The sequence below is a fragment of the Bacillus sp. OV166 genome (genome assembly GCF_900177675.1).
Classification (GTDB): domain Bacteria; phylum Bacillota; class Bacilli; order Bacillales; family Cytobacillaceae; genus Neobacillus.
Genome location: NZ_FXWM01000001.1, coordinates 6266687 through 6382029, shown reverse-complemented (window position 1 = coordinate 6382029; position 115343 = coordinate 6266687). Strand labels below are relative to the sequence as shown.

The 115343-nt window shown below is 37.3% G+C and carries 107 protein-coding genes, 3 rRNA genes, 5 pseudogenes and 1 riboswitch (2 of these 116 running past the window's edge); of the genes and pseudogenes, 61 read left to right on the top strand and 54 right to left on the bottom strand.

What is annotated here, in order from left to right; genetic code table 11:
* The 3 genes from CCK98_RS31200 to CCK98_RS31190 all read right to left on the bottom strand — a co-directional run.
* On the bottom strand, positions 1 to 141 hold the 5' portion of the coding sequence (locus CCK98_RS31200) for a hypothetical protein (RefSeq protein ID WP_088090122.1). Its footprint begins 69 nt before the window's first position; 141 of the gene's 210 nt are visible here — the first part of the coding sequence; the start codon lies at positions 139 to 141; its stop codon lies beyond the left edge, outside the window.
* Positions 142 to 380: 239 nt separating this feature from the next.
* A complete protein-coding gene (locus CCK98_RS31195; protein WP_142292214.1) occupies positions 381 to 605 on the bottom strand; it encodes a hypothetical protein in 225 nt (74 codons plus the stop codon).
* An 81-nt stretch (positions 606 to 686) separates the two neighbouring features.
* Positions 687 to 1115, bottom strand: coding sequence for a hypothetical protein (locus CCK98_RS31190; RefSeq protein ID WP_088090120.1), 429 nt, complete (start codon positions 1113 to 1115; stop codon positions 687 to 689).
* Positions 1116 to 1401: 286 nt separating this feature from the next.
* On the opposite strand from CCK98_RS31190, the gene CCK98_RS31185 reads away from it, so the two are divergent.
* On the top strand, positions 1402 to 2646 hold the full coding sequence (locus CCK98_RS31185; RefSeq protein WP_179195982.1) for an SH3 domain-containing protein: 1245 nt from the start codon (positions 1402 to 1404) through the stop codon (positions 2644 to 2646).
* Between the two features lie 95 nt (positions 2647 to 2741).
* Here CCK98_RS31185 and CCK98_RS31180 read toward each other — a convergent pair whose 3' ends face one another.
* Entirely contained in the window at positions 2742 to 3359 is a 618-nt protein-coding gene (locus tag CCK98_RS31180; protein WP_088090118.1) for a DUF47 domain-containing protein, read from the bottom strand.
* A 328-nt stretch (positions 3360 to 3687) separates the two neighbouring features.
* Between CCK98_RS31180 and CCK98_RS31175 the strand changes: the two genes are divergently transcribed.
* From CCK98_RS31175 to CCK98_RS31165, 3 genes are all read left to right on the top strand, one after another.
* Positions 3688 to 3810 (top strand): YjcZ family sporulation protein, encoded by a 123-nt coding sequence (locus CCK98_RS31175; RefSeq protein ID WP_088090117.1) that lies wholly within the window; start codon positions 3688 to 3690, stop codon positions 3808 to 3810.
* 288 nt (positions 3811 to 4098) lie between these two features.
* Positions 4099 to 5595: an RNA-guided endonuclease TnpB family protein gene (locus tag CCK98_RS31170; RefSeq protein ID WP_088090116.1), complete on the top strand. Its 1497-nt coding sequence runs from the start codon at positions 4099 to 4101 to the stop codon at positions 5593 to 5595.
* A gap of 412 nt (positions 5596 to 6007) precedes the next feature.
* Positions 6008 to 6244: a hypothetical protein gene (locus tag CCK98_RS31165; RefSeq protein ID WP_088090115.1), complete on the top strand. Its 237-nt coding sequence runs from the start codon at positions 6008 to 6010 to the stop codon at positions 6242 to 6244.
* Between the two features lie 120 nt (positions 6245 to 6364).
* Here CCK98_RS31165 and CCK98_RS31160 read toward each other — a convergent pair whose 3' ends face one another.
* The gene (locus CCK98_RS31160) at positions 6365 to 6877 is read right to left on the bottom strand and encodes a DoxX family protein (RefSeq protein ID WP_088090114.1); all 513 of its coding nucleotides are present in this window, start codon (positions 6875 to 6877) and stop codon (positions 6365 to 6367) included.
* A 212-nt stretch (positions 6878 to 7089) separates the two neighbouring features.
* A complete protein-coding gene (locus tag CCK98_RS31155; protein ID WP_088090618.1) occupies positions 7090 to 7629 on the bottom strand; it encodes a transcriptional regulator in 540 nt (179 codons plus the stop codon).
* Between the two features lie 124 nt (positions 7630 to 7753).
* Between CCK98_RS31155 and CCK98_RS31150 the strand changes: the two genes are divergently transcribed.
* The 13 genes from CCK98_RS31150 to CCK98_RS31090 all read left to right on the top strand — a co-directional run bounded on the left by CCK98_RS31150 (position 7754) and on the right by CCK98_RS31090 (position 18575).
* Entirely contained in the window at positions 7754 to 7993 is a 240-nt protein-coding gene (locus CCK98_RS31150; RefSeq protein ID WP_088090617.1) for a PLD nuclease N-terminal domain-containing protein, read from the top strand.
* The gene (locus CCK98_RS31145) at positions 7990 to 8889 is read left to right on the top strand and encodes an ABC transporter ATP-binding protein (protein ID WP_088090113.1); all 900 of its coding nucleotides are present in this window, start codon (positions 7990 to 7992) and stop codon (positions 8887 to 8889) included. The genes CCK98_RS31150 and CCK98_RS31145 overlap by 4 nt, the downstream gene beginning before the upstream one ends.
* Before the next feature lie 2 nt (positions 8890 to 8891).
* Entirely contained in the window at positions 8892 to 9680 is a 789-nt protein-coding gene (locus CCK98_RS31140) for an ABC transporter permease (RefSeq protein ID WP_088090112.1), read from the top strand.
* Between the two features lie 349 nt (positions 9681 to 10029).
* A complete protein-coding gene (locus tag CCK98_RS31135) occupies positions 10030 to 11142 on the top strand; it encodes an ABC transporter substrate-binding protein (RefSeq protein WP_088090111.1) in 1113 nt (370 codons plus the stop codon).
* Positions 11132 to 11965, top strand: coding sequence for an alkaline phosphatase family protein (locus CCK98_RS31130; protein ID WP_088090110.1), 834 nt, complete (start codon positions 11132 to 11134; stop codon positions 11963 to 11965). The genes CCK98_RS31135 and CCK98_RS31130 overlap by 11 nt, the downstream gene beginning before the upstream one ends.
* A 25-nt stretch (positions 11966 to 11990) precedes the next feature.
* Entirely contained in the window at positions 11991 to 12929 is a 939-nt protein-coding gene (locus tag CCK98_RS31125) for an ABC transporter permease (protein WP_373408517.1), read from the top strand.
* Positions 12926 to 13798, top strand: a complete 873-nt coding sequence (locus tag CCK98_RS31120; RefSeq protein WP_088090108.1) for an ABC transporter permease — start codon at positions 12926 to 12928, stop codon at positions 13796 to 13798. Before CCK98_RS31125 ends, CCK98_RS31120 begins: the two co-directional genes overlap by 4 nt.
* Positions 13798 to 14811, top strand: a complete 1014-nt coding sequence (locus CCK98_RS31115) for an ABC transporter ATP-binding protein (protein ID WP_088090107.1) — start codon at positions 13798 to 13800, stop codon at positions 14809 to 14811. Before CCK98_RS31120 ends, CCK98_RS31115 begins: the two co-directional genes overlap by 1 nt.
* A gap of 27 nt (positions 14812 to 14838) precedes the next feature.
* Positions 14839 to 15621, top strand: coding sequence for a DeoR/GlpR family DNA-binding transcription regulator (locus CCK98_RS31110; RefSeq protein ID WP_088090106.1), 783 nt, complete (start codon positions 14839 to 14841; stop codon positions 15619 to 15621).
* 132 nt (positions 15622 to 15753) lie between these two features.
* Positions 15754 to 16626: a Cof-type HAD-IIB family hydrolase gene (locus tag CCK98_RS31105; protein WP_088090105.1), complete on the top strand. Its 873-nt coding sequence runs from the start codon at positions 15754 to 15756 to the stop codon at positions 16624 to 16626.
* Positions 16627 to 16655: 29 nt separating this feature from the next.
* Complete coding sequence (locus tag CCK98_RS31100) at positions 16656 to 16985, top strand: multidrug efflux SMR transporter (RefSeq protein ID WP_088090104.1); 330 nt, start codon at positions 16656 to 16658, stop codon at positions 16983 to 16985.
* Positions 16986 to 17024: 39 nt separating this feature from the next.
* Complete coding sequence (locus tag CCK98_RS31095) at positions 17025 to 17345, top strand: multidrug efflux SMR transporter (protein WP_088090103.1); 321 nt, start codon at positions 17025 to 17027, stop codon at positions 17343 to 17345.
* Positions 17346 to 17747: 402 nt separating this feature from the next.
* Positions 17748 to 18575: a hypothetical protein gene (locus tag CCK98_RS31090; RefSeq protein ID WP_088090102.1), complete on the top strand. Its 828-nt coding sequence runs from the start codon at positions 17748 to 17750 to the stop codon at positions 18573 to 18575.
* A gap of 443 nt (positions 18576 to 19018) precedes the next feature.
* Here CCK98_RS31090 and CCK98_RS31080 read toward each other — a convergent pair whose 3' ends face one another.
* Positions 19019 to 19174, bottom strand: coding sequence for a DUF1540 domain-containing protein (locus CCK98_RS31080; RefSeq protein WP_088090100.1), 156 nt, complete (start codon positions 19172 to 19174; stop codon positions 19019 to 19021).
* 533 nt (positions 19175 to 19707) lie between these two features.
* On the opposite strand from CCK98_RS31080, the gene CCK98_RS31075 reads away from it, so the two are divergent.
* From CCK98_RS31075 to CCK98_RS31065, 3 genes are all read left to right on the top strand, one after another.
* Complete coding sequence (locus CCK98_RS31075; RefSeq protein WP_088090099.1) at positions 19708 to 20238, top strand: hypothetical protein; 531 nt, start codon at positions 19708 to 19710, stop codon at positions 20236 to 20238.
* Between the two features lie 119 nt (positions 20239 to 20357).
* The gene (locus CCK98_RS31070; protein WP_088090098.1) at positions 20358 to 22460 is read left to right on the top strand and encodes a hypothetical protein; all 2103 of its coding nucleotides are present in this window, start codon (positions 20358 to 20360) and stop codon (positions 22458 to 22460) included.
* 60 nt (positions 22461 to 22520) lie between these two features.
* Positions 22521 to 24455 (top strand): beta-propeller fold lactonase family protein, encoded by a 1935-nt coding sequence (locus CCK98_RS31065; RefSeq protein ID WP_088090616.1) that lies wholly within the window; start codon positions 22521 to 22523, stop codon positions 24453 to 24455.
* Positions 24456 to 24558: 103 nt separating this feature from the next.
* Here CCK98_RS31065 and CCK98_RS31060 read toward each other — a convergent pair whose 3' ends face one another.
* Positions 24559 to 24825: a hypothetical protein gene (locus CCK98_RS31060; RefSeq protein WP_373408516.1), complete on the bottom strand. Its 267-nt coding sequence runs from the start codon at positions 24823 to 24825 to the stop codon at positions 24559 to 24561.
* 211 nt (positions 24826 to 25036) lie between these two features.
* Complete coding sequence (locus CCK98_RS31055) at positions 25037 to 25426, bottom strand: YmaF family protein (RefSeq protein WP_088090097.1); 390 nt, start codon at positions 25424 to 25426, stop codon at positions 25037 to 25039.
* 611 nt (positions 25427 to 26037) lie between these two features.
* On the opposite strand from CCK98_RS31055, the gene CCK98_RS31050 reads away from it, so the two are divergent.
* Together CCK98_RS31050 and CCK98_RS31045 are read left to right on the top strand one after the other, a co-directional pair.
* Positions 26038 to 27447 carry a glycoside hydrolase family 1 protein gene (locus CCK98_RS31050; RefSeq protein ID WP_088090096.1) on the top strand — a complete coding sequence of 470 codons (1410 nt, stop codon included), beginning with the start codon at positions 26038 to 26040 and terminating at the stop codon, positions 27445 to 27447.
* Positions 27448 to 27535: 88 nt separating this feature from the next.
* Positions 27536 to 28243 carry a GntR family transcriptional regulator gene (locus CCK98_RS31045; RefSeq protein WP_088090095.1) on the top strand — a complete coding sequence of 236 codons (708 nt, stop codon included), beginning with the start codon at positions 27536 to 27538 and terminating at the stop codon, positions 28241 to 28243.
* 63 nt (positions 28244 to 28306) lie between these two features.
* Here CCK98_RS31045 and CCK98_RS31040 read toward each other — a convergent pair.
* From CCK98_RS31040 to yjcZ (CCK98_RS31000), 9 genes are all read right to left on the bottom strand, one after another.
* Positions 28307 to 29637 (bottom strand): IS3 family transposase gene (locus CCK98_RS31040; protein WP_088087180.1). Its coding sequence is split into 2 segments (ribosomal slippage): positions 28307 to 29265 and positions 29265 to 29637, totalling 1332 coding nucleotides; the frame shifts between segments, so codons are not numbered across the junction.
* A 275-nt stretch (positions 29638 to 29912) separates the two neighbouring features.
* Complete coding sequence (gene yjcZ / locus CCK98_RS31035) at positions 29913 to 30041, bottom strand: sporulation protein YjcZ (protein ID WP_088090094.1); 129 nt, start codon at positions 30039 to 30041, stop codon at positions 29913 to 29915.
* A 444-nt stretch (positions 30042 to 30485) separates the two neighbouring features.
* Positions 30486 to 30608, bottom strand: coding sequence for a hypothetical protein (locus tag CCK98_RS36640; protein WP_256942510.1), 123 nt, complete (start codon positions 30606 to 30608; stop codon positions 30486 to 30488).
* Positions 30609 to 30775: 167 nt separating this feature from the next.
* The gene (locus CCK98_RS31025) at positions 30776 to 30871 is read right to left on the bottom strand and encodes a YjcZ family sporulation protein (protein ID WP_088090092.1); all 96 of its coding nucleotides are present in this window, start codon (positions 30869 to 30871) and stop codon (positions 30776 to 30778) included.
* A 67-nt stretch (positions 30872 to 30938) separates the two neighbouring features.
* The gene (gene yjcZ / locus CCK98_RS31020) at positions 30939 to 31067 is read right to left on the bottom strand and encodes a sporulation protein YjcZ (RefSeq protein ID WP_088090091.1); all 129 of its coding nucleotides are present in this window, start codon (positions 31065 to 31067) and stop codon (positions 30939 to 30941) included.
* A 368-nt stretch (positions 31068 to 31435) separates the two neighbouring features.
* A complete protein-coding gene (locus CCK98_RS31015; RefSeq protein WP_088090090.1) occupies positions 31436 to 31564 on the bottom strand; it encodes a YjcZ family sporulation protein in 129 nt (42 codons plus the stop codon).
* Between the two features lie 529 nt (positions 31565 to 32093).
* A complete protein-coding gene (locus CCK98_RS36635) occupies positions 32094 to 32216 on the bottom strand; it encodes a hypothetical protein (RefSeq protein ID WP_256942509.1) in 123 nt (40 codons plus the stop codon).
* A 167-nt stretch (positions 32217 to 32383) separates the two neighbouring features.
* Positions 32384 to 32479, bottom strand: a complete 96-nt coding sequence (locus tag CCK98_RS31005) for a YjcZ family sporulation protein (protein ID WP_088090088.1) — start codon at positions 32477 to 32479, stop codon at positions 32384 to 32386.
* 50 nt (positions 32480 to 32529) lie between these two features.
* Positions 32530 to 32649, bottom strand: coding sequence for a sporulation protein YjcZ (gene yjcZ, locus CCK98_RS31000; protein ID WP_088090614.1), 120 nt, complete (start codon positions 32647 to 32649; stop codon positions 32530 to 32532).
* A gap of 413 nt (positions 32650 to 33062) precedes the next feature.
* On the opposite strand from yjcZ (CCK98_RS31000), the gene CCK98_RS30995 reads away from it, so the two are divergent.
* The gene (locus CCK98_RS30995) at positions 33063 to 33470 is read left to right on the top strand and encodes a hypothetical protein (protein WP_088090087.1); all 408 of its coding nucleotides are present in this window, start codon (positions 33063 to 33065) and stop codon (positions 33468 to 33470) included.
* A 657-nt stretch (positions 33471 to 34127) separates the two neighbouring features.
* Positions 34128 to 34646: a hypothetical protein gene (locus tag CCK98_RS30990; protein ID WP_088090086.1), complete on the top strand. Its 519-nt coding sequence runs from the start codon at positions 34128 to 34130 to the stop codon at positions 34644 to 34646.
* 84 nt (positions 34647 to 34730) lie between these two features.
* On the opposite strand, the gene CCK98_RS30985 is transcribed toward CCK98_RS30990, so the two are convergent.
* From CCK98_RS30985 to CCK98_RS30960, 6 genes are all read right to left on the bottom strand, one after another.
* Positions 34731 to 35183 (bottom strand): C40 family peptidase, encoded by a 453-nt coding sequence (locus CCK98_RS30985; RefSeq protein ID WP_088090085.1) that lies wholly within the window; start codon positions 35181 to 35183, stop codon positions 34731 to 34733.
* A 135-nt stretch (positions 35184 to 35318) separates the two neighbouring features.
* Positions 35319 to 35765: a carboxymuconolactone decarboxylase family protein gene (locus tag CCK98_RS30980; protein WP_088090084.1), complete on the bottom strand. Its 447-nt coding sequence runs from the start codon at positions 35763 to 35765 to the stop codon at positions 35319 to 35321.
* A gap of 420 nt (positions 35766 to 36185) precedes the next feature.
* Positions 36186 to 36344: an NlpC/P60 family protein gene (locus CCK98_RS37150; RefSeq protein WP_088090083.1), complete on the bottom strand. Its 159-nt coding sequence runs from the start codon at positions 36342 to 36344 to the stop codon at positions 36186 to 36188.
* Positions 36345 to 36788: 444 nt separating this feature from the next.
* Complete coding sequence (locus CCK98_RS30970; protein ID WP_179195981.1) at positions 36789 to 37949, bottom strand: diguanylate cyclase domain-containing protein; 1161 nt, start codon at positions 37947 to 37949, stop codon at positions 36789 to 36791.
* Positions 37950 to 38067: 118 nt separating this feature from the next.
* A complete protein-coding gene (gene sinI, locus CCK98_RS30965; RefSeq protein ID WP_088090081.1) occupies positions 38068 to 38181 on the bottom strand; it encodes a DNA-binding anti-repressor SinI in 114 nt (37 codons plus the stop codon).
* Between the two features lie 28 nt (positions 38182 to 38209).
* Positions 38210 to 38293, bottom strand: a riboswitch (cyclic di-GMP riboswitch).
* 231 nt (positions 38294 to 38524) lie between these two features.
* Positions 38525 to 39037, bottom strand: a complete 513-nt coding sequence (locus CCK98_RS30960; RefSeq protein WP_088090080.1) for a GNAT family N-acetyltransferase — start codon at positions 39035 to 39037, stop codon at positions 38525 to 38527.
* A 157-nt stretch (positions 39038 to 39194) separates the two neighbouring features.
* Here CCK98_RS30960 and CCK98_RS30955 point away from each other — a divergent pair, with 157 nt between their 5' ends.
* Together CCK98_RS30955 and CCK98_RS36630 are read left to right on the top strand one after the other, a co-directional pair.
* Positions 39195 to 39716: a GNAT family N-acetyltransferase gene (locus CCK98_RS30955; RefSeq protein WP_088090079.1), complete on the top strand. Its 522-nt coding sequence runs from the start codon at positions 39195 to 39197 to the stop codon at positions 39714 to 39716.
* A gap of 309 nt (positions 39717 to 40025) precedes the next feature.
* Positions 40026 to 40154, top strand: coding sequence for a hypothetical protein (locus CCK98_RS36630; RefSeq protein ID WP_256942508.1), 129 nt, complete (start codon positions 40026 to 40028; stop codon positions 40152 to 40154).
* 546 nt (positions 40155 to 40700) lie between these two features.
* On the opposite strand, the gene CCK98_RS30950 is transcribed toward CCK98_RS36630, so the two are convergent.
* From CCK98_RS30950 to CCK98_RS30935, 4 genes are all read right to left on the bottom strand, one after another.
* Complete coding sequence (locus CCK98_RS30950; protein ID WP_088090078.1) at positions 40701 to 41705, bottom strand: DUF3231 family protein; 1005 nt, start codon at positions 41703 to 41705, stop codon at positions 40701 to 40703.
* A 169-nt stretch (positions 41706 to 41874) separates the two neighbouring features.
* The gene (locus CCK98_RS30945; protein WP_088090077.1) at positions 41875 to 42225 is read right to left on the bottom strand and encodes a DUF805 domain-containing protein; all 351 of its coding nucleotides are present in this window, start codon (positions 42223 to 42225) and stop codon (positions 41875 to 41877) included.
* Between the two features lie 123 nt (positions 42226 to 42348).
* Positions 42349 to 43158, bottom strand: a complete 810-nt coding sequence (locus tag CCK98_RS30940; protein WP_088090076.1) for a C40 family peptidase — start codon at positions 43156 to 43158, stop codon at positions 42349 to 42351.
* A complete protein-coding gene (locus tag CCK98_RS30935) occupies positions 43145 to 43609 on the bottom strand; it encodes a LysM peptidoglycan-binding domain-containing protein (RefSeq protein ID WP_088090075.1) in 465 nt (154 codons plus the stop codon). The genes CCK98_RS30940 and CCK98_RS30935 overlap by 14 nt, the downstream gene beginning before the upstream one ends.
* A gap of 308 nt (positions 43610 to 43917) precedes the next feature.
* On the opposite strand from CCK98_RS30935, the gene CCK98_RS35770 reads away from it, so the two are divergent.
* On the top strand, positions 43918 to 44073 hold the full coding sequence (locus CCK98_RS35770; RefSeq protein ID WP_179195980.1) for a hypothetical protein: 156 nt from the start codon (positions 43918 to 43920) through the stop codon (positions 44071 to 44073).
* Between the two features lie 208 nt (positions 44074 to 44281).
* Here CCK98_RS35770 and CCK98_RS30930 read toward each other — a convergent pair whose 3' ends face one another.
* The gene (locus CCK98_RS30930; protein ID WP_088090074.1) at positions 44282 to 45079 is read right to left on the bottom strand and encodes an SGNH/GDSL hydrolase family protein; all 798 of its coding nucleotides are present in this window, start codon (positions 45077 to 45079) and stop codon (positions 44282 to 44284) included.
* 285 nt (positions 45080 to 45364) lie between these two features.
* Here CCK98_RS30930 and CCK98_RS30925 point away from each other — a divergent pair, with 285 nt between their 5' ends.
* The 19 genes from CCK98_RS30925 (at position 45365) to CCK98_RS30835 (ending at position 66412) form a co-directional block, all read left to right on the top strand.
* Positions 45365 to 46114 (top strand): YveK family protein, encoded by a 750-nt coding sequence (locus tag CCK98_RS30925; protein ID WP_088090073.1) that lies wholly within the window; start codon positions 45365 to 45367, stop codon positions 46112 to 46114.
* Between the two features lies 1 nt (position 46115).
* Entirely contained in the window at positions 46116 to 46805 is a 690-nt protein-coding gene (locus CCK98_RS30920) for a CpsD/CapB family tyrosine-protein kinase (RefSeq protein ID WP_088090613.1), read from the top strand.
* A gap of 88 nt (positions 46806 to 46893) precedes the next feature.
* Positions 46894 to 47658: a tyrosine-protein phosphatase gene (locus tag CCK98_RS30915; protein ID WP_088090072.1), complete on the top strand. Its 765-nt coding sequence runs from the start codon at positions 46894 to 46896 to the stop codon at positions 47656 to 47658.
* 324 nt (positions 47659 to 47982) lie between these two features.
* Positions 47983 to 48876 (top strand): UTP--glucose-1-phosphate uridylyltransferase GalU, encoded by an 894-nt coding sequence (gene galU, locus CCK98_RS30910; protein ID WP_088090071.1) that lies wholly within the window; start codon positions 47983 to 47985, stop codon positions 48874 to 48876.
* A 20-nt stretch (positions 48877 to 48896) separates the two neighbouring features.
* On the top strand, positions 48897 to 49568 hold the full coding sequence (locus tag CCK98_RS30905) for a sugar transferase (RefSeq protein ID WP_088090070.1): 672 nt from the start codon (positions 48897 to 48899) through the stop codon (positions 49566 to 49568).
* A 21-nt stretch (positions 49569 to 49589) separates the two neighbouring features.
* Positions 49590 to 50531, top strand: a complete 942-nt coding sequence (locus tag CCK98_RS30900) for a GDP-L-fucose synthase (protein ID WP_088090612.1) — start codon at positions 49590 to 49592, stop codon at positions 50529 to 50531.
* 19 nt (positions 50532 to 50550) lie between these two features.
* Complete coding sequence (gene gmd, locus CCK98_RS30895; RefSeq protein ID WP_088090069.1) at positions 50551 to 51630, top strand: GDP-mannose 4,6-dehydratase; 1080 nt, start codon at positions 50551 to 50553, stop codon at positions 51628 to 51630.
* A 151-nt stretch (positions 51631 to 51781) separates the two neighbouring features.
* A complete protein-coding gene (locus CCK98_RS30890; RefSeq protein WP_256942507.1) occupies positions 51782 to 53062 on the top strand; it encodes a glycosyltransferase family 4 protein in 1281 nt (426 codons plus the stop codon).
* 15 nt (positions 53063 to 53077) lie between these two features.
* Entirely contained in the window at positions 53078 to 54271 is a 1194-nt protein-coding gene (locus CCK98_RS30885; RefSeq protein WP_088090068.1) for a glycosyltransferase, read from the top strand.
* A gap of 640 nt (positions 54272 to 54911) precedes the next feature.
* Complete coding sequence (locus CCK98_RS30880) at positions 54912 to 55880, top strand: glycosyltransferase (protein ID WP_088090067.1); 969 nt, start codon at positions 54912 to 54914, stop codon at positions 55878 to 55880.
* Positions 55881 to 55912: 32 nt separating this feature from the next.
* Positions 55913 to 57172 (top strand): O-antigen polymerase, encoded by a 1260-nt coding sequence (locus CCK98_RS30875; protein ID WP_088090066.1) that lies wholly within the window; start codon positions 55913 to 55915, stop codon positions 57170 to 57172.
* Between the two features lie 18 nt (positions 57173 to 57190).
* The gene (locus CCK98_RS30870) at positions 57191 to 57712 is read left to right on the top strand and encodes a serine O-acetyltransferase (RefSeq protein ID WP_179195979.1); all 522 of its coding nucleotides are present in this window, start codon (positions 57191 to 57193) and stop codon (positions 57710 to 57712) included.
* A 14-nt stretch (positions 57713 to 57726) separates the two neighbouring features.
* Entirely contained in the window at positions 57727 to 59127 is a 1401-nt protein-coding gene (locus CCK98_RS30865; RefSeq protein WP_088090064.1) for a flippase, read from the top strand.
* Positions 59128 to 59161: 34 nt separating this feature from the next.
* Positions 59162 to 60052, top strand: a complete 891-nt coding sequence (locus tag CCK98_RS30860) for a beta-1,6-N-acetylglucosaminyltransferase (protein WP_088090063.1) — start codon at positions 59162 to 59164, stop codon at positions 60050 to 60052.
* A gap of 593 nt (positions 60053 to 60645) precedes the next feature.
* Complete coding sequence (locus CCK98_RS30855) at positions 60646 to 62016, top strand: UDP-glucose/GDP-mannose dehydrogenase family protein (RefSeq protein ID WP_088090062.1); 1371 nt, start codon at positions 60646 to 60648, stop codon at positions 62014 to 62016.
* The gene (locus CCK98_RS30850) at positions 61997 to 63028 is read left to right on the top strand and encodes a GDP-mannose 4,6-dehydratase (protein ID WP_088090061.1); all 1032 of its coding nucleotides are present in this window, start codon (positions 61997 to 61999) and stop codon (positions 63026 to 63028) included. Before CCK98_RS30855 ends, CCK98_RS30850 begins: the two co-directional genes overlap by 20 nt.
* Before the next feature lie 91 nt (positions 63029 to 63119).
* Positions 63120 to 64508, top strand: a complete 1389-nt coding sequence (locus CCK98_RS30845; RefSeq protein ID WP_088090060.1) for a sugar phosphate nucleotidyltransferase — start codon at positions 63120 to 63122, stop codon at positions 64506 to 64508.
* Positions 64509 to 64566: 58 nt separating this feature from the next.
* Positions 64567 to 65640, top strand: coding sequence for a glycosyltransferase family protein (locus CCK98_RS30840; protein WP_088090059.1), 1074 nt, complete (start codon positions 64567 to 64569; stop codon positions 65638 to 65640).
* A 211-nt stretch (positions 65641 to 65851) separates the two neighbouring features.
* Positions 65852 to 66412, top strand: a complete 561-nt coding sequence (locus CCK98_RS30835; protein ID WP_088090058.1) for a helix-turn-helix domain-containing protein — start codon at positions 65852 to 65854, stop codon at positions 66410 to 66412.
* Here CCK98_RS30835 and istB read toward each other — a convergent pair.
* From istB to istA, 3 genes and pseudogenes are all read right to left on the bottom strand, one after another.
* Complete coding sequence (istB, locus tag CCK98_RS30830) at positions 66372 to 67130, bottom strand: IS21-like element helper ATPase IstB (protein WP_088090057.1); 759 nt, start codon at positions 67128 to 67130, stop codon at positions 66372 to 66374. The genes CCK98_RS30835 and istB overlap by 41 nt on opposite strands.
* Positions 67127 to 67723 (bottom strand): hypothetical protein, encoded by a 597-nt coding sequence (locus tag CCK98_RS36625; protein ID WP_373408515.1) that lies wholly within the window; start codon positions 67721 to 67723, stop codon positions 67127 to 67129. The genes istB and CCK98_RS36625 overlap by 4 nt, the downstream gene beginning before the upstream one ends.
* A gap of 67 nt (positions 67724 to 67790) precedes the next feature.
* Positions 67791 to 68648: pseudogene (gene istA / locus CCK98_RS30825) on the bottom strand (IS21 family transposase); the annotation flags it as partial.
* A gap of 164 nt (positions 68649 to 68812) precedes the next feature.
* Between istA and CCK98_RS30820 the strand changes: the two are divergent.
* A complete protein-coding gene (locus CCK98_RS30820) occupies positions 68813 to 69499 on the top strand; it encodes a DDE-type integrase/transposase/recombinase (protein WP_088090056.1) in 687 nt (228 codons plus the stop codon).
* 17 nt (positions 69500 to 69516) lie between these two features.
* Here the strand turns inward: CCK98_RS30820 and CCK98_RS30815 are convergent, their stop codons facing one another.
* On the bottom strand, positions 69517 to 70824 hold the full coding sequence (locus tag CCK98_RS30815; RefSeq protein ID WP_088090055.1) for a cellulase family glycosylhydrolase: 1308 nt from the start codon (positions 70822 to 70824) through the stop codon (positions 69517 to 69519).
* A complete protein-coding gene (locus CCK98_RS36620) occupies positions 70781 to 71146 on the bottom strand; it encodes a DUF6431 domain-containing protein (protein WP_256942504.1) in 366 nt (121 codons plus the stop codon). Before CCK98_RS36620 ends, CCK98_RS30815 begins: the two co-directional genes overlap by 44 nt.
* Positions 71147 to 71280: 134 nt before the next feature.
* Here CCK98_RS36620 and CCK98_RS30805 point away from each other — a divergent pair, with 134 nt between their 5' ends.
* Entirely contained in the window at positions 71281 to 71694 is a 414-nt protein-coding gene (locus CCK98_RS30805; RefSeq protein WP_088090053.1) for a hypothetical protein, read from the top strand.
* Positions 71695 to 71929: 235 nt separating this feature from the next.
* Positions 71930 to 73395: pseudogene (locus CCK98_RS30800) on the top strand (IS1182 family transposase); the annotation flags it as partial.
* 289 nt (positions 73396 to 73684) lie between these two features.
* On the opposite strand, the gene CCK98_RS30795 reads toward CCK98_RS30800, so the two are convergent.
* From CCK98_RS30795 to CCK98_RS30785, 4 genes are all read right to left on the bottom strand, one after another.
* Positions 73685 to 73957, bottom strand: coding sequence for a hypothetical protein (locus tag CCK98_RS30795; RefSeq protein ID WP_088090052.1), 273 nt, complete (start codon positions 73955 to 73957; stop codon positions 73685 to 73687).
* 165 nt (positions 73958 to 74122) lie between these two features.
* Entirely contained in the window at positions 74123 to 74248 is a 126-nt protein-coding gene (locus tag CCK98_RS36615) for a hypothetical protein (protein ID WP_256942503.1), read from the bottom strand.
* Between the two features lie 99 nt (positions 74249 to 74347).
* Positions 74348 to 75727: a hypothetical protein gene (locus tag CCK98_RS30790; RefSeq protein ID WP_088090051.1), complete on the bottom strand. Its 1380-nt coding sequence runs from the start codon at positions 75725 to 75727 to the stop codon at positions 74348 to 74350.
* 87 nt (positions 75728 to 75814) lie between these two features.
* Entirely contained in the window at positions 75815 to 77011 is a 1197-nt protein-coding gene (locus CCK98_RS30785; protein ID WP_088090050.1) for a hypothetical protein, read from the bottom strand.
* 816 nt (positions 77012 to 77827) lie between these two features.
* Here CCK98_RS30785 and CCK98_RS30780 point away from each other — a divergent pair.
* From CCK98_RS30780 to CCK98_RS30770, 3 genes and pseudogenes are all read left to right on the top strand, one after another.
* Positions 77828 to 79383, top strand: a pseudogene (locus CCK98_RS30780) (YifB family Mg chelatase-like AAA ATPase).
* Positions 79384 to 79455: 72 nt separating this feature from the next.
* A complete protein-coding gene (locus tag CCK98_RS30775; RefSeq protein ID WP_088090610.1) occupies positions 79456 to 80232 on the top strand; it encodes a transposase in 777 nt (258 codons plus the stop codon).
* Between the two features lie 163 nt (positions 80233 to 80395).
* On the top strand, positions 80396 to 81100 hold the full coding sequence (locus CCK98_RS30770) for a hypothetical protein (RefSeq protein ID WP_088090049.1): 705 nt from the start codon (positions 80396 to 80398) through the stop codon (positions 81098 to 81100).
* A 517-nt stretch (positions 81101 to 81617) separates the two neighbouring features.
* Here the strand turns inward: CCK98_RS30770 and CCK98_RS30765 are convergent.
* From CCK98_RS30765 to CCK98_RS30740, 6 genes are all read right to left on the bottom strand, one after another.
* Complete coding sequence (locus tag CCK98_RS30765) at positions 81618 to 81887, bottom strand: helix-turn-helix domain-containing protein (protein ID WP_218780173.1); 270 nt, start codon at positions 81885 to 81887, stop codon at positions 81618 to 81620.
* 280 nt (positions 81888 to 82167) lie between these two features.
* A complete protein-coding gene (locus CCK98_RS30760; protein WP_256942502.1) occupies positions 82168 to 82401 on the bottom strand; it encodes a helix-turn-helix domain-containing protein in 234 nt (77 codons plus the stop codon).
* A 209-nt stretch (positions 82402 to 82610) separates the two neighbouring features.
* Positions 82611 to 82925: a hypothetical protein gene (locus tag CCK98_RS30755; RefSeq protein ID WP_088090046.1), complete on the bottom strand. Its 315-nt coding sequence runs from the start codon at positions 82923 to 82925 to the stop codon at positions 82611 to 82613.
* Between the two features lie 170 nt (positions 82926 to 83095).
* Positions 83096 to 83359, bottom strand: coding sequence for a helix-turn-helix domain-containing protein (locus tag CCK98_RS30750; RefSeq protein ID WP_088090045.1), 264 nt, complete (start codon positions 83357 to 83359; stop codon positions 83096 to 83098).
* An 18-nt stretch (positions 83360 to 83377) separates the two neighbouring features.
* Complete coding sequence (locus CCK98_RS30745) at positions 83378 to 83968, bottom strand: competence protein ComK (RefSeq protein WP_088090044.1); 591 nt, start codon at positions 83966 to 83968, stop codon at positions 83378 to 83380.
* A gap of 435 nt (positions 83969 to 84403) precedes the next feature.
* Complete coding sequence (locus CCK98_RS30740; RefSeq protein ID WP_088090043.1) at positions 84404 to 85231, bottom strand: hypothetical protein; 828 nt, start codon at positions 85229 to 85231, stop codon at positions 84404 to 84406.
* Positions 85232 to 86044: 813 nt separating this feature from the next.
* Here CCK98_RS30740 and CCK98_RS30735 point away from each other — a divergent pair.
* On the top strand, positions 86045 to 93604 hold the full coding sequence (locus tag CCK98_RS30735; protein ID WP_142292213.1) for an Ig-like domain-containing protein: 7560 nt from the start codon (positions 86045 to 86047) through the stop codon (positions 93602 to 93604).
* A 779-nt stretch (positions 93605 to 94383) separates the two neighbouring features.
* Here CCK98_RS30735 and CCK98_RS35015 read toward each other — a convergent pair.
* The 3 genes and pseudogenes from CCK98_RS35015 to CCK98_RS30720 all read right to left on the bottom strand — a co-directional run.
* Positions 94384 to 94878: pseudogene (locus CCK98_RS35015) on the bottom strand (IS3 family transposase); the annotation flags it as partial.
* Entirely contained in the window at positions 94868 to 95170 is a 303-nt protein-coding gene (locus tag CCK98_RS37145) for an IS3 family transposase (RefSeq protein WP_373408551.1), read from the bottom strand. The pseudogene CCK98_RS35015 and the gene CCK98_RS37145, both read right to left, overlap by 11 nt.
* Positions 95171 to 95250: 80 nt before the next feature.
* On the bottom strand, positions 95251 to 95553 hold the full coding sequence (locus CCK98_RS30720) for a helix-turn-helix domain-containing protein (RefSeq protein WP_373408514.1): 303 nt from the start codon (positions 95551 to 95553) through the stop codon (positions 95251 to 95253).
* A gap of 444 nt (positions 95554 to 95997) precedes the next feature.
* Between CCK98_RS30720 and CCK98_RS30715 the strand changes: the two genes are divergently transcribed.
* From CCK98_RS30715 to rrf, 3 genes are all read left to right on the top strand, one after another.
* Positions 95998 to 97547 (top strand): 16S ribosomal RNA (locus CCK98_RS30715).
* A 230-nt stretch (positions 97548 to 97777) separates the two neighbouring features.
* Positions 97778 to 100712 (top strand): 23S ribosomal RNA (locus CCK98_RS30710).
* A gap of 81 nt (positions 100713 to 100793) precedes the next feature.
* Positions 100794 to 100910 (top strand): 5S ribosomal RNA (gene rrf / locus CCK98_RS30705).
* Together the 16S, 23S and 5S rRNA genes form the textbook arrangement of a ribosomal RNA operon.
* Positions 100911 to 101221: 311 nt before the next feature.
* Here the strand turns inward: rrf and CCK98_RS30700 are convergent.
* Genes CCK98_RS30700 through CCK98_RS30690 form a run of 3 tightly spaced genes read right to left on the bottom strand, consistent with a single transcriptional unit; the run spans position 101222 to position 104952 of the window.
* Positions 101222 to 102568: an MFS transporter gene (locus CCK98_RS30700; protein ID WP_088090040.1), complete on the bottom strand. Its 1347-nt coding sequence runs from the start codon at positions 102566 to 102568 to the stop codon at positions 101222 to 101224.
* Between the two features lie 46 nt (positions 102569 to 102614).
* On the bottom strand, positions 102615 to 104144 hold the full coding sequence (locus CCK98_RS30695; protein ID WP_088090039.1) for an FGGY-family carbohydrate kinase: 1530 nt from the start codon (positions 104142 to 104144) through the stop codon (positions 102615 to 102617).
* Between the two features lie 31 nt (positions 104145 to 104175).
* Positions 104176 to 104952: an SDR family oxidoreductase gene (locus CCK98_RS30690; RefSeq protein WP_088090038.1), complete on the bottom strand. Its 777-nt coding sequence runs from the start codon at positions 104950 to 104952 to the stop codon at positions 104176 to 104178.
* A 215-nt stretch (positions 104953 to 105167) separates the two neighbouring features.
* On the opposite strand from CCK98_RS30690, the gene CCK98_RS30685 reads away from it, so the two are divergent.
* The gene (locus CCK98_RS30685; protein WP_088090037.1) at positions 105168 to 106292 is read left to right on the top strand and encodes an ROK family transcriptional regulator; all 1125 of its coding nucleotides are present in this window, start codon (positions 105168 to 105170) and stop codon (positions 106290 to 106292) included.
* Positions 106293 to 107130: 838 nt separating this feature from the next.
* Here the strand turns inward: CCK98_RS30685 and CCK98_RS30680 are convergent.
* The gene (locus tag CCK98_RS30680; protein WP_218780172.1) at positions 107131 to 107973 is read right to left on the bottom strand and encodes a MerR family transcriptional regulator; all 843 of its coding nucleotides are present in this window, start codon (positions 107971 to 107973) and stop codon (positions 107131 to 107133) included.
* A 119-nt stretch (positions 107974 to 108092) separates the two neighbouring features.
* Between CCK98_RS30680 and CCK98_RS30675 the strand changes: the two genes are divergently transcribed.
* The 4 genes from CCK98_RS30675 (at position 108093) to speB (ending at position 113335) form a co-directional block, all read left to right on the top strand.
* Entirely contained in the window at positions 108093 to 109481 is a 1389-nt protein-coding gene (locus tag CCK98_RS30675; RefSeq protein ID WP_088090036.1) for an APC family permease, read from the top strand.
* Positions 109482 to 109508: 27 nt separating this feature from the next.
* Positions 109509 to 110981 carry an aldehyde dehydrogenase family protein gene (locus tag CCK98_RS30670; protein WP_088090035.1) on the top strand — a complete coding sequence of 491 codons (1473 nt, stop codon included), beginning with the start codon at positions 109509 to 109511 and terminating at the stop codon, positions 110979 to 110981.
* A 55-nt stretch (positions 110982 to 111036) separates the two neighbouring features.
* The gene (locus tag CCK98_RS30665) at positions 111037 to 112221 is read left to right on the top strand and encodes an iron-containing alcohol dehydrogenase (RefSeq protein ID WP_088090034.1); all 1185 of its coding nucleotides are present in this window, start codon (positions 111037 to 111039) and stop codon (positions 112219 to 112221) included.
* Positions 112222 to 112336: 115 nt separating this feature from the next.
* Entirely contained in the window at positions 112337 to 113335 is a 999-nt protein-coding gene (gene speB / locus CCK98_RS30660; protein WP_088090033.1) for an agmatinase, read from the top strand.
* 123 nt (positions 113336 to 113458) lie between these two features.
* Here the strand turns inward: speB and CCK98_RS37140 are convergent.
* From CCK98_RS37140 to CCK98_RS30650, 3 genes and pseudogenes are all read right to left on the bottom strand, one after another.
* Positions 113459 to 113566, bottom strand: a pseudogene (locus CCK98_RS37140) (group II intron reverse transcriptase/maturase); the annotation flags it as partial.
* Positions 113567 to 113606: 40 nt separating this feature from the next.
* On the bottom strand, positions 113607 to 114233 hold the full coding sequence (locus CCK98_RS30655; RefSeq protein WP_088090032.1) for an isochorismatase family cysteine hydrolase: 627 nt from the start codon (positions 114231 to 114233) through the stop codon (positions 113607 to 113609).
* A gap of 992 nt (positions 114234 to 115225) precedes the next feature.
* Positions 115226 to 115343, bottom strand: partial view of a hypothetical protein gene (locus CCK98_RS30650; RefSeq protein WP_088090031.1) — the final stretch only. 206 nt of this gene lie beyond the right edge of the window; only the last 118 of its 324 coding nucleotides appear in the window; the start codon falls outside the window, past its right edge; it ends in the stop codon at positions 115226 to 115228.

Here is a 115343-nt window from a genome sequence, read left to right as displayed (position 1 = left end):
TGTTTTTTCAAAGTTGCTGCCACATGCACATTTAAATAGTAACTTTTGAGAAAAACCTTGATATTCCGTCGTTAGCAACTTACTTTCTGAATGGTTCTCAACAAATTCTTTAATTTTACCAATCGTCCATCGTTTATTCATTCTATTACACCTCCATATTTTATCGCTGCCGGAGGCTTTTCTTGGCATCCGTTCAATTCTAAGTAAAAGTAGTAATTATCCTAAGTTACTCATTATACCATGAGCTGGCACTCAATTAAACAGAGGGAAGATATCTTAATAAACTAAACTGCCGTTAGTGGAATTAGAAAAGGAGTTGCAGCCGCAACCCCATCTTCAACTATAATTTCTTGCACCTGGCAGTTAAAAAAGTCATTAAACTAATAATAAGAATAATATCCAGGATAACCATATCCATAATAAGGGGAACTGTAACCATATGGGGATAAATGGTGGCCGCCCATCATTCCACCCGTAAACCCTCCCCAGAAAGGGGCGCCGAAATGTGGTCCCCCATAGTAAAAATGGTGATAAAAAGCATGAGGATGCAAGAATATCCGTCTTTTATCATTTTCATTAAACAAGAGCATTCCAGATTGATTCATTTCCAACCCATTCCTTTTTTCAATGTAGTTGTTTAGCCATGTAACAATGTAAGTCTTCAAACTTCAACAAATATATAACAGTTATGGCAAGAACTCCTCGGTCGGTTCCAATTCTTTCTTTTTTTCCGCCAGAATAATTTGCGTACCTGCGTTTGCTTCTAATACAAGCCCTAAGGATTGTAACCAATCTCCCAAATTGGTGATTTCTTGAGCTTCCAACGTGAGCCTTTCCTCATCCGTTAATACTTGTTTCGTCGTACCAATACTTTCTAAAAATTGGCCCATGGTTTGAATCCATGCTCCCAGTAATATTTGTCTTTCATTGGCATCCGATCGGACTTCCTCATCAATCAACATAATTTTAGATAAATAAAATGCCTCCATGATCTGACCAATAAATTGAATCCAGACGGCAACGGAGACTTGTTTTTCAAGTTGTGAAATCAGTTCCGTCTTGTCAGAATTACTATTTTCCTTGGTTTCTTTTGTATTTTCTGTTTGAGCATTCACTGTATTTCACTCCATTCTATATATACGTATGCAAATATATAGGGGAATGCCTTTGAAAAATTTGCCATTGTGATGTAGTCAGTCTCCATTATTTTCGTATATTTCTGAAAAACTAACGAAAATTGGGACAGAAAATGATGGAAAATGTCGAACAATACAAAGGGGAGGTATATTGTCATGGGCCACATTTAGTGTTAACCTTGATCGTCTACCTTAATAAAAATACAGAATCGTCCATTTTTCTTAAATGAATGACCCTAAACAGGAAATAGGAGAACAAGTTATTATGACGAAAGAATTATTTGTAAATGGTGAATTAACACGAATCAGGAAAGAAACTCACGGTAAAAGCAAGCAACCCAAACCTGTCCCAGAGTTCACTTCAAGGATGGAAAAACGCGAATATGATCAACGCGTCCATTATTTTGATATTCGAAATGTATTAGATGTCAAAGGATTCCTACAAGATATTCGTGCCAATTGGAATACATATGTGTCACAGGTGAATCAATGGATACAAACCAGCCCAGTAAAAAAACTGGTCGTGACGGGCATTTTTACCGTCGTCCTTAGCTTTTTTGCAAGCACATCAAATGCAGCCTTTATTCAGGAATATACATATCAAGTAAAAAACGGTGAAAAAATCGAAGAGATTGCTGCCGCACATGGAGTAACAGCACAAGAAATCATAGAGGCAAATGGACGAACTTCCATTAACGGTAAAAAAATTCTTTTACCAAAAGTACATAACAAAACGGTTACCGCCACCACGCTAAATGTTCGGTCACACCCGACGACTGAAAGCAGTGTCATCGGAAAATATATACAAGGGGATGTAGTGAAGGTCTCCTTCATAGAAAACGGCTGGGCTGGCATTCTGATCAAAGGAAGAGTTTGTTTTGTGAGTGCCAATTATCTTACTACACCAGAAGAAACGACGAAACCAGTGATTACTCAAGCCAAACCCATGTATGTAACGGCCACTTCCTTAAGAGTGAGAGAAGCTGCCTCTACGAGCAGTGCTGTAATAGGTACGTTAATATTAAACGATCTTGTTTCTGTCAAATCATCTATAAATGGTTGGGCTCAGATTAGTTTCAAAGGCAAAGCAGCGTATGTGAGTGAAACCTATTTAACTACTAACCTGCCAGCAACAATAAAGCCAAGTCCATCAGTGTATGTGATTAAGCCCGGTGACAATTTTACAAAAATCAGTAAAGCACTAACGATCTCGGTCTCATCGATTCAAGAACTAAATCCAACCGTAGACTCAGCCAAGTTGAAAATTGGCCAAGAAATCAAAATCCCTGCCACAACAGCAACGGCTACGAATCAAATCAAAGTTACAGCAAATATAGCTGGGGTGGACCCTCAAGGAACGTTTCGGTTTATCACATCTAATGGGATCACGTATGCTGCCAAAGCATCAGGCAGCATGTTAAATGAATTATTTGAACATCAAGGGGAAAAAGTGACCCTAACACTTGAAGGAAAAAGGGGTCAACAAATGAATTTACTATCTTTACAATAAATCGTACCAAAAAAATTAGCCTCAGGTTTGAGGCTTTTTTTCTTGGGATATAGTGCAATATGGAGGAACAAATACTTTCTGGAGGATGAAGCGTGTTACGCGTTCTTCATAATAATGGTTTCAAACGAATTCGCCACTGCTTGACAGCAGTTCGCGATTTCTTCTAGACCTTCATAGATTTGCTTGTATTTAATAATTCGGATAGGGTCAAGCTCAGCGGTAAACAAATGTTTAATGGATGCACGCAGAATATGGTCGCAATTCGACTCAATTTCTTTAATTTTAATTGCGTGTTCTCTTATATGAAGCAATTTCTTAGTGGAAAGCAGTTCAATCGCTGCATCAATTTCCGCGGCACAATTTTTAATCTCATCAACAAATTGAAGCGTATAATAGTCCATTTCAATAATAGAGTACATTTCAAATAGGGCAGCTGTATGGTATAAACCGTCCAAAATATCATCCAAGCTGATGGAAAGAGCCAAAATATCTTCACGTTCAAATGGAGTGATAAAGGCATTATTTAGATCCCTAATCAGGTCATGAACCATGGCATCTCCGTTTGATTCAAATTCTTTCATCGTTTCGGAAAAAATTTTAAGATCACTAACATTTTTTAACTTGTAGTCAGCAAAGTAGTTCGCACTTTCTTTTAAATTTAAAGAAATGTTATTTAAATGATTAAAGAACTTGTCTTTCTTTTTTACTGCCATTCAATAACCTCCACATGGTCCAATTAGTGTATTTTCCTAAAAAATGGTTAAAAAACCTTTATCAAAGCGCTTTTAAAAGCAGTTACTATAATAAATGCAACCATTGGACAAAAGTAACGGCTTACGTCCTATATCTACTCGACAAAAAATGGCCGAATGGTTTTTTTCTTAGGTTTTAAGATTTTAAAGAAATGGGCTATTCGCTATATATGGCGGGTTTCGTAAGAGTGAATGTAGTTGTCCCGTAAAAGACCTAGTGAAAAAGCCCTTCCCATTCTTAACTTCTTAACATAGATTGTAAGGAATAAGTCTAAAGGAGGGCTATAATATGTTTGGTTATGGTGGCTATGGTGGCTGTGGCTACGGCGGTATCGGCTATGGCGGCGGCTTTGCTTTAATTGTTGTATTGTTTATCTTGTTAATCATCGTAGGAGCAGTAATCTGTTTCTAAGAAAAAACAATTATTCTTAACTAAAAAAAGCCCTATAAGGGCTTTTTTGGTTGAAACTATAACTCATGAAGGTGTATGGTCCATGAATTGGTTAGGGGGTTTTGGCTACACTCTAGCTTATCAAAAAGCAGCGTAAAACCCCTCGCTTTAGATATGGGGATATAAGCTGTATTATTGTTCGTTTTTTTAGGATAATGCAAGTAATTTTACTATACATTCTTTGAAATTCTTTGATATAATGGGAATATAAACAGAACATTTGTTCTTATTGAGGATGGGGTGAATGAAATGTATCGATCCTATAAAATACAAATTCAGCCGGAACATGAATTGTTCGACTACTGTGACTCACTCTGTTTTAAAGCGAAAAACTTGTACAATATCACCAACTACTATATTAGACAGGTTTACACAGCTTTAAACAAAGAAACAAGAAATGAAAATCAACTTCAAGTTCTAACAGATATTCAAGACCATTTACCTCAAATGAATAAAATTCGTCTAAAAAGTTTTGAGAGAGCCAAATCTAAGTCTAAAAAAGTCGATAAAAATGGCCATGTTTTGGAGCCAAAACCCAATCTATTTAAAATGCCCCATCCAAAGAAAGCATTCCTTCCCTATAACTTTGTAGAAGCACTGTTTAAAGTGATGAAACAAACCGATTACCTTTCTATGCCCTCCCAGTCCAATCAACAAACCATGAAAAAGGTATATGATGATTGGAAAAGTTTCTTCGAAGCCTCTAAGAAATATAAAACCATGCCTACTAGCTTTTCAGGAAAGCCAAAGATTCCTAAGTATAAACCGAAGAATGGACGTACGACTTCTTATTTAACCAATCAAATTACCAAAATTAAAAGTGGAAATGTGCTTTCATTACCAGGTACTCCTCTTACATTAAAACTGGGGAAAATCGCACATATAGATGGTAAACTACAACAAGTGCGGATTGTCCCGACTTATGGCCGGTATGTAATGGAAGTCGTTTTTAAAAGTGAACAGGAAAAAGAGATCAAACGATCAGAAAAACAATTAGATGAATGGATATTTGAGCCGAAACGAGTAATGGGTATTGATCTGGGCGTAGATAACCTGGCAACCATCATCGATAACACGGGGTTAAAGCCTCTGCTTATCAAGGGCAAATGGTTAAAATCGATCAATCAATATTATAACAAATTAAGAGCGAAAAACATGAGTATCCTTCGAAATGGAAAAGGACCAAAGGAAGGGAAGTTTAACAGCACAAGATTAACTTCATTAGACCGAAAAAGGAACAATCGAGTCATGGATTTTTTACATAAGGCCAGCGCAAAAGTGGTGGAGATTGCGAAAGAAAGAACCATAGATACGATCATCATTGGAAAAAATAAGGGTTGGAAGATGGAGGTTGATATGCAAAAGACTAGTAAACAAACCTTCATACAAATCCCATATACCACTTTCATAGGAATGATTCGATACAAAGCAGAGCGACATGGAATTCAAGTCATTGTTCGAGAAGAAAGCTATACCTCCAAGTCTAGTTTCTTGAATCATGACCCGATTCCAACTTACGGGGAAGAGCACCAAACTAATTTTAGCGGGTATAGAAGCAGTCGAGCTTTTTACAAAATCAAAGGTTCTAAGATTTTGATCCATGCCGATGTGAATGGAGCTTTTAATATTGTCCGTAAACATACCAATGATGTCTTCGAAGGACTGGAGAGAAAACAGTTCCTTCAATCCCCACGAAAAATAATCATCATAAAGAAAAGAAATGCAAAGCTGAAGACCTCGGTCTGATGTAGTAGCGGGACTTGTGGTGGCCCTCGTAAAGACAATGCGGCTTTATAGCCTATTCTTTCGAAACCCCTAGCTTTAGCTATGGGGATACTCATTACTACACCCAATCCAAATATTTATAAAGTCTTACCTCCAAAGAACGTTTGCTTATAAAGAAGACGTTTTTCGTATTTTTAGGCAAATCGCTGATTTTGTCTTCAGAAATGGATTCCCAATTAGATACTTTAGAGTACCAGTTGAGATTTTCCAAAGTAACTTGAAGCGAGCTGCCATTAACTAACTGGGTGCTTTGCTTCAACAAGGAGAAAAGACTTATTTTTTTAAAAGAAGTAGGATAATTAAAAAAAAAGAAGGAAACGGACGTTTATCAAAGAACTTATAGTTTATTAAAAATATTAAGGAGTGTGCTAATATGGAAAAAATACATTTTTTAGTTAGTGAATTTTTCTTTAGTATAACCTTATGTGTTGTGGCTCTGTTTTTTGCTTTAAGATCGGATGTATTTTCTATAACCGTTGTTTTTTTAGGGTTAATTGCTGGGTCACTGATTGATATGAATTTGCGTTCTATTTATAAAAATAAATCAGTAAAAATTAGTGGGTATCTTGAACATAAACAAAGAATAGTAGAAAAAGAAACAAGTATGTAATTTTCTTCTGCTAAGGTAGGGCTGCCTCGGCGGCTCTTTTTCTTTTTTGTACTAAAGAAGCAGGTTTATTCAACAAGTAGACCATCAACACCTCTTGTTGATGGTCTGTTCAAAAAACCTTTAAGCGCTTTGGGGAAATTGTTCTTTCTCTGCTTTTTTTAAAAATAATCTTTTTAAAAACGGTATGGACCATCGATCCAAACCAATTTTTCCCGCATTTAGTCCAGCAACTAGTATAAACATTCCTAGCAAAACCATTTGTGGATTTGTACTGGTTGTTCCAGAGAACATATAAGCAAAGTTCATAGTAAGCCCCATTAGCATAGAAAATGACGTGAAAATACCTAAAATTAATCCGAGACCTACTAAAAATTCACCCCAAGGAACGATTACATTAAAAAGATCAACTGATGGTAATGCTACCTCTTTTAAAAAATTTCCCCACCAAGGTTGAACAGCAGGGTGGTCACCGGACATATTTTTTACTGCTCCATACAAAAAGCCGCTTGCATCAAATTTTCCACTAGAGATTTTCCCCCAACCAGCATTTAACCACTGCCAACCAAGATAGAGTCGAAGTAAAGTAAGCAGCAGTGAGACAAAACGATTTTCCTTTAAAAATTTAATAAACATAATAAAGCCCCCTAAATAATTGATAATTATTATCATTGATAACGATTATCATTATCGTTTAAACTTGTATTTTAGTCAACGAGTGTAAAGTACTAAGTTTTTTGGGGTTAGATAGACCAATATCCCTATTTCCTTCTTCTTCCAACTGAGCAAGTTATTTAAGAACAAATGTATTCTAGAACCATTTAGATAATGGTCAATGATAACTTCTGTTAAGCATCTGGAATAATTGTAAAAGCAATTGTTCGAACCGGAGACTCTGTTTTCTTGCTCGTAGTATTGTAGTATTTAGTCAATAAATCGTTTAATTCGTTTTGAAATTGTATAAAGTGTTCCTCATCAATCTTTAATTCCACTACAGAAAAAGCAGCAAGGTCCTCTTGGCAGTTTTGTTCTCCTAATTTCTTAAGATAATCTTGATATTGAGTCATAAGTAATAATTGATAATAAGAAAAATAGGTTAATTTTTCCTCGTTAGAAGCCTTTTTCCATTCCTCTACGTCAATTCTTGCCTCTTCTTCATTTAAAGCATAATATTTTTCGGAAACAGATTTCACCTTTTTTTCATTAATAACGTGGATGACACCAGAATCCACCATGGTTTGTATATGCCTATATAGACTTGATTGAGGCACATCTTTAATGATTTTTACCATTTCTAAGGGTGTGAGTCCATTTTCTTTATTTCTCATTAATGCTTGGCAAATTTTCATTCTTACTGGATGCATGATAACGTCAATTTTGTTACTCACAATTTCACCTCGTTCAATGTTTAATTTTAATCTCATTATAAATAATGAGAATAGCTATTGCAACACACCTGCAACTAAGTTATCATTATTAAGAATGAGAATGAGATTGAAGGGAATGATGGAAATGAAGATGCAATATGATCTGGGTGACCTAAAGGATATTGATTTTATGGCCTTTCTACCAATAATAATGCCAGTTATTGTAGTAAGTACGATATTAATTTTAATTGCCTTAATGGATTTATACCGACATAGAAAAACAAGAAAAAATGTGCTCCCATGGGTGCTAATTATTCTATTTGCCAATACACTTGGACCAATTCTGTACTTCACCATAGGGAGAAAGGATAGTGAGAGCATATGAAATTAGAAATCAAAAATGTTACGAAAAAATTTAAAGGAAAAATTGCTGTCAATAATTTTTCGATGGAACTGAATTCAGGAGAATGTGTCGGATTAATCGGTCCGAATGGGGCAGGGAAGTCCACATTAATAAAAGTGATTTCAGATATTATCAATTCAGACTCTGGTGAAGTTTTGTTGAATGGGAAAAAAATATCGAAAATGAAAAGGGAAATTGGTTACCTACCACAGTACCCTAACTTTTTTCAATGGATGACAGCGAAAGAAACTCTTACGTTTATGGGTCAACTTTCTGGAATGCTAAAAGAAGAATTATCAAACTGGATACCTGAAATTTTAGCAAAAGTCGGACTAGAAGGTGAAGAAAACTCAAAAGTCGGTACATTTTCTGGTGGAATGAAACAGAGACTTGGTATTGCACAAGCACTATTACATAAGCCTTCACTTATTGTCATGGATGAGCCAGTATCTGCATTAGATCCAATTGGGCGAAGAGAAGTGTTAAACCTGATCGAAGAAATAAAAAAAGATACTACTATTTTATTATCAACCCATATATTAGGCGATGCAGAAGAAATATGTGAACGATTTGTAATCATTAAAAATGGAACAAAAATAGAAGATACAACAATCGCTGAACTGTTGAACCGAAATAACGAAAATAAATTAAATTTAGAAATCATATCGAAGGATCAAAAATGGATTGGCATGATAAAAAAATTACCTTATGTGAAGGAAGTCGAGGTCATAGGGAATAAAGTCCAAATAAAAGTTGAAAACATCCAAAAAAACAAAAATATGCTACTGATGAATGCTCTCTCTCACGACGTGGACATCGTAAAATTTGAAATCAATAATGATACTTTAGAAGAAATATTTTTAAAATTGGTGGTGTGAAATTGAATAATTTTACTGTATTAATAAAAAAAGAATTTGTTCAAATGGTACGTGATTTTAAAGTTATTTGGCTGCCGATTGTCTTTCTCTTTTTAGGGATAACTCAGCCAATAGTTACTTATTACTTGCCATCAATTTTGGAATCGTTAGGAGGAGGGACAGGCATTACAATTGATCCGAGTGTGGCAGCTCAAAAAGGAGGAGAAGTACTAGCCACCACGTTAGGGTCCCAATTTGATCAGCTTGGGATTATGATTATTGTTATCTCAATGATGGGGATTATTCAATCAGATAAATCAAATGGTATGTTGGCCTTTATCTTAACACGACCTGTTACTGTTTTTTCATATATCGGTGGAAAAATTGTATCAAATTATTTGATAATAGCTTTTAGTGTAACTATTGGATACCTTTCTTCTTATCTATACGTAAATTATCTTTTCGAAGATGTTCCATTTTTAGACATGATTGCTGCACTATTATTTTATCTTGTATGGGTTCTTTATATCGTATCTTTTACAACAATGATTAGTACTATTTTTCACAGTCAAGGTATTATCGCGCTAATTTCAATTGTTTACCTTTTGGGTTGTAGAATTATCGTCGGTTTGAATCCAGCAATTGATTATGTAAATCCAGCCAGTATGAGTAAACATGCAATGGAATCTCTAATCACAGGTTCGGTAAATTTTAACGAAATAGTCAATGTACTACTAACAATTGTTTGTATTTTGCTGATACTCTTGGTAACGAATTATTGGATTGCCAATAAAAAATTTAATCCTGAATAAAAACTTAGAGCTGATAAATAGCTCTATTTTTTTTAACGGTTGATTCCATTCTTATAATGAAATAGCTGTTCAATCTTTTTCTGAATAAATATTTCCCTTCCAAAATTATTGTGTGTTTTTTTTGCCGATTTATATACCTTAATTCTTATAATCAAAAATGTCCGACTTGTTGTGGGCATTATACAAGAAAGCACCGCGTAAACGGTGCTTCATTTATGTAGTCATTTACATACTGATTTACAAAATCTTTACGTTGGATTTATGTGGAATTAACATTGTCCAATTATGATTAATCTGTAACAAACAGTAATAAACATTAAAAATTCCACACTAAATGGAGGCACTTTTTATGAATTACACATTCAAGAAGAATTGTTACAAGTCTATTCAAGCTGTGATGTTAGGAGTGAGTGTACTAGGATTAGCTGCTTGTGGAGCTACTAAAGAGGAGGCTGCTCCAGTTGTTAAGGATCCAAGTTCGTTAACCATGAAAGAAATTGAAACAAAGGCAAAAGAAGAGGGAACAATTAATAGTGTCGGTATGCCTGATTCATGGGCTAACTGGGGAGAAACGTGGAATGAAGTGATGAAAAAATATACATTGGAACACAATGATACAGATTTATCCAGTGCCGAAGAGATTGCCAAAATGGAATCTGAAGGAGAGAATGCAACAGCTGATATCGGCGATGTAGGGATTTCCTTTGGGCCAATCGCGGAACAAAAAGAATTAACGATTCCATATAAAACTTCCTATTGGGACGAGGTACCTGACTGGGCAAAAGATGACAACGGGGATTGGGTTGTTGGCTACCAAGGAACAATTGCATTCTTTACTAATAAAGAATTAGTAGATAACCCGCCAAAATCTTGGGATGACATATTAAAAGGAGATTATAAAGTAACAGTTGGAGATGTTCAGCGTGGTACACAGAACCAAATGGCCGTTCTTGCAGCCGCCATCGCTTACGGCGGTGATGAAACAAATCTCCAACCAGGAATTGACTATTTTGCTAAGCTTGCCAAGCAAGGCCGCCTTAGCTTAACTGATGCCAAGCCGGCTAACATCGAAAAAGGTGAAGTGGAAGTTGCCCTTGTTTGGGATTTCAATGCCCTTGGTTACGCTAATCAAATTAAACGTGATCAATTTGAAGTAACCATTCCTAGAGAAGGTTCAGTCGTAAGCGGCTACGCAACTATTATTAACAAATTTGCAAAGCATCCGCATGCAGCGATGGCAACTAGAGAATATATCTTAAGTGATGAAGGACAAATTAACTTAGCTAAAGGGTTTGCCCGTCCAATTCGCGATGTAGAACTTCCGAAAGAAGTAGCTGAAAAAATGGTTCCAGAAGAACAGTACAAAAATGCAAAACCAATTGAAGATTACAAAGCATGGGAAGAAACGGCTAAAAATTTACCGCAGCTTTGGCAAGAAGAGGTGTTAGTCCATGTCAAATAAAGTAATAGCAATTGTTGTTGATGGTATGAGATATGATAAAGCATGTGAGGCTCTTGGATTTATTCAACATCTAGTTGAAACAAATCAGGCGGCACTATACAAAGTAAAGTCGGAACTCCCAAGTCTTTCCCGCCCATTATATGAAGTGTTACTAACGGGTACACCGGCTTCAGTGAACGGAATTACGTCCAATCAAGCCGTTCGCTTATCTACCGAGAAAAGTCTCTTTCATCTTACGAAAGAAAACGGCTTAAGGAACGGAACGGTATCGTATTACTGGGTAAGCGAACTTTATAATCGGGCGCCATTCCATTTTATTGAAGATCGTGAGCAGGAGGATGAGTCTAAGCCGATTCAATATGGAAAATTCTATTGGGACGATGACTATCCAGATAGTCATGTGTTAATGGACGCAGAAGCCTTGCGCAGAAAGTATGACCCGCACTTTTTATATATCCATCCGCTCGGTGTAGATGTAAAAGGGGAAATTTTCGGTTCAGAATCGAAAGAATATCGTGAACAAATCTTAAAAATGGGAAGCTTGTTGGCACAACTTTTGCCAATTTGGATCAAAGAAGGTTACCACATTTTAATTACATCTGATCATGGAATGAGTGAATATGGCAACCATGGCGGCACAACTGATGGTGAGCGTGATGTACCGCTCTTTATCATTAGTCCAAAAGTTGAGCCTGGCGTCTACAGTGAAGTGGTTCCGCAATTAGCTTTTGCACCACTAGTTTGTGAACTTTTAAATATTGAGCCGTCCAATAAAATGATTTCATATCAATTGCCAGGTCTGAAAGGAAAAATTTCCATTTAGAAAAGATACCCTCTTCAACATTAGAATGAAGGTTGACTGGAATTGGTTTAACGAACGTAATGTTAAACCAATTCCCAAATTGTTAGTGAACATAGAGGAGCGAGAAGTCTTGCGAAAAATAAAAAAACAAAAAATTTACTTATTAGCTCTTTTACTGCCATTTGTTATGCTTGTGATTGGATTTGAACTGGGGCCATTAGTGGCAATGATTAAAAATAGTTTTTATGCAGACGATGGAATTCAAGTTACGATTGATCAATATACAACCATATTTAAAAGTAAATTTTACTTACAAGCCATTCAAAATAGCCTTGTCATTTCCTTATTTGCTGCTATAACTTCTGTGATTATAGCTGTCATTGCAGCTTATTCGTTTACAAAGTTCTCACAAAAAATACAAAATCGTTTACTGATGATTGCCAATATGACGTCGAACTTTGAGGGGATTCCTCTTTCATTTTCATATATTATTTTACTTGGAAACAATGGGTTGTTTACATTGCTTTTTTCTAAGATTGGTTGGGATGTATTTGCAGATTTTAATTTATATTCATGGACAGGCCTCATTCTTGTTTATATTTATTTTCAAATTCCGCTTGCTGTTATGCTCATCTACCCGTCTTATCAAGGAATTAAGCAACAATGGAAAGAAGCCTCTTCATTATTAGGAGGGTCAACATTATCATTTTGGTTTCACATTGGGATTCCTGTTCTTTTACCTAGTATTGTAGGTACATTCAGTATTTTGTTTGCGAATGCGATGGGAGCTTACGCTACAGCCTATGCATTGGTCGGCAGCAACTATAATTTATTGTCATTGCAAATTGCCTCTCTAGTTTCTAGTGACGTTGCATTGAAGCCGCAGCTAGGCAGTGCGTTGGGAGTTCTTCTAGCAGCGACCATGATAGGGGCGATGTGGTTCAATGAACGAATGATGCGTCGCATTAGGAGGGATTTACGATGAAATCTTCATTGACTTTTCATAAAGTGATTGTGGGATTACTAGTTATGTATTTATTAATTCCACTTGTAGGAACATTATTATTCTCTATTGCCGGTAAATGGGATCATACCATTTTACCTGAGAGTTATACAATGAAATGGTATATTGAATTGTTTCAAGATGAACGGTTTTATGATGCTTTTCGAAGAACGCTGTTTTTAATTGTCATGTCTGTAGGTCTTAGTGTTGTTATTATGCTTCCGACTATTTTTATCATCACAGTATATTTCAGTAAATGGGAAGGATTGCTTCAAGCAGCAGCTATGCTTCCTTATGGAATTCCTCCCATTGTTGGAGCTGTTGGATTAATCAAGGTATATTCAGATGGACCGATTCAAATTGCCGGAACACCTTGGATTTTAATTGGTGCTTATTTCATAACCATTCTACCGTTTATGTATCAAGGTATTCGTAACAGTCTTCGTACGCTTAATGCTGTACAGCTTGTTGATGCAGCTGAATTACTAGGTGCTACAAAATTCCAGGCGTTTCGCACAGTGGTGTTTCCAAATATTATATCTGGTATTTTAGTGTCTACCCTATTATCAGTCGCTCTTTTATTTAGTGAGTTTGCTTTTGCCAATTTGCTTGTCGGGGGCCGATTTGAAACCATCCAAATTTATCTTGCCGACAAACTAAACAGCAGCGGTCACTTAACAAGTGCAATTGTTATTACTTATTATTCAATGATTTTACTGTTAACGGGGACTGTATTAAAACTTACGTTTAGAAACGAAAAAAATCCTGTCGTGTCAAATAAGAAGCGAATTCTTTCATTTTTTAAAAAACAATACTGTCATAAAAATACTGCTTTAGAAGGTGAAAAATAATGAGCTATGTAACCATCGACAAAGTGACTAAGGGGTATGAAAATCAAGTCGTTTTAAATGACATTTCTATAATATTAAAAAAAGGTGAATTTGCTACACTTCTTGGGCAAAGCGGTTGTGGAAAAAGTACATTATTACGTTCCATTGCGGGGCTTGAAGGCCTTGATGCAGGAACAATCTTAATTGACGGAAAAGATATTACTAATTTATCACCGCGTCAGCGTGAAGTCGGTATGGTATTTCAGTCTTATGCGCTTTTCCCAAATATGAGCGTTTTTGATAATATCGCGTACGGCCTTAAAATGAAGAAGGTAAAAAATGTTAAATCAAGAGTAAAAAAGATGATTGAGATGGTTGATTTAATAGGAAAAGAAGAGTCTTATCCTCATCAATTATCTGGTGGACAACAGCAAAGGGTTGCTCTTGCCCGTGCGCTTGTCATGGAGCCGAAAGTACTGCTTTTGGATGAGCCGTTAAGCGCATTGGATGCTAAAATTAGAAAAAGTTTGCAAAAAGAATTAAAGAGAATACAAAAAGAATTAGATATTACTACTATTTTTGTTACGCATGATCAGGAAGAAGCAATGACAATGTCTGATCGAATTTTTGTCATGAATAAAGGACAAGTTGTACAATCCGGTTCTCCATCAGAAATTTATACCTCTCCAGTCAATACATTTGTTGCAAAATTTATCGGAAATTACAATGTTTGTAATATGGAAGTTTTCCGTAAACTTGTTCGCAGCACAGAATTAAAAGGGAATGAAGTCGCCATTCGTCCTGAAGTTTTACAATTAGTTTCTGTTGGTGAGGATAGCTTGGATTTACAGGAGAACTGGGGCATTAAAGGGTTTATTAAAGATGTTTCCATGACAGGGAATGTTTTAAGATATGAAGTAGAAACAGAGGAGTCCCCTTTCCATGTAGACTATCTTCACCACCGAGGGAAAATGTTGGAGCAAGGAGCACGCGTTCATATTCTTGTACCGAAAAAAGAATGCATTATTTTTTAAATTATTAATGATCACGGGGGAAGAAATATGTCTATTTTGCCAGAAGAAAGAAGGAACGAAATTTTAAAAGAACTTAACAAAACGGGAAAAGTAAAAGTTATAGAATTAGTTGATCAATTTAATGTTTCAGTGGAATCAATTCGACGCGATTTGATGATATTAGAGGAAAAAGGACTTTTAAAGAGAGTTTACGGTGGAGCGATTAAAACAGTCTTTCAATTTGAGGAACCTCCATTCACACAGCGTACAACTGTGAATCAAGAAGCGAAAGTTAAGGTTGGGAAAAAAGCAGTAGAACTCATTTCTAACGGAGATGTGATTGTCATTGATGTAGGGACAACCATGCTTGAATTTGCGCAGTGTATTGAAAATAAAAAAGACATTACGATTTTAACCAATTCTCTTCCTGTGTCGTCTGTGTTGACCGAATCGCTTAATCAAAATAAGTTTACAGGACAAATTCTATTACTAGGTGGTCAAATTGATCCAAAGCAGCAATCTATATGCGGCGGTCTCACTGAACAAATGTTAAATCAATTTAATATTGATAAAGCGTTCATTTCAGCTGGTGGTGTTTCTATTCAAAGTGGGGTTAGTAATTATCATTTACATGAAACATTAGTTTCACGCAAGATGGTCGAGGTATCAAAGCAAGTTGTATTGCTAACAGATTACTCTAAAATAGGTGTCGATACATTTTGTAAAGTTTGTCCTCTAGAAAAAGTGGATGTGATTGTCTGCGAACAACCATTTCCAGAGGAATGGAGAAATCATTCAAAATTAGAGGAAATCAATTGGATTCAAGCATAGTCAATCCATAAAAGGACATATCGAGACGGATGAGGGAGTTCTCTCTCTTTTTTGATTAGATTTTTATTGAAAGCAGGTAAAAAAACTAGAAAGAAAATTTAATAGATAAAATGGGAAAAGGAGATATATAGTATGAGTTTCATTGCGATAGATTTAGACGGAACATTATTAAACGACCAGAATGAAATTAGTGAAGAAAATATAAAGGCGATTCAATATGCCCAAGATAGAGGCTTTGAAGTAGTTATTTCAACAGGACGGGCTTATTTTGACGTTCAAACAATTTGTGAAAAAGCCGGGATTACCCCATTTGTAATCGGGACAAATGGCGCAACCATTCATTCAAAAAGCGGAAAGTGCATTTCTTCTATTACGATAACTAAAGATCGTGTCGAAGCTATTCTCCAATGGTTAGATGAACGGAATTATTATTACGAAGTGTTTACTGATAAAGCCATTTATACTCTTAAAGAGGGAAGAGAACATTTCTATAATGAGATTCAAAGTTTGAAAAGTGCTGATTTGGATACAGATATGAAAGAATTAGTTGAAGTAGCGGAAAGGCAATTTGACCAGTTTGGATATGTTTTAGTTGAAAACTATCATGATATCTTAAAACAGGAGGAAGAGTTTTATAATATTTTAGCATGTTCGTTTGATAAAAAGAAAGTAGAGGAAGCATGGAACCAATTCAAAAAGTTTGATGAGTTGATGGTTGTTTCATCTGCTGATCATAACATTGAAATGACTAGTAAAAGAGCTTCAAAAGGGATGTCACTTGAAAGATTGGTTTTCTCGATGAATGGCTCCTTAGATCAGGCTATGGCAATCGGGGATAGCAACAATGATTTATCCATGTTCCAGAAAGTTGGATACAGTGTAGCGATGGGAAATGCGAAAGATGTCATAAAAGCTGTTTGTACAACGACAACCCTTAAAAATGATGAGAATGGGGTAGCTTATGCGATTTATCGATATATGGAGAACTTCGTGGTTCAAAAATAAGTGTCAATGCCGAAGGAGAGAGCAATCAAATGGCATGGATCTATATCATAATGGCAGGAATTTTGGAAATTGTTTGGGTGATCGGTCTTAAATATTCACACGGATTCACCAAAATTTTCCCTAGTATAGTAACGGTAGTTATTATACTTTTTAGTTTCTTTTTACTTTCAAAAGCTTTACATTCAATTCCCTTGGGAACTGGTTACGCCATTTTTACTGGACTGGGAACGGTGGGAACAGTAGTAACTGGGATGCTTTTTTGGGGAGAGACTATTAATCCACTGAAAGTATTTTTTGTAACTTTAATGATATTGGGGATAATTGGAATAAAAATTAGTCCAGCACAACCTAAACATTAATGAAAAAATATGATTTATACAAGGTTAGGAGATGATTCAATGGCTTGGTTTTTTCTTCTTATAGCCGGATTTGCCGAGATTGGTAGTGTTATAAGCCTGAAACGTGCAGACGGGTTTAAAAAATTGCTCCCCTCTGTAGCGTGTCTTTTTTTTGGGAGTTTAAGCTTTTATTTTCTTTCTTTGTCATTAACTTCTCTTCCAGTGGGGACTGCCTATGCAATATGGACCGGTATCGGCTCTGTTGGAAGTGTTTTAGCAGGAATGATCTTCTTTAAAGAACCTAGAAGTTTAAGAACAATCCTATTGATTATGTGTATTATTACAGGGGCTGCAGGTATTAAAATAACTTCTGGACATTAAGATCAAGGTTTTAAATGGCAATAAGTAGATTATGTAAAGAAGACTTCGGGAATACTTTCCGAAGGTTTCATCTCCAAACAAGTTTTTCACTTTTAAATTTAAAAACTTTTAAAAAAAATGCCCAACTTGATGTGGGCATTTTTATTTAGCTATTTGTTCTTGAGTGGCGTTTTATTTATAACAAATTCGGCTTAGTTTTGAATTTGAATAAACTTTATAAGGATTTAATCTTTTTTAGAAAAGGTGAAATAGCCCACTTAGTTTTCTTACTGACGTCATGTTGTTATTTATCTATGGGTGAATGTCTTAACCTAGGACAATCGTGGAACATAGTATAAATTTGTGGTCCTTATAATCAGGATAAGAAAAAATAAATAACCTTGGTGAGGGGAATGTTTCAAAATGGAAGAACAAAAACAATACCGTAATGATTTGTTGGAATGGTGTAATACCATTTATTCTAATTGGGAAAGTATGAAACCAGAGGTTACCAAGCTCTATGATATGGAGAGTCTAGAGGAATGGGAAGGATCATGCCGTCAATTAAAAGAGAAATTACAGTCAGATTTAAACGTGGACTTCGATGATTATCTGAACGCTAAAAGCCTATATGATCAGTGGGAACAGCTATTCAAAGAAACGCATGCGTATCAAGAAGAGATTAAAGTCGATTCTGATCAACGTTTGGAATGGGAAGAGGAACAACCATTCCATGAAGGATTTATGGAAAGGGCTGCTTCTCAAGAAGAGATTGAAGTCGATTCTAATCAACGTTTGGAATGGGAAGACGAAAAACCATACCATGAAAAATTATTGGAAACGAATGCTTATCAAGAGGAGATTGAAGTCGGTTCCAATCACCGTTTTGAATGGGAAGAGGAACAACCATTCCATGAAGGATTAATGGAAAGGGCTGCTTATCAAGAGGAGATTGAGGTTGATTCAGATAAATATGTGGATTTAGACGAAGAACTACAATACCGTGAAGAATTGTTGGAATGGTGTAATACCATTTATTCTAATTGGGAAAGTATGAAACCAAGGTTTTCAAAACTTTTTGATATAAAAAGTTTAGAGGAATGGGAGTCATCATGCCGCAATTTAAAAGAGAAATTACAGGAAGATATAAAAGCGGATATCGATGATTATCAGACAGCTAAAAGCCTATATGAACAGTGGGAACAGCTATTCAAAGAATCGAATGCAAATAAAGAAGCGATTGGAGTTTAATCTGCTTAAGATTTAGGTATTTCAAGCGAAAACAAGAAGAAAGAGATAACATCGGAGCGGCTGAAATGCTGCTCTTTTTTTGTCATAAAAATTCAAATGTGTACATGTCAGCAACATTTGAGTGATGATAAATGTTTTATACAGCACATATATTTATTTATAGATCAAGGAAAGTGAGGTCTCTATATGGTAATGGTGTGTAAAAACCATGTTAAAAAGGCACTAAAAGGTCTTGACGTCCCACATGTAGAAATAAGCAAATTGTATAAAAGTCCCTGTATATTTTGTAAACAGGAAGCAAATATAAATATTTTCTATTCAGTTCCTATTTCCAATAAAATTAGAAAAATAAGAAATATCCATAAACATGTATGAAAATGATTATTATTATCAATACTACAAATATTAAAGGGATAACCATAAAAAGGCTATCCCAACGAAAATTATACTTCTGGAACAAATGTTTTGCAATCCGTTTCTTCACTACTGGATGCCTGTTTGCCTTTATGACTGACTACATAAATAGCATCTGCATTGCATTTGTTTCCGTTGCCCCAGTAGGAACAGTTATTTACTTCACAAAGTACATCTTGTGCCATTCGTATCACACCTCCTTTTCCTTATCTTTGACGAATGAACTTTGGATGATACGCTTTGACGAAAATAACATCAAAATTTCTAATTAGATAACGCTTTTATATATTTTTATAAAGAAAAAATTTTTTTGAGTGACTGAAAAGTCGCTCTTTTTTTTTGTTCAGATAACGGTTCAGGTTAGTGGAGTAAGGTTACACCATTAAGAAATTAACTTTTCAAGGCGGCTGTTAATAAAGGAATTTTTCTATTTCAATATAGAAAAAATCCAAACACAAAGTCCGATAATATTTGCTATTAAAAAAGAAATAATTAAAACGTTTTTAAATCGATCCATTTTTTCTCCTTATTCTTACAATTTATATTTATACTACTCTATTTTAAACTATTAAATCTGTCATTATAGCATAGATTATGTAATTTTCACTCAATTTTGATTGACAATGATTATCATTTAAGTATAAGATTATAACGAAAATGATAATCATTATCACTTTCTTTATGGAATATCTTAATAGATTCGTAGGAGGTGATAATAATGAGTACATTAATTAATAAAGTGGTCTTGCAATTATTGGTAACTATTATGCGTATTCTTTTTGGTGTAGGATGGCTATTAGCAGGTGTAACGAAGATTAGTGAAAAGCACTGGTTTAGTGAACCCGGTGTTTTTATTGAACATTATTTATTAACTGCAGTAGAAAAACCAAATGTTCCAGAATTTTATAAGTATTTCATTGAACATGTAGCATTAGATCATGTTATGTTCTTCAATGATACAATTCCTATTGTGCAAATTATTTTGGGAATATGTTTGATCGTTGGATTTATGATTATTCCTTCTGTTTTTATTTGTCTTTTTATGCATGTGAATTTTATTCTTTCAGGAAATATGAATTTAATAAGTCTGACCCTTTATACAAGCGCATTTGCAATTTTATTTTTTATACAAAGTAGTTATGTTTTCAGTTTAGACCGATATTTTGGAATAGATCAAAAGCTTTCTTTTAAAAACAAAAAGGTAGAAGAGCCTGCGACACCAAAATGGCTTATTAAGAAAATTTCTTAATTAAAATGAAGATTTTCTTTAGATTAGTTTAAAAAATAGTCGTTTATTAGCTATTAATCAATTTATTTTTTATTTTATTATGATGATAGATAAAATTATTATGTTGAAGGGATATTATTATGAAAAACAAGCCATGGAAAGTGATGTCATCTATCGCACTTGCATCCACTTTAGTACTAATTGCTGGATGTACGAGCGATAAGAAAGTTGCTAAAGAGGAAAAAACATCAGAACAAGAGCAACAAGTAAGTAAGAAAGTGACGAACGCTTCTGTAAGAGTACCTGTGACAGATTATACGTTTGATACAGCAGGGAACATGTTCGCCTATGCAGAATTTGAACTTTCAGGAGAACCCTTAGTAGAGGGACTAGGACTTGATCTGGATGTTCTTGATCCAAAAAAATTAGATTCGCCCACAAAGTTTGATTATACAGCAGGAATTGAATCGTATGAATATTCAGAGGAAGCAATGTATGAAGTTGTAGAAAAATCAGGGTTAGGGCTACATTTAATTAATGGTCCGGTTGTCAAGGAATTAGCTAAAAAGCAGGGGAAAGAATCACAAGAATTATTAGCAGAGCGTTTCTATAAATTAGCTGATGCAGTTGGCTATCCTCGTGAAGAGATTCATAGGAATATGTTTCCAACCTTTATTGAATATGCAAAAGGTGATCCTCATTATATTCAAGAAGTAGATACTTCTAACTATGCTTCAGGGGAAGAAAATACATACGTTCCTCAATATCAAGTTAACTTTAAGTCCCTTCGATGGGATCGTAATAAAATGGATAAAGTATTAAATCCAGCAGCATATGGGGGGGCATTCTTAAAACAAGCTCTATGGGCTGGAGATTTTATGGGTGGGTTTCATACTGTAGACGGTGATGAAGAATTGGAAGGTGAAACACCTACTGATGATCATGATGAAAACGTTGCTATTGGTGTCAGCTCAGCAGATGGTATGCAGGGAGCCATCCTAGTAGAGGAAATTTGGAACAAATTAAATTACGTTCGTAATCACTTATTTTACAAGGCAAATGATCAGAAATTACTTCCTGCGAGTGTTGGAAGTCAGTATGATCCATCAAAAGGCTATGTTTATTTACCTCATACAATCCAAGTAAAAGAAGACGGAAATACAGACGTCCCTAATGCCGAGTCACTAGAAGTAACAGATGCGCGCAGTATTTTAACAGATCAATGGTTAATGCTTTGGCCTTCATCTGAATTCTTCGGCACGACAGATCAGCGTCCAGAAAATAAAAATGTCGCGCCATCATTCCGAGCACTTTTTGACAGTGATCCTTATCCTGCTGCGCCTAAAGTAAATCTTGATAACAATGCAGGAAACGATGTAACTGTAAACGATCCATACTCTGTAAACCGTGACGTACTGCTTCATGTGTTTAAAAACATTGATGCCATGCACTTTAATGAAAAAGAAGGTGCATTTGTAGCTGAAAATAATGGTAAAGAGCAAGGAAATTATGTAGATACGTTTAATGCAGGCTATACAATGGAATCACTTCGTATTTTCCAGCGTGCAATTGATGGTCTTCCAGTTGGATATGCAAATGCAGAAGACGCTGAAGGATTAAATACAGCTGAAGGCAAACGTGCAATTGAATTAATGACAAAACAAGCTGATTTTATCATTGATAAACTGATGACAGATTCAGGCTTAGTTGCAAAAGGCTATACATTCGGTAAAGGTGCAGATAAGGAAACAACATTAAATGCACAACTTGGGGCCGTTCGCGGCTTAACAGCAGCATATCTTGCAACAAAGGATGAAAAATATCGTAATGCTGCTCGTACCGTTTATCAAGCAATGGATGAAATGCTTTGGGATAATAAGGCAAAAGCCTATGAAACTGTGAAAGGCGAAATGAAATATGATGCCTTTACTGCAGGTGGAGTATCTGCTGTCTTACGTGTCGCGATTAATAACTTAAGCAATATGGAAGGTGATGAAAAACAGCCAAAAGCATTAGAAGTGGAAACCATTATTTCACGATATGTTGATTTTTATGAAACTGTCATAGATGGTCCAGATCTTAAACAAGGAATGCAAGCAAGTGAATTCTGGGATACAGGTGATTTTTACATTGATGGTGATAAGTCTGGAAACACAGATGGAGATCAAGTTCCACAAACTCAAGCTGGTCATGGTAAATACGGCATTGCACCTGTTCTTGTACCTGTTGAAGTAAAAAAATAAAGATAAAGAGGGTAGGTAATCGTGAAGAAAATTGCCCTTTTCTGGCTAACGCTCCTATTGATGGGGGCGTTAGTTGGTTGTAAGGAAGGAATACAAGTAGTAAACGAGAAAGAGCCAGGAGTTGTTCGGGACTATGCTGTTAACAGCAACAATATTGTTATGAATAAGGCTGGTAATACCATTTATATAGCCAATATTGATGTAAATACAGTTACCATTGTTGACAGTCAAACAAAAAAGGTGACAGCTGAAATACCAGTCGGAAAATCCCCTGTGCAGCTAATCCTTTCACCAGATGAAAGTTTATTGTATGTTTCCTGTAGGTATGACAATAAAATTGACATCCTATCAATTGAAAAAGAAAAAGTGGTTGATTCTCTTGATGTCGGAATTGAACCATATGGTGTTGTAACAAATCAGGACGGTAAAAAGCTGTATGTTGCAAACTATCGATCTAGTACAATATCAGTAATCGATCTAACGAATAAAAAAGTTGAGTCTGAGATTAAAGTCGGCGATCGACCTAGAACATTAGCGATTACGGCAGAAGGGCAAAAGTTATATGTTCCGCATTATTTAGATGCGAAAATTAGTGTGATTAATACCGAAACTGAAAAAATAAGTAAAGTAATTGCCCTTGCCGATTCACCAGATAATCACGATCGCAAAAAAAGCCAGGGGATTCCAAATACATTAGAACAATTTGTGATTGATCCACATGGAAAAAAAGCTTGGATTCCTCACTTGTTAACAAATGTTGATACACCAGTTCACTTTCAAGAAACGATCTTCCCAGCCATCTCTGTCATTGATTTAACGACTGATGAAGAGTTGGTTGATGAACGGAAAGAATTGTTCGAAGAAATAAATATCACAGATAAAAAGAATGACACAATCATTACTTCAAATCCTTATGATGTCGTCTTTCATCCAAACGGAAACAAAGCATATGTTGTCATGTCTGGAAGTGAAGATCTCGTTGTGTTTGATTTAAAACGTGGTGGCAATGCAACGCAGATTCTAAGAAGAATTGAAGGAAATAATCCAAGAGGTGCCGTGATTTCACCGGATGGCGAAACCGTTTATGTTAACAACGCTATGAGTCATGATCTTGCTGAGATTTCTACAGGTGGAAACAGTCCATACGCTCGTGCAAAAATGAAAGGTGAAAATCTTGAGTTGATATCAAAAGATCCTCTGTCCCCACTAGTAAGAGAAGGGAAAACGATTTTTTATAGTGCCAATAGCGAGGAGTTTGCGACAGGAATTACAGGGAATAATTGGATGAGTTGTATTTCTTGTCATGCTGATGGTGAAACAAATGGACTTACTTTAATGACACCAAAAGGACCAAGAGAAGTTCCAAGCAATGTTTTAACGACAAAAACCGGATTATTTATGTGGGATGGCAGTCGTGATGATTTTACGGATTATATATTGACTGTGCAGGGTGAAATGGGTGGCATGATGGAATTTGATCCGGGAAAACCACTCCCAAATGATGTCGAGCATATGTATGATGCGATGTTTGCCTATCTCGATGATCCTGATTCATTCCCAGTCCCAAAAAGTCCTTATCGTACTAAGGATGGAAGCCTAACCTCTACAGCAGAGGATGGAAGAAAATTGTTTGAAGGGAAAGCAGGATGTATTGCATGTCATGCAGGGGCTCAATTTACAGATAGCGTTAAGGCTATGGATGAAAAAGGTCATTTGACAACTAGCAATACTAATTATTTGCATGATATCGGTACGACTAATCCGTTAGATAAACCATCTAAAGGTAACGCTAGACAAGGTTTTACAAACCCAAGAGATACTCTTCATTTTGATGTTCCAACATTAAGAGGGGTATGGGCAAGTGCACCTTATTTGCATGATGGCAGTGCTAATACGATTGAAGAGGTTATTAAGCGAATTCGATATGAAGGAAAGCCTACGTTTACAGACGGTGAAATTTTAAAAATAGCCGAATATGTACGTTCTATAGAATAGAGGGTAATCAAAAAATAGACAAGGAGCTACCTTTAAATCATGTAAATTTTACAAGAAAGCACCGTGTAAACGGTGCTTCATTACCCTTTTGAAAGGGTAGGAATCATATCTGCCCTGGATAAAATGCCTCGTTGATTTCCCAAGACTCAACGATCTTGCGGGCTACGGTAGGTTCGTATCCCATACCCATAAGGTACGTAATAGCAGCAACCTCTCGTAAGGCATGAGGAAAAGAAGTGTGCTGGGCTTCGTGTAATCCATACTGAACAAGAGGTTCAATGTTTCTTAATACTGTGTGTTTATAATGGTGTGGGCTATACTGCTGCTGTTGACTAATGTGATAAGGATTGTATTGGTAAGGGTTATACAAAATACAGTCAACTCCCTAGATAAATAATTTGTAAAGTCATCATTAGTCTATGTGTGTTGTATCATGGGTGAAACGGATAGTGGAAAATTAAAAGAGAAATGAGTTGGAGTGGTACCCCTATTAAGCTTACGGGTACCTCAGTGAAAGAAGATAAAAAAAGCCGATTCCTTAACCAACAGGAAATCGGCATTTTAATGTGTTGAAACATTCCCTAGGAGCTAGGGCTAGTTGTACCACTATATTTATGTGAATGAGGATGGGCTCCGTTCACTGTCGTTACTCCGTGAAAATTATGATAATGTCCAACTCCACCTGGTAAGGGAATCGCAGGACCTGTAGTGCCTCGGATTTCATGTTTATGGCCATCATTTAACGAAGTCACGGTAAAGTATTTATGAGTATGTTTTACACCAGTAGGGGCAGGTTCCGTTGTCCCTGCATATTTATGGTCATGCCCTCCCATAAATGAGGTCACTCCAGAAAAATGATGTCTATGAATGGGAGTGCCGTTCCAAGACGTAAGATATAATATGTGAGAATGCTCAGAATCCATATTTGAATCACTTGAATGAAGGATAAACCCAGTAACCGGAATTTCCATATCTTTTCCCCCTTTTCTTAATAGCTCTTACAATTTATGAAAAATCTAAATCATTCATGTCCTTTTTTTAAATAAACATAATGAGAAAGAACCCAGAGTAGGCTTCCTTTCCATTTAAATGGACTGGACTAGGGTTTTTATTAAAAAGGGTAACTTATTGGTTTAGGTATTGAGAAAAGGGAAAGACAATAACCAGATCCAGGCTGAACGCCTGGATTTTTAGTTTTTTTAGGAGGTTTGGGACAGGAAAAAGACAAGTGGCTGATAAAATGTTGAAAGTGGCCGATAAAATCGAAAAGCGGCAGATAAAATGAAAAAGTGAGGAATTGTCCAAAGAGGATTTAATTGAGACAGCCAAATCATTTGAATAGCAGACAAAGAGGAGACTTCGAAGTAGAGAGTCTCCTCTTTTTTATTTTCATCTTCAACCATTCAGCAGGATTATAAAAAATCGCACTCGGATTTAATGATCCCTTTCAGTAGATACTATCCAGGAAGTTTTTCTAGTCAAAAATTAAAAAACGGTATATAATCACATTAATATTTGTACCTATAAATATAATAGATAGTAATAAATTTAATAAGTCGGTATAAAAATGGAGGGCTAATAAATGAAGTTTCCACATGATTTTTTATTCGGCGCGGCTTCTGCTTCTTATCAAATAGAAGGAGCGTGGAATGAAGACGGTAAAGGGGTAACCAATTGGGATGTCTTTTCAAAGATTCCGGGGAAAACGTATGAGGGCACCAATGGGGATGTAGCGATCGACCATTATCATCGCTACAAAGAAGATATTCAATTAATGGCCGAGATGGGGCTGGAGTCATACCGGTTTTCGATTTCATGGGCACGTATTTTGCCAACGGGAGACGGTGAAGTCAATGAAAAGGGCCTGGAATTTTATAACAATGTCATCGATGAATGTTTAAAGTATGGGATTGTGCCATTTGTTACGCTGTATCATTGGGATTTGCCGCTGACGCTGGAAGAAGACGGGGGATGGACGAATAAGCGAACAGCGGAAGCCTTCGTCAAGTATGCGGAAATTTGTTTTCGGTCCTTCGGCGACCGCGTCAAACATTGGATTACCTTCAATGAAACGGTGATGTTTACTGGCTTAGGCTATTTAAAAGGGGCGCATCCGCCTGGGATCCAAAACGATGAGAATAAATACTTTCAATCGACACATTACGTGTTTTATGCCCATGCAAAGGCCGTTGAAGTCTATAAGGGGCTGAATCATTACGGCGAGATTGGGATTACCCATGTATTCTTACCCGCTTACAGCGTAGATGATCAAGAGGAGAATGTCCTAGCGGCTCGGCATGCCAATGAATATGAAACGTTTTGGTATTATGACCCGATTTTAAAAGGCGAATATCCGACTTACGTGGTCGAGCAATTACAGGAAAAGGGCTGGATGCCAACCTGGACAGACGAAGAACTAGCTACTTTGAAAAGAAATGCCGGAAAAAATGATTTTATCGGCCTGAATTATTACCAGCCGATTCGCGTCGAAAAAAATCACGAAGCCATTTCATCGATGGAACATTCACGAGAAACATCGACGCTGACTCCAGGCAACCCATCGTTTGATGGCTTTTATCGGACCGTGAAAATGGAGGATAAAACCTATACGAAATGGGGATGGGAAATCTCCCCGCAAGGATTTTTAGACGGTCTTCATATGTTAAAAGAGCGTTATGGTGATATTAAAATGTATGTAACCGAAAACGGACTCGGTGATGAGGATCCGATCATTGAGGGCGAAATCGTCGATGTGCCCCGGATTAAATATATTGAGGCGCATTTAAAAGTGATTAAGCGTGCCATCCAAGAAGGCATAAATTTAAAAGGGTATTACGCCTGGTCTGTCATTGATCTCCTCAGCTGGTTAAACGGCTATAAAAAGCAATACGGATTCATATACGTCGATCACCAGGATCATTTAAACCGAAAGAAAAAGCTGTCGTTTCATTGGTATAAGCAGATCATTGAGACAAGAGGCGAAGAGCTGTAAGTAAAAAAGAAAGCCTCTTGATATGAATCAGGAGGCTTGATGTATAATAAAGTCATTAAATAATGGAACGAAACAATAGGGAGATTATATGGCTGTAAAATATAAAGAAATAGCGGATCAACTAGAACATGACATTCGGGATGGGAAATTCGATCAAACGAAAAAGCTGCCGACAGAAGAAGAGCTGCTAAAAAAATTTGAAGTGAGCCGAAATACGATTCGGAAAGCCATTAATCAGCTCGTCAATCGCGGCCACATCTATCAGGTGCAGGGCAGCGGCATGTTTTTACGGGAAAAATCCGAAACCGATACGATCAATTTAGGCAGTCTTAGAGGCTTAACAAAAGATTTGACTTCAAAGAACATTGAGACGAAAATTCTTGATTTACACGTGCTAGAAGCCGATGAAGAGAAAGCAAAACAATTGCGTTGTGAAGTTGGAACCAAGCTTTATTATATTAAGCGGCTCCGCATCGTAGATAACGAACCCTTCTCGATTGAAATCAGTTATTTTAAAAAAGACATTGTCCCCTACTTAAACGAAGAGATCGCCTCGAGTTCTATTTATAGTTACCTGATCGACGATTTAAAATTAACGATTGGTTTTGCGGACAAAGTCATCAACTGCGAGAAAATCGATGTAGCCAGTGCGGAACTGCTCCAGGTCCATCCGCGCGATCCAGCCTTAATTATTGAAAATACAGTCTGTTTAACGAATGGAACCATCTTTGAATTATCTCAATCCATCTTTCATTATCAAAAAGCAAAAATCTTAAATCGCATCAATTTTAAATAGAAAACGGCTAAGACTCTGAACTGTGACCCATAAAATGGACAGTCTAAAAAAAGACCGAATATTTTAAGCTGCTAATAAGTGACTCCGGTATTGTGCCGGAGTCATTTTATTTAGGCTCCATTGATATCTGTTGGTGTTGTACTCCTCAATATAGGTTCCTATCAATCCCTGTAATTCCTCAAAGCTCTGACATGAAGAATAATCTACTTCATCCTTTAAATGACCAAAGAATGATTCCATTGGGGCGTTATCCCAACAATTTCCCTTACGGGACATAGACTGAGTAAGCTTTAGCTTTTTCACTCTTTTTTGAAATTCTGGATGCGTGTAATGGAATCCCTGGTCTGAGTGAATCATAGCTTCCGGATGAACTAGATCACCAAGTGCTACAGAGAGTTTATCCAATGTACAATAAACAAGATCCATCTTTAATGTTCTGGACAAATGATAAGCAACAATTTCCCTTGTCGAGGAGTCCTTTACACAAGACAAATAAGCCGGTTGCGCTGCTCCATAGTACACATAAGTAATATCCGTTAGCAATACTTTTCCAGGCTCACCTTGGTCAAATTCTCGATTTAATAGGTTAGAGAGAGTCTTATGTTCTTGGGTAGCTTTAGCCATTTTTTTGTAAGGATTAATTTGGCGAACCTTTGCCACTAAATTAAACTTCCTCATAATCCGTCGGATTTTTTTGTGATTCATTTCCACAAAATAGTCATTCTCTAAAATCATTTTGATAGTAAGTGCTCCAGCGAAACCCTTTTTCTTATCAAATATTTCCTTGATTAACTCATAATCATTCCAATCATTCTCTTCTCGATCAGACCGCATGCTTTCAGCCTTTACCCAAGCATAATATCCACTTCTGCTTACCTCTGCCTTCTTACAGAGGAATTTCACCATATGTATAAGCCCAAACTTTCTAATAGTTTGTTCGATAAGCATATACTTCTCTGAAACGGTTACTTTTTCTTCTTCTTCGCCTGCCTTTCTAGTTCGTCTAACTTTTTTAAGAATTCAAGCTCCGCTTCTAGGAATTTAATTCGTGCTTCAGCTTTCTTTAAGTTATCCTCAACTGAAAGAGGCTTTGAAGAGGGTCTACCAGTGCTTGCTTTTCCACGCCTTTCTGTGAAGAAACCATCCTCCCCAAACTGCTCAAATGTTTTCCTCCAGCGTTTTAAACATTCACTAGGTTTATCAGACCCAATCATTTCTAAGTCAAATCCATGTTCAATAAAAATTTGGGCAGGTCCTTTACCATTTGAATTTTCTTTAATTGCTTCTACCTTAAATTCAGGCTTATATGCGATAGAACGATCCGATACGTGTTGTACATTTGGATTCTGTTCTAGTAGTTTCATTTGAATTTCATTAAAAATAATTTTACTCATTATATGTCCTCCGCTCACATCATTGAGTTTGATTATAAACGGGTTTTTGTGAAATGGACACAGAAAAACCCGAATAAGGGACTTTTTATAAAGTGTCCATTATTCGGGTTATAGTTCAACTCCTGTGCTTAACCGTTTTTTTAATACTGTGCACATATGCTTTTCGCAAATAAACATAATGGAAGAAAGAGCCCATACTAGGCTCTTCCTTCCGATCGATCATTTGAAAATGACGATTTCATTCTCAAATGAACATGTTCAGATTGTCCCTAAAACTAAAATGTGGAAAGAACGATAATTAATAGAATGAACAATACAACGATTAAAACAAATGTGCTACCGCCGCCATATCCACCACCGCTATAACCACCGTCGTAGCCGTAACCGCCACCGCAAAATCCCATATCTTTTCACCACCTATTTAGTTTGTGGATGGTTAATTACCATCTCACCATTAGTATATTTTCTACAAGAGAACGTGATTGGACATGCACCGCTTTTTTGGAGAAATCCGCGATCGTACCGTAATTTTTCCTAACCGATAAAAACAAGAAGAAGCGTATGCATTATGACATACGCTTCTTCCAGAGGTGATTCTATGTCTGTGCTTGGCGGCGGAGAGATTCCTGTCTCTCCCTAATAAGCTATGCAAAAAGAAAAAAGAGGACTGGACAAGCGTTTAGAAAGGTAAGAAAAGTTTTTTCGAAAATGAATATTATTTTAATATGGAGAAGACTAAAAAAAACGAAAAAGAAAGAACCCATAATAGGCTCTTCCTTTCATTGTGTTTATTCATAGATCAGTCGATTTTTAGAATATGCGACGTCTTCTGGAAAAAATAGAAAAGATTAAAAAGAAGGGGATAAATCTTCTTCTTCTAAAGCCATCCCGGATAAACACGCCTCGTCTTCGACCATCAAACCCATCCATGAATCCACGGTGAACTCTACCAAAATTATCTCTAATTTCAATAGGTTGACCCCTGAATCTCATCAGTGAATTAGGCAATTTTCTTCCTCCCTTCTCTTGCAGGTTGCTCAGAATACGAGGTATTCTGTTGATTTATGTTTGGAAAAAGGACAGATTATTTCAACCTGTCCTTCGCTCCTTCAAAAAAGTGACTTGTCACTTTTTTAAATTAGTAGCCACTCATGAAAGAAGTTCCTACAATGATAAGCAATACGAAAAGTACAATGACTAAAGCCATTGAGCTTCTATGTGATCCATCACTCATGTATCTCACCCCATTTTGAAAATTACTTTTAAAATCTCAAATGAATGTTCAGTTTGTCCCAAAAAACTTAAGTTACGGCAAGAACAATAATTAATAGAATGAACAATACAACGATTAAAACAAATGTGCTACCGCCGCCATAACCACCGCTATAACCGCCGTCGCCGTAACCACCATCGTAACCACAAAATCCCATATCTTTTCACCACCTATTTAGTTTGAGAATGTTAATTACCATCTCACCATTATTATATTTTTTACAAGAGAACGTGATTGGACATGCTCCGTATTTTTGAAGAAATCCGCAATCGTACAGTAATTTGAATCAACCGGTAAAAAACAAAAAGAAGCGAATGCTGGTGTCATCCGCTCCTTTTCGGAGGTAATAATATGTCTGTTCTTTATGGCGGATGAGAGATTCCTGTCTCTCCCTAATAAGCTATGCAAAAAGAATAAAGAGGACTGGACAAGCGCTGAGAAAGGTATGAAATTTTTAAAAAAATGTAATCAAATTAAAGGAGTTTTATGCAGCTTTTTTATTTTTGGACAATTTGTCCCAAAAAACTAACATGTGGAAAGTACGATAATTAATAGAATGAACAATACAACGATTAATACAAAGGTGCTTCCGCCGCCATAACCACCACCGCTATAGCCACCGTCGTAGCCGTAACTGCCACCGCAAAATCCCATATCTTTTCACCACCTATTTAGTTTGAGGATGTTAATTACCATCTCACCATTATTATATTTTTTACAAGAGAATGTGATTGGACGTGCTCCGTATTTTTGAAGAAATCCGCCATCGTACCGTAATTTTTCTTAAGAAATACAAGAAGAAGCGTATGCATTATGACATACGCTACTTCCAAAGGTGATTCTATGTCTGTTCACGGCGGATGAGAGATTCCTGTCTCTCCCTAATAAGCTATGCAAAAAGAATAAGAAGGACTGGACAAGCGTTGAGAAAGGTTAGAAAAATTTTTTGAAAATGAATATTCTTTTAAAATAGGCTGTGTTAAAGGTCATTGTTGATTTTTAAAGCGAAGCACCCTTCGCTGCAATCAACAGCCAAGTTTAACATAGCATTAAAATAAAGGAGACTAAAAAACAAAACCCATAAAAAGAAAGAGCCCATAATAGGCTCTTCCTTTCATTGTGTTTATTCATAGATCAGTCGATTATTAGAAAATGCGACGTCTTCTGGAGAAAATAGCAAAGATTAAAAAGAAGGGGATAAATCTTCTTCTTCTAAAGCCATCCCGGATAAACACGCCTCTTCTTCGACCATCAAACCCATCCATGAATCCACGGTGAACTCTACCAGAACGATCTCTAATTTCAATAGGTTGACCCCTGAATCTCATCAGTGAATTAGGCAATTTTCTTCCTCCCTTCTCTTGCAGGCTGCTCAGAATACGAGGTATTCTGTTTATTTATGTTTGGAAAAAGGACAGATTATTTCAACCTGTCCTTCGCTCCTTCAAAAAAGTGACCTGTCACTTTTTTAAATTAGTAGCCACTCATGAAAGAAGTTCCTATAATGATAAGCAATACGAAAAGTACAATGACTAAAGCCATTGAGTTTCTATGTGATCCATCACTCATGTATCTCACCCCATTTTAAAATTATTCTTTAAATCTCAAATGAAGAAAAACTAAGTTACCGCAAGGACGATAATTAATAGAATGAACAATACAACGATTAAAACAAATGTGCTGCCACCGCCATAACCACCGCCGTAACCACCATCGTAACCGCCAGATCCATAGCCCATATCTTCTTCACCACCTTTCGTTTTTGAGGGAGTAATTTCCATCCCTACAATTAATATATTTATTTCAAAGAAACATGATTGGACAAGTTCCCGTTTGTTATAAAAATCCGCAAGAGTACAGTAATTTTGATCAACCGGTAAAAAACAAAAAGAAGCGAATGCTGGTGTCATCCGCTCCTTTTAGGAGGTAATAATATGTCTGTTCTTTACGGCGGATGAGAGATTCCTGTCTCTCCCTAATAAGCTATGCAAAAAGAATAAAGAGGACTGGACAAGCGCTGACAAAGGGTTGAAATTTTTAAAAAATAATTAAAATGCCTGCTTTTTTATTTTTTTGTCCAAGTATCCACACTTTGAAACGAAACCAATCATAGCTTATCTAAGAGAGGATAAAAGCGAGGTGGAAGAAGTTAGTGGACGGGGAGAATCATCATCAAAAACAAAAGCCGACGAGAGAAAAGGACCTTATTTCAAGATTCATATTTGGCAATCGTAAATCGAGAGAAACACACAAAGAAAACGAAAATCATGCACAAGAAAGTCCGGAAACAAACGAACAATTATCTACCGATACCAGATCAAATCGTCACGATGATTGGTTTTTTGGACGTAGAAAAAAGGAACCTACAACAGCTCATAAAAACAGGCAGCATCAGACGCAAAACACCCAGAGTAAAATAGAAAACTTTATGAACAATGTGGATTTTGACTTACTTATGGAAACCTATGACACCCTATTAGAGACAACCAAACAATATAAACCATTACTTAAAGAGATCACACCCTTTTTCAGTAAAATAGGAAAAAAATTTAAAAAGTAGCTTTTTAGTGCCATGGCTAAAAACATAGAAAATACCTACATTTGAAGTGTAGGTATTTTCTATGTTTTATTAAAATGAACTCGATCTACGTTTGCTGTACCTCGCGCTCCGTTACAACCTATCTTTGGCTCCAAAACGAATCCCAGACTCAGAAAACATCGACACAGCAATGGAATAGTTCGAGTCTTCCAATCCTTGATAGTGCTAAGGAAATCTCCCGATTTCCTCCAAAACAAAAACCACCCTTTCCTAAAAGGGCGATTAAAAAACTATTTCAGGAACAAGAGCAAAGTATGGTTAACTGCTCGTTTTATATGTGAATTAGGAAAAGTAGCTATATAGCTTAGCACCTTTCGCTGCCAGATGCATCCGGTTGACTTTGTAGGTTGTTATTCATTAAAAATTCATATCCAAGTCACACCATATCATGTATCCTAAAAAGGAAGAAAGTTACAATTCGTTATTGTAGCATTCTTCCCCTGGAGAAATTGATTTTGAAAATCCTATCTTCTGTTATAGACATCATAAATGGGTAATTATCACCTTTGAATTAGTCCACCTACTACTCAAAGTGGTTCCACTGATCATGGTGATAAGACCATCAACTAAAATATAACGCTGCCTAATGAAGTGCAAAAAAAGGAGTAGAGTGTAACTGTGAACAAAGATGAGCGACAAGCGAGGTTAAAGGAACTAGTAAAGGTTCAAAAGCAGAAAGAAATGCTGCAACACGCAAAGTTACAAGAAAAAACTGTAAGACAGGCATTCGAAGAGGCATTTGGGGATGAAATTGAATATGAAATTCTAGATACAAACGAAACTAGATTAATCCTAGAGGACATGGGTGAAACCTTTCCCATTGCTTTTTGGAATAGAATTGACTGGGCCGACAGTTCAGTTAATAGAATGGAAATAAATGAAAAAGACATTAGCCGCATTCCTTTACTTTTAAAAGAAAAAGGCTTTAATTCCTCCAGCCCGATATATGTTTTTTGGGGTTATGATGATTATCCATGTGTAAAAACGAGATTAACAACAGAGTTATTGAACAAATTTGATGAAATTATTTGGCTAGGAAGCGACATGTATTATTATTGCCCTGTCCAAAAATATATAATTGAGTTTTTCCATGATGATTCCATTAATATAGGCTGGAAAACAAATAGAAATGATTAAACTGGGAAGAGGGAAAATAAAGTCCGAACCCGAGAATAGTATATGTGGATAAGAAAAAGACCATCTCAGAAGGATGGTCTGTCGTTAAACGCGTTTTGTTCCAACATATCTTGGATGCCAATATGGGTTGTTTGTACTTGTAATCATGACTCCTTTTGAAGAAGAAGACATGATCATTTTACCATTCCCGATATACATGGCAACATGTGTCGGCCGACTTGCCTTGGTTGGAGCAAAGAACATTAAATCTCCTGGTTGTATATAATTATGGATACGATATCCGTTTCCATAGAACATTTGAGCCGCTGTACGGTTTAGCGTTCTTCCAGCTTTTGCATAGGAATATTTAACAAGTCCTGAACAATCAAAGCCGCTTGGTGACATTCCGCCCCAACGATAAGGTACTCCTAATTTAGACTTTGCAACCGAAACTGCCTTTGAATTATAATACGCTGCTTCCGCTTTATCACCCATGTTAGCAAACAAAGAGCCGCAAGAAACGATAATGACAAATGCTACGATGAATTTCTTTAGCATGATTGTTACCTCCTAGTGTGATTTGATAGCTTTACTATACTAGGAAGGTGTAACAGTGACATCACAGCCAAATTACAATTTTATTACAAAGTTATATTGATATAATTTTATTTCATATGTAAAATTCAAGATTTCTTATTTTGCTGCAGTGGCGAAATTTCCCATTGAAATGGAGAGTCGATTCCAACTATTAATTTGATTGATCAAAATAACGAGATCTACATAGTCTTTTTCACTAAAATGTATACCCACTCGATTATAAAGATCATCAGGTACACGCTTAGTTGGAACTAATGTCACATGTTCAGTTAATTCTAATGCCACTTTTTCAGCATCTGTGTAGAAATCGCATTCTCCCCATGCGCTGACGCAGTATAAACGCTGTTCCGTTTCACCCATTTTTCGAGCGTCAGAGGTATGCATATTAAGACAAAAAGCACAGCCATTAATTTGAGAAGCACGGATTTTAATTAGTTCACGGAGTTTACGGTCTATTCCAGTAGATTTAGTATACTTCTCCATTTCCATCATAATGTTAAGTGCTTCGGGTGCTACTTCAAGATAATTAATGCGTTGTTCCATTTCCATTCCTCCTAAAATATAGTGAACTTTTATATTATCCCAAAACAGGAACATATATTCCTATAATATGCTTCATTCCAAATAAAAACAAGTAAGAAAATTGATAAGCTAAAGAACAAAAGCTTATAAAAATGAGCTTGATCTTCGGTCCCTAATCCTCGTTCATGGTTGCGCCCCATCCTTGACTCCGAGATGAATCCCAGACTCAGAACACCTCGATTTATTCACCCAACGACAAACAAACTTTAGAAAAGGATCTTGATGAAGACTTCAAGGAAATAAAAAAGAAAGCTAAACATTGGTATTGGGTAGCTTCCACTAAAGCAACAGCGAAAACCGCCTTTGCAGTTTTCGCTGTTGCTAAGTTTGTTGTCACGAATACAAGAAATTTCGGAAAAAAAAGACCATCTAGGATGGTCTTTAAACGCGTTTTGTTCCAATATATCTTGGATGCCAATATAGATTGTTTGTGCTTGTAATCATGACTCCTTTTGAAGAAGAAGACATAATCATCTTACCATTACCGATATACATTGCAACATGTGTCGGCCGACTTGCCTTGGTTGGAGCAAAGAACATTAAATCTCTAACTAACAGTGCTCTAATGTCACAGATGTTTTAATTATTTATTCAGGTATAAATAATTTAATTTTTGGAATTTTTGTATTATAATGGTAGTATAAAAAATTCTAAGTGGGTGAATAGTGTGCCGTTGTATCAGATGAAGGAAGTTTGGACACCGTTGAAATTCATTAATATTAAATTCTTTAAAAGTGAAAACAGGCAATTTTTTGTGAAAATTTGGAAAAGTCGCAGAAAGAAAATTAGGTTTCTTTAAGACAGTTGGCATAGCTCCATCTGTTTTTTTATTAGAAGGGGACCGCAATATAACTAAAAGCAGCATTGCCGTATTTAATGGAATGGTTCTAAGATTTAAATCATGCATTCTACAGACAATAGAAGAAAAGGATGAGGACTGGGTCCCGGTTAGTGGATCATTTCAAATAAATAAAGCTAATCCACTTAAACAATATTAGGGAGTAGCTTTCTTTCGCTATATTTACTATATGATTCAACTCGATTGCGACCTTTTTGTTTTGCCAGATATAGTGCCCTATCTGCTTCACGGATTAAATCCTCTGGATTAGAATTAAAATCTGGAATTATTGTAGCAGCGCCAACACTGACTGTAAGGAATTTACTAACATTAGACCCGACATGAGGAATATGTAACTCTTCAATGGTAGAGCGTATTTTTTCTGCCACAATACAAGCATCATTTATAACTGTTTCCGGCAAAATGATTGCAAACTCTTCACCGCCATAGCGAGCAACTGAATCTGTTCGTCGCTTAACGGTCTTCTCTAAAATACTTGCTACTTGTTTTAAGCATTCGTCACCGCCCATATGACCATATGTATCGTTAAACTCCTTAAAAGAATCAATATCCATCAAGATTAGCGATAGTGGTTTACTGGAGCGTAAAGCCTGTCTCCATTCTCGAATCAAATATTCATCAAAATAACGACGATTAGCAATGCCAGTTAATCCATCTCTTTTCGAAAGATCTTCCATCTCTTGATAAGCTTCTAGAAGGTGCTGTTCCGCTGCCTTTTGTTCAGTAATATCAGTTACCATTCCAATAACATAGGAGAATTTATCATTGTTTCCAGGAAATAGAGATGAAGTTACTTTACCCCAAACCAATTGTCCGTCCTTACGATAATAACGCTTTTCTAATTGAAAATGATCGATTTTTCCTTCCAATAATTCATTCAAGAGTCCCAAACTTATAGTAGTATCATCGGCATGACTAATATCACCAAAAGTCATATTTTGTAATTCTTTCTCACTATACCCAAGGATATCTTGTAACTTTGGATTGGCCATAACAGGTCTGCTGTTTTTATCCATGAGAGTAATACCAATAGGCGATTTCTCATATATAACTTGAAACTGTTCATTAATTCTTTGTAATTCCTTACTTTGAACCCTATCTTTTTCCATTAATAATTTCACTTTGTCAAACTGTTTACCACACCACCAAGCGAGTGTTAGCATTATTGGCAACCCTATAAATTCAATAGTATCAACGTATCCATCTCTAGAAAAATAATAGGTTATATACAAACAATTAGTAATTAGAACAAGAATAAACGCAGTTATGCTTCCTTTATATTTCATTTTCATCACTTATCCTGTAATAAACTCTTTTATCTTTTACATTTTTTTATGGATAGGGCAAAAAACGACTTACATTTTAGTAACTTTCTGACGTTTTTCCATAGTATAATGGACTCAATTATTTACTAAGAAAATCTCTAATTTCATCAACGGATATTTCCAGCTCTAGAGCTTGCTTAATAAGCTCCACCCATTCATTATCTAGTTCTTTTTCACATGTTGGTACGATCATAATACAACCTCCTAAAATATGTACAATTTTAGGCAACCCAGCGATCATAGTTTAAAACCTTAGACCTGTAGCTTTGCGTCCCAGTCTTTCGAAAGGTTTGCTTTTAACTAATTAAAGAATTAAAGAATTAAAGCTCATAGTACAATGGTAATATATGTTTTCTAATAAACAAATAAATATAATTCTAAAAAGTTCGACATTAATTGGCAGGAACGTTGATTTAACAATAAAAAAAGCGATGCGCTATCTAAAGCATTGCTTTTATAAATGTCTTTATAGTTGCGGGTACTCCAAATGAGAATGGCTTAATATGAACTGTAGGTATTTTCTATTGAAAACCTACTTAAAAATCAACCCCAAACAACTTAAGTTCCTCCGAATCATGAGGGAGGGTAACCATCCCTTCAAACTTCATTCCGACCTTTTCAAGCAGTCTCGATGACCCATCATTGTCCTCAGAGGTGATCGCCACAATCCGCTTCAGACCGAGTTGTTCCCTTCCATAGACAAGCGTGGCAGAAGCTGCCTCAAAACCATAACCTTTAGTTTGAAACCTTGATAAAAAGGCAAAACCAAGATCGACATCCTCTAAAGTATCTCGTTTAATCAATCCGCAAATCCCAATCGGGGTCCTTCCTTCATCTTTTAGCTCCGTCATATAAAGACCAAAGCCCAGCCGGGAGTACATCTCCATCGGTCCCGTTACAAGGTAGTTCTTAGCATCCTCTAACGTCCGCACCCCTCGATCACCGATGAACCGTATCCAAGAAGGATCATTCAAAAGCTCGAGAATAAACGCGGCATCATCTTGCGTTAACCAGCGAAGGACCAATCGTTCTGTTTCAATCACTTTCAACTAAAATACACCTCATTTTATGGTTATTGATGAAAAAATCTTAACTAAGTCAAACTATATCATGTATCCTGAAAAGGAAGACGCTATATCAACTACCATATCCTAGCACTATCTTAAATGATGAATAATCACAGAGCAAATTAGAGAGGAGAGCACAATGACGACTAATTTTATAAAATTAACTGAACCTACCTCAAATATCGTTGAGGTGTTTAACCGTTGGGAAAACGACCCAGCATTAATTCCGTTGACTCGCCCGAACCAAAACCAATCGGAAATGGAACGTCGTGAAGAAATGTCCCTGGAGGACTTAACAAAACGCCTGGAAGACCATCACATCTATCTTATCTATCTCAATGACGAGTTAATCGGTGAAATGAACTATGTGGTCGATCCAAATTATCTCTACAAAAAAGAGCCTGGGACCGCCTGGATTGGGATCACTCTTGGTGAATCCGAAGGACGAGGCAAAGGGATTGGTTATGATGCGATTCAATATATGGAGGAACAGATTAAGAGGCAGGGGCTGAAACGGATTGAATTAGGCGTATTTGAATTTAACAAACAAGCACAGAAACTTTATCAGAAGCTAGGCTACAAAGAAATTGGCCGGATCGAAAATTTTACCTATTGGCAAGGTAAAATGTGGACTGATATTCGAATGGAGAAGTATCTATGATATTGAAGTAGATGTAGGTAGTTTTTCAACAAATATATTCACATTAAAAATAGCATATGAATTTGCTTTTATATTTAACAATAAATAGCTGACAAAAAACACTTGGGATTTCCAAACGTTTTTGGCAGCTATTTATTCTTTGAAAATCCTATTATTTATGGAATAAATCTAATGGTAAAAAAGCACTATAAAATTAGTCGCTAAAATTTACGTTTTAGGAAGCAAACGATCCTACTTACGTTACTTCAAATGGTGGCTTATTTGAAACATCAAGGAAAATCTACATATGATGACGGAGGAGGGAATACGATGACAAACCGTAATAACAATCGAAATCAGCCCCATACTGGCGGTAATAAAGCAGATACAGAATTTGGAGGCGAGCTGACACAAAGTAAAAAAGCTAGGAAACAAGCCGCAAGAGATAGTAAAAAATAGTTAAGTGGAATGGATAACCATCGTGTCAGGAATGGTTATCCATTTTATTCTTTCTTGATGCTTTTACTTCCTGCGTTTTTGACATCCCCCGGCTAATGGAGAATAGGCATGAATACCGATCCCAATCGAAGCCTCCGCGTGAATCATCGACAGAGAGTCCACATCGGTCAGGGCGGATAGGACGGACAGTTGGGACAGGAAATTTTTAAAAAATGAACTCGATCTTCGTTCCCTATACCTCACGCACGGCTGCGACCGATCCTTGGCTCCGAGATGAATTCCAGACTCAGAAAACCTCGATACCACCATTGAAACGTTCGCGTGTATCAATCCTGGATACTGCTAAGGAAATCTCCCAATTTCCTCCAAAACAAAAACCGCCTTTCGTAAAAAGGCGGTTAAAAAACAGGTCTTATATGTGTGGGTTACAAAAATTGTCAATTAGCTTAGCGCCTTTCGTCACCAGTTGCCTCAGTTGTCTTTGTAGGTTAGCTTGTGGAACAACTTGTGAATCAAGATTATTCGGGCCGTGACAGGCACAACTTACTATTTTTCTTGTGCAATTTCTTTTCGATTTGGAGCAAGAGGCGGTTGTTCGAGCCATTTATTTTGGACCATAATATTAAACCATTTCTTCGTTACCATAAGATTTTTTAGAATGGTCGTCTCATATGCAGCGACAAGGTCTGTTCGCATGGCAGATGCTAAACCTGTTCCGTGATAGTTTTGAGCTGCTTGAAACAAGAAACCGATATGATACAACATTAACCTATCGGAAAAAGGAGAGTCGGTTGAATCCGTTACTTCTGTTTCCCATGACTTCGGAGCAGGTAAATTATCCGTTTGCATAATTTTTGAAAAGGTTTTTATTTGTTGGTCCGCAACTTTTTCGGCTTCCTCTAAAAATTTCCTTACTTCCTTTGTTTGTGCGACCTGACTGAATGCGATGGAAAGAGTTTTTGCCATAATACTCTTTTTAAGATTGAAAGAAATACTGATGATTTCTGTCGCTGATAACGTTCGACCCTTTCCGAAAAATCCATCCATGAAATCGTTGCTGGACACATATTCAGGGTTTTTAGCTGGATAAAATAAAGGGTCTCGCTGAAAATTTCCTTTCTCAAGCAATAACTCAATCGTTAGATGATACATTCTTTTCCCGTCATTATCACACGCGTCGTAAAAATACCGTAAATCCTTTCTTACAGAGACGCCTAATGAAGTGGAATGTCCGAGCAAACCATGTAATGTCATGATATGTAAATAATTGAGGCAAAATATATCCGTGAACAACCGCTGTTTCCCTTTAAAGAGATCCAATTCAGTAAATCCAATCGGAACTGGAAATCCCTCGTTTTCTAAAAAGGTAACCATTTGATTCTTTTGCTTTGCGAAAGTCTCGATTGCATCCTCAAAAATGGCTTTGATTGCCGCGTCCTCAATAATAGTCACCATATATCTATTGATCGTATCCACGGCTGTTCCATTGACATACTCTCCCCATAAAGTCCCTATTTCGGAAGATGTGAGTTTTAGATTATCCTTTTCCATGCTGTCACCTCTTGGATATTATTTACCAATTCAGCAAAAGTATGAACTATTATTGGATTTATACTTACTTTTTTTTTGAAACTTTGGGCATTATTTTTATATATAATATGGAATAAATTTCATGCCCCCAAAACAAAAACCGCCCTACATAAAAAGGCGGTTAAAAAATCTAAAACGTAGCTTTAGGATTTGGCCCATATTGGTTATCATCGGCTTGGCTATCCGAGCAGGTAAAGATAAGTAGGACAATCGCACCAACCAAAGGAACCAAGCTAATTAAAATCCATGCGCCGCTTTTGCCGGCATCGTGCAGCCTGCGAATCGTAACAGCTAGAGATGGTAACAGGACGGCCAATGAATAGAGACCATATAATAATGGGTAGATACCTAAGACGTTATCTATAACGGCTAGGATAATCATGGCAATCATATTGAAGAGAACAAACATCCAATATTCCTTCCGTCTTGCTCTGCCTGAAAAGCCTACATAATTCTTTAAAACTTTTAAATACCATTCCATTAAACGTGTGCCCCCCTAAAAAATAATGATAAAAACTAGAATAATTGACTATCGTTTTATAAGTATGCAATTAACATAAAAACATTCCGATAATAATTTTTAGACTAGTCTTACCACTATTTTTTAGTAGAAACGCTTAAAACTCGCAAAGTGGGCTTGGTAATACGGGCTTTGCATATTGGAAATCATCACACCTGAATCATTGGCGTGGATGAATTGGTTGTTGCCGAGGTAAATTCCTAGATGGGAAATCCCTTTTTTATATGTATTTTCAAAAAAGACAATGTCGCCCGGCTTTGGCGAATTGACATAATAAGTACGGTCATAGAAGCCTGCAGCAGAATAACGTCCAATATCCATCCCTGCTTGCTTGGCAGCATAATAAACAAACCCGCTGCAGTCAAAGCCAGCCGGAGTACTGCCGCCCCAAACATATGGAACACCGATTAGTTTCTTGGCACTCGCGATCATCTTCGCCGCGAAATCTGAGTCAACCGTTAGTTCCGTCTTCGGCCCAGTTGCAGTCGAAGGAACCTTCAGCTTTTGGCCGACATAAAGTCGATCAGAGCTTAGTTTATTGAGCGCCTTTAATTCCTTGACGGTAAGCTGGTAGTCCCCGGCGATTCCCCCAAGCGTATCCCCGCTTTTAACGATATAATCCTTCACTTCCGTCTGTACAACAGGTGGTGGAGTAGCCGGTGTTTTCGGCGGTGTGGTTGTCACTGGCGGCTTCGGTGTTGCAGGTTTCACAGGTGCAGCTGGAGCCTTCTGCGCTGGAACCTTAATCTTTTGGCCTACATAAATCATGTCAGATTTTAGTTTGTTAAGTGACTTCAATTGGCTTACCGTTGTTTTATAATTCCCAGCAATTTTGCCAAGATAGTCACCGCTTTTGACGGTATAAACACTAGTAGCTGCTCTAGTTGTCTGCAACTGTTTTCGGCTTTGTGGTTGTCGTCGTCGGCTTCGGAGCTGGTTTTGCTGCGGTCACTGTCTGTTTAGGAGCTGCCACCGTGAGCTTTTGCCCGACATGAATAATCGTCGTATCAAGTTTGTTCCATAGCTTTAGTTCACCAACGGTCACATGAAAACGGTTGGCAATCTTGATCAAGGCATCACCATTTACAACGGTGTAAGTGGCTGGCTGTGAAGCTTGAGTCGTTTTGCTAGCGACCGTAATCTTGAGCATTTGATTGACCGAGATAAAATCCGATTTCAATCCGTTTGCTGATTTTATATCTTTGACACTCGTATGGTATTCTTGAGCGATTTTCGATAAGCTATCGCCTTTTTGGACCTTGTATGTATCGGCCAGGGCAGTTCCTGCAAAAACAGTCGAAAGCAGGGCAGCTGTCGATAAGGCGCGAACAATGGTTTTCTTCATCTAGCAAATCACCTCTTTTTCTGCACATTTATATTAATTTTACCATAGTTTGCTAGTATTTCGGAGTAAATATTGTAAAACTTTCCTGATTTTATTGTAAAAACTGCATATTTACGGAATTATCAAACTATTAATCTCTCACCATTCGCCTAGACCATTGTATAATCCCTCTATCAGATTCAACCATCTATCAACAAATTTTTACAAGATTCACACATTATTTACAAGATTCGTTGGAAATACATTTACACTTTTCTGATATTCTAGTAGAATTGGGAATTAGAATAAACTAAAGGAGGAAAAGAAAGGTGGATCGTACGGCAGAAACGAATATCTCGAGTGTTGCAAATTTCTCAGAGATCGTGAGAAGGGCATACGAAACGGGCAAAAACGAGAATGGCATCACCCCAGAAAAACTAATCGCAGACTTAGCAGCAGACCTGAAAAACTTGATGGCTGTCTAATCATATATATAAACAAAGGGCTGTCGAAGCAAAATTCGACAGCCCTTTTTAATGGTAGGAAAGGATAAAAATCCTAGTTTCTACTATTATATAGTTGTTAACGTTGATAACGTTTTCAGATTATAAACCGTATTCCATTTTGATTGGATTAGTTTGGCTAGTAAATCTTTTAACCTTAAGGTCATATGAATTAAAAAAAAGCGAATCATTATTCAGATTCGCTCTTACTGTTAGTTAAGAAATTCAGTATGTACTCACTCCACACGTGGTACCCTTGTTCACTTGGGGCACTCATGTCTGGTTGCAGATAGTCTTTCATCGCGGCAGTAGTTGGATCAGGCCAGGCTGTCCAATGGTCGAGATAGGTAAGTTTGTTTTCCTGTGCATACTTTTTTAGCTCGGCTACCTGACGTGGGTAGATTTCAGCTTGATAAAGCGGGAAGGCTGGCTGCAGGATAAATGCTGTTTCCGGTTTGTTCGCCTGGACGTCATCAATAATTTTAGAAGTATTTTGTAAGGTATCTTTGATGAGTACTTCCCCATTATTCTTTTGAATAAACGGCTCAAATATAATTAAATCAGCATTCACTGCTGCAATTTCCGCTTGTTTCTTTTGATAAAGCAATTGAGTGGAAGTTAAGTTAAAGGTTTTGAGCTCTACATTGATATGCCGCTCGCCAAATGCTTTTACTAACTTCTCTTTAATTAACGGAAAAGAACCATCCGTCTCAGAACCAATCGCTGGAGAACCAGCAAAAAGAATCGTAAATGGCTTGTCCTCTTTTAAGGATTGTTTAAATTGATGGACTGCATTGGCAGGCCAATTACTTGTAAGCTTGAGTAATTCTTGTTCTTCAGTGTTTTGATCATCTATGTTGGATGTGGATGATTGATGAACTGGTTTATTTTTTGCTGATGCTTGCCGTTCTTGGTTCCAATGGGATTGACCTAAATAGAGCGTAATAAGGAATCCGACGGCTAATAATGCCGTTAAAAATTTCTGCATAACGATATATACCCCCAAAAATAGATTGCATAACAATTATAGCAGATGGGAATTGAAAATTTGCCCAATTTTGATTTATATCTACAAATTTTACAAAAACACTTTTAAAGGATAGAAGTTGGCTATTATAAGTGTAATAAATTCCAAATAGCAACTTCCTCTTCAAATTTCTGTAAAAAGGGTGTTTAATAGATAGAGTAATAATTAATTAGACAAAAAAAGAAAAAACATGACAATTTATGATATAATTAACAACGTTTTGTATCGAAATTTTAGGAGGCCGAAATGGAAGAGACAATTAGTTTAAAAGAACTGCTCGAAACATTAAAAAAACGATTGCTATTAATCGTGTCGATAACCTTAGTTGCTGCCATCATTAGTGGAGTGGTTAGTTACTTTTTATTAACCCCGATTTACCAAGCTTCTACACAAATTCTTGTGAATCAAAAGAAAAATGAACAATCTGTATACAACTCGAATGAAGTTCAAACAAACCTTCAATTAATCAACACCTATAATGTAATCATTACAAGTCCAGTGATATTAGATAAGGTTTCAAAAGAGCTTGATTTAAATATGACAGCTGCACAATTAAAAGAAAAGATTACCGTGGGCAGTGAAAAGGATTCCCAAGTTGTTAACTTGTCAGTCCAGGACCCTGATGCTGAAGTTGCCACACAAATAGCTAACAAAACGGCGGAAGTGTTTAAAAAAGAGATTGCTAATATCATGAATGTCGACAATGTCAGCATCCTGGCGAAAGCGGATATCACTGAAAATCCTGATCCAATCAAACCAAGACCATTATTAAATGTCGCAATTGCGATCGTTGTTGGTTTAATGGCAGGTGTCGGACTTTCATTCTTACTTGAGTACTTTAATAACACGATTAAAAACGAACAAGATGTTGAAAAAATCTTAGAACTTCCAATCCTAGGTGTTATTGCAACGATTGATGATCAAAAGATGGAAGAAGCGGCAGCACGTTGTGGAACTAGAAAATCAACAGTAAGAGGTGAGACACTTGGCTCTTAAAATGAAAAAACTTACCAGTAAAGATGCATGTCGTAAGCTTGTGACGGCAATCGATCCAATGTCACCGATTTCGGAGCAATACCGGACGATTCGCACAAATATCCAGTATTCCTCGATTGATCAAGAAATAAGAACCATCATGGTTACTTCTTCAGGACCTGCTGAAGGGAAGTCAACGACTGCTGCCAATCTTGCGGTTACATTTGCGCAGTTGGGTAAAAAAGTTTTACTTGTTGATGCCGACCTTCGTAAGCCAACGATTCATCATACTTTTGGTGTAAATAACTTATTTGGTTTTACGACTGTATTAACAAAGCAAAGGGGACTTGAAAAAACGGTGCTTGAAACAGGGGAGCAGGATTTATATATCCTAACGAGTGGACCGATTCCACCCAATCCTGCTGAGTTATTAAGCTCAAAATCAATGGAACAATTTATTGAGGATGCAAAAGCTGAATTCGAATATATTATTTTCGATACCCCACCATTATTAGCGGTAGCCGATCCGCAAATCCTTGCGAATCAGTGTGACGGTTCGATTCTGGTTGTGTATAGTGAGAAAACAGAAATCGAACCTGCGAAAAAGGCAAAAGAATTACTTGCCAATGCAAAGAGCAAATTGCTTGGTGTTGTCTTAAATCATAAAGAGGCAAAAAGTGGAGATTATTACTATTATTATGGTGCGAAGTAACAAATTTCGACAAATTTCTCCTATCGCAAGTGCTATTATTAAAAATGTTGACGGGAAATAACAGTTTATTGGAAAGAATGTGGGACCAATGATTGATTTGCATAGTCATATATTACCTGGAATTGATGACGGGGCAAGGGATTTGTCGGAAAGTATTGAAATGGCCAAGAAGGCTGCCGAACAGGGGATTCATACGATTGTTGCAACACCACATCATTTGAACAACCGTTATGAAAATCCTAAACAGACAATTATTGATAGAGTCAGAGACTTAAATAAGGTTTTACTAGAAGAAAAGATTGATTTAAACGTACTTCCTGGTCAGGAAACACGGATAAACGGGGAAATGGTTGAAGGTTTTGAAACAGGTGAAATCCTACCAATCGATAGCACGCAATATGTATTGGTAGAGTTTTCGTCTAGCCATGTCCCGAGATACACGGAGAAGTTGTTTTATGATTTGCAAACGAAGGGACTAATTCCGGTAATTGTTCATCCGGAACGGAACCAGGAAATCATTGAACGTCCAGAACTTCTATATCAACTTGTGAAAAAGGGAGCATTAACCCAAGTCACGGCTGCAAGTGTTTGTGGGGACTTTGGAAAGAAGATTAAAAGCTTTTCCTTGCAATTAATTGAAGCCAATCTAACTCACTTCATTGCATCGGATGCGCATAATACGAGCAACCGGACGTTTAAAATGAGAGAAGCATTTGACAGTATTCAAGCAAAGTACGGGAATGACATGGTTTATTTTTTCCAGGAGAATGCTGAACTTTTGATTGAAGGAAGTCACGTCTATAAAGAAGTACCTGAACGCATAAAAAAGAAGAAATTCTTTAAAATATTTTAACAAAAATTAGCAGAAGAGAGTTAACAGATCGTCATTTTACAACTTTATCAGGCTTAAATGCCTGATCGGCGAGGCTCCCTGTCCGTTATCGATGGGGGCACTCGATTGTGCTGTGGGTCCATCAGAGGACCTTAGACGCATGTCGTCAAAAGCATGATGTGAGGCCGGGTTAAATGCCCAATTTAAATAAAACAATAAATACCTAATGAAAGATTAAGTGTGAAAGCACTTGCAATTCCATTAGGTATTTATTTTTTGCCCATAGTGCTTTAGTTAGTGAAAGTGTTTTTTAGGTAAGCGAAATATTATTTGGGGGTATACAAGATGAAAAGAGTAAGAAAAGCAATCATTCCAGCTGCAGGGCTAGGGACAAGATTTTTGCCTGCAACAAAAGCAATGCCAAAGGAAATGTTACCAATTGTTGATAAGCCGACTATTCAATACATAGTGGAAGAGGCGGTTGCAGCAGGTATTGAGGATATTATCATTGTAACTGGTAAAGGAAAACGTTCGATAGAAGACCATTTTGATAATGCCATTGAGCTTGAACAGAATTTAATCGAGAAAGAAAAATACGATCTACTTGAAAGAGTTCGGTACGCTACGAATCTAGCGGATATCCATTATATCCGTCAAAAAGAACCGAAAGGACTCGGACATGCGGTCTGGTCTGCGCGAAACTTTATTGGCAATGAGCCGTTTGCCGTTCTATTAGGTGATGATATTGTTCAGAGCGAGACACCTTGCTTACGTCAATTAATTAATCAATATGAAGAAACATTCTCTTCTGTGATTGGTGTTCAGCAAGTGGCTGAGAATGAAACACACCGTTATGGGATTATCGATCCTTCATACCAAGAAGGCCGTCGTTACCAAGTGAGTAACTTCGTTGAAAAACCAAAACCAGGAACAGCTCCTTCGAACTTAGCGATTATGGGCCGTTACGTTTTAACACCAGAGATCTTCATGTTCCTTGACCGTCAGGAAAAAGGTGCAGGTGGAGAGATTCAGTTAACAGATGCAATTCAACGACTAAATGAGATTCAAAGAGTGTTTGCTTATGACTTTGAAGGCAAACGGTATGACGTAGGTGAAAAGTTTGGTTTTGTTAAGACTACGATTGAATTTGCCTTGCAACATGAAGACCTCCATGATGACATGCTTGATTACTTGAAAGATCTAGTTTCTTCATTTGATAAAGAAAAAGTAATGCTATAGAGAGAAGGTAGGGGTGAAGGTTGTCTAATCTGGCGAATCAAGAAGTATCTTATTTTGAAAAAAAGAAGTTACTTGTTAATGACGGAAAATCATACTTATTAACAAAAAGATTAATTGATATTATCGGTTCTTCATTTGGAATTATTCTTTTAGGTTTTCTTTTCATAATTATTGCTATTTTAATTAAAGTGGAAGATCCAAAGGGAGCAATTCTGTTTTCTCAGAAAAGAGTTGGACTAAATGGAAAAGAATTTAAAATGTATAAATTCCGTTCGATGATATCCAATGCGGAGGAAAAGTTACAAGAACTGTTAAAGCATAATGAAGTATCGGGTGCCATGTTTAAAATGAAGGATGACCCAAGGATCACAAAAATTGGGAAGTTTATCAGGAAAACAAGTATTGATGAATTGCCTCAACTATTTAATGTTTTAAAAGGAGATATGAGTTTGGTTGGACCGCGTCCACCCCTTCCTAGAGAAGTTGCAGTATATTCTGAGTATGATAAGCAGCGTTTATTGGTCACACCAGGTTGTACAGGACTCTGGCAGGTAAGTGGGAGAAACAGTATTGGGTTTGAAGAAATGGTGGAATTGGATCTTCGATATATTCGAGAACGTTCCTTCTTTTTTGATATAAAAATCATATTAAAAACGGTCCTAGTATTATTTGGATCTAAAGATGCATTCTAGAAAAGAGGTACGGAAAAGATGATGAATAATGAATCTAAAATATATGTAGCGGGACATCGTGGTCTTGTAGGATCAGCGATTGTAAGAAAGCTTGAAGAAAAAGGGTACACTAATATAGTATATCGTACTAGCAAAGAACTAGACTTAAGAGACAAAAATGCAGTCGACAGCTTTTGTGCTGAAGAAAAACCGGAATTTGTTTTTCTTGCTGCAGCAAAGGTCGGTGGAATTGTTGCCAACAATGAATACCCTGCAGACTTTATTCGTGATAACCTATTGATTCAAACGAATATCATTGATGCGGCATATCGCAATAATGTTGAAAAACTTTTATTCCTTGGCAGTACATGTATTTATCCTAAGTTGGCGCCACAACCTTTAAAAGAAGAGTACCTATTAACCGGTGTGCTTGAGCCGACAAATGAACCATATGCGATTGCGAAAATTGCAGGAATTAAAATGTGTGAATCCTATAATCGTCAATACGGTACACAATACATTTCAGTTATGCCAACTAATTTATATGGTGAAAATGATAACTTCGACTTGCACACTTCTCATGTTCTTCCTGCATTGATTCGTAAGTTTCATGAAGCAAAGAAAAGCAATGCTCCATTTGTAAAAGTATGGGGAACAGGAACACCAAAACGAGAATTCTTATATTCTGATGATCTTGCTGATGCAAGCATCTACCTGATGAATAATTATTCTGGTAATGAAATTGTAAATATTGGTGTAGGCGAAGACCTACCAATTAAAGATTTAGCAGAAAAGATTAAAGAAGTCGTTGGGTTCACTGGTGAGATTCAATTTGATACAACAAAGCCAGACGGAACACCAAGGAAATTAGTGGATGTAACCAAGCTAAATTCTTTGGGATGGAAAGCTACTACTTCATTAGAAGAAGGATTAAAGAAAGCTTACCAATGGTTTTTAGATAATCAACTAACAAAAGTAAACTAACATATATTCGGAGGTCAACATGAAAAAAGCATTAATTACAGGTGTAACTGGACAAGATGGTTCATATTTAGCAGAGCTCTTACTGGAAAAGGGATATGAAGTACACGGCATGATTCGTCGTAGCTCTTCTTATAATCAAGAACGCTTAGAGGACCTTCTTACAGAAGAAGAGGCAAATGCATTATTAAATAATCAAAACTTCCATCTTCATTATGGGGATGTTACCGATGCATTAAACGTAACTCGTATAATCGGTGAAATTAAACCTGACGAAATCTATAATCTAGCCGCCCAGTCACATGTTCGAGTTTCGTTTGATATGCCTGGTTATACATTAGATGTAGATGCAAAAGGGACACTTAATATTCTTGAAGCAGTGCGAATCTTAGGATTAACAGAGAAAACTCGTGTATACCAAGCGTCAACTTCTGAACTATTCGGAAAAGTTCAAGAGGTTCCGCAAAGGGAAACAACTCCTTTCTATCCACGTTCTCCATACGGTGTAGCAAAGATATATGGTTTCTGGATTACCAAGAACTATCGGGAATCTTATAATATGTTCGCTGTAAACGGAATATTATTCAACCATGAATCAGAGCGTCGTGGGGAAACATTTGTAACACGTAAAATTACCCTTGCTGCTGCACGTATTGCCCAAGGTAAACAAAAGAAGTTGATGTTAGGAAACTTAGAATCATTACGTGATTGGGGATATGCTAAAGATTATGTTGAATGTATGTGGTTGATCTTACAGCATGATAACCCAGAAGACTTTGTAATTGCTACAGGTGAGATGCATACAGTAAGAGAATTTGTTGAACTCTCATTTAAACATGTAGGAATAGAAATTGAATGGACTGGGCAAGGTGTTGAAGAAAAAGGTATTAACAAAGCTACTGGTGAAGTTATTGTTGAAGTAGATCCTAAGTTTTTCCGCCCTGCAGAAGTAGAACAGCTTTTAGGAGACCCAACAAAATCAAAAACACTATTAGGTTGGAATCCAACAAGAACTCCATTCGAAGAATTAGTCAGTATCATGGTTAATGCCGACATGAGAAAAGTTGAAAAAGAAGATAAAGTTAAGAAAATGTTTGATTAATATGTAATGGCCGTTTGGTTTGAGGTAGGTAAATTATCTACCTCAATTTATTTTTAATTGATAAGTTCTCAAAAAGGAAAAATTTATAGAGGCTGGTTCAGAATTGCACCTATGCATATATGTGTAGTCTCAACGGATAGAGAGGTACTACATGGTTGAAATGATGAAAACTGAAAAGAAAAAGCTTTTAATATACGCCCACTACTATATTCCGGATGTCGCTTCCACTGGTCAAATTTTAAAAGAATTGGCAGAAGGAATGCTTCATGAATTTGATATAACAGTAATTTGTGTTGTGCCATCTTACACCGGTAAGGTTGCTGCCGAGTATAAAACAAAGATATTTTATAAGGAAGAAATTAACGGTGTAAAGATTATTAGAATATGTGTTCCTGAATTCTCCAAGAGTAACAAAATCAGCAGAATTAAAAATATCCTAGCATATTTCTTTGGAGCTATGATTGCCACCTTTAAGGCAGGGAAGATGGATTTTGTTTATTCAATTTCTCAGCCGCCTATCCTCGGAGGCTTGTTGGGAGTCTGGGGAAAATGGGTGAAACGGGCGAAATATATCTACAATATTCAGGACTTCAATCCTGAGCAGACTATGGCCGTTGGATATAGCCAGAATAAATTTATTCTAAATACGATGATGTGGTTCGATAAATTTAGCTGTAAAATGTCTGATAAGTTAATTGTTGTTGGTCGTGATATGGTTGAAACCCTGAAAGGCAGATTCAAAGATAAGAAAATACCAAATCATGTGTTCATTAATAACTGGATTAATGAAAAGGAAATCTATCCGATAGAGAGTAATAATGAGAAAGTGGTTGCCTTCAAAAAGCAATATGGTTTGGAAGATAAATATATTGTCATGTATTCTGGTAATATCGGTTTGTACTATGATCTAGAAAATTTGATTCGCGTCATGAAAGGTTTTCCTGCAGGAACTAAAACCGCAGATGGAAGAGAAATAACGTTTGCTTTCGTCGGTGCTGGATCTGTTTTAGATAAACTGAAGATGTATACTAAAAATAACCAAATGGAAAATGTCGTGTTTATTCCATATCAGGACAAGGCTGATTTGATTTATAGTTTGAATTCATGTGATTTTCAATTATGCAATTCAGCAGCTGGTATAAAAGGTGTTTCTGTACCGAGTAAATTGTATGGCATTATGGCTACAGGTAAGCCTGTACTTGGTGTTCTGGAGGAAGGAGCAGAAGCAAGACTTCTAATTGAAGAAACTGGATGTGGCTTAATCGGAGATCCTGGTGATTATAAGAAGTTCAAAGAAAATCTTCAGAAGTTTTTTGATATGAGTAGAGAAGAGCACATGACTATGGGTAAGAAAGGTCGAGTATTCTTGGAAAAGAACCTGACAAAGGATGTCTCTGTGGCCAAGTATATCAAAGAGATTAAGAGCTGCTAGGGGAGAATCGAAACTATGAAAGTTGTACAGATTAATACATTTCCATATAAAGCTACAGGTTCGATTATGATGAACCTTCATAGATTTATGTTGAGTAAAGGTATAGATTCATATGTTGTATGGGGGCGTGGTAGAAACCCTGAGAATGATCATGAAATATCCATTGAAGATAAATTGGGAATTAAATGGCATGGATTATATACAAGACTTACAGATAAAACTGGTTTTGCTTCTCAAAGGGCAACAAAAGATTTAGTTAAGAAACTAGAAGAAATCAAACCCGATATTATACACCTTCATAACCTCCACGGTTATTATATTAATTTGGAAATACTATTTTCGTATATAAAAGAAAAAAATATAAAAACAATATGGACTTTGCATGATTGTTGGGCATTTACAGGACATTGTGCCTATTTTGATGCTGTCAGTTGTGATAAGTGGAAAGGAGGTTGCTATAACTGTGAGCAGCTTGAGACATATCCAGCGTCAAAAATTTTAGATAACTCAAAATGGAACTGGAAAAAAAAGAAAGAATTATTTAAAGGGCTTAATATAACAATTGTAACACCAAGCAATTGGCTTGCGGATTTAGTTCAGCAATCTTTTCTATCTGAATATCCAACGAAGGTAATTCATAATGGAATTGATTTAAACATATTTAATCCAACAACGAGTGACTTTAGAAAAAATAGTAATCTTACTGGAAAGTTTATTATTTTAGGAGTTGCGAGTGAGTGGACAGAAAGAAAGGGACTAAGAGATTTTATTCGATTAGATGAAATGCTTAATGATAATTATAAGATTGTTATTGTTGGGTTAACTAAAAAACAGATTAACCAAGTGCCGGATTCGATAATTGCTATTGAAAGAACTAATAATTTGAATGAGTTAGTAGAATTGTATACTACAGCAGATATATTTTTTAACCCAACTTATGAAGACAATTTTCCAACGACAAATCTTGAAGCATTAGCGTGCGGTACTCCTGTTTGTACATATAGAACAGGTGGTAGTCCTGAGAGCGTTGATGAAAATTGTGGAATTGTACTAGAGCAGGGGGAGGTTGAACAGTTCGCTCATTTATTAAATAGAAATGTAAATCCTAAATTCGGGAAAAATTTTGATGTTGAGAATGTAATGAGTAAATTTAAAAAAGAAGATATGCTAGAGAAATATATTTATTTATATGATGGAATTGAATTTTAACCGGTTGGATGATTGCACATGAAAATTGTATATTGGTGTTTACATGGCCCTGTAATGAAGGGCTGGAACTACTAGGATAATTTGATAACTAATACCGTAAAAGTTGTAGGTAATGAAATCACAATCGTAGTGTGGAGACATTTTGAGAAAAATTGCACTTTATGTATCGAAATTCTTTTTGGGTTACTTCCAGAAGAGGAGATATTTTTACTGATTATAAAATGAATCCTAAAACAAGACAAAGTTATTAGTTATAGGTGTAGATTATTGTGAAGTAAAGAAGTCAACGGAATAGAGTAAAATAAAGGTATTGGGAACTAGTTATGGAGTTAAAGACAATGACTTCTTTATAATAACGTTCGTTAAAAAGGTTGCAGCGAAAATTCAGACATAAATGTGGATGGATGCCGTTGGACAGATAAAGAGAAAAAATATAAAAATAATAGAATTTCGTTCAGTTGATAAGGTAAGACAATTTTAGTGGTAATACCGTGTAGTAATAAATGAAACTTCTTTTTTAATATAAATCAAACATCTGTAATAATAATGAAGTTAAAATAAATGATGATTGCCTGTAAAGTAAAGGTACGAATTTTAATATATCTTTGGTATTAAATTAAAGTTATGGGGTAAAGTGTATATGAAAAAAATATCTGTTGTAATGACTACTTTCAATGAAACTGAGAGGGAGCTTAAATTAGCAGTTGAATCCATACTAAACCAAAATTATAAAGAGTTTGAATTTATAATTATATTAGATAATCCTTCCAATAAAGAACATGTTCGAATTATACAGGACTATTGCAAAAAGGATGATAGAATAAGGTTTTATGTGAATGAAAAAAATTTAGGTCTAGCAATGTCATTAAATCGTGGATTGGAACTTGCGAATTGTGAAATTATAGCAAGAATGGATGCAGATGATATTTCTCTCCCGGATAGATTTGAAAAAGAAATTAGTTATCTAATTGATTATCCAGAAGTAAGTGTTGTAGGTACAAATAAAATTTCTATTGATGAAGATAATAATGTTTTATCTTATGGGGGGAAGTTACCAGATAATTTTGAAACCACAAAACTAGCCTTACAATATATTTCGATGGTTGTTCATCCTAGTGTTATGTTTATTAAAAAAGATATCCTTAGTTTAGGTGGATATAGGAACTTTCCTGCTTCCCAAGATTATGATTTGTGGCTAAGAGTTATTTCAAATGGAATGAAGATTGGCTTTGTAGATGAGTATTTAATTAAATACAGATCAAGCACAAAAAATATTTCTGGGAGCAACCCGTTAAAGCAGTGGCTATGCGATAAGTATATTAAAAAAATGCACCAAGAGAGGTTAAAGCACGGAAAGGATTCATTCACAGAAGGAAATCTAATGTTGTTTTTAAGAGAAAATAACTTTAATAATGAAAAAGAAAAGGGTAATTTTAAAAAGGGAAAGGTTGCATTCGATGCTGCAAGAAATCTTTTGAAAAACCATAAATATCTTAATTCTGCTCTGAAGTTAGCTGAATGCTTTTGGGCTCATGAAGAAATGAAATCAGTAATAAATAATGCTATTCGTTATCAAAAATTGGCACGTCAAATTAATGATAAAAATTGAATGGAGATATTTGATTTGGAAGGATAATTCAAATGGTACTGGTATTTATAGTGTTTATACTAATGTTTAGTTTTTTTAATTACTTACACTTTGGGAAATTTGTAAATTATCTTAATTTGTTCTTGGGTTTATGGTGTACCGTAAGTGTATTATCAATGTTTGGCTTTTATGGATTGTATATTCCGCCGTTAAAAACGTATGTATATATTTTAATTGTTTTGACTTTATTCGAAGTTTCATCAATTATCTTTTTTAGATTAAAACAAGGAATACGAGTTGAACAAGCAAATATAATCCTTAGATGGAAAAGATTGAATAGTATTTCGATGATTTGCTTAATTATCCTTGTTCCATTTGCAATCAAAGGGTTTGGAGTAGTAATTACCGAGGGATTTTATCGATTAAGAATTTCAGGTTTTTCGGAAATACTTTATAATACAAATGAAAAATTGCTACTTATGAATATAGTACAGCCAATGGTCTTGGCAATTTCATTATTGTCTTTAATCGAACTTATTGAAAATAAAAAAATTCGATTATCATTAATAATTTCAGTATTTAATTGTATTTTATATATATTAATTTTTGGTGGGCGTTGGGTTCTTCTAGAATTTATGTTGTTAGCGGGAATTGTTTTATATGACAAGTTTGGTGGCAATTTCATCAGGTTGATAAAAAATAATAAGTTAATAACCATAGTTATAGCGATTATTGCAATCATTATTTTAGTAATTACTCAGCAGAGAAGTGTAGCTGGAGGGAAAGGTTTTTTATATAACATTTACATTTACTTTGTTGGTAGTATTCATCTATTTGGAGTTTATATGAATAATCCGAAACAGTACCTTATAACCTCTGACCATCTATTATATGGTAAAGAATTTTTTGGGGGATTTTTGGAACCTATATTCTTATTTTTGAAATTTATGGGCATGAATATTCACTCAGGAATTGAAACAATTAATATAATTTCACAACAATTTGTAAATGTATCACCGGATGCTATTATGAATAATAATTCTACTATGATATATGCGTTTTTGAGAGATTTTGGAATTTTAGGGTTGTTTATTTGTCCATTTGTATTAGCGATTTTTTATATGCATGTTTATAAGCGTAAACTTAAATCGCCAAATATTTATAATCGGAGTGTTTACTATTACAGTGTAAGTATTTTACCGTTTTTACTGTTCGAGTGGATGCCGGCAAGAATGAGTATAATAGTAGTGTTGTTTTTCTTGTATGTTTTAACTAGGAAACCTTTCCAAGTTAGAGTAAAGAAGAAAATATAGTTGAGATGGATGGTTAAAATGCTCAGTACAATTTACAAGGAATATAAGAATAAATTTGAAGATAAGCCAAATTTGGCTTTGGCTTTAATTTATGCAATAGTTTGTTATTTCAGGATGCCACATTTTAGGGTAATTGTTTTAATCAGGGAGATGCAGAAAAGTGGTTGTAAGCTCAGAAAAGAAATGATCTCAAAAAAGCTCTGTATTAAATATGGGATTGAGGTTGGGAGAAACGCAAAAATTGGTCATAGGTTAAATGTTCGACATTTAAATGGGATTGTAATTGGTGATGGCGCTATTATTGGTGACAATGTTACCTTATATCATAATGTAACATTGGGCCAAAGAAAAGGCTTCTATCCTAGGATTAAAGATGGTGTAACTATCTACCCTGGTTCAATTATTTTAGGAGGAGTTTCAGTGGGAAAGAATTCAATAATTTTAGCAAATTCAGTCGTCTTAGAAGATGTTCCTGAAGAGTGTATTGTAGCAGGTAATCCGGCTACTGTAGTTAAAAGTATTGATTACACCATAGGATGAATGGGTAACTATATATGTTGAAAAAGAATATTTTATACAATTTTGTTTATCAGTTTCTAATAATGTTTTTGCCATTTGTTACTGCACCCTATTTGTCTAGGATATTGGGAGCGGAAGGAATAGGGATATATTCCTATAGTTATTCTACAGCATTATACTTTATTTATTTTTCATTGCTTGGATTAAACAATTACGGAAACAGAACAATTGCTGGTACCCAAGGGGGAAGAAGGCAATTATCTAAGACATTTTCAGAATTATTCTGTATGCAGTTAATTACAGCTTTGCTGAGTACTGCATTTTATTTAGTTTATATTTTACTGTTTGCAACTAATAAAGTAGCTGCAATGTGCCAGCTTATTTTTGTAGCTTCTTCAATTTTAGATATAAATTGGTTCTTCTTTGGGATAGAAAAGTTTAAGTTAACAGTCATAAGAAATACTATTGTTAAACTCGGAACAGTGTTATGTATTTTCCTTTTTGTCAAAGTAGAAACCGATGTTAACAAATATATTATTATCATGGCTTTGGGAACGCTTATAAGTAATCTGGTTTTATGGCGTTTTTTACGTCAGTATGTTGATTTTAAAATTGCGCGATATAAAGATATCATTAAGCATATTAGGCCAAATCTAATGATGTTTATACCAGTTATTGCCGTGAGTATTTACAAAGTAATGGACAAAATAATGCTTGGAAATATGGGAAGTATAGCAAGTGTAGGGTATTTTGAAAACGCTGAAAAAATAATAAATGTTCCAGTTGCCTTAATCATTGCAGTTGGAACTGTAATGTTGCCTAGAATTTCTTCGTATGTTGCTGCAGGAAAACGGGATGATGTTAAAAGATATTTTGATGTCTTTATGATGATAGTTTTAGCATTTGCCAATGCTGCAACTTTTGGAATAATATCTATATCAAATGAATTTGTCGATATTTTTTACGGCAAGGATTTTTCACAAACAGCAATAATAATGGAGTATTTAGCTGTAACAATTATATTCTTAGCTGCAGGAAATGTGTTAAGAACTCAATATCTAATTCCAGAAAAAAGGGATTCTGTGTATATAATTTCAGCAATTCTTGGCGCTATTGTTAACTTTGTAATTAACTTGGCTCTTATCCCTCGACTCGATGCAGTAGGTGCAGCAATTGGAACAATTTTTGCTGAATTAGTAGTATGCGGATATCAATTTTTGGCTGCAAAAAAGGAAATTAGATTGCTTAAGTATCTAAAATGGGAATCTATATTTTTAATTGCAGGGCTTCTTATGTATTTCATTATTAATAACATACAGTATGACAAAAATATTTACATTTCTTTATTTATTAAAATAATTATAGGGGGAAGTAGCTATTTTATCATAGTGTACTTTTTAATACTTAGAAAATTCATAAAAACACTAGGGAAATGAAAATAAATAGTGTGAACCTTTAGGAGGTAGTAAAATGAGCAAGCATGCTTATTTGATAATTGCTCATAATCATTTCGATCAATTAGGTAAATTAATTAATATGCTTGATGATTGTAGGAATGACATTTTTTTGCATATTGACAAAAAAATTGAGAACTTTGACTTGAGTAAGATTTCTTCAACATTAAAGTATTCTAAGGTATATATGGTAGAGAGCCCTGTAAAAGTTACATGGGGAGGGTATAGCCAAATAGAAAGTGAACTATTACTTTTGGAGAAAGCTACAGTAACAGATACTTACAAATATTATCACTTGCTTTCAGGATTAGATTTACCACTAAAGTCACAGGACTATATTCATCAATTTTATGATGAGAATACGGGCAAAGAATTCATAAGGTTTGCAAAGAGTAGTAATGAGTATTATGAGAGAGTCAAGTATTATTATTTTTTTAATAGTATAATTGGGAAGCCAGATAAGCTTTGGAAAAAAGCTATTAAATTGCTTGAAGTATTCTCTGTTAAAATTCAAAAATTTTTTGGTATTGATAGACATTTGGATGTTGAATTTAAAAAGGGAACTAATTGGTTCAGTATAACAGATGAGTTAGCCCGATATGTTGTTTCAAAAAGAAACTGGATAAAGAAAACATTCTCCCATACATTTTGTTGTGATGAGGTATTTTTGCAAACGTTAGTGTTTAATTCAAAGTTTATGGAACGTCTATACTGGGGTAAATTCGATAACGATTGTCAAGCGATTATGAGACTTATTGATTGGGATAGAGGACTTCCATATACGTTTCGGGAAAATGATTATGATCAACTAAAAACAACTAATCTACTCTTTGCTAGAAAATTTGATGATACTATAGATGATAAAATAATATTTAAAATTCAAGAATTGGTAAAAAATCAAGAATGAGTGTAAAAATATCTTGGTATATCATGGATTATTAATGGCAACTAATTAAAAATATACAAAGTCAATATTGTTATTTCAGGCTAACTATAAAGTATAGTTTTTTTCATCCGTATTTATGAGTGAACGTATCAAAGATAAGTAGATGGAATTGTTATACAATAAAAGAATGGGAGATTGATTCTTATAGGCCTATTGATCTGGTGTTCTTGCATGAATGAAAGATTCAAAGGCTCATTAATATCAGGAATTAAAGAAAATCATCTTGTTTTGAAATGATAATAACCGTGTTATGTACTTACTAGACAAATTAAATAGTAAAGAAAAAACTTTAAGGTGCTTCCTCTAGAGTTTTTGCCAATTTATTTTGATGTAGAACTTTGAAGTATGTTGGCATTAGAGGATATGGTAATAAATGATTGTACAGTGGAAGCTGGTATAGTTGTATAATGTATATATATTTTTTGTGAAGGTCTTAATAAATTCTCTATAAACGATATAGTGCAAAATATATTTTAAGATTTTAAAAATTAAACTACATTATTTAAAAAGATAAGTAGAGTAGATTAGTCTATATAATGAAGGAAGGCGATCCTATGTTTAAGATAGCAGTTGCAGGAACTGGATATGTCGGCTTAGTTGCAGGTGTATGCTTTGCAGAAGTTGGGCATCAAGTGACCTGTGTTGATATTGATGAAAATAAAGTAACCATAATGAAATCCGGGGTTTCTCCAATCTATGAAGCAGGTTTAGAAGAGTTAATGCAGAAGAATTATGAAGCAGGGAAGATAAAGTATACTACTGATTATAAATCAGCCTACAGGGATGCAGATGCAATTTTTATCGGTGTTGGTACACCAGAACAGCCAGATGGTTCTGCAAATCTTTCCTATATTGCAACTGTTGCAAGGCAAATTGCAGAATCTGTAGAAAAGGACTGCTTAGTTGTAGTAAAATCAACAGTTCCGGTTGGCACCAATGATAAAGTTGAACAATTTATTCAGGATTTTTTAGTCAATGATGTTAATGTGGAAGTAGCATCGAATCCAGAATTCTTAGCACAAGGTTCTGCTGTACATGATACATTACATGCAGAAAGAATTATTATAGGGACAGAAAGTAAATGGGCTGAAAAGATGCTTATGAAGATTTATGAGCCGTTTCATTTGCCTATTGTATCAGTAAATAGAAGATCAGCAGAAATGATAAAGTATGCATCTAATGATTTCCTTGCTCTTAAGATATCATATATGAATGATATTGCAAATCTTTGTGAATTGGTGGGTGCGGACATCCAGGATGTTGCAAGAGGAATGAGTTTTGATGAGCGGATCGGGAGTAAGTTTTTAAATGCTGGTATTGGTTACGGTGGTTCATGCTTTCCTAAGGATACAAAAGCTTTAGAGTATATTGCTAGACAGCAAGGATATGAGCTAAAAACAGTTAAGGCCGCTATTGATGTGAACAAAGAACAAAAGACGAAGTTATATAAAAAAGCTAGTAAAAGACTCATTACCTTTAGTGGTCTAAAGGTAGCAGTTCTAGGTTTGACATTTAAGCCTGGAACAGATGATTTAAGGGAAGCGGCATCTCTTGAGAATGTACCATTATTATTGGAGCAAGGTGCAGATATTTATGCATATGATCCTGTAGGAGCAGAGAACTTTGCTAAGGTCCACCCTGAAGGTAAGAATGGAAAAGGTAGTATAACCTATGTTGGAAATATAGAACATGCATTAGATGGAGCAAATGTCTGCTTTATTTTTACTGAATGGGGAGAGGTAAAAGCAGTATCTCCAGAAATATATAAGAATTTAATGAGAACTCCTTTAGTTTATGATGGAAGGAATATTTATAGTGTTGAACAGATGCAAGGAGCAGGAGTAGAATACCATTCTATAGGTAGAAAACCTGCAAGTAGAGAAGGATTAAAGGAGTCGAAGAACTTTGAATTACAAAACTCTTGAAAATAGTAAAACATACCTTATCACCGGAGCAGCAGGTTTCATCGGCTATTATTTATCTAGGAAACTTTTAGAAAATGGTTTTCGAGTAATTGGTATTGATAATATCAATGATTACTATGATGTAAACCTTAAATATACTCGTTTAGAGCTACTAAATTCCTATGAGCACTTTACCTTTATTAAAGGTGATATTTCAGATAAGGTTATGATAACTAATACGTTTGAAGAATATAAGCCGAATGTTGTTGTAAATCTAGCTGCTCAAGCCGGTGTAAGGTATTCAATAGAGAATCCAGATGTTTATATTCAAAGCAATATTATCGGCTTTTACAACATCCTTGAGGCATGTAGACACAATCCTGTGGATCATCTCCTATATGCATCTTCTAGTTCTGTCTATGGTGCTAACAAAAAGGTACCATTCGAGGAAACTGATATGGTAGACAATCCTGTTTCACTCTATGCTGCCACAAAAAAATCAAATGAATTAATGGCTCACACTTATAGCCATCTATATAAGATTCCTGCAACTGGGCTTCGTTTCTTCACTGTGTATGGTCCAATGGGACGTCCAGATATGGCCTATTTTGGATTCACCCAGAAATATTTTTCAGGTGAGCCAATCAAGATTTTCAATAATGGTGATTTTGATAATGACCTATACCGTGATTTTACTTATATTGATGATATTGTGGAGGGGATTGAGCGTCTGCTTAGTAATCCTCCAGTGGGGGAGGAGAATGTTCCACATAAGGTTTTTAACATTGGAAATAATAGCCCGGAGAAATTGATGACTTTTATTGAAACTTTAGAGAAATGCCTAAGCATTACATTAGACAGAGAAGTTTTATTTGAAAAATCATTTGAACCAATTAAACCGGGTGACGTACCTGCAACGTATGCTTCAACAGAATTGTTAGAAAAGGCCGTTGGGTTTAAACCTAAGACTTCAATAGTAGAGGGTCTACAAAGGTTTACGGATTGGTATTGTGAGTATTATAAGATGAAATAGTCCTTAGAATGGGAGTAGTTATAGGCTACTCCCAATTTACTTTTTATTGCAAAGTCAGGTCCGCAAAAACCTTATTTTTGGAGGCGATACTATGAAACTTGTATTACTTTCCGGTGGATCCGGTAAGCGTCTATGGCCATTATCAAATGATACAAGATCAAAACAATTTTTAAAAGTATTAGAGAGTAATAATGAAGAAAAGCAATCAATGGTTCAGCGTGTGTGGGGTCAACTTGAAACAGTTGGCCTAGCAGATTTATCTGTCATTGCAACTTCTAAAATGCAAAGGGATATGATTCATAGCCAGATAGGAATGGATGTACCACTTATTATTGAGCCTGAACGTCGTGATACATTCCCAGCAATTGCTTTAGCTGCTTCCTACCTATTTTCTATCCAAAATGTCTCTGAAGACGAAGTGGTTGTTGTACTGCCAGTTGATCCATACGTGGATGAAAGCTTTTTTGAGAAGGTAAAAGAATTAGAGAATGTCTTATTAGATTCAAATGCTGATTTGGCTTTAGTTGGCGTTAGACCTACTTATCCTTCATCCAAATACGGCTATATAGTACCAAAAGAAGCTGTAGATGGAGACAGCTATTTTACTGTAAATCATTTTACAGAAAAGCCAAGTGAAGAAAAGGCTCAGACACTTATAGATATGAATGCGCTATGGAACTGTGGAGTATTTGCTTTTAAACTAAAATATATCATTGATATATTAGTAGAAAAGGGTGTACCGCTTCATTATGATAAACTATCACTTCAGTATAAGGATCTCCCTAAGATTAGTTTTGATTATGAAGTAGTTGAACAGGCAAATCATATTGTGGCCCTCCCTTATGATGGTTATTGGAAGGATCTTGGGACATGGAATACCTTAACGGAAGAAATGGCTACATCTCAAATTGGTAAGGGTGTATTAAGTGATGATTCGGTAAATACACATTTAATCAATGAACTGGATATTCCCGTTACTATTATTGGTGTGAAAGATATTGTGGTTGCTGCTAGTCCTGATGGAATTTTAGTCTCAGACAAAGCATTGAGTCCGAAAATAAAGGAACTTATTAGTGGATTTGAACAGCCACCAATGTATGAAGAGCGCATTTGGGGTTGGTCTCGTGTCCTTGATTATGCTAAGTATGATGATGGGAACGAAATGGTCACCAAACGAATTTGTATCCACGCAGAAAAAAATTCAAGCTATCATTACCATAACCTACGTGATGAAGTTTGGACTATTGTTCGTGGTGAAGGTGAATTAGCGTTGGATGATTATATTACTCGTGTTAAAGCAGGGGATATCATCCATCTTCCAGCAGGCAAGAAGCATGGAATTAAAGCACTTACTGAACTAGAATTTGTTGAAGTCCAAACTGGTATCGGTATAAGTGATGAGGACTTTACTCGTTTATTTTTTAAATGGGATGATGTCATTAACCATTTTCAAAAATCGAAGGCAAAAGTTATTTTATAACATTTAGGGAGAGGGCCTTGGTCCTTTCCCTGTTTTTTTATTTTCGAGGTGAATTAAATTGAAAACCATTGCTTACTACATATCTGATTATGGATATGGTCATGCTTCAAGAAGTATTGCGGTGATACGAAAACTTCTAAAAGATCCAAACGTGAAAATTATTGTCTGCCATTCCTTTGCTCTATCTTTTATTAAGGAGTCCCTTCATTCAAATCATCTAAGTTATAGAACCATAAAGACAGATGTGGGCTACTTTTTGGAAAAGGATTCAATTCTCCCCGATAAAGGGAGATTATTTGAGGAATATAAAAACTTCGTTGCTGATTGGGATTTCAAGGTTGAGCAGGAGCGAGAGTTTCTAAAGTTAAATCATATTGACTTAGTTGTTTCAGATATATCTCCTCTCCCATTTGAAGCGGCTCAAAGATTGGGCATTCCGTCTATTGGTGTTTCTAACTTTACTTGGTATACCGCCTACCATGATTTAATTGATGACAGTGAATTAAAACCATATAAAGTTGCCTATCAAAAAATGACTCGTTTCTATTCATTGGCAGGAAGCAATGAAAATTGGAATGTCCCAACAAATCATTATGGATTTTTTTCTAGAGAAGTAGATTTACAAGAGGTTCAAAGAATTAGAAATTTAATTAATCCAAATGCTCATCAGCATGTTATTTTTTTAGGACTTGGAATGAAAATTGACGTTGGTATACTTGAGCAGCTTCCGATTTGGGAAAGCCCTGACTGTTTATTTTTGGTATCCTCAAATGTTAAAGTCAACCGTTCTAATGTCTTTCAAATACCAACTGATTATTTGGAGTCTCAAAATTATATTGCTGCATCAGACCTAGTGATTTCCAAAGCAGGATGGGGAATGATTGGTGAGGCAATGAATGCTATTGTACCTCTATTAATTCTGAATCGAGCATCCATGAAAGAGGATCAGAATACCATCAACTATCTAAATAAATATCATCTTTGCAATACAATGGAATGGGACGAGTTTAAAACTTATCAAGTGGACCCGTCAACCATTAAGGGTGTTAATAAAGAATTGAGAGACAATAGCTCTTCCAACTTTAATGAAGCAGATAGAATTGCAGCAGATATATTGAGAATGATTCAATGATCATAGTCTAACATCCTTGTAGTGAATGATAAAGATACTAAGTAAATGATGGATTCCCCCATGACTTCTAATATTAGGCATGGGGGGGTGTAATTGCTAGACTAAAGTGAACAGTTTACGACGAATAATTTTGAACACTTATTTACTAATATTGTTCCCCACTATATGATAGATTTTTATACTTCTATGATTAGGCGGAGGAGTTGAAAAGGTGGATAAGTTTGAAATATATGTTGAAATTAGAGGAATGCTCAATCAGAAATATAGTATTTCTACTATCGCTAGGAAACTAAATATATCAAGAAATACGGTTTATAAGTATATTCGTAAATCACCAGAGGAAATGGCAGAGTGGACGGCATCAACAATGATTAGAAGTAAGAAGTTAGACATTTATATGGAATTGATCCTTCATTGGTTAAGAGAATTTCCAGATTTAACTGCAGCTCAAGTGCAAGACTGGCTTAAAGAGAAATATCCTGAATTCAAAGTTGGGGAAAGCACAGTAAGAAGCTATGTAAGGTGTCTTCGAGAGGACTATCAAATCCCGAAAGAATCAAGCACTAGGGATTATCAAGCAGTTGTATTTGTCAATATTAATTTGAGCCAGAGTGATCACTTCAAAAATGAGCCACTTCATTCTGAGTTATTTCCATATTTGGAGGGGGATTGGGAGTTTAGGGTATCTTGCCCCTCGGGGCAAGATACCCTAAACTCATCGTGCGCCCAGACTACTGGTCGCTCTCATCCCTTTGTTTCATACTTTGTCTAAATCGATACGATTCTCCATTTAGGAGGAGGATAGGGGCCCTATGGGTTAGTCGGTCTAGTAGGGCTGCGGTCATTTTTTCATCTCCAAATATAGAGGTCCATTCCGTAAATTCTAAATTCGTAGTTATCATGACGCTAGCTCGTTCGTAGCGGCCGGCAAAGAATTGGAACAAGAGCTCAGAACCAATTTTCGTGAATGGCACGTAGCCGAGTTCGTCTATGATGATCAGATCAAATTTGAGCCATCTCTTCTCCAATGCACCTAGCTTGTGTTCTTCATTTGCCAAAAGTAATTCTTCTACTAATTCTGCAGCCGAGATAAACTTAACCTTATAGCCATTTTTAATCATTTCAAGGCCGAGCCCCATTGCCAGATGCGATTTTCCCGTCCCACTGTTTCTTAAAAATATTATGTTCTCCTTCTTCTCGACAAAATCTCCCTTTGATAGAGTCAGAAATCGATTTCGGTTCAGACTTGGCATCAAACTAAAATCATAGCTATCTAGTGTTTTCTGGACTGGAAAAGCAGCTTGTTTAAGCCTTCTTTGTCTTTGGTTTTCTTCTCTAGCCTCTGATTCTGCTTCTAATAAAGCCATTAGAAATTCCTCATAACTCAAGTTACGATCCTCAGCCTCTCTTGCGAGAGAACGGTATTGTGCAGCGATAGTCGGAATCCGTAGTTGTTTAGTAAGGTGGTCTAAAAGTAATTCAGTTGTCATTTCCTAGTGCCTCCTGTTAATTGACCGTACTGTTCTATATTGGATTTATTCACTTTGTAATCTAGAAGATTGACTGGTGTTTTATCCGTAGGAAGAGTACTGATGGGTATGTGCTGGTTTGTAAGCCTTTGTATGATTTCATGGACTTTCTCATATCGGAAAACTTGCGTTGTCTCTGCTTCCAATAAGGCTTTCGTTAAATTATCCATACCAATATTACGATGGAGGAGGAGAAGTCGAATGAACTTCCTATCACCTACAGATCCTTCCTGCTCGCGCATTTTCAAATGGAATCTCTTGAATACATCAGGGATTTCAGTGGATTGGAATGCATGAGCATCCCGGATTGCCCGAGGTTTTTTTAGTAATACTTCCAGGTAATGATCAAGAACTGTAATCATCTGATTACGTTCATAAGAACGAATATGTTCTGCGATCACATGGTTTTGAGCCACAACGATTACACGATCGACAAAAATTTTTGCCCATACAGCTTGACCAGCATAGCTGCAGGGTACAGAATAACGATTTTGTTTCCACTGTAATAAGGGAAGTTTTATTAACTTTGCACGATAGAAGCTTACAAGCTTCAAACCTGATTGTAGGAAGAGGATGAAGATACTCTTTTTCTTTCTCCCACATTTCAAGGACAGTCTCTGATTTATTAGGGACGTGAGTCCTTCCAGCTTCCTTTAAACACCACTCTTGGAGATACTCGTTTAGTTCATTCATAGATTGAACCTCAGGGCGAGGTACCAAAGCATTCCGTCTTACATATCCAACTGTGCCTTCGACACGACCTTTTTCGTTGCCACTTGCTGGATTACAAAATTCAGCTTTAAACACATAATGAGCCTGGAGTCCAATAAAGGCCTCTTGTTCTAGACGATCTCTGCCTTGTAGGATTTTTAGTACCGCAGTTTTTAGATTATCAAGTAGACCTTCTGTTGGAACTCCTCCTAAGAACTCAAACGCATGAACGAAGCCATCCAGGAATGCTTCTTTTTTTGCATGAAGATATGCTCGCACAAACCGCATACGACTTGCGGAAAGTTGAACGCAGAAGAGGTTAATGCGTTGTGTTCGACCCTGTAGAATGATATCCGCCTCTCCCCAGTCGAATTGGAATTGGTGGCCGAGTTGAAAATCAAGTGGTATATACACTTCCTGAATTTGATGCCTGCGTTTGGCTACGATTTTACGAATGTTGGAGGCAGAGCCTTTAAAATCATATTCATCTTGTAACCTATTAAAAATTTTGATAGCTGTGTGCTTTTGTTTTTTCCAGCTTTTCATGTCATCTTCTAGCCATTGATCAATAATGGGAATAACTCGTTTCGTCTCTGGTGAATACTCTTTAGTCCCATATACTTTTTTTCGATGGACTGTTGTTGGAGCTGTATCTTCTTTAAGATATTTACTTACAGTGTTTCTTGAAATCCCAAGGTTTGTCGCAATTTGCCTTTGCGATAAACCTTCAATCTCTTTTAAAAATTTGATATTATGAAATTGAGCCATTTCGATCATCCTTTTCGTCCTCTCATATGAAGTTAGTTTGGTCACTTCCTATCATAAGAGAGGTTAATAGAATTGGAAATCATGTGGCTCATTTTTAATGTGATCAAAATATATAAAAGTGGCTCAAATTTAAATTATCAAAAACAGCAGTCCCAGACCCTCCAATGGGAGAACAAATCCAAGCAGACTTTGGATTTAAAACGGTAAAGAACCAATTTGGTAAACCAGTGAAGTTAGTTTTTATTGTATTTGTCTTAGCCCATTCCAGATACAAATACGTGGAATATCAAAATCGCCCTTTCACGACAAAGGATGTAATTTCAGCTCATAGGAATGCATTTAAGGAATTGGGAGGTGTTTCAAAAGAGATCTTGTATGACCAGGATCGACTAATTGTTGTATCTGAGAACGAGGTGGATATTTTACTGACCGAAGAGTTTCAACAATTTGTAAATGAAATTAAATTTGAAGTTAAACTCTGTAAAAAAGCTGATCCGGAAAGTAAAGGGAAAGTAGAAAATGCGGTTAAGTTTATCAAGAATAACTTCATTAATAATAGAGTCTTTCATAACATTGATTCTTGGAACGAGCAGTCTCAGAAGTGGTTGAAAAGAACAGGCAATGGCAAAATCCATAATGGTACAAAAAGAAGACCCGCCGATGTGTTTCTCCTCGAAAAGCAACACATGAGACAGGTCAACTCTCTAAATCATATTCACAAAACTAGTATAACAAGAAGTGTCCGGAAGGACAATACAATCATGTATCTATCGAACAGATACTCTGTTCCGTTAGGAACATTTCAAAAGTATCCAGAAGTTCTATATTATGTTCCAAAATATGCATTCTAGTTTTCATTTAACCTAAACTACTTCACTTCAATATAGTTTGGACTTTGCGACATTTTTAAACTTATATAATCTTCGTCCCATTTTATATTTTGTTTATTTCCTAATAAAGATACCAATACTCCTTCACCTGGTGAAAGTTTGAAAGGAAAATAATGCTCTTGATCTCTGGTCCAAAAAACCAAAACAATATCGCCCTTATTATTTTTAAATTTCAAGATATAATCATCTGGTTGCCCAATATTGATTCTTTCTTTTAAATGATAACCGTTTAAAACATCGGCGAAGGTTTTAAGGGCATAATAGCTTATTTTGGGTTTATTTTCACTCCACATTATCCCGTAATTATCATGTATATTATTTGGATCATTTCCGCTATTTTTCCATTCATACAAAATACTTATGGGAATATTTTTCCAAGAATTTACTAACAACATTCTTGTCAAGTATTGTGCCTGAACTAACTCTTCTTGATTAATGTTTGATGTATTCTTTAGAGAATATCCCCATTCACCAGATAGTATTGGTATACTTTTTTTAGTATACTTGGATACAAGTGCATTGATAACATCATAATCTTGTGCTACCGTTTCTGGATTTGTCGATCTATAAGGGTGAACAGATATTGCATCAATATAATTTAATATTCCTAATTTAAAGGTGTCCTCCAACCATAATAAAGAACTCCCGGTTACTCCGGAAAGCGCAGGAGCAACTACTTTTCCTGAAGGGTCATACTCTTTAATACCATGAGCCACATGCCGGACCAATAATGTATAATCCTTATAACTTGGTTGTGTTTTCCAATAAGTGGGTAGGTTAGGTTCGTTCCATATCTCCCATATTGCACCTTTATTTTTATACCTTTGTGCAGCAATCCGAACAAATTCAGCAAATGCATGCCTTCCTTCATTGGTTGTAATTGACATATTCTTTTCGTATAAATTATTTGAGTAATCAAGAATAAAATAAGGTCTTATACCGTACTTCGTTAACAAATTTACAAACTGATCATATCCAGAGTCTCCAAAATTATAATAGCCTTTTTCTTTTTCTATATTTGACCAAACTAAATCTATACGAACCCATTTTATTCCCGCTTCTTTCATTAACATCACTTCATATTCTGTTGGTTTTCCAAATACATTAACACCTATTCCGTTCGATATAATTCCTTTTTCATTAAGAGCAGGTGGAAACTCACTAATTTGATTATTGCTAGATTTCCCTTTTTGATTTTGAGAATTTATATGATTAAAGACAGCAACGAGTATTATTATTAAACTAATTAACAAAAGAATAGTATATTTGGTTCTTTTGAATTTCATAACGTGTAATCTTCTCCCACTTTTTGTATTTATATGACATTATAATACACGTCATGTAAAAATTAAATAAAATAGAAACAAACTTTTGCAAAACCACAATCTTTGTGTCGATATTGCGGACCATGGGGACGGTCCCGGCATTGGGTACCAAGAAATCAGGTAGTTCGTGATGAACTCTTCCACAATCATCACATTCTAAACGTCGAATATTATAAACTTTTGATTCCCCAGATCTCTCCCGGGATTTTCTATTTCTAGTTCCAATAACGCTCATGCTTTTACCACAACAAGGAGAAGGGATCCTCCCCGCACCTCTAACCAAAAACGCCCATTTGGTCTGGTAAGACTTATTGGCCGAATAAACGACCTGAGTTAATCCAAGTTATTCCTGTAGAAAAAAGGGAAAGAGAACTTACGATTGCAGCTTCAAGTTTAAGTAGTAGATTGCTATGGGATATGTTTCTGTTCGGGTACGATCCTAAATTTGTGAGCATTGCAGCAACTAGTGATAATTCCTTCTTTAAAAGCATCTGTACAACAGCACATTATTATCTTCTGAACAAAATGCAAGAATGGGATCCAACCTTATTAGAAACAAAGGTCGAAGGGATTACGATGATAAGGGAGATATATGAACTTGGGAATATCGATCTGGCAGAGCATTTTCATCAAGTGTTTAATATCTACGACATCGGTCAAATCACCTACCAGGACGTAGAAAGAGCAGCAGTAGAGGAGCTAAACGAGAACCTATTAATCTTACTAAATCAAAATGTAAACGGCGTAGAACAAGCACTTAAAGAAATCCAAGAAAAAGCAAGGCAACACCAACAGTGGGTCGTGGTTGAATTGATTGATAAAGTATTATAGAAAGCTTTACTACTTCCTGTGAAGAAAGACCGGGTGTAAGGTGGGCCGGGACCATGGGGTCGATTCTTGTGATCGGCACCAAAATTAAAAAAAACCATGAGAACCATCCGAAACCACTGAAAAATGAATCCTAAAAACTGGAAAAAAGATTTAAGATATGCAAAAAAAAAAGAAAATCCCCCTAATTTGGTATAATGGAATTGACTAGAAACCAAACCAAATGGGGGATTTTCTCATGCTTAAAGACAAAGATATGCAATTAAGCATCTATTCATTATTATACGATAAGATTCCGGAAAAGCATACGCTTAAACTGCTTAGAGATAACGTTGAGTTTAGTTTTATTAATAAACTTCTCGAAAAGTCCTACTGCAAATATTATGGAAGACCCGCAAAAGAACCTGAGCTGATGGTAAAGATTTTAGTGCTGCAATACCTATATAATCTATCAGATGTACAGGTTATTGAAAATGCCTCCTTGCATCTTGCATACATGTATTTTCTTGACATCAATCCAGATGAAGGGCTTCCTGATCCTAGTCTATTAGCCAAATTTAGAGTACATAGATTACAAGGAATAACGTTAGATGAGATCATCAAAGAGATTGTAAAACAATGTGTGAATAAAGGAATCATCAAAGACACTGGAATAAGTATCGATACAACACATACTGAAGCCAACACTTTTAAAGCAACGCCTGAAAGAGTAATGAAGCGTTAGCTCAAAAAATTTTTAAGACGTTAAAAGAAGAAACAGGCGAAATGCCTGAATCTATTAACCAAGACATCCCTGAATATAAAGAAATAGAGGACCATAAAGAAGCAAAAGAGACCATGAAATCGTATCTAGAAGATACGATTTTCCAAGTAGAGCAACACGTAGAAATCGAAAGGACACCAAAAACCAAGAAAGTAGTAGAAAATGCTAAAGAAATCCTAAAGGATCCTAAATTTATGGAACAAAAAGGTGTCCGTTCAATTGTAGATCAAGAGGCCCGTGTGGGCCACAAAAGTAAAACACAGAAATTCTTCGGATATAAAATGGAATATGTCATCACGACAGAAGAGCGAATGATAACTGCTGTACGAGTCAATGATGGAGCCTATGTAGATGGAACGCAGTTTAATGAGTTAATTGCATTAACAAAGGAAAGCGGAGTAACCATAAATGAAGTATATGGTGATCGTGCTTACTTTAAAAAACCAATATTAGATAAAATAAAAGAGCTTAAAGCCAATGCGTATATACCTGTTAACCCTATGACTTATAAGATAAATGAGGATAGATTCAGTTACAACAAAGACTCCGACGAATGGTTTTGTGTGCAAGGAAATAAAACTGAAGAAAAAAAATATGCAAAGAAAAAAGACCGAAATGGTTCCTATAAATATTACTTTGAAAAGGAGAAATGTAGAAACTGCCCATTAAGGGAATGTTGTGTAAGTGGCACAGCAGTAAGAAAAATATTGGTGGTAGGTTTAAATACCCCAGAATTCTATGAATATAGCCAAAGTGAAAAGACAGATGAATTTAAAGAGAAATATAAGAAAAGGGCTTGCCAGGAATGGAAGAATGGGGAAATGAAAAACTTCCATGGGCTAGATCGTGCTAGGGGGTACGGTCTAAAAAGCATGGCCACGCAAACAAAATTAACTGCATTAGCGGTGAATCTTAAGAGGATAGCAAATAAGCTATCCTCTTAATTAACCCTTTTATTTCACTTATTTACCATATTATTGAAAAAAACAGCGGTTTTTTGGATAAATTGACTCAGTGGTGGGATAAAATGTCGTAAAAAAAAGTGACTTTTTCAGTGGCTTCGAACCATCCATGTGGATTTCATTTCCAATAATAGAAAAAGATAAAAAATACAGGTATTAGTTTATAATCCCGGAAGGGATTTTTTTTAGTTTATTCTACTTTTTCAAGCAGTACTACCAGTTAGTGAGGATTCTCATTACGACGCTTTTTCGGCCAAATGTGAATATATTAATAGTTAACTATTTTATTGATATTCTTCACCCATTTGCAAACTTCACTTATACTAACTGTATCATTGAACAGAGTAAACTTATCACTGTTGAATACTCTCCAATATTTCATATCGGAGTCATCACCATCGACTTTGATCACATCTGCCTTTGCACCAATAATTGTAATTGAAATATGCCTTTTTGATTTTGCAGACCATTCATCAAGTCTGTTTTCAAAATGCTCTAGAGAATTCCTTACAGCTTTTAAACCGTCAGGTTCATTTGGCAAGTTAATCCACTTTTTGTTGATTGCATCGATTCTTTCGTTTACAAAAGATTTGAGTTCTTTTGGTATTCTACCAGCTTTATCTTTAATTCTATATATAGCTGAGCTATGGCTTATAATTTCTAATACTTTCCTAAGTGGTTCTTGATTGTATGGATTATTTTTAAATTACTCATCTAATTCATTTTTCGCTTGCGCAACGAATCTACTTCGCATATTAATTTCAGATGCATACACTCCTAAAATAAAATCAAGTGTTTCTTCATCTTTCGGAAAAGATAATTTGTTTTCCAATTAAATTCCTCCTTAATTGTTCATAACAAATTATTTCTAAAAAGATTCCGTCTTTTCCTTCTTTTTAGCATGATTCTGAATCACTTAGTGAAAAAACTTTTATTTTTCAAAAATAAAAGTTCCTCCACCTATTTTTGATTCATATTTCGTGTTTTTTATATGCATTGTAGTTCCGGTATAAGCAGTGATTCCATATAAGCTACCATATGACACACAATTTTCTAACCACATTTCTGCATCCCTTTGTTGGGTACCAAAATTACTGTTTGTCATATCCTTAACAGTACTCCTAGAATGGTCTGCAATACACCCTAAACAAAGTGACTTTGTTCCCGGATGAACATCAGCAACATTTGCTCCCATATTATCATGATAGACACCATTTATTCGTATAATTTGTCCTCCGTCATGTATAGTTGATCCATTATTAACATTAATATTATCACGTAAAGAATTATCCCCATTATTATACCCTATAGAATTTACTTCAATGACATTTGGAGAGGTACCGTTTTGCCCGTGATAATTAAAACCGTCTTTAATGGAGTAACTTGCTTCACAGTTTTGAACATATACATTTTTAGCTCCGAGAACACTAAGTGCATTTGCATCTGCTGAGCCTCCATAGGCATATTTCAACACCATGTTTTTCATGTATAGATTAGGTTCTTTAAAACTTGAAGAGTTTGAAAAGTATACATTCCCAGTAGACGACCCATAGATATTAAACCCTTCTAGATATAAGTTAACGTTTTTTGTCTGACTAGTTACATAAATTGGACTCTTTCCCAATAATAAAATAGCAATTGACTTATTGTTAGGCATTGAATTATTCATAGTATGAACATAAACTGTAGACCCGTCGGTAAACCAACTGCCTGGAATAGTATTGCAATCCGCGAGATTATTAACCCGTTGTAATTCTTTAGTTTCATTATTTACATCAATATTTTGGATATCAATTACCTTTTTTACATTCGTTCTAGATGTTTGATAAATATTATTATAGCCAATAGTTTTAGTATAGATATGGTCGTCCCCATAAATAAAATGAACTTTACCAGGATGAACAGCTATAATATTTATACTTTTCTCAATGTTCCGATCCCCCATCATTGCAGACCGTTTGTAAATTCCATCTTTAAGCCATATTGTGTCTCCATCATTAGATAACAAATATGCTTTTAAAAGACTTTGGACTGGCTTACTTTCAGATAATCCATCATATTGGCTACTTCCATTAACAGGATCAACATAAATATTCTTACCTCCAGCATTTTTATACGTAGCAACATCGAAATTTGTTAAAAAACTTTTGCCGTCAGTATAAATATTTATAGGTGCATCTCTCCAAGTCCAAAATGATGGGAAATCCCATCTTGTAATCCCGCCTAATGTTTCTGCCGAAGTAGAAGTTAAGCCTATTGAGTTGTAAATCAAAAAACAAAAAAATAGTAAAATAGCAATTCTTTTCACCATAAATCCCCCTTCTATTTACCTACCAAATGTAACTTTAAGATAAAAGAGGGAAATATGTCAATTTAATTTAGTATAATTATCCTATTATTATAACTGATTAATAAGATCTAAAGTTCCTCCACCTTGCATAGTGTCAAACTCCGTATTGTAAACGTGCATTGTTGTTCCTGATGTGGGATAAATATTGTATCTACTGCCAAAAGATACACAACCATCTAACCACATTTCCGCACCTGATTGTTGTGTGCAAAAGTCAGTAGCAAAAGAACTATCCAAAGTACACGCACTATCAAAAGCCATGCATCCTAAATTTACACTTCGAGTCCCAACTTGAACATCACAAACATTACTTCCCATATTATTAAAATACTTTCCGTTAATTCTTATTCCTACAGCACCTTCATGTGCTGTCGAACCATTGTTTGTATTTTCTGATCCTGCAATCCGATTTAACAAACCGTTACTGAAACCTTGACAATTAACTTCAATGAATTTAGGTTTATCTTTTAAAACACCTGCGTCATTATAGGCAGTGTAGTTGAAACCGTCTTTATCTGAATAAGCTGCTATGCAGTCTTGAAAAAATGCATAGGTTGCACCGCTAATATTTACAGCATCTGCTTTCCCACTGTCTGCTGAGCCATAAAGAAAAATCATGGATTTCGCATAAACAGATATAGGATTATTGGTTTCATCAACAGTAAGGTTCCCTGTAAATCCTCCGTAGATGGTAAAACCCTCTAAATATAAAGAAACGGCTTGAGTATCACTATTTGCCCAAAAATGTTCACCTTTCAATAACGCAAATACCTTATTATTATCAGGCGAGCCGTGCCCGATAGCGTGGACGTAAAGGGTTGTTCCATCCGTATACCAACTCCCCTCTTTCGCATCACAATCAGCAATAGATGTAGCAACTAAATATTCAGTACCAATATCATCAAAACTTATGTCAACAACTTTCGAAACGCTAGACCTAGCAACTTGGTAAACATTTGTTGCACCTGCTGTTTTCGTATAGGTAAGAACATCTCCATAAATAACCTTTACCTTACCTTTGTTTTTCGCTTTAATATTCAAGTTTTTTTGAATGCGCTGATTTTGCCAACTTGCACCTCGATAATACAAACCATCTAACATAATAATGGTGTCATTGTTCGCAGCAATTTGGTACGCTTTTAATAAACTTTGACAAGGTGTAGACTCACTTAAACCATCGTTTGCACTAAGACCTGTAGGACTAACATAAACATTTTTCCCACCTGTGTTTTGAAATGTTGACAAATCAAAATTGGTAAAAAAGTTTAAACCATCTGTAAAAATGGAAATGGATGCAGTTTGCCATGTAAAACCTGATGGTAAGGAATACTTTTTTCTATTTTATGGTGAAACTCGCCTAACATCATTTCGTTTTCTATTCTTTGCTGTAGTTAGATTAGTGTTGGTTGTAGTCAGGTCTGTTTGCTTCGCTTTTTGTGCCAAATGTGTAACATACGACCTTTTTATGTGAGATATTATTATTTAAACAAATGCAAAAAGCCACCAATTATGGCAGCTTGATCTTAAAGGAAACCCTCCGTTAGTGAGATTACTTTTAGAATCTCTCACGGTTGTTTTGTATTACAACCTTACTCATTTCTTCCACCCAATTCACAACTTCTTGCAAATCAATACTGTTGTTCCAAAACATTAATTTTGTACCTTCAAGTTGACGAAAGGTGTCCTGGTTTTGAGTTTGTGGAAGACCATGGGGACGGTTCTCCTGGCTTTATCCTGATTTTTTAAGCAGGGTACAAGCAAAAATTGAATGAAGTATTTTGAAAATTAGTGTATGATAGGTTTGATAGAAATAGTTTACTCCTTTCCTTCCACTAAAGATCCCCTCGTGTGTTTATCCACCAATGGAAATCTATCATCTATCTGTTTCATCCCATTTCAACCTTACTACCCTATCCAATCCTTTATTCAAAGTTTTTCACCACTTGACCCCATGATACAACTACTCTTGAATACTTCACCTTTGTATCCTAGTAACTATTCATAATCTCCATTTTGAGAAATAGAAAATATCCACCAAATATTCGAGGAGGGACTTTAAACATGTCAGTAAAAGTTACAAGCATTGGACTAAAGGGCTTGGAGGGATATCGTGTCCAAGTGGAGGTTCAGGTGAAAGAGGGAATTGAATCCATTGTGATTGTCGGGCTCCCTGATGCGTCGGTAAAAGAATCAAAGGAACGGGTTGCAGCTGCCCTGCATAGTATGGGGAATTCTTTAGTAGATATGAAAGTAACCATTAATCTATCGCCTGCCGAACAAAAGAAAATGGTCCATTATTTGATCTAGCGATTGCTATTGGAGTATTAATAAGTGGGAAGTTTGTAGAGGAGAAAATTCCTAACGATACTGGTTTTATTGGAGCTATATCATTAGACGGAACAATACTTCCGGTGGAAGGAATGATTGCAGCTATCCTAGCAGCGAAAAAACTGAAGTTAAAAAAGCTTTTTCTCCCCTTTGACCCAACCATCCCTAAAATTGAATTGACTGATTTAGAGCTAGTTTACATAGAGACGCTTCAAGATGTCATGGACCATTTAGCGGGCAGGCCGATGCTTCCTCTTCTTCAACCAATTGAACTGCTGGAAGATCACATGGTGGTAGAAAGGGATTTTAACCAGATTATAGGCCATGAAATTGCAAAAAGAGCACTAGAAATTGCTGCAAGTGGTGAACACTATGTTTTGATGGACGGACCACCGGGATGCGGTAAGAGTTTACTAGCTGAAACCTTCCCCTCGATCCTCCTTTCCTTATCCAAAGAAGCTCAGTTGGAGAAAATAAGTCTCTACCAACTAGCTGGTGCTCCCTATCATTCACTGTCCTTACCTTCATATCGTCATCCACATCATTCTGCTTAATCTGTTTCGATTATCGGTGGTGGTACCAATCCGAAACCTGGTGAAGTGTCGTTAGCCCATCGCGGTGTTCTTTTTCTAGATGAATTAGGGGAATTTTCAAAGAAAACATTAGATATGCTTAGGCAGCCCTTAGAAAATGAGAAGGTAACGATCAGTCGTGTCCATTCTACAGTGACGTATCCAGCAAAGTTTATTTTTATCGCTGCCATGAACCCCTGTCCTTGCGGTTATTTTGGTTCCAGTCAGCAATATTGTACCTGTTCTGAAAATCAAATTAAATCGTATCAAAATCGCGTCTCAGGCCCTATCTTAGATAGAATAGATATTCTGCTATCTTTAAAGCCAGTTAATCTGAAGGATCACGATTTCAAAGGAATTGAATCATCAGGTGAAGTACAAAAGCGGGTTATCGCTGCTAGAGAAACACAATATAAACGGTACGGTAAAGAGATTTGTAATGGAAGTGTCCCATTTGAAAAGCTGATTGGTGAATCACCTTTAACAAGCAGACAGCAGCAATTACTACAAAGTATGTCAATCAAGCAAGGACTTAGTAACCGTGTGCAAATTAAGATTATCCGCATAGCAAGAACGATTGCTGACTTAAATGGAGAAAAATCAATATCGGATGAGGCTCTTAGGGAGGCTATACAATTAAGGAAAATAGATAAGCCAAAAGAAATGGCGCCTCGTGAAACAAAGGCAGGGGAGAAGAGTGAATGGAACTATCAGTGAGCAGAGTGTTTGCTTGCTCTTTTAGGGGAATAAAGCAAAAGAATAGGCCGATGCTTTCCTGTGGCGAGTAAGATGCCTCGAAGAGCCAGAGTGAAAAGCGGGAGCGGAATCTACCATATTATGCTAAGAGGTGCCAATAGACAAGAAATCTTCCACGATGATGCGGATTGCTTGAACTTTCTTGATTTATTACATAAATATAAGTTGAAAACTAAGGTGAAGATTTACGGTTGGTGTTTGATGAGTAATCATGTACACCTGCTATTAAGAGAGGGCAATGAAGATATATCGACTACAATGAAAAGAATAGGTGTTAGTTTTGTCATGTACTATAACTGGAAGTACGGAACATCAGGGCATCTTTTTCAGGATAGGTTTAAGAGTGAGAATGTAGAAAATGATCAGTACTTATTAACCCTGGTTAGATACATCCACCAAAATCCACTTAAAGCAAGAATCGTCAAACAGGTGGATGAGTGGAGATGGAGCAGCTGCCGGCAATATTACGGTACTCACGATGAGTTAAGGAAACTGCTGGACCCTGAATTCATTTTGGGAATGTTTTCGGAGGATAACATTCTAGCCAGAGAGAGATTTAAAGAATTTAATGAAAGGGTCAATCAGGACCAATGTCTAGATGACCTCATCAATGAAAGAAGATTAACAGATGAGGAAGCTAGGGTATTGATTAAAAAGCTGCTGAATGGAATTGAAATCGCCCAAGTTAAGAGTTTACCAAAACTAAAAAGAAGTGAAATTCTCAAAAAAACAAAAGGAATCCAAGGCCTGTCACAACGCCAAACAGCAAGAATCTTAGGCGTTTCACGAACCCTTATAACTAAAGCGTGACCAGTAGACAACTCTTGTAGTCAGTACTAACCCCATTAAAAACCATGAGAACCGTCCCTGTGGATACAGTGAACTTTTGAAAGGGAATTATATTCCCCTTTATAAAGTGTTTTTTATGATAAAATAACTTGGTAAATACATATCAATAAAGGGGGGGATTAAAGTGGGAAAGGGATTAGTCGTAGTAGGTGTGGTAGTTGCTGCTTCACTGATTGTTACGCCTATGAACAATCGAGCATTGGCTAAAAGCAATCAAAGTAATACTGGTAACCATTATGGATGGACTGAAGGTAATGGCAATCATTATGGATTAATAAAAAAGGGAAAAATTTCACAAGAGCCAGTAGAACAACCAGTTACATACACAGCGGAAGATATTATCACTAGCAAGAGAACTATTCAGGAAAACCAAACAGTTAATTTTGAAAACTACATAATTAAATTGAATGAAGACGGCTATTCTGTAACCAAAAATGGCTTGGATATTGCCAGTGGTTCAGCTTCAGATTCAACAGTTAAATTATGGTATGATCCGGCTGGAAATTATATTACCCTAAATATTATTAATAATACAGCTGAAAGTCTGACAAGTAGTATTCCACTAATATTAGCTATAACAGAAGATACTTTCACAAGTGGAACCGGTTTACTCTTAGGTGTAGCTGATAATTATTATGGAGATTTATGTTATTTTAAAGGAAACTATGTATATTGGGATAAATCTAAAAATACTGTGACCATAACAAAAGATGGAACTGTTATAGAAGAATATCAATATATATCTATAGAAAATGTAATGATATACAATAGCTGGGATACAGGCAAAATTGGTCTATATATCAATGATAACTTAGTGTATACTTTTTGATTCATATAAGGACGGACAGCAAAATATAGCTGTCTGATTTTGTTATATTGTCCTAGCTTTTCCACGGTAAATAATGAAAGGACAAGAGTAGAATTTAGGCAAACCATTGTTTTTGAAAAAGATATCTGGCAATATATGCTCGGAATTGATAAAAAGTGTCTAACAAGGTTAGCCCAGATGTATTAGTAGATATTGCTAACTCTATTGAATAACCAATACAAGTTAAGACCATGGGGTTCATAGTTAAACAATAAGAGAAGCCCATGGTGACGGTTCATGTGGTCGGAACTAACCTCATATGAACCGAGAACCGTCACTATGTAACACAGCCTGCAATGACCCAATGACCCTCTCCGTTTTGGAAGGTATTAGAATTCTCTGCTTCAGATTTTTATGACCTTTGCAAATTTATGATTACATTAACTTTACGATTTTTATTGTCTGCTACTCTACGGTACATTTGATAAATTACGTACATTTTTTCTGATATACATTCTTTCATATCCTAAATAACTAATTAATCATGATCATCATTGGTGCCTTTCTCCATATCCGCAAGTATCCCTTTTTCTTTAATTAATAGAAAAAGCTCAATAGGTGATATATCAAGCTTTTTAGCAATTCTTACAAATATTTCTACACCCGGATAATACACATCTCTTTCTATGTCACTTAAGGTTTTTGTATGTATGTTACTTCGATAGGCTAATTCCTCTTGACTAAGCTGTTTTGAACGCCTTAATCTGCCTATTAATTTTCCAAACGTCAATTTCTCATTATCTTTCAAGGAAATTTCTCCTTTTTACTACATTAGATAATGAGGAAATTGATTGAACCACGCAGTATACTATCTAAAAGTTGACTATGTGAAAAACTTTTGTTAATATCCAAAATCAAGATATCTGTTTAAGGTGCAGCTTGATCCTGAAAAGAGTGTTATAAAGGGATCGAATTAGGATAACTAGATACTCCTTTTTAACGGAATCCATATAATCTCGTTTTCTATAAATTTAGCAGAAAGTGGGTAGTCTCTACTAGGAAGTAATGATCGTCGAGAGTTTTGAAAATCAATCGATTTCGAGATTTTCTTCAATTTCTTTAATTAATTCATAAGCCTTCATATTAAGAGCATCGGCAATAGAGAAGATGGTGCCTAGACCTGGTTCTTGAATATCTCTTTCTAGGTTGCTCATAAAGGTTCGATCTATCGAGCTGAGGAAACCTAGTTCCTCTTGAGAAAGCTTCCTCGTCTTTCTCAATCTTTTTAGTACACTACCAACAGGAATCTTTTGATTTTTCAAAGAAATTCTCCTTTTTAATCTATTAAATAATGAGATATCCCTTTTTACCATGTATTACAATCTACTAAAGTTTCTTTGGATAAAAATTATTGTATAATAACAATAAACAAAAAATCCCGGTGCCTGTCACGCCTCGGGATTTGTCGAAGATTGATATGTTTATAGGTAGAAATAAAAAAGTAAAAGCACGAATGCTCTTACTTTTTTGCCTAACGAGATAAAGATGGTTGTGGGTTCATGAGCATCAGTATTTCTATGGCTGACATTTCAGGTAACCGATTCAAAAAGTCCTTTAGCTCTTTCTTTGAGTGAAACGTAAATGCCCCAATTTCATGTGTCGGATAGTATTGCTGATCATCTTCCCGTATCAACTGGTACAGTCTCAATAGGTGTTTGTTCTTCAAATTGCTAGATAACGCAGCAACGGCAATGCGGTTGTCGAGCGGGCTAACGATGAGATTTTCGATTTGCTTACCTTTTATTACTTCATTTGGAAAAACAATATTCTCAAAAATAGAAACCAATTAAATCCCACCTTACTCCTTTTAGGTTCATTGTATGCTTTCTTGTTTATCTTTCAATACCAAATCACAAATCGTACCTTTTTGGAAACATTCTAGGTGCAATGGTAGCTCGGACTATCATTTATAGCGATATTGTATGTAACCGTAAAATCCTCCTCAACTTCTATTGTTCACCTATTATTTATGGTCCTGATAAACCTGCCATTCTCAGGATGTTGTTCTATTTCCTTTAACATATCAGAAGCTCTCATATCCAATCCGTGAGCAAGAGCAACGATAGTATCTAGGCTAGGGTTTTTACAATTTCTTTCCAGTAAGCTGATATAGGACGTGTGCCGACTGCAGCGGTCTGCCAACGCTTCTTGGGAAAGCTGCTGCGCATTCCTTAATTTCCTTAATACAATTCCAAAGTGAGCATATGTATAAGTATCCAAAGAGTTACTCCCTTTTTATCAATCGATCGATCCGATTGACTCTTTTATTTTTTGACTATCTGCTAAGTTACTAAAATTGTATTTTCCTGTTTTCTCTTTGGTTATTTGATGTCTTTTTTTGGGTTCGAGGCAAAAAAGGATCGGACCTGGATGATTTCCTCTTTCCATAGATATCTGCATCAATTGATTGGCTTTGTGAATCCTATTGTTAAAGAAAGTTAATTTTGAGTCAACGATAATGGAAAGACCGTTACTTAATTCGACCTCAGTCTTATTTCTCAGGGCTTTTGTTCTCACAATATGTTCGGGATTAAACCAAATACAATCCGCATTATAAGGTGATTTGTTTGGAAACAGGCAAATACCAAGGTAAGGATTAACGATGATAGGACACCATGCCCGTTCGCCAAGAATCAGTTTGGCACTTGCCATTGCTCCCCTTAAATCAAATCCTATGTATGTTAAGGTGTCGTCTAAAAGTTGTAACGGTGTTCGATCGACTAGAAAAGATGATTTTCCTGCCATGACTCGTGCACACTGCTTGCCATAATGGTCATATTCTCCCATCATTAAGATCATTTTCTTTTCAACATAATAGTTTTTTTGCATAATAGTCTTCCTCCTCTTTAAATCCGATTGATTTGTGTAAAGGCTTACCTACTACTATAACTGTTATATACTGCCTGTTGGAAAGGAAGGGTGAGCCCATTATATGTATGGAAAGTCTCTAACTACTTTGGCAGCTTGCGGGTAGCTTTCTCACTTAGCAGGTAATATTGTTTAACTTATTTTCTTTTACGAGATTATTTTGAAAATATGTTAATCCTTGCCCCTCATCTTTATTAAATAGTAATCGGGACTTTATTACCACGGACTATAGTGCGTGGATTCGCCAAAATTCGCCTATTTTTGTGACAATCAGGTGACAGAATTAAAGTGCCTGTCGCGGTCAGGAATGTGACTAGTCCTTAGAGCTGTAAATATAATAGTGAAACCACACTACATTATATCTTCACCAAAACCGCAGAATTTGTTACTAAACTGTTAATGATTCAGATTCAAACCCAGACCAAACACAATTTCCTCATCATTAAAATCAAACTTCTCTTCGAGTGCTTCATGATAAAGTATTAAAAACTTATGATCTAAGATTCCATAAAAATAGCCGAATGGGTTCTTGATGTTGCTGTTGAACTTCAGCTTCCGGATGAGCTGCTTAAAGGATTGGATGGCCACATCTAGGATTAGTTCGGGATCATTTTCCCAATGGTGCTGATAGGCAGTGATTTCCACGATTTTCCAATACTCCTCGATGATCTTTGCTTCAGGAAAGAAGCATTTTACCAGCTGAACAAAAGGCTGTGGAACTCGGTCGCTTACATAGGTATGATCTAATTCGGACGGTTCTTCTTTACGTTCTTTTATCTTTTGATCTTTTTCAGTTTTTAAAAGATTATTAGTTTCTTTAGGGTGGTTCAAGATTTCCTCTTTAGGTAGTTCATTTGAAGGAAAGCGATTAAACGAATACAAGTTACTAGACTGCGAACCATTTTTTCTTTCTGTCTCATAAACCGTTAGAATTCCCAAGTCCTTTGCTTTTTGAATCATCCGTTTAAAGGTAGAGCGTGAGATTCCATGATCGCTGTATTCTTGATGAATCGCTTTTAAAATGGTCCCTATTTTCGCATTGCAAACGCCAGGTAATTTGGCAGAAAAACGAACCAGCCGCTTCAATCCAACTAGTGCTCCTTTTGAAAAATCATGCTTGTGTACCGCTAACCACATCTCGATATGGGTATTCAATTCCTGTAGCGAACTAAATTGTGAAAACTGCTCGAATCCTTCAATATTGCCAGATTTTAAACCAACCATTTCATACACCCTTCCACCGCATTTTAATGCTTTCAATCGCTCAAGTTAACGATTCCAGCACCTCTACGATATCGGGTTTGGCTACGTAAATCGAACGACCAAAATTCACTTTTGGAGCCGTCTTTGTAACGAAACGCATCAAAAAGGGGGTCAAAAGTGATTTTTGAAGCCATTTTTTGCATTTTTAGTTAGTTTTCATATCATTTTGCATTTTTAACCCCGGAAGGGGTGTGGTACCTGATTTTGAAAACCTTCTATATTAATAATGTTAACTAGGTTTACTAGAGGACACTCAGTAAAAGGCCGCATATTTGAATGGGGGCAATCCTAATTCAGATGCCCACCTGGGTTCCCTTTTTCAAAAAGGCATGGTTGGAGGCAGCAATCACATTCTTTTCAAGTATTTGAAGCGATAAGTCTAGTCATGGTGGGTACTGAGGCAAGTTTTAACCAATCGTTTGTGTAGTGGGGAAAAGATGGAGAATTTATCAAATGAAGGAGGCATAAGAAACCTGGTGTATTTTGTGGAAATGCGGGGTATTTCCTGGTGAATATTCTTGCGGTTCTCGACAATCTTCATTCTAGGTTTGCAGGGAGAATTGTTATACACCGGTACTTATAGCTGTTTTAACCAAACGTTTGATTAATATAGCTTATATGGAATTTTGTCGAATTTAACCTATCTGGAATGTAGAAGTAGGTCGAAAGTTGGGAATTAGTTGTTTCAAATAATAGTAGCTTGAATTATACTAATAATATAATTTACATAATTTAGTCGGTGTAACTATTACTTGCAACCGCTATGGAGGACAGATGATGAAAAGAAAGGGTTTTGGTTTATTTTTAGTAGTTTTTTATGTTTTATTTACTAGCTTAGGGGGGATTCATGCTGCTGCAGACACTACTGGTGGGATTAACTATATCAAGGTTGCAAAAGCGAATATCCTAAGTCCAAATCTCCAGACGGTTACTGTTAGTTTGGTAGATAACGCTCTGGTAAAAGATATACAAGTCAATTATCTTAGGCCGGATGGTTATCAATCACAGAAATCCCTGTATATGAATAATGAAGGCGTGTTTGAAGGATATGTAGAACCTTATGTTTCTACCGAAGGAAATTGGACAGCAACTTCATTATTGGTTAATTATCGGGACGGGTCATTTAAGGTGTTGGAAGATAATGATTTTGGCGGAAGCTATGAATTGAATGGAGGCAATTTCAAAGTATTTTTTTCTGATACAAAAAGTCCTGTTTTTAACAAAGTCATCATCGATAAGACCAAAATCGGAACAGGTGGAACGGTTACTGTGACTGTAGGTGCGGAAGATGATCTGAGTGGAATTAAGAATATTTCGCTTGAATATATGCTCCCTAATAATAGTTATATGAGTTTTACTGCCTATAGTATTGGACTCAACCAATACCAATATACTGTTCCTTCCTCCTTAACATCGGGAAGTTACGGGGTTGGGAAGTTTGAACTAGTGTCCCTCACCCTCCAAGATTATAAAAATAACTCCACATCAATCTATGATTACAGCTACAATCGAACGGGAGCATTAGATGGAGGGGATTTTACAACTAGTACGGATACAACTGGTCCAGTTTTGAATAATGTATCCGTGGATAAAACCAAGTTAGAACCGGGTGGAACGGTTACAGTTACGGTAAATGCGGAAGATGATCTGAACGATATTAAGAATATTTCGCTCGAATATCTCCTTCCCAATAATAATTACATAAGTTTTACGGCACAATTGACTGGCAAAAACAAATATCAATATACGGTTCCTTCCTCTTTCACATCGGGTAGTTATGGGGTCGGCAAGTTTGAACTAGCTTCGCTCACCCTCCAGGATACTAAAAATAATTCCACAACGATTTATGATTATAGCTACTATCGTACCGGAGATTTGGATGGAGGAGATTTTATCACCTATACCGATACAACTGGTCCAGTAATCAACAAGTTTTCAGTAAACCAAACAAGAATACTGTCAGGAGGAACGGTTACTGTTACGGTAGATGCAGTGGACGACTTAAGCGGAATTAATAGTGTTTCACTTGAATATTTACAGCCAAATAATAGTTATATTACTTTTACGGCTCAAAGTATCGGAAACAATCAATACCAATATACGATTCCTTCCTCTTTTACATCCGGAAGTAACGGGCTCGGCAAGTTTGAACTGGTATCCCTCAGCCTCGCTGATAATAAAAATAATTACACATCCATCTATGATTATAGCTGGTATCGTACCGGAGACTTAGGTGAAGGGGACTTTACTGTTATTCCAGAGGCAAATGCACCTGAAGTAAAATGGATTTCGGTTGATAAGAAAGAAATTACAAACGGAGACAGTTTACGAGTAGCTGCCGAAGTGGAGGATGCTTCAGGAGTAGCGGAGGTTAAGGTTACTTACTTGAAACCTGATGGAAATAGCTATACTGCGATTTTAAGTCATTCGCATGATAACTTATATGAAGCGGAAATTCCTGGATATGCAACGACTAACGCAATCGGGAATTGGAACACGCAGTTTGTCTGGGTAAATGATATTTATGGGAATTCAACTTATGTATGGAGTAACTTTGCCTATTCGTGGGGTGAAGATCTATCAGGTGCAAATTTCAATGTGAAAGAAAAGGATATTTATCCGCCGAATCCTCCAAGTGTAGATAGTGTTGATGAAAATTCGACGGTGGTCTCTGGTAGTGCCGAAGCAGGATCTACCGTTTCAGCTTCCGTAAATGGAGTGGTCATCGGTTCGGCATCTGCCGATTGGAATGGATATTATCAAATGAGTATTCCTAAACAAGCGGCTAAAACGGAAATTCTGGTTACAGCTACTGATTTAAATGGAAATACAAGTTCAGCTACGAGTGTCGTTGTTAGAGATGTGACACCTCCTACAAAGGCAGATATTTATGCTGTGTATGATTACGACTATTATGCTACGGGTTACGCAGAACCTAGATCAACGGTGTATGTCTATAAAAATGGATATTACGTAGGGGAAGCTACTACAAATGTTTATGGAGCCTTTAGTGTTCCTGTTTATTATCAATCTGCTGGCACTAAGTTGAGTATTTACGTTGCAGATGAGAGCGGAAATACATCTGAGCCAACAGTTGTAACCGTTCTGGATGGAACTGCCCCTGCGAAGCCTGAAGTTTCGACTGTAACAGATCAGTCGAATCGTGTGACTGGTAAGGCGGAGGCTGGATCAGTTGTAAAAGTGACCAAAAATGGAGAATCGATTGGTACTGGGACAACGAACCTAAATGGAGAATTTACCATTGTTATACCTGTTCAGCCAGTCGGGACTGAGCTATCGATTACTGCAACAGATAAAGCAGGCAATGTAAGTGAAGCAATTAATATTGTCGTTAAAGACGCAACCGCTCCGGCAAAACCTGAAGTAAATGCTGTAACGGATAAAGATCCTGCTGTTAGTGGAAAAGCAGAGGCTGGGTCAAAAGTGGAAGTGAAGGTAAATGATTCTGTAGTAGGAACAGGAACAGCGGGAGAAGATGGCAAGTTTACAGTGACCATTCCAACCCAGAAAGCTGGTACAGAATTAGTGATTATCTCAATCGATCAAGCTGGAAATGTAAGCGACACAGTTAAAGTAGTGGTTAAAGATACTACAGCACCGGCAAAACCTGTGGTAAATGTAGTAACGGATCAAGATACTTCAGTTACTGGATCTGCAGAGACTGGGTCAAAAGTAGATGTGAAGATAAATGAAGCTGTAAGTACAGGCGTAACGGGAGAAGATGGGAAATTTACAGTGACCATTCCTGTTCAGAAAGCAGGGACTGAATTAGTCATTATAGCCACAGATGAAGATGGAAATATAAGTGATGCAGCTAAGGTTGTAGTTATAGACGCAACAGCCCCGGCAAAACCTGTCGTCAATGAAGTAACCGATAAAAATACTTCGGTTACTGGAGAAGCAGAGCCAGAATCTAAAATTGAAGCCAAAATAAATGGTTCAGTAGTTGAGTCGGGAACAGTGGGAGAAGACGGCAAGTTTGCTTTGACCATCCCAGCCCAAAAAGCAGGGACAGAATTAGTTATTACCGCAACCGATCAAGCAGGAAATAAAAGTGAAGCAGCTAAAATAGTATTTCAAGACGCAACAGCCCCGGCAAAACCTGCGGTCAATGAAGTAACAGATAAAGATACTAAAGTTACAGGGGAAGCAGAACCAGGATCGAAAGTTGAATTGAGAGTAAAAGGTTCGGTAGTAGAGTCGGGAACAGTGGGAGAAGACGGCAGGTTTATTTTGACTGTTCCAGTTCAAGTAGCCGGAACAGAACTGATAATTATCGCTACAGATAATGCAGGAAACGTAAGTGAGTCAACCGCAGTCGTAGTAAAAGACGTAACTGTACCAGAAAAACCAGTAGTAAACGAGGTAACCGACAAAGAAACTACTGTAACAGGTAAAGCAGAAGCTGGTTCCAAAGTTGAAGTGAAAGTTAATGAATCTGTGATTGGTACTGGAACTGCTGGAGAAGATGGTCAATATAAAGTGAACATTCCCGTACAAAAGGCAGGCACAGAATTAGTCATTATTGCAACGGATAAGGCTGGCAATGTAAGTGAAACAACCACAGTAGTGGTAAGAGATGTAACCGCCCCGGAAAAGCCTGTAGTAAATGAAGTAACCGACAAAGATACTTCTGTTATTGGACAAGCGGAAGCTGGATCAAAAGTAGAAGTGAAGGTAAATGGTTCGGTGATTGGTACTGGAATTACCGGAGAAGATGGTCAATATAAAGTGACCATTTCCGCGCAAAAGGCAGGGACCGAATTAGTCATTATTGATACGGATAAGGTTGGGAATGTAAGTGAAACAACTACAATAGTAGTAAAAGACGTAACAGCCCCAGAAAAGCCTGTAGTAAATAAAGTAACTGATAAGGATACGACAGTTACAGGACAAGCAGAAGCTGGATCAAAAGTAGAAGTGAAAGTAAATGGCTCCGTGATTGGTACAGGAACTGCCGGAGAAGATGGTCAATATAAAGTGACCATTTCCGCGCAAAAGGCGGGAACCGTATTAATCATTGTTGCAACGGATAAAGCTGGCAATGTAAGTGAAACAACCACAGTAGTGGTAAGAGACGTAACAGCGCCAGAAAAGGCTGTAGTAAATGAAGTAACCGACAAAGATACTTCAGTCACCGGTAAAGCGGAGGCTGGATCAAAAGTAGAAGTGAAAGTAAATGAATCGGTGATTGGTACGGGTACAGCCGGAAAAGATGGTCAATATAAAGTGACCATTTCCGCGCAAAAAGCAGGGACTGAATTAGTCATTGTTGCTACGGATAAGGCTGGGAATGTAAGTGAGACAACCACAATAGTGGTAAGAGACGTAACATCCCCAGAAAAGCCTGAAGTTAATGAAGTAACCGACAAGGATGCTACAGTTACAGGCCAAGCGGAGGCTGGATCAAAAGTAGAAGTGAAAGTAAATGAATCGGTGATTGGTACGGGTACAGCCGGAGAAGATGGTCAATATAAAGTGACCATTTCCGCGCAAAAAGCAGGGACTGAATTAGTCATTGTTGCAACGGATAAAGCTGGCAATGTAGGTGAAACAACCACAGTAGTGGTAAGAGACGTAACAGCGCCAGAAAAGGCTGTAGTAAATGAAGTAACCGACAAAGATACTTCAGTCACCGGTCAAGCAGAGGCTGGATCAAAAGTAGAAGTGAAAGTAAATGATTCGGTGATTGGTACGGGTACAGCCGGAGAAGATGGTCAATATAAAGTGACCATATCCTCGCAAAAGGCAGGTACAGAATTAGTCATTGTTGCAACGGATAAGGCTGGGAATGTAAGTGAAACAACCACAATAGTGGTAAGAGACGTAACATCCCCAGAAAAGCCTGAAGTTAATGAAGTAACCGACAAGGATACTACAGTTACAGGACAAGCAGAAGTTGGATCAAAAGTAGAAGTGAAGGTAAATGGTTCGGTGATTGGTACGGGAACGGCCGGAGAAGATGGCCAATATAAAGTCACCATTCCCGTGCAAAAGGCAGTCACCAAATTAGTCATTGTTGCTACAGATAAAACTGGGAATGAAAGCGAAACAACCACAGTAGTGGTAAGAGACGTAACAGCCCCAGAAAAGCCTGCAGTAAATGAAGTAACCGACAAGGATACTACATTGACAGGACAAGCGGAAGCTGGATCAAAAGTCGAAGTGAAGGTAAATGGTTCAGTGATTGGGACAGGAACTGCCGGAGAAGATGCCCAATACAAAGTGACCATTTCCGCGCAAAAAGCAGGCACTGAATTAGTTATAATTGCAACGGATAAGGCTGGCAATGTAAGTGAAACAACCACAGTAGTGGTAAGAGACGTAACCGGGCCAGAAAAGCCTGCGGTAAATGAAGTAACCGACAAAGATACGTCTGTTACTGGCCAAGCAGAAGCTGGATCAAAAGTCGAAGTGAAAGTAAATGGTACAGTGATTGGTACTGAAACTGCGGGAGAAGATGGTCAATATAAAGTGACTATTCCAGCTCAAAATGCAGGCACAGAATTATTCATTGTTGCTACAGATAAAACTGGGAATGAAAGCGAAACAACCACAGTAGTGGTAAGAGACGTAACAGCCCCAGAAAAGCCTGCAGTAAATGAAGTGACCGACAAGGATACTACATTGACAGGACAAGCGGAAGCTGGATCAAAAGTCGAAGTGAAGGTAAATGGTTCAGTGATTGGGACAGGAACTGCCGGAGAAGATGCCCAATACAAAGTGACCATTTCCGCGCAAAAAGCAGGCACTGAATTAGTTATAATTGCAACGGATAAGGCTGGCAATGTAAGTGAAACAACCACAGTAGTGGTAAGAGACGTAACCGGGCCAGAAAAGCCTGCGGTAAATGAAGTAACCGACAAAGATACGTCTGTTACTGGCCAAGCAGAAGCTGGATCAAAAGTCGAAGTGAAAGTAAATGGTACAGTGATTGGTACTGAAACTGCGGGAGAAGATGGTCAATATAAAGTGACTATTCCAGCTCAAAATGCAGGCACAGAATTATTCATTGTTGCTACTGATAAAGCTGGTAATGTAAGTGAAACAACCACAGTAGTGGTAAGAGACATAACCGGGCCAGAAAAGCCTGCGGTAAATGAAGTAACCGACAAAGATACGTCTGTTACTGGCCAAGCAGAAGCTGGATCAAAAGTCGAAGTGAAAGTAAATGGTACAGTGATTGGTACTGAAACTGCCGGAGAAGATGGTAAATATAAAGTTACTATTCCAGCTCAAAATGCAGGCACAGAATTATTCATTGTTGCTACTGATAAAGCTGGTAATGTAAGTGAAACAACCACAGTAGTGGTAAGAGACATAACCGGGCCAGAAAAGCCTGCGATAAATGAAGTAACCGACAAAGATACGTCTGTTACTGGTCAAGCAGAAGCTGGATCAAAAGTCGAAGTGAAAGTAAATGGTACAGTAATCGGTACAGGGACAGCAGGACAAGATGGTAAATATAAAGTGGCCATTCCAGTTCAAAAGGCTGGAACAATATTAGTAATCATCGCAACAGATGCTACTAGAAATGAAAGTGAAGCAGCCACAATAAAGGTTATAGACAAAACAGCTCCATCAGTTTTAACAGTAAATACAGTTTCAGACAAGACAAAGGAAGTAACTGGTAAGACTGAAGCGGGAGCGACTGTTTCGATCTTAATCGGAACAAAGATTTATGCAGCTAAAGCTGACACAAATGGGAACTTCAAAGTGATCATTCCAGCTCAAAAAGCAGGCACAAAGTTAATTGTAACTGCCAAGGATGCAGCGGGTAATGTGAGTGTCGCAAAAAGTATCACAGTTCTTGATAAAACGGCACCGGTTACTCCGACCGTTTCCGCTGTCTCAGACCTAGCAAAAGTGGTAACTGGTAAAGCTGAAGCAGGAGCGATTGTTACGGTAACAATTGGAACGAAAAAGTACATCGCCAAAGCGGATGCTAAGGGTAACTATAAGGTAACGATTCCTGTTCAAAAAGCAGGTATAAAGGTAATTGTGACAGCGAAAGATGCAGCTGGAAATGTAAGTGTAGCTAAGAGTGTGATTGTCATTGACAAAACCGCCCCATTAGCACCGAAAATCAAAACTGCAGTGAAAAGCACAACAAAAGAAGTGACTGGAACTGCCGAAGCATACTCTACCATTACGATTAAAGTAGATAAAATAGTTATTGGTACAGCTAAAACAGATTCCAAAGGGAACTTCAAAGTGAAAATCAAAGCTCAAAAGAAAAACACGGTTTTAACCGTGACAGCAACTGATAAGGCAAAGAATGTTAGTAAGGAAGCGACAGTTAAAGTTAAATAATATTTTAAAAGGAAATCCTCTTCACTTTTTGTGAAGGGGATTTTTACATTGAAAGTTAAAACCCGGATACTTGAATGTTAATTTTGGCAAAAATCCTCGTTTAGTCGCTAACTTTGGTTCCTTTATAATTGAGTTATTTTTGAAGACATCCCTCGACGTTTTTTTCGGGCATTTGCAGAGAGAAAGTCAGGAATGGAGGGAGATGAGGCTGCTTTTAATCAAACGTTTGGGTAGTTTCGAAAAGGCAGAGTTTTAATAGAAATATGGAAGTTTAAGAGAAACACATCTTTTTTTGTAGAAAGGTGGGTTATTTCCTGCGAAATTTATATACGCGTATCGACAATTTTCTTGCCATGCATGCATGGGAAAAGCTTATAAATAAATAGCCGCGCATGTTTTAATCAATCGTTTGAATAGTATAGCCTAAATTGAAATTGGTCGAATTCACCTATCTATCATATAGAAATATGATGTGAATTAGCTGTTTCAGTTAGTATTAGCTTGTGATAAAGAGGAATTATTTTAATAATACAAAAGTATTTATAACTATTTTTATAAGGAGTATCGAATCATTCAAAAAAAAGCACCTTTGTAGAAAGGGCTTTTGGGTGGATTATTAATAAATTAACCTTTCACTCTGGTTCCTTTCTTCTTCTCATCTTTTCGCATGGTCTCAGAACCCTGGGAGCCTGTCAAGGAAAGCACTTGACAGCCCCCCAGAATTCTGAGAATTGGTCTGTAAGATGCGAAGGAGAAAGACTAGCCCTGTGGTCTGTCTCTTAACTGGCTGCTGCATATTGTTTAGGTGTTTTGTAATCTAAGACCCCTTGAATTCGGTGATGGTTATAATAGTTTATATACTCATGAATAATCTGTTTAGCTTCGTCTATAACCCTAACTGTTTTTAGTTCTTTGCGTTCTGCTTTTAGAAAGGAGAAAAAGCTTTCTATACATGCATTATCGAGGGCATTTGCTTTTCTAGACATACTTGGAGTGATTGTATTTTCCCCTTCCCCCATTAACTCTTTCCATCTATTTGACCGGTAGGGCATTCCTTGGTCAGAATGAATAATCATCCCCTTCTTTTTATTTCTATTTTCTAATGCAGAGACAAGCGTATCTTCTACTAGATTGACATCATGGGATCCAGATAATTGATATCCTAAAATATAATTATCATGTAAATCCATTAGGGCAGAGAGATAAAGTTTTGTATTTCCTATCGGAATTTCTGTTACGTCTGTAACCCATTTTTCACTAATTTCAGAAGTGGAGAAATCCCTTTTTTAATAGGTTTTCATAGATATGGCCAGCCGAAGATACTTTATGACTTTGTCCATTGATAGATTTTCTTTTATCTCTACGCGCTTGACTTTTTAACCCCAACTCACTCATTAATCTCCGCATTATTTTCTCACTAACCGGAAGGTTATACTTATCTCTTAATTCGGCATTTATTTTGCGATAACCATAGTTCTTGTGGTGTTGATGGTGAATTATCGTAATATATTCTTTTAACTCTTTATCTCTATTTGTTTCCTTTTTCTTTTTTCCTTTGTTTTTTATATATTTGTAATATCCAGCCCGGGAAACTACAAGTATTTTACAAATTTTTGAGATAGGATATTTTGATTTAAGCTCATCTATTACTTGGAACTTAGCTTTTTTCCCCCCCTTTTTAGAATTTGAAGGTACTTTTTTAATATTTCATTTTCCATTTCTAACTCTTTGATTTTCTCTTTATCATCAATTAAACTGTTTCTCTTTTTACGTTTTAATCCAACTTCACCATAAGTTTCATACTTCTTAATCCATACATAAATATAGTCTGGATCAACAATCTCAAGCAGCTTCGCCACAATTTTCACACTTTCACCAGCTTGAACTCTATTAACAGCATTTAGTTTAAGTTCAAATGAATAAGATTTACTTTTTCTAATAGTAGACAACGAAATCACTCCTTATTTATGACCATTATGGTCATAGATTCCCCGAATTATTCGTGTCTACTCTAATGGGCGCAATCCACTATCACGCACCGAAAGTGGCTGAATAAAATCGTAGCTGAATATTTTAGGGTTGGTTGTGGATTTAAAAAGATAAGATATTGTTATCTCAGAAAAAGTTTCTGTTGTATATGTAGACCGAAGGTGTTATTATGAGGAAGTTGCTTTTAACGGCTGTTTTATTAGTTAAAGGTGATAACAAAAAAGTTAAATTATTATATTGACATAGTAATGGAGATTCGATATAATAATCATTGTCGCTTCTGACATGATAGATTGTTCTTTGAAAACTAAACAAACAAAAACGTCAACAAACAATAATTTAATCGTGTTTCTTCTATTAATATAGAGAACATGAGCCAACGTAACAAAATGAGCTAATCAACTTTCTTGGAGAGTTTGATCCTGGCTCAGGACGAACGCTGGCGGCGTGCCTAATACATGCAAGTCGAGCGGATCAATAGGAGCTTGCTCCTGTTGATTAGCGGCGGACGGGTGAGTAACACGTGGGCAACCTGCCTGTAAGACTGGGATAACACCGGGAAACCGGTGCTAATACCGGATAATCCTTTTCCTCTCATGAGGAAAAGCTGAAAGTCGGTTTCGGCTGACACTTACGGATGGGCCCGCGGCGCATTAGCTAGTTGGTGAGGTAACGGCTCACCAAGGCGACGATGCGTAGCCGACCTGAGAGGGTGATCGGCCACACTGGGACTGAGACACGGCCCAGACTCCTACGGGAGGCAGCAGTAGGGAATCTTCCACAATGGACGAAAGTCTGATGGAGCAACGCCGCGTGAGCGATGAAGGCCTTCGGGTCGTAAAGCTCTGTTGTTAGGGAAGAACAAGTATCGGAGTAACTGCCGGTACCTTGACGGTACCTAACCAGAAAGCCACGGCTAACTACGTGCCAGCAGCCGCGGTAATACGTAGGTGGCAAGCGTTGTCCGGAATTATTGGGCGTAAAGCGCGCGCAGGCGGTCCTTTAAGTCTGATGTGAAAGCCCACGGCTCAACCGTGGAGGGTCATTGGAAACTGGGGGACTTGAGTGCAGAAGAGGAAAGCGGAATTCCACGTGTAGCGGTGAAATGCGTAGAGATGTGGAGGAACACCAGTGGCGAAGGCGGCTTTCTGGTCTGTAACTGACGCTGAGGCGCGAAAGCGTGGGGAGCAAACAGGATTAGATACCCTGGTAGTCCACGCCGTAAACGATGAGTGCTAAGTGTTAGGGGGTTTCCGCCCCTTAGTGCTGCAGCTAACGCATTAAGCACTCCGCCTGGGGAGTACGGCCGCAAGGCTGAAACTCAAAGGAATTGACGGGGGCCCGCACAAGCGGTGGAGCATGTGGTTTAATTCGAAGCAACGCGAAGAACCTTACCAGGTCTTGACATCCTCTGACACTCCTAGAGATAGGATTTTCCCCTTCGGGGGACAGAGTGACAGGTGGTGCATGGTTGTCGTCAGCTCGTGTCGTGAGATGTTGGGTTAAGTCCCGCAACGAGCGCAACCCTTGATCTTAGTTGCCAGCATTTAGTTGGGCACTCTAAGGTGACTGCCGGTGACAAACCGGAGGAAGGTGGGGATGACGTCAAATCATCATGCCCCTTATGACCTGGGCTACACACGTGCTACAATGGATGGTACAAAGGGCTGCAAGACCGCGAGGTTTAGCCAATCCCATAAAACCATTCTCAGTTCGGATTGCAGGCTGCAACTCGCCTGCATGAAGCCGGAATCGCTAGTAATCGCGGATCAGCATGCCGCGGTGAATACGTTCCCGGGCCTTGTACACACCGCCCGTCACACCACGAGAGTTTGTAACACCCGAAGTCGGTGGGGTAACCGCAAGGAGCCAGCCGCCTAAGGTGGGACAGATGATTGGGGTGAAGTCGTAACAAGGTAGCCGTATCGGAAGGTGCGGCTGGATCACCTCCTTTCTAAGGATAAAGCTGGACATATGAGCCAGACAAAACAGTTTGTTTGATTGACGTTTCTTGTTTGTTTAGTTTTGAGAGTGCAATTCTCTCAAGACACGTTCGTTCTTTGAAAACTAGATAATCGTAATGAAGAAGTCAATGTAAGAACCGAGTCAATGGGAAAAATGAAGTTCAATTTTTCCTTGCCATTTTAGTTTTCTCTCTTATGTAAGTAAGAGAATAACCTTTTAGGTTAAGTTAGAAAGGGCGCACGGTGAATGCCTTGGCACTAGGAGCCGATGAAGGACGGGACTAACACCGATATGCTTCGGGGAGCTGTAAGTAAGCTTTGATCCGGAGATTTCCAAATGGGGGAACCCACTGTTCGTAATGGAACAGTATCTTTACCTGAATACATAGGGTATGGAAGGCATACCCGGGGAACTGAAACATCTAAGTACCCGGAGGAAGAGAAAGCAAACGCGATTCCCTGAGTAGCGGCGAGCGAAACGGGACATAGCCCAAACCAAGAGGCTTGCCTCTTGGGGTTGTAGGACACTCAACATGGAGTTACAAAGGAACGGGGTAGATGAAGCGACCTGGAAAGGTCCGTCATAGAAGGTAAAAACCCTGTAGTCGAAACTTCGTTCCCTCCTGAGTGGATCCTGAGTACGGCCGGACACGAGAAATCCGGTCGGAAGCAGGGAGGACCATCTCCCAAGGCTAAATACTCCCTAGTGACCGATAGTGAACCAGTACCGTGAGGGAAAGGTGAAAAGCACCCCGGAAGGGGAGTGAAATAGTTCCTGAAACCGTGTGCCTACAAGTAGTTAGAGCCCGTTAATGGGTGATAGCGTGCCTTTTGTAGAATGAACCGGCGAGTTACGATCCCATGCAAGGTTAAGTTGAAAAGACGGAGCCGCAGCGAAAGCGAGTCTGAATAGGGCGTATGAGTATGTGGTCGTAGACCCGAAACCAGGTGATCTACCCATGTCCAGGGTGAAGTCCAGGTAACACTGGATGGAGGCCCGAACCCACGCACGTTGAAAAGTGCGGGGATGAGGTGTGGGTAGCGGAGAAATTCCAATCGAACTTGGAGATAGCTGGTTCTCTCCGAAATAGCTTTAGGGCTAGCCTCACGTAGTAAGAGTCTTGGAGGTAGAGCACTGTTTGGACTAGGGGCCCTCATCGGGTTACCGAATTCAGACAAACTCCGAATGCCAAAGACTTATCCGTGGGAGTCAGACTGCGAGTGATAAGATCCGTAGTCAAAAGGGAAACAGCCCAGACCACCAGCTAAGGTCCCAAAGTATACGTTAAGTGGAAAAGGATGTGGAGTTGTTTAGACAACCAGGATGTTGGCTTAGAAGCAGCCATCATTTAAAGAGTGCGTAATAGCTCACTGGTCGAATGACTCTGCGCCGAAAATGTACCGGGGCTAAACGTATCACCGAAGCTGTGGATTGACATCTTAGATGTCAGTGGTAGGAGAGCGTTCTAAGGGCGTTGAAGCTAGACCGTAAGGACTGGTGGAGCGCTTAGAAGTGAGAATGCCGGTATGAGTAGCGAAAGATGAGTGAGAATCTCATCCACCGATTGCCTAAGGTTTCCTGAGGAAGGCTCGTCCGCTCAGGGTTAGTCGGGACCTAAGCCGAGGCCGAAAGGCGTAGGCGATGGACAACAGGTTGATATTCCTGTACCACCTCTTTATCGTTTGAGCAATGGGGGGACGCAGGAGGATAGGGTAAGCGCGCTGTTGGATATGCGCGTCTAAGCAGTTAGGTTGAGAAGTAGGCAAATCCGCTTCTCGCGAAGGCTGAGCTGTGATAGCGAAGGAAATTTAGTACCGAAGTTCCTGATTCCACACTGCCAAGAAAAGCCTCTAGCGAGATAAAAGGTGCCCGTACCGCAAACCGACACAGGTAGGCGAGGAGAGAATCCTAAGGTGAGCGAGAGAACTCTCGTTAAGGAACTCGGCAAAATGACCCCGTAACTTCGGGAGAAGGGGTGCTTTTTGAGGTGAATAGCCTCGAAGAGCCGCAGTGAATAGGCCCAGGCGACTGTTTAGCAAAAACACAGGTCTCTGCGAAGCCGCAAGGCGAAGTATAGGGGCTGACGCCTGCCCGGTGCTGGAAGGTTAAGAGGAGGGGTTAGCTCACGCGAAGCTCTGAATCGAAGCCCCAGTAAACGGCGGCCGTAACTATAACGGTCCTAAGGTAGCGAAATTCCTTGTCGGGTAAGTTCCGACCCGCACGAAAGGCGTAACGATCTGGGCACTGTCTCAACGAGAGACTCGGTGAAATTATAGTACCTGTGAAGATGCAGGTTACCCGCGACAGGACGGAAAGACCCCGTGGAGCTTTACTGTAGCCTGATATTGAATTTTGGTACAGCTTGTACAGGATAGGTAGGAGCCTGAGAAGCCGGAGCGCTAGCTTCGGTGGAGGCGTCGGTGGGATACTACCCTGGCTGTATTGAAATTCTAACCCGCACCCCTGATCGGGGTGGGAGACAGTGTCAGGTGGGCAGTTTGACTGGGGCGGTCGCCTCCTAAAGAGTAACGGAGGCGCCCAAAGGTTCCCTCAGAATGGTTGGAAATCATTCGCAGAGTGTAAAGGCACAAGGGAGCTTGACTGCGAGACCTACAAGTCGAGCAGGGACGAAAGTCGGGCTTAGTGATCCGGTGGTTCCGCATGGAAGGGCCATCGCTCAACGGATAAAAGCTACCCCGGGGATAACAGGCTTATCTCCCCCAAGAGTCCACATCGACGGGGAGGTTTGGCACCTCGATGTCGGCTCATCGCATCCTGGGGCTGTAGTCGGTCCCAAGGGTTGGGCTGTTCGCCCATTAAAGCGGTACGCGAGCTGGGTTCAGAACGTCGTGAGACAGTTCGGTCCCTATCCGTCGTGGGCGCAGGAAATTTGAGAGGAGCTGTCCTTAGTACGAGAGGACCGGGATGGACGCACCGCTGGTGTACCAGTTGTTCTGCCAAGGGCATCGCTGGGTAGCTATGTGCGGACGGGATAAGTGCTGAAAGCATCTAAGCATGAAGCCCCCCTCAAGATGAGATTTCCCATAGCGCAAGCTAGTAAGAACCCTGAAAGATGATCAGGTTGATAGGTCAGAGGTGGAAGCGTGGTAACATGTGGAGCTGACTGATACTAATCGTTCGAGGACTTAACCAATTTTTAAGGCACACTCAGTTTTACAAACTTCTTCTGCATTATCTAGTTTTGAGGGAATGATTGATTCCTCTAAAAAAATAGTCTGGCAGCAATGGCGAGAAGGTCACACCCGTTCCCATACCGAACACGGAAGTTAAGCTTCTCAGCGCCGATGGTAGTTGGGACACGCGTCCCTGTGAGAGTAGGACGTTGCCAGGCATATTAAGGACAACCTGAAAAGGTTGTCTTTTTGTTATGCGTTGGAAATTATATTGTGTTCGAGGATTAGCAATTTATGAGAATGTAAGTGATAGGTGGTCGCTCTGGAAGGTTCACAGTGCCCGTGAAGGGGGGAAAATCCATTCAAGTGCAATTTGTTGAGGACAGCTGCTGATGAGAGAATGTAAGACATGGATACTATTTCTAGTAGCAGTCCCCGAAACTTACTATAGGTACCATACCCATGTCTCACAAATACATTCATGATCTTTTCATTTTATTCCTCTTGTATACTTAATGAATACGCTTTATTAAAGGTTTACAACATTTTGGTTTACCAATGCACGTCGCCGTTCGAGTTCTACATCCATCACCGCTCGTTTATCATCAAGTTTATAGAAAAACATCGTAATTCCAATCAGTACACAAATGGCCATTGGGACCCAGATAAAGCTGATTTCAATATAGTTTAAAGCGGTTGCAGTTTGTTTTGCATTTGGAACATAACCGCCCAATTTCAGGATAACTCCTACAAGTGCACTTCCAAGGCCCAAGCTTACTTTTACAAAAAATCCTTGGAAAGCGGCAATCATCCCAGCAATGCTTCGATTGTTTTTGTACTCTGAATAATCAATAACATCTGGCTGAATCGCAAAGGTGGTGCCGAAGATGCCATAAATCCCAAGCCCAGTAATCGCCAAACCGGCAATCAGTAAGACAGGTGAGGTCTTTCCGAAATAAATCACAAAATCTCCAACCATATAAATGACTGTACTTATAAGCAATACATTTTTCTTGGGCATCTTCTTTTGAAGCCAAGGTAAAAGCAGCAGCATTGGCAGACCAGAGAGAATACCGAATAGTCCTACAAACGTCAGCCAATCCGTACGGCCCAAATTATACGTGAAATAGTAGATCACGGTTGTATTTCTAATGACAAAAAGACCAAAATAGAGAAAGTTCAAGATAAAGAAAATAACGGCAGGGCCAGTCAATCCTTTAAAATCCTGTTTAAAAGAAGATTTTCCAGGTTGGACGGTTGGCGGAACCACCTCTTTTGTATTCATAAAGGTAAACACAAATACGATCACCGCCGCGATGCCATAAACGGTCATCGTAATGAAATAACCTTTTTGGTTATCTCCTTGACCGAAGAAATTGACCATCGGCGTCGTAATCGACATAACTAAAGCGGTTCCAATTAACGCACAAATCATTCTAGTCGATACTAACCAGTTTCGCTCATGGTTATCTGAGGTTAACCTTGGTACAATCGTATTTAAAGGGATATTGACCACCGTATAAGCAATATTCAACAAACAATAAGTGATATAAGCCCATAAAATTGTTCCTGACATACTGAAATCAGGAACAATAAAGGTCATGACCGTAAAGACAGCAAACGGAATCGCTCCGATCAGGAAGTAGGGTCTTCCTTGCCCCCACCTAGTACGAGTCCGATCCACCAATAATCCCATACCCGTATCGGCAAAAGCATCAATGACTTTGGTTACTAACATTAAAGTACCAGCTACGGTTGCGGTTATTCCAAAGACATCCGTATAAAAAAACAGCAGGTAAGACGCCATTGTACTAAATACGAGGTTGCAGGCGAAGTCGCCCGCCCCATATCCAATTCTTTTTTTCCATATATTCATTTCTATCACATATCCCTTTTTTAAATTGGTAAAGCATATGCTCAAATCATGTTGTAGACAGTCTTGTCAACGTTTTCATATCAGACTTTAAATTTTGATAGATAGATTTATAAACATGGTAATAGTCATTATATTTCCTATGATTCTCTTTATTTGGCATAATCTTCTCATCGAGAACCTGCCATTTCTTCACATCTTCATAAGAGAGGAGACCCGTACCAATTCCAGCCAGCATGACATCTCCCATATTTGCTTCTACATCATGAATCGGGCAGACAACTGGATAGCCTGTGACATCGGCAAAGATTTGTCTCCACAATTTTGACTTTGTGACACCACCGGCAAGCAAGATATATTCTCCAAGATCTTCTCCGGTCGCTTCGATTGCATCTCGTAAAGAGAACGCAACCGCTTCCAGAAATGCGCGATAAATATGAGCTTTTGTATGTGCCAATGAAAGTCCCACGATGGTACCTTTTGCATCGGAATCCCAAATTGGACTTCTCTCTCCCATAAAGTAAGGAAGGACAATCAAACCTTCGCTTCCAACCGGAATGTTAGCTGCCTGTCCATTTAACACATCATAGGCATTTTTCCCGCCAGCTTTTTCTACTTTCAATTCATATTGACACATCGTTTGACGGAACCATTTCACTATGGCTCCAGCTGTAGCTCCACCTGCAAAATAATAAGAAAGTCTTTTGGCATCATATAAATAGGGCCAAACAATCAAATCTTTTCCTTTCACTGGTTTATCGGAAATGAAGGCTGCACACATCGAAGTTCCAATTGCGGCTGCATAAATACCAGATTCAAATACACCGAGGCCGATATTGGCAGCACCGCAGTCAATACCACTGGCGATCACTGGCATTCCTTCAGAAAGTCCCAACTCAACTGCGGCTTCTTTTGTCAATCCACCCACAATATCGGTTGATTCCACGATTTTTTCTGGCATCATCGAAAGAGGAATTCCCATCGCATCCATCATGCCATTTGACCAGGTTCTGTTATTCATATCAAAAATTCCGCCGATATTTCCAGCAGAAGAATAATCAATGGCAATTTCTCCGGTCAGTTTATAAATGACATAATCATTTGGTGGGAGAAAGAGCTTGGTTTTCTTCCAGTTTTCCGGTTCATGATTTTTCATCCATAACATTTTGGTATAGCCATAATAAGGGTCGGCTCCATTATGGGTAATTTCGAGAAGTTTTTCTTCCCCGATATGATCTATTATCCACTTTGTTTCCGCTTCTGCTCTTCGATCCATCCATATCATGCACGGCCTAACAGGCTCCATTTTTTCGTCCAATGGAATTCCTGAACCTCCATATAGACCGCTAATGGCGATACCACGTATTTTCTCCGCTGGAATTCCAGCCTTTTGTACCGTGTTTTTAATCGAGGTTTTCGCTGCATCAAGCCAAACCTCTGGCCATTGCTCTGCCCATAAAGGCTTTGGGGTCAATACATCGTATTCCTGTAAATCTTGAGCAATCAGATTGCCTTCTGTGTCCATTAGGATGGTTTTGGTACCGGATGTTCCGATATCTGTACCGAGTAGATAGTTCATAGATAGTCCTCCTAAAGAATCTATTAGTCTATTAAATGCAAGTGAAAGCTCCATCGATGACAAAGTCAGATCCCGTCGTAAAGCTGCTAGTGTCTCCTGCTAGATAAACACAGATGGACTGAAGTTCTTCTGGTCGACCCATTCGGTGAAGCGGTGCCATTTCATTCCACTGTTCGATCAACGGCTGTAAGCTTGGAGAATTTAATGTAAGTTCTGTTCCAATATATCCAGGACTGATACAATTTACGCGCACATTTCTTGTTGCCCATTCCACTGCCAGAGATTTTGTCAACTGGATCACTCCTGCTTTAGAAGCATTGTAGGAGCACTGTGGTTGTGGCACATTCACAATATGTCCAGACATAGAAGCAGTATTAATAATAGAACCGCCACCTTGTTTTAACATGACTTTTCCAGCTGCTTGGGCCGTTAGAAATACACCGGTAAGATTAATATCGATGACTTTTTTCCACTGTTTAAAGGTCATTTCCTCTGCTGGTACGTTCATGCAGATTCCTGCATTACAGAAGGCAACATCTAAACGTCCAAATACTTCTAGTATGGTTTCAATCATAGCATCAACATCTGCTGGGTTAGTGACATCTGCCTTGATGGCAATCGACTTGATTCCATTATTTTCTTCAAGTTCCTTCGCTGTCTTTGTGGCTTCCTCGATATCCAAGTCCACAATTGCTACATCTGCTCCTGCTTCAGCGAAAGCAGTTGCAACGCTTTTACCAATACCCCTTGCACCACCTGTTACAAAAATTTTCTTTCCGTCCAGTCTCATTTTTTCAATAATCCCCATTTTTCCCATTCCCTTTTAGTTAATTTATTTTGTAAAATGATTTTATAAAATACATTTACATAATAAAACTATTTTCCCCGATAGTCAATAATTATAAAATTTAAAATTAGCAGACACCTTTGACAAAGCTGTGAATGTATCCGCTCTTATGATATATTTATAAGAGTTAAAGTAAATGTTTTTATAAAATTAGTTTATAAAATGGGGTATTTTCCATGGACAATAGCATCACGTTTAAAGATATAAAAAAAGGCAATTACTCATCGATCTACCATCTCATTTATCAATATGAGAAGCTTTCAAAACAAGAAGTTGCCAATCAGCTTCATTTGAGTTTACCGACGGTCACCCAGAACCTCGTTCGCTTGGAAAAAGAAAAATTGATTGAGAAGAGCGGGCAGTTTGAATCTTCGGTGGGAAGGCGTGCAGCTGCTTATGCCATTTGCCCTCAGGCTAGGATCAGCATTGGGGTAGAGATTCAGAAGGGGACTGTACAGATTCTGGCCATTGATTTGCGTGGGCATGCCTTTCAGCAAGAGAGACTGGCGATGGAGTATTCTAATGAAGATGGTTATTACAAAGAGGTAAGCCAAGCTGTACAGTCATTCATCTCGTCTCTCGATGTGAAAGAAGAGCAGGTTCTTGGGATTGGTTTTGCTGTCCAAGGATTAACGTCGAATGACGGAAAGAAAATCACTTATGGAAAAATATTGATCTCTACAGGATTAGATATTGAGGTTTTTGCACAGTATCTCCCTTATCCCTGTATGTTTTTACATGATGCCAAGTGTGCCGCAACAACAGAGCTGTGGGTAAGAAATGATATTGGAGATGCTGTCTATCTCTCGATTGGGCCGCACCTTGGGGGTGCTATTATCATAGATGGTCAAATTTATATGGGAAAAGAAGGACATAGTGGAACGATAGAACATATGACAATTAATCCTGATGGTCCTTCTTGTTACTGCGGAAACAAAGGATGCATGGAAACGTATAGCTCTGTTAATGCGCTTCTAGAAGAAGATGAATCATTAGATTTTTTCTTCCAACAGGTACGTTCTAGAATCCCTTCTTATGTTGAGAGGTGGAATTACTTTTTAGATAATTTAGCATTTTCAATCAACAATATACATCTTGTCCTTAACAGAGAATTTATTATCGGTGGACATATATCTCCATACTTAAAGGAAGAAGATATTGAAATTCTTCATGAAAAAGTTAATAAAAAAACAGCATTTCCAAGTAATGAACCATTTATTCATATTAGCCGTTCACCTGCTAATGGCGTACCTATAGGTGCTGCCATACCGTTTATTCAATCATTTTTGAATGAGATTTAATAATGTAAATTTTTCATAAACTTGGTGTCCAAAGCTAATTTTGTTTACAGCCTGAATTTTGTCGACAAACAGTTCTATATATACGATGAGAATAATCACGTCTTTGCTGAAACACAGGATTTTGATAACCTTCTATATTTATTCTGTTAACTAGTTTTACTAGAGGACACTCAGTAAAAGGCCACATAATTGAATAGGGAGAAATCCTAATTCAGCTGCCCACTTGGGTTCCCTTTTTTAAAAAGGCATGGTTGGAGACAGCGATCGACAGTCTTTTCAGGTATTTTAAGTGATAAATCCAGTCATGGTGGGTACTGAGGCAAGTTTTAACCAATCGTTTGTGTAGTAGGGAAAAGACGGGCAATTAATAGAATTATGTAAGTTTATTTGAAACCTATCTGATTTTGTGGAAAGTTGAGATATTTCCTGCGGAATTTACTTCCGGTTCTCGACAATTTTCATTCTTGCCTAGCAGGAGAGGCTCTTATAAATCAGTACTTGTAGATTTTTTAACTAAAGGTTTGAGTAGTATAGTTTAAATAGAATTTAATCGAACGGCTGTCGATTAGTGACAAAAGTGGTTTGGACCGTTTCTTTCCCCAATTTCAAGACCATTTTTCAACAATTTATTTATGCCTTGGGGAAGGCTGATTCATATTTATCAAGGAGTGCAGCCATTCTAATCAAACGATTGATTAAAAGGGAAACTTGAGGGAAATGGGCGAAGTTTGTTTCATTTGTATCTATCAGGTGGTATGGTTAAATTAAAATATGTGAACAAAAGGAGGGCCATTGGCCCTCCTTTGTCTATTGCCTAATTTGAATTGTCCCCCCGTCCCTAAATTTGAACTGGAACTTGAATTTCGAATGTAATCTCATTTGGTTTATCTGTGATTGTAATATCGACGTGCATAATTTGCAGCGCATCGCCGGTTATTTGATATCCGGTTTCATCAAGATATTCCAATATCTTACTCAAACTTTCGCTTCGATTCCATAATAATTCCCCGTTATAACGAATACACGCAAATAACCCAGCAGGAACCGTCATTTGACACTGTTTTGGTATTTTTTCTTTATTTTTTGCCACTACAAAAATGATGGATGGTTCTTCAAATCGTTTCGCTCTAAGATCCGCTTCTTGGATGATAATGCCTAGTCTATTACTAGCCAGAATTGGTGTCTTCTCGGTGAGCATATTCTCTAACCTTATAACACCATAACTGAGTTCTAAATTATTATTTATTTTTTCATTTAAGGTAATTAACTTCCTTCTTCCTATTTCGCGGAAAAACACCGATTGAAGTTCTTTTTCTTTCGCTACATGCTCCAAGTATCCAATTTTCCCCCGAATATTTTCCTCCAAGTCATGTAACTCGTTCAGTTTTGACACAAGTTCCGTATGCTTGGTTTTCAGAATATCCAAGGACTTATTAAAATTACGTTCATTAAAATAATCCTTTATTTCATCCGTACTCATCCCAAGTTGCCGCAACTCTTTAATGGTCCCTAAAACTTCATATTGAAAAATAGAATAGTAGCGATACCCCGAATCGGGATCGACATATTGAGGTTTGAATAGGTCAATCCGATCATAGTGGCGTAAAGTCTCCGTTGTTACCCCTCTTAACCTCGCCATTTCACCAATGGCTAATTTTTCCTTTATTTTCAGTGAAATCACCCCCCTAAAAAATATAATACACCTATTGACCTTTGTGTAACAATAAGGTTTACAATAAAAATACGAAATGTTCTAAATAATCTAGGAATTAAATTTATTAACACGGAGGGAGTTGAGTTATGAAACAGAAAGCGCTTGCAAGAACACTTACTTTGTCACAGGTTGTTTTTTTAGGGATTGCATGGAATAACCCCATGGTGTTTTTTAATACCTATGGAATTGCTGCCGTTACCTCAAGAGGTGTTATTACGGCTGCATACATTATTGCTTTTCTAGCAATACTTTTTACAGCTCTCAGCTATGGCAAGATGGCGAAAGCCTACCCGATCTCAGGTTCAGCCTATTCCTTTACGCAAAAATCTATTAATTCTGAGGTTGGGTTCATTGTCGGTTGGACGATTATGCTTGATTATATGTTAACGCCTATGGTTACCTGCTTGATGTCCACTGTCTTTTTAAGTGCTGTATTTCCTGGAATCCCGCATTATGTGTGGGTAATTGTGTTGACTGCAAGCATCGTATCTCCGAGCATACTAGGTGTGGAGATCTCAGCAATAACGAGTAAAATTTTTGTTATTGCTCAAGTCATTTTTGTTTGCCTTTTCTGGATATTAACATTCAAAAGTTTATCGGAAGGAGTAGGGACGGGTAGTCTTTTCTCAATTAAGCCATTGTTTGATGCAGATGTTTCCTTGTCCGTTATCTTGGCAGGTGCTACCATTCTTTGCTTTAGTTTTCTTGGTTTTGACTCACTCACCACTTTATCAGAGGAAACAATCAATCCCGAAAAAACGATCCCAAGAGCGATTATTATCATGCTAGTGTTTATCGGAGTTTTGTATATTGGCTCTTCTTACTTAGCACAATTGGTGCATCCTGGCATTTCATTCAAACATGCTGATTCTGCATCCCTTGAAATTGCAGTGCTTGTCGGAGGAAATTTATTTAAGTCCATTTTTATTACAGCAGTGATTATTGGTAATTTCTCTTCAGGGATCGCTTCAATCACAAGCGCATCGCGAGTGTTATATGCGATGGGACGAGATTCCGTATTACCCAAAAATATATTTGGATACATTCATCCTAAATTTAAAACACCGTCACTTGGCATCATTGTGATTGGCGTAGTTTCTTTACTCGCAATTCCATTAACCCTAGAACAAGTTATTAAGTTTATCAATTTTGGAGCGTTAATTGCCTTTACATCTGTAAATCTGTCTGTTATCGCCCATTATTTTATCAAAAATCATAAGCGTTCTTTTATGGATTGCATTCGGTACCTATTATTACCACTCATTGGGGCAGCGTTTACGACATGGTTATGGTCGCATTTAGAAAGGGATGCGTTGATTCTCGGGGGCATCTGGATGGCATGCGGCTTGATTTATCTTGTCTATATGACGAAAGGGTTCCGCCAACCACTTCCTGAGTTTCATTTTGATAAAGAATTGATTCCACAAAATGTACAAGACATTGATCGAGAGGTTATCCCTCAACAGGTAAGGTAAAAAATAATATATTGGAGGTTTGTAATTATGCTGAAGTTGAAAATGTTTATTAATGGTGAATGGATGGATTCATTAAGTGGAGAAAGGAGTTATGTTGTGAATCCTGCAAACGGTAAAAATATGGCTGAAGCTCCGAAAGGAAGTAGAGAAGAAGCCCAAATGGCGATTAATACTGCACGAACAGCTTTTGACTCCGGAATTTGGTCAGACTTACCGGCATCTGAACGTGCAACCTACTTATTTAAAATAGCGGATAAGATTGAAGAAAAGGCAGACGAGCTTAGCAAACTTGAAACTGAGAATACGGGAAAACCCCTTAAAGAATCAGAGTTTGATATTGCTGATACCGTGAATTGTTTCCGATACTATGCTGGGTTAGTGACAAAGCCAAATGGTCAAACGTATTCTGTTGCCGATCCTGTACAAGCCATGGTTATTCGGGAACCTGTCGGTGTATGCGGACTTATCGCTCCATGGAATTTTCCATTGTTGACGGGAGCTTGGAAAATAGCCCCTGCGCTTGCTGCGGGAAATACGCTTATATTTAAACCAGCTGAAATCACTCCTGTCACCACTTACAAATTATTTGAGATCATGGAAGAAGTGGGGATACCAGCTGGTGTTGTAAATCTAGTTTTAGGAGGTGGTTCAACAGTAGGAAATGAATTAGCGGAAAGCCAAAAGGTGGATTTGATTTCTTTTACAGGTAGTACAGCAACGGGTAGAAGCATCATGAATTCAGCAACAGGAAATATTAAAAACCTTTCACTCGAACTAGGCGGCAAGTCGCCAAATATTGTTTTCGCTGACGCGGATTTTGAGACAGCCATCGATTATGCTTTGAATGGAATTTTTACCAATGCCGGTCAAGTATGTAATGCGGGATCCCGTTTACTGTTAGAAGAGAGCATTCATGATAAATTCATTGCTAGATTGGTAGAAAGAGCAAAAAAGATTCAAGTTGGCCCTGGGGATGATTCGACAACAGAAATGGGTCCGCTTGTAAGTGAAGATCACATGAAGAATATCCTTGAATATATTCAAATTGGCTTAGACGAAGGGGCTACATTAGCTTGCGGTGGCAACCGTATCACAAGCAACGGGCTTGAAAATGGTTATTTCTTTGAGCCAACAATATTTGTTGACACCAAACCTAACATGAGAATTGTTCAGGAAGAAATATTTGGTCCAGTTCTTGTCGTTCAAAAGTTTAAAGATGAGGCGGAAGCAATCCAGCTGGCAAATGATACTTCATACGGGCTTGCAGCAGGTGTTTTTTCACAAGATGGCGCCAAAGCTTTGAGGGTTATTAAAAAAGTAAGAGCCGGAATTACTTATGTTAATGCTTATAACCTCGCCTATAATGAAGCACCGTGGGGAGGTTACAAGCAGAGCGGGATTGGCCGCGGATTAGGAACCTTTGGCTTGGATACGTTTACTGAGGTAAAACAAATCAATATTAATTTAGATGTTAAGCCAACTGAATGGTTTAGCAATTAATTAACAATATAAATTTTAAATTCGAAATATCCAAAAAATAAAGGAGGAATTTATTATGTTATGGGATTTTCATTTTAATCTGCCTACTTCTATAGAGTTTGGGAATGGGAAAGTAAAGAATATTGGGAAAAGGGCTAAAGAATTAGGTGGAAATAAAGCCCTCATTATTACAGATAAAGGACTTGCACAAACAGGAATTTTGGAAAAAATCACACAGTCTTTAGATCAAGAAGGTGTCAATTATATTGTTTATGATGAAATATCACCTAATCCAAAAGATGTAGATTGCGAGAGTGCTTATCAACAGTTTAAAAACGAGAACATCGATCTCTTAATTGGTCTTGGCGGCGGAAGTTCAATGGATACAGCCAAAGCAATTGGGACACTTTTGACACATGGAGGAGAGCTAAGAGAACGTTACGGCGTAAATTTACTAGAACGAGAAATTCCTCCACTAATTTGTATTCCAACAACTTCAGGTACCGGTAGTGAAGTGACAAGAGGTTCTGTCATTACGGATACCGTGACGAAACAGAAGGAGGCGATACTAGATTTGAAAATCGCTCCTAAACTGGCACTTGTCGATCCTGAATTGACGTTAACATTGCCGAAATCGATTACAGCTGCTACAGGAATGGATGCACTTACACATGCAATTGAAGCTTATACCTGCAAAGTTGCTCAACCACTTTCAGATGCTTTGGGATTATATGCCATTGAATTAATAGCCAAATACCTTCCATTAGCAGTAGAAAATGGGCATGATTTAGAGGCTAGGAAAAATATGCTTTTGGGCAGTTTAGTTGCAGGTATCGCCTTTGATAACACGGATCTTGGGGCTGTACATGCGATGGCCGAACCACTTGGAGGACTCTATGATACTCCACATGGAGTGGCGAATTCTATTTTTCTTCCACATGTATTTGAATTTAATATTCCTTCAAATCCAGAAAAGCACGCCTTGGTAGCAATCAAGCTTGGGGCAAATCCTGCAGGAAAAACAGTTGAAGAAACGGCGTACGAAGGTGTTGTGCTGTTAAAAGAGCTGGCAAAAAAAATCGGCATTCCTAGCTTCCGGGATTTAGGCAATGTAAATACCGAAGACTTCCCTTTCCTAGCCGAAGGAGCCTTTAAACATTTGTGTACTCAGGCGAATTCAAGGGATTTGACAAAAGAAGACTATCTGAAATTATTTCAAAAGACTTATGAGGTGAAAACCACAACTTTAATTGAAAATTAATTGTATAAAAAGTATAGAAGTAAAATTTAAGATCCTTGGTTAAGAACTGGCCCACCGGCAGAAAACCTTGCATTAGGAAAAAGCGAGGATGAAAATCTAGAAGGAGGCAGCATGAATGTCTAATCGTGATGAAAAACAGTTTTTAAATTTACCTTTTACAGGCATTTGTACTTTTGGAAAATACCCAATATGTGCGAACCTGAACCAGCTTGACGCAGATGTGGCGGTCATTGGGGTGCCTAATGACATGGGTACACAATGGAAATCAGGAGCAAGAATGGGCCCTAGAGGAATCCGCGAAGGCTCTACATTATATAGTTTCGGTCTGGATGGTGCTTATGATATTGAAAACGATATTATGTACCTTGGGCCTGAATGGAAAGTAGTCGACTGCGGGGATGTAGACATGGTACACGGAGATATTATGCAGTGCCATGAGAATACAGAAGAAGCAATCCGAAAAATTATTTCCAAAGGTGCTATGCCGGTTGTATTAGGCGGCGATCATTCCATCACAGCAGCAGTCGGAAAAGGACTAGAAGACATAGGTCCGTTTCATGTGATTCAAATTGATGCCCATTTAGACTGGGCGGATCATCGCTCGGGAATGCGGTATGGTCACGGAAATTGCATGCGTCGCTTATCTGAGCTGGATTACGTTCAGAAGATATTTCAGTTTGGCATTCGCGGGATTAGCAGCAGCAAAATAGAAGACGTCGAAGCAGCAAGAGCGTATGGCAGCGTGGTCCTATCACCTCGTCAGATGAGAAAGAAGGGACTTAAGGAAGTGCTGGAGCTAATTCCTGCGGGAGAAAAATATTATGTAACGATTGATATTGACGGTATCGATCCGTCAATTGCGCCTGGAACAGGTACACCTTCTCCAGGCGGCCTCCTCTATGATGAGGTAAATGAATTGCTTGAAGGAATTTCCAAAAGAGGAGAAGTCATCGGTTTTGATTTAGTAGAAGTTGCCCCGCCATATGATCCAACGGGCATGACCGGACAAGTAGCAGCCCGTATTGTACTAGACTTACTCAGCTATGTATTAAAGGAAAAAGAGAAAAAGGGGAATAATAAATACGGAAAAGAAAAAGAAGAAATGCTTTCTTAACTGGGATTGGTTCCTACAGGAGGAATAAATGTTAATAAAAAGAGAGGTACGCAAAAAGCGTTCCTCTCCTTGTTTATATAGACTCTAGGCATTCGCCGAGTTAGATTGGGCAAGGAGTTCCGCAAAATCATCTGCATATCTTACTATGTATGCTTGTCCTTTGCACTGTTTCCTAACCTTTATCTCAAACCATAGGTCGAGGACATAATGGAGGTATATACTGGCTAGTATCGAATAATCTCTTCTTTAGTATGCCTTTTTAAGAGTATCATTACATATTTGAAATGGCTTCACGTGTTGTCCATGTAGCACTACTGAAAGCTCGGTAGTTCGTAACAGCAGCATGAAAATCGTTTTCACTAATCGTGGCAGTTGCATCGTAAACAACAGCTGTCTTGAAGCCATTTTCGATTAAATCTCTCATATGCGATTCAACACATACGTTTGATAATACCCCAGCCAAAATTACTTGTTCTTTTCTGCGTTGCCTTAGTTGATAGACCAGATCATTTGTCTGAGGACTGGCCACCTTGTGCGGTGTTGCAATGACGGTTGTTTTGTCCCAGATATACGGAGCTAAAGTTGGAACATAATCGGCTTCCGGAGTTGGAGGACTATATTGATTTAATTTCTGATAAACACGCAAACTAATCAACATCTCTTGTTCGTTCCCTGTAAACTGCCAATCATAGTCATGTGGAAATAAAAAGTGCGGGGAAACAAAGAGCTGATAACCTTTACTACGGGCAGTGCTTAATAGTAGTTCCAGGTTGGCTAAAGTATTATTCTGTTTAATGTTAGCCTTTGTCAAATGATATCCTCTTCCGCCTGGAGACAAAAAGTCATTTTGAGGGTCAGTAATAACTATTGCAGTATTCGCTGGGTTTGGTTTAAACATAGAATTGTTCCCACCTTTTATATGTTTTCACTTATCGATTATATGAACTACATTGATTAAAAATTCCTTAGGAAAATGAAATTTTGAATTTAAGGAGTGACAATAAAGTAGGGATAAACAAATACAACTATTGCATATATGATTTCCTTCCAATAAACATAAAAAAGAGCTGTATTTCACCTCACTTGTTCAACCTGCCCCGTGTGCACTATAAGAAAAAGACTGCCGAAAATGGCAGCCAGATATTCAACTCTTGCACCCGTTACTTTAAGTACACTTATTCACAATCTTATCCAATCATAATATTTATTTAGCAAGAATGACCTCATACTCAATAAAACAAGCAATCTATTTTCGGTTTCGCTGTGTGACCTAAAATCGACTTTCATATTTGGCTTGTATGGGCTTTTTCTGTTTGTTCTAGGGTAATAAAAATAGGGCGCGGCATTAAAATTCGATGTGGGGGCCATTATTGGGCTTTATAGGTCAAATCTCATTTTTGGTCAAATTCGACCATTTTGGTAATCGCTGAAGGTTGGGAAATAACGAATTTAGCCAATTGGTTAAACTCTGTTTTTCTCCTGTTTTCTTAGTTTTTCATACACTCTTATTGTCCAACATTAACCAGTTGGTTTGCGCTTACATTGCTGATATACTAGGAAGTGGCTGCAAAAGCCACCTGAAAAATTACTACATGGTTTGGACAATTGGCGCCGTTGTTTACACCGAATGACTTGAGTGATTGCTTTTACGTTCTTTAAATCAGAAAATTCGATTAAATTTTTACATATTTAAACTTGATAAAAAAGGCTGTTTCACTTTATGATTGTGTTGTTTAACACTATTGGTTCTCTTATTTTGTTTTTTTGTACTTTTCTTCAACTATACTGCCCCGTTAGCTCAATAACAAAAAAGGATCGCCGTAGCAATCCTCGTTCTTTAACTCTTGCACCCTTTACTTCAATAAGAAGAAATTCAATTCCAATTATTTTTCAATATGGTGTGGTTGGAACAAATATGATTGGATATTTTTCTCCTAGCTGTTTCTTCACTTCTTGGAATAATTGCAACCCTTTTTCATTGTGATTTTCCTGTTGTTTTAATCCATTT

Excerpts from the sequence above, each read along its gene's own strand:
- CCK98_RS30880 (WP_088090067.1), top strand. The coding sequence starts at position 54,912 with ATGAAAAAAATATCTGTTGTAATGACTACTTTCAATGAAACTGAGAGG.
- CCK98_RS30900 (WP_088090612.1), top strand. The coding sequence starts at position 49,590 with ATGAATAATGAATCTAAAATATATGTAGCGGGACATCGTGGTCTTGTA.
- CCK98_RS30885 (WP_088090068.1), top strand. The coding sequence starts at position 53,078 with ATGAAAGTTGTACAGATTAATACATTTCCATATAAAGCTACAGGTTCG.
- CCK98_RS30950 (WP_088090078.1), bottom strand. The coding sequence starts at position 41,705 with ATGGAAAAGGATAATCTAAAACTCACATCTTCCGAAATAGGGACTTTA.
- CCK98_RS30875 (WP_088090066.1), top strand. The coding sequence starts at position 55,913 with ATGGTACTGGTATTTATAGTGTTTATACTAATGTTTAGTTTTTTTAAT.
- CCK98_RS30820 (WP_088090056.1), top strand. The coding sequence starts at position 68,813 with ATGGGAGAACAAATCCAAGCAGACTTTGGATTTAAAACGGTAAAGAAC.
- CCK98_RS31105 (WP_088090105.1), top strand. The coding sequence starts at position 15,754 with ATGAGTTTCATTGCGATAGATTTAGACGGAACATTATTAAACGACCAG.
- CCK98_RS30955 (WP_088090079.1), top strand. The coding sequence starts at position 39,195 with ATGACGACTAATTTTATAAAATTAACTGAACCTACCTCAAATATCGTT.
- CCK98_RS31065 (WP_088090616.1), top strand. The coding sequence starts at position 22,521 with ATGGGGGCGTTAGTTGGTTGTAAGGAAGGAATACAAGTAGTAAACGAG.
- CCK98_RS30655 (WP_088090032.1), bottom strand. The coding sequence starts at position 114,233 with ATGTTTAAACCAAACCCAGCGAATACTGCAATAGTTATTACTGACCCT.
- CCK98_RS31080 (WP_088090100.1), bottom strand. The coding sequence starts at position 19,174 with ATGGCACAAGATGTACTTTGTGAAGTAAATAACTGTTCCTACTGGGGC.
- CCK98_RS30735 (WP_142292213.1), top strand. The coding sequence starts at position 86,045 with ATGATGAAAAGAAAGGGTTTTGGTTTATTTTTAGTAGTTTTTTATGTT.
- CCK98_RS30700 (WP_088090040.1), bottom strand. The coding sequence starts at position 102,568 with ATGAATATATGGAAAAAAAGAATTGGATATGGGGCGGGCGACTTCGCC.
- CCK98_RS30665 (WP_088090034.1), top strand. The coding sequence starts at position 111,037 with ATGTTATGGGATTTTCATTTTAATCTGCCTACTTCTATAGAGTTTGGG.
- CCK98_RS36630 (WP_256942508.1), top strand. The coding sequence starts at position 40,026 with ATGACAAACCGTAATAACAATCGAAATCAGCCCCATACTGGCGGTAAT.
- CCK98_RS31100 (WP_088090104.1), top strand. The coding sequence starts at position 16,656 with ATGGCATGGATCTATATCATAATGGCAGGAATTTTGGAAATTGTTTGG.
- CCK98_RS31170 (WP_088090116.1), top strand. The coding sequence starts at position 4,099 with ATGTATCGATCCTATAAAATACAAATTCAGCCGGAACATGAATTGTTC.
- CCK98_RS31055 (WP_088090097.1), bottom strand. The coding sequence starts at position 25,426 with ATGGAAATTCCGGTTACTGGGTTTATCCTTCATTCAAGTGATTCAAAT.
- CCK98_RS31005 (WP_088090088.1), bottom strand. The coding sequence starts at position 32,479 with ATGAGTGATGGATCACATAGAAACTCAATGGCTTTAGTCATTGTACTT.
- CCK98_RS30740 (WP_088090043.1), bottom strand. The coding sequence starts at position 85,231 with ATGGTTGGTTTAAAATCTGGCAATATTGAAGGATTCGAGCAGTTTTCA.
- CCK98_RS31090 (WP_088090102.1), top strand. The coding sequence starts at position 17,748 with ATGGAAGAACAAAAACAATACCGTAATGATTTGTTGGAATGGTGTAAT.
- CCK98_RS31125 (WP_373408517.1), top strand. The coding sequence starts at position 11,991 with ATGAAGGTTGACTGGAATTGGTTTAACGAACGTAATGTTAAACCAATT.
- CCK98_RS31070 (WP_088090098.1), top strand. The coding sequence starts at position 20,358 with ATGAAAAACAAGCCATGGAAAGTGATGTCATCTATCGCACTTGCATCC.
- yjcZ (WP_088090091.1), bottom strand. The coding sequence starts at position 31,067 with ATGGGATTTTGTGGTTACGATGGTGGTTACGGCGACGGCGGTTATAGC.
- CCK98_RS31145 (WP_088090113.1), top strand. The coding sequence starts at position 7,990 with ATGAAATTAGAAATCAAAAATGTTACGAAAAAATTTAAAGGAAAAATT.
- CCK98_RS30890 (WP_256942507.1), top strand. The coding sequence starts at position 51,782 with ATGGTTGAAATGATGAAAACTGAAAAGAAAAAGCTTTTAATATACGCC.
- gmd (WP_088090069.1), top strand. The coding sequence starts at position 50,551 with ATGAAAAAAGCATTAATTACAGGTGTAACTGGACAAGATGGTTCATAT.
- CCK98_RS30775 (WP_088090610.1), top strand. The coding sequence starts at position 79,456 with ATGCCTCGAAGAGCCAGAGTGAAAAGCGGGAGCGGAATCTACCATATT.
- speB (WP_088090033.1), top strand. The coding sequence starts at position 112,337 with ATGTCTAATCGTGATGAAAAACAGTTTTTAAATTTACCTTTTACAGGC.
- CCK98_RS30695 (WP_088090039.1), bottom strand. The coding sequence starts at position 104,144 with ATGAACTATCTACTCGGTACAGATATCGGAACATCCGGTACCAAAACC.
- CCK98_RS31050 (WP_088090096.1), top strand. The coding sequence starts at position 26,038 with ATGAAGTTTCCACATGATTTTTTATTCGGCGCGGCTTCTGCTTCTTAT.
- CCK98_RS31045 (WP_088090095.1), top strand. The coding sequence starts at position 27,536 with ATGGCTGTAAAATATAAAGAAATAGCGGATCAACTAGAACATGACATT.
- CCK98_RS31165 (WP_088090115.1), top strand. The coding sequence starts at position 6,008 with ATGGAAAAAATACATTTTTTAGTTAGTGAATTTTTCTTTAGTATAACC.
- CCK98_RS30675 (WP_088090036.1), top strand. The coding sequence starts at position 108,093 with ATGAAACAGAAAGCGCTTGCAAGAACACTTACTTTGTCACAGGTTGTT.
- CCK98_RS30935 (WP_088090075.1), bottom strand. The coding sequence starts at position 43,609 with ATGAAGAAAACCATTGTTCGCGCCTTATCGACAGCTGCCCTGCTTTCG.
- CCK98_RS30685 (WP_088090037.1), top strand. The coding sequence starts at position 105,168 with ATGGACAATAGCATCACGTTTAAAGATATAAAAAAAGGCAATTACTCA.
- CCK98_RS30930 (WP_088090074.1), bottom strand. The coding sequence starts at position 45,079 with ATGCAGAAATTTTTAACGGCATTATTAGCCGTCGGATTCCTTATTACG.
- CCK98_RS31175 (WP_088090117.1), top strand. The coding sequence starts at position 3,688 with ATGTTTGGTTATGGTGGCTATGGTGGCTGTGGCTACGGCGGTATCGGC.
- CCK98_RS31130 (WP_088090110.1), top strand. The coding sequence starts at position 11,132 with ATGTCAAATAAAGTAATAGCAATTGTTGTTGATGGTATGAGATATGAT.
- CCK98_RS30920 (WP_088090613.1), top strand. The coding sequence starts at position 46,116 with ATGAAAAAACTTACCAGTAAAGATGCATGTCGTAAGCTTGTGACGGCA.
- CCK98_RS31095 (WP_088090103.1), top strand. The coding sequence starts at position 17,025 with ATGGCTTGGTTTTTTCTTCTTATAGCCGGATTTGCCGAGATTGGTAGT.
- CCK98_RS37150 (WP_088090083.1), bottom strand. The coding sequence starts at position 36,344 with ATGTTCTTTGCTCCAACCAAGGCAAGTCGGCCGACACATGTTGCAATG.
- CCK98_RS31115 (WP_088090107.1), top strand. The coding sequence starts at position 13,798 with ATGAGCTATGTAACCATCGACAAAGTGACTAAGGGGTATGAAAATCAA.
- CCK98_RS30980 (WP_088090084.1), bottom strand. The coding sequence starts at position 35,765 with ATGGAACAACGCATTAATTATCTTGAAGTAGCACCCGAAGCACTTAAC.
- CCK98_RS30855 (WP_088090062.1), top strand. The coding sequence starts at position 60,646 with ATGTTTAAGATAGCAGTTGCAGGAACTGGATATGTCGGCTTAGTTGCA.
- CCK98_RS30690 (WP_088090038.1), bottom strand. The coding sequence starts at position 104,952 with ATGGGGATTATTGAAAAAATGAGACTGGACGGAAAGAAAATTTTTGTA.
- CCK98_RS30915 (WP_088090072.1), top strand. The coding sequence starts at position 46,894 with ATGATTGATTTGCATAGTCATATATTACCTGGAATTGATGACGGGGCA.
- CCK98_RS31120 (WP_088090108.1), top strand. The coding sequence starts at position 12,926 with ATGAAATCTTCATTGACTTTTCATAAAGTGATTGTGGGATTACTAGTT.
- CCK98_RS30670 (WP_088090035.1), top strand. The coding sequence starts at position 109,509 with ATGCTGAAGTTGAAAATGTTTATTAATGGTGAATGGATGGATTCATTA.
- CCK98_RS30805 (WP_088090053.1), top strand. The coding sequence starts at position 71,281 with ATGTTTCTGTTCGGGTACGATCCTAAATTTGTGAGCATTGCAGCAACT.
- CCK98_RS30870 (WP_179195979.1), top strand. The coding sequence starts at position 57,191 with ATGCTCAGTACAATTTACAAGGAATATAAGAATAAATTTGAAGATAAG.
- galU (WP_088090071.1), top strand. The coding sequence starts at position 47,983 with ATGAAAAGAGTAAGAAAAGCAATCATTCCAGCTGCAGGGCTAGGGACA.
- CCK98_RS30745 (WP_088090044.1), bottom strand. The coding sequence starts at position 83,968 with ATGCAAAAAAACTATTATGTTGAAAAGAAAATGATCTTAATGATGGGA.
- CCK98_RS30790 (WP_088090051.1), bottom strand. The coding sequence starts at position 75,727 with ATGGTGAAAAGAATTGCTATTTTACTATTTTTTTGTTTTTTGATTTAC.
- CCK98_RS31160 (WP_088090114.1), bottom strand. The coding sequence starts at position 6,877 with ATGTTTATTAAATTTTTAAAGGAAAATCGTTTTGTCTCACTGCTGCTT.
- CCK98_RS31195 (WP_142292214.1), bottom strand. The coding sequence starts at position 605 with ATGAATCAATCTGGAATGCTCTTGTTTAATGAAAATGATAAAAGACGG.
- sinI (WP_088090081.1), bottom strand. The coding sequence starts at position 38,181 with ATGATCGTACCAACATGTGAAAAAGAACTAGATAATGAATGGGTGGAG.
- CCK98_RS30860 (WP_088090063.1), top strand. The coding sequence starts at position 59,162 with ATGAGCAAGCATGCTTATTTGATAATTGCTCATAATCATTTCGATCAA.
- CCK98_RS31185 (WP_179195982.1), top strand. The coding sequence starts at position 1,402 with ATGACGAAAGAATTATTTGTAAATGGTGAATTAACACGAATCAGGAAA.
- CCK98_RS31075 (WP_088090099.1), top strand. The coding sequence starts at position 19,708 with ATGAGTACATTAATTAATAAAGTGGTCTTGCAATTATTGGTAACTATT.
- CCK98_RS31135 (WP_088090111.1), top strand. The coding sequence starts at position 10,030 with ATGAATTACACATTCAAGAAGAATTGTTACAAGTCTATTCAAGCTGTG.
- istB (WP_088090057.1), bottom strand. The coding sequence starts at position 67,130 with ATGACAACTGAATTACTTTTAGACCACCTTACTAAACAACTACGGATT.
- CCK98_RS30845 (WP_088090060.1), top strand. The coding sequence starts at position 63,120 with ATGAAACTTGTATTACTTTCCGGTGGATCCGGTAAGCGTCTATGGCCA.
- CCK98_RS30945 (WP_088090077.1), bottom strand. The coding sequence starts at position 42,225 with ATGGAATGGTATTTAAAAGTTTTAAAGAATTATGTAGGCTTTTCAGGC.
- CCK98_RS31150 (WP_088090617.1), top strand. The coding sequence starts at position 7,754 with ATGAAGATGCAATATGATCTGGGTGACCTAAAGGATATTGATTTTATG.
- CCK98_RS30865 (WP_088090064.1), top strand. The coding sequence starts at position 57,727 with ATGTTGAAAAAGAATATTTTATACAATTTTGTTTATCAGTTTCTAATA.
- CCK98_RS30985 (WP_088090085.1), bottom strand. The coding sequence starts at position 35,183 with ATGCTAAAGAAATTCATCGTAGCATTTGTCATTATCGTTTCTTGCGGC.
- CCK98_RS31025 (WP_088090092.1), bottom strand. The coding sequence starts at position 30,871 with ATGAGTGATGGATCACATAGAAGCTCAATGGCTTTAGTCATTGTACTT.
- CCK98_RS30925 (WP_088090073.1), top strand. The coding sequence starts at position 45,365 with ATGGAAGAGACAATTAGTTTAAAAGAACTGCTCGAAACATTAAAAAAA.
- CCK98_RS31180 (WP_088090118.1), bottom strand. The coding sequence starts at position 3,359 with ATGGCAGTAAAAAAGAAAGACAAGTTCTTTAATCATTTAAATAACATT.
- CCK98_RS31015 (WP_088090090.1), bottom strand. The coding sequence starts at position 31,564 with ATGGGATTTTGCGGTGGCAGTTACGGCTACGACGGTGGCTATAGCGGT.
- yjcZ (WP_088090614.1), bottom strand. The coding sequence starts at position 32,649 with ATGGGCTATGGATCTGGCGGTTACGATGGTGGTTACGGCGGTGGTTAT.
- yjcZ (WP_088090094.1), bottom strand. The coding sequence starts at position 30,041 with ATGGGATTTTGCGGTGGCGGTTACGGCTACGACGGTGGTTATAGCGGT.
- CCK98_RS30970 (WP_179195981.1), bottom strand. The coding sequence starts at position 37,949 with ATGAAATATAAAGGAAGCATAACTGCGTTTATTCTTGTTCTAATTACT.
- CCK98_RS31110 (WP_088090106.1), top strand. The coding sequence starts at position 14,839 with ATGTCTATTTTGCCAGAAGAAAGAAGGAACGAAATTTTAAAAGAACTT.
- CCK98_RS30815 (WP_088090055.1), bottom strand. The coding sequence starts at position 70,824 with ATGAAATTCAAAAGAACCAAATATACTATTCTTTTGTTAATTAGTTTA.